Origin of the sequence: Microbacterium hydrocarbonoxydans, assembly GCF_000956475.1 — a bacterium.
Classification (GTDB): domain Bacteria; phylum Actinomycetota; class Actinomycetes; order Actinomycetales; family Microbacteriaceae; genus Microbacterium; species Microbacterium hydrocarbonoxydans_A.
The window spans coordinates 169,916-282,506 of sequence record NZ_JYJB01000007.1; the positions used below are offsets into that span (position 1 = coordinate 169,916).

The 112,591-nt window shown below is 68.9% G+C and carries 110 protein-coding genes (2 of these 110 cut by a window edge); 62 read left to right on the forward strand and 48 right to left on the reverse strand.

The genetic code is table 11. The features are described from left to right. From RS84_RS05720 to RS84_RS05740, 5 genes are all read left to right on the forward strand, one after another. Positions 1-421: the 3' portion of an ABC1 kinase family protein gene (locus RS84_RS05720; protein ID WP_082062066.1), read on the forward strand. 1,433 nt of this gene lie to the left of the window's left edge; 421 of the gene's 1,854 nt are visible here — the last part of the coding sequence; the start codon falls outside the window, past its left edge; it ends in the stop codon at positions 419-421. Positions 422-518: 97 nt separating this feature from the next. Further along, complete coding sequence (locus RS84_RS05725) at positions 519-2,237, forward strand: histidine-type phosphatase (protein WP_045256803.1); 1,719 nt, start codon at positions 519-521, stop codon at positions 2,235-2,237. 91 nt (positions 2,238-2,328) lie between these two features. Next, a complete protein-coding gene (locus RS84_RS05730; protein WP_045256804.1) occupies positions 2,329-2,811 on the forward strand; it encodes an SRPBCC family protein in 483 nt (160 codons plus the stop codon). After that, complete coding sequence (locus RS84_RS05735; RefSeq protein ID WP_045256805.1) at positions 2,808-3,125, forward strand: ArsR/SmtB family transcription factor; 318 nt, start codon at positions 2,808-2,810, stop codon at positions 3,123-3,125. The genes RS84_RS05730 and RS84_RS05735 overlap by 4 nt, the downstream gene beginning before the upstream one ends. Before the next feature lie 195 nt (positions 3,126-3,320). After that, positions 3,321-3,809 carry an SRPBCC family protein gene (locus tag RS84_RS05740; RefSeq protein ID WP_045256806.1) on the forward strand — a complete coding sequence of 163 codons (489 nt, stop codon included), beginning with the start codon at positions 3,321-3,323 and terminating at the stop codon, positions 3,807-3,809. A gap of 23 nt (positions 3,810-3,832) precedes the next feature. Here RS84_RS05740 and RS84_RS05745 read toward each other — a convergent pair whose 3' ends face one another. Further along, on the reverse strand, positions 3,833-4,711 hold the full coding sequence (locus RS84_RS05745; protein ID WP_045257002.1) for a helix-turn-helix transcriptional regulator: 879 nt from the start codon (positions 4,709-4,711) through the stop codon (positions 3,833-3,835). Between the two features lie 130 nt (positions 4,712-4,841). On the opposite strand from RS84_RS05745, the gene RS84_RS05750 reads away from it, so the two are divergent. Both RS84_RS05750 and RS84_RS05755 read left to right on the forward strand, forming a co-directional pair. Next, on the forward strand, positions 4,842-5,681 hold the full coding sequence (locus RS84_RS05750; protein WP_045256807.1) for an SDR family oxidoreductase: 840 nt from the start codon (positions 4,842-4,844) through the stop codon (positions 5,679-5,681). 26 nt (positions 5,682-5,707) lie between these two features. Further along, the gene (locus RS84_RS05755) at positions 5,708-6,688 is read left to right on the forward strand and encodes an aldo/keto reductase (RefSeq protein WP_045256808.1); all 981 of its coding nucleotides are present in this window, start codon (positions 5,708-5,710) and stop codon (positions 6,686-6,688) included. Positions 6,689-6,724: 36 nt separating this feature from the next. Here the strand turns inward: RS84_RS05755 and RS84_RS05760 are convergent, their stop codons facing one another. The 3 genes from RS84_RS05760 to RS84_RS05775 all read right to left on the reverse strand — a co-directional run bounded on the left by RS84_RS05760 (position 6,725) and on the right by RS84_RS05775 (position 10,646). Further along, on the reverse strand, positions 6,725-8,548 hold the full coding sequence (locus RS84_RS05760) for an alpha/beta fold hydrolase (RefSeq protein WP_045256809.1): 1,824 nt from the start codon (positions 8,546-8,548) through the stop codon (positions 6,725-6,727). Next, on the reverse strand, positions 8,545-9,144 hold the full coding sequence (locus RS84_RS05765; protein ID WP_045256810.1) for a TetR/AcrR family transcriptional regulator: 600 nt from the start codon (positions 9,142-9,144) through the stop codon (positions 8,545-8,547). The genes RS84_RS05760 and RS84_RS05765 overlap by 4 nt, the downstream gene beginning before the upstream one ends. Positions 9,145-9,713: 569 nt before the next feature. Next, a complete protein-coding gene (locus tag RS84_RS05775; RefSeq protein ID WP_235281394.1) occupies positions 9,714-10,646 on the reverse strand; it encodes an RNA polymerase sigma-70 factor in 933 nt (310 codons plus the stop codon). Between the two features lie 307 nt (positions 10,647-10,953). On the opposite strand from RS84_RS05775, the gene RS84_RS05780 reads away from it, so the two are divergent. The 3 genes from RS84_RS05780 to RS84_RS05790 all read left to right on the forward strand — a co-directional run bounded on the left by RS84_RS05780 (position 10,954) and on the right by RS84_RS05790 (position 13,314). Beyond that, on the forward strand, positions 10,954-11,709 hold the full coding sequence (locus tag RS84_RS05780; protein WP_045256811.1) for an SDR family oxidoreductase: 756 nt from the start codon (positions 10,954-10,956) through the stop codon (positions 11,707-11,709). 227 nt (positions 11,710-11,936) lie between these two features. Then, positions 11,937-12,320 (forward strand): ArsR/SmtB family transcription factor, encoded by a 384-nt coding sequence (locus RS84_RS05785; protein ID WP_045256812.1) that lies wholly within the window; start codon positions 11,937-11,939, stop codon positions 12,318-12,320. A 1-nt stretch (position 12,321) separates the two neighbouring features. Continuing rightward, positions 12,322-13,314, forward strand: coding sequence for an SRPBCC family protein (locus RS84_RS05790; protein ID WP_045256813.1), 993 nt, complete (start codon positions 12,322-12,324; stop codon positions 13,312-13,314). 211 nt (positions 13,315-13,525) lie between these two features. Here the strand turns inward: RS84_RS05790 and RS84_RS05795 are convergent, their stop codons facing one another. From RS84_RS05795 to RS84_RS05810, 4 genes are read right to left on the reverse strand one after another with little or no spacing between them, the layout of a single operon-like run. Further along, complete coding sequence (locus RS84_RS05795; RefSeq protein ID WP_045256814.1) at positions 13,526-14,389, reverse strand: ribonuclease H family protein; 864 nt, start codon at positions 14,387-14,389, stop codon at positions 13,526-13,528. Between the two features lie 37 nt (positions 14,390-14,426). Continuing rightward, positions 14,427-14,642 (reverse strand): hypothetical protein, encoded by a 216-nt coding sequence (locus RS84_RS05800; protein WP_045256815.1) that lies wholly within the window; start codon positions 14,640-14,642, stop codon positions 14,427-14,429. 52 nt (positions 14,643-14,694) lie between these two features. Continuing rightward, entirely contained in the window at positions 14,695-15,015 is a 321-nt protein-coding gene (locus RS84_RS05805; protein ID WP_045256816.1) for a protealysin inhibitor emfourin, read from the reverse strand. Beyond that, entirely contained in the window at positions 14,984-16,069 is a 1,086-nt protein-coding gene (locus tag RS84_RS05810) for a M4 family metallopeptidase (protein ID WP_045256817.1), read from the reverse strand. The genes RS84_RS05805 and RS84_RS05810 overlap by 32 nt, the downstream gene beginning before the upstream one ends. 102 nt (positions 16,070-16,171) lie before the next feature. Here RS84_RS05810 and RS84_RS05815 point away from each other — a divergent pair, with 102 nt between their 5' ends. Both RS84_RS05815 and RS84_RS05820 read left to right on the forward strand, forming a co-directional pair. Continuing rightward, positions 16,172-17,368 carry a hypothetical protein gene (locus tag RS84_RS05815; RefSeq protein ID WP_045256818.1) on the forward strand — a complete coding sequence of 399 codons (1,197 nt, stop codon included), beginning with the start codon at positions 16,172-16,174 and terminating at the stop codon, positions 17,366-17,368. Between the two features lie 58 nt (positions 17,369-17,426). Continuing rightward, positions 17,427-18,629, forward strand: coding sequence for a hypothetical protein (locus RS84_RS05820; RefSeq protein ID WP_045256819.1), 1,203 nt, complete (start codon positions 17,427-17,429; stop codon positions 18,627-18,629). 161 nt (positions 18,630-18,790) lie between these two features. On the opposite strand, the gene RS84_RS05825 is transcribed toward RS84_RS05820, so the two are convergent. The 3 genes from RS84_RS05825 to RS84_RS05835 all read right to left on the reverse strand — a co-directional run bounded on the left by RS84_RS05825 (position 18,791) and on the right by RS84_RS05835 (position 20,032). Next, positions 18,791-19,228 carry a hypothetical protein gene (locus tag RS84_RS05825; protein ID WP_045256820.1) on the reverse strand — a complete coding sequence of 146 codons (438 nt, stop codon included), beginning with the start codon at positions 19,226-19,228 and terminating at the stop codon, positions 18,791-18,793. Positions 19,229-19,373: 145 nt separating this feature from the next. Beyond that, the gene (locus RS84_RS05830) at positions 19,374-19,754 is read right to left on the reverse strand and encodes a VOC family protein (protein WP_045256821.1); all 381 of its coding nucleotides are present in this window, start codon (positions 19,752-19,754) and stop codon (positions 19,374-19,376) included. After that, entirely contained in the window at positions 19,751-20,032 is a 282-nt protein-coding gene (locus RS84_RS05835; protein ID WP_200891980.1) for an ArsR/SmtB family transcription factor, read from the reverse strand. The genes RS84_RS05830 and RS84_RS05835 overlap by 4 nt, the downstream gene beginning before the upstream one ends. A 257-nt stretch (positions 20,033-20,289) precedes the next feature. Between RS84_RS05835 and RS84_RS05840 the strand changes: the two genes are divergently transcribed. Next, positions 20,290-21,873 carry an SDR family oxidoreductase gene (locus tag RS84_RS05840; RefSeq protein WP_235281395.1) on the forward strand — a complete coding sequence of 528 codons (1,584 nt, stop codon included), beginning with the start codon at positions 20,290-20,292 and terminating at the stop codon, positions 21,871-21,873. A gap of 37 nt (positions 21,874-21,910) precedes the next feature. On the opposite strand, the gene RS84_RS05845 is transcribed toward RS84_RS05840, so the two are convergent. Continuing rightward, the gene (locus RS84_RS05845; RefSeq protein WP_152641765.1) at positions 21,911-22,408 is read right to left on the reverse strand and encodes a hypothetical protein; all 498 of its coding nucleotides are present in this window, start codon (positions 22,406-22,408) and stop codon (positions 21,911-21,913) included. Further along, complete coding sequence (locus RS84_RS05850; protein WP_045256823.1) at positions 22,405-22,743, reverse strand: winged helix-turn-helix transcriptional regulator; 339 nt, start codon at positions 22,741-22,743, stop codon at positions 22,405-22,407. Before RS84_RS05850 ends, RS84_RS05845 begins: the two co-directional genes overlap by 4 nt. 75 nt (positions 22,744-22,818) lie before the next feature. Between RS84_RS05850 and RS84_RS05855 the strand changes: the two genes are divergently transcribed. Further along, positions 22,819-23,475 carry an FMN-dependent NADH-azoreductase gene (locus RS84_RS05855; RefSeq protein ID WP_045256824.1) on the forward strand — a complete coding sequence of 219 codons (657 nt, stop codon included), beginning with the start codon at positions 22,819-22,821 and terminating at the stop codon, positions 23,473-23,475. A 160-nt stretch (positions 23,476-23,635) separates the two neighbouring features. On the opposite strand, the gene arr is transcribed toward RS84_RS05855, so the two are convergent. Further along, on the reverse strand, positions 23,636-24,046 hold the full coding sequence (gene arr / locus RS84_RS05860) for an NAD(+)--rifampin ADP-ribosyltransferase (RefSeq protein ID WP_045256825.1): 411 nt from the start codon (positions 24,044-24,046) through the stop codon (positions 23,636-23,638). Positions 24,047-24,181: 135 nt separating this feature from the next. Here arr and RS84_RS18620 point away from each other — a divergent pair, with 135 nt between their 5' ends. The 4 genes from RS84_RS18620 (at position 24,182) to RS84_RS05880 (ending at position 26,530) form a co-directional block, all read left to right on the forward strand. Then, positions 24,182-24,373 carry a hypothetical protein gene (locus tag RS84_RS18620; RefSeq protein WP_052676237.1) on the forward strand — a complete coding sequence of 64 codons (192 nt, stop codon included), beginning with the start codon at positions 24,182-24,184 and terminating at the stop codon, positions 24,371-24,373. A 97-nt stretch (positions 24,374-24,470) separates the two neighbouring features. Next, positions 24,471-25,766, forward strand: coding sequence for a putative T7SS-secreted protein (locus RS84_RS05870; protein ID WP_045256827.1), 1,296 nt, complete (start codon positions 24,471-24,473; stop codon positions 25,764-25,766). A gap of 62 nt (positions 25,767-25,828) precedes the next feature. After that, positions 25,829-26,242 carry a hypothetical protein gene (locus RS84_RS05875; protein WP_152641766.1) on the forward strand — a complete coding sequence of 138 codons (414 nt, stop codon included), beginning with the start codon at positions 25,829-25,831 and terminating at the stop codon, positions 26,240-26,242. A 3-nt stretch (positions 26,243-26,245) separates the two neighbouring features. Further along, positions 26,246-26,530, forward strand: a complete 285-nt coding sequence (locus RS84_RS05880; RefSeq protein WP_045256829.1) for a WXG100 family type VII secretion target — start codon at positions 26,246-26,248, stop codon at positions 26,528-26,530. Between the two features lie 43 nt (positions 26,531-26,573). Here the strand turns inward: RS84_RS05880 and RS84_RS05885 are convergent, their stop codons facing one another. Both RS84_RS05885 and RS84_RS05890 read right to left on the reverse strand, forming a co-directional pair. Continuing rightward, complete coding sequence (locus RS84_RS05885; RefSeq protein WP_045256830.1) at positions 26,574-27,653, reverse strand: sensor histidine kinase; 1,080 nt, start codon at positions 27,651-27,653, stop codon at positions 26,574-26,576. Between the two features lie 10 nt (positions 27,654-27,663). Continuing rightward, positions 27,664-28,335 carry a response regulator transcription factor gene (locus RS84_RS05890; RefSeq protein ID WP_045256831.1) on the reverse strand — a complete coding sequence of 224 codons (672 nt, stop codon included), beginning with the start codon at positions 28,333-28,335 and terminating at the stop codon, positions 27,664-27,666. An 88-nt stretch (positions 28,336-28,423) separates the two neighbouring features. Between RS84_RS05890 and RS84_RS05895 the strand changes: the two genes are divergently transcribed. Genes RS84_RS05895 through RS84_RS05910 form a run of 4 tightly spaced genes read left to right on the forward strand, consistent with a single transcriptional unit; the run spans position 28,424 to position 32,287 of the window. Continuing rightward, the gene (locus RS84_RS05895) at positions 28,424-29,038 is read left to right on the forward strand and encodes a M15 family metallopeptidase (RefSeq protein ID WP_045256832.1); all 615 of its coding nucleotides are present in this window, start codon (positions 28,424-28,426) and stop codon (positions 29,036-29,038) included. Then, the gene (gene alr / locus RS84_RS05900; protein ID WP_045256833.1) at positions 29,035-30,153 is read left to right on the forward strand and encodes an alanine racemase; all 1,119 of its coding nucleotides are present in this window, start codon (positions 29,035-29,037) and stop codon (positions 30,151-30,153) included. The genes RS84_RS05895 and alr overlap by 4 nt, the downstream gene beginning before the upstream one ends. After that, a complete protein-coding gene (locus RS84_RS05905; protein WP_235281396.1) occupies positions 30,150-31,232 on the forward strand; it encodes a D-alanine--D-alanine ligase in 1,083 nt (360 codons plus the stop codon). The genes alr and RS84_RS05905 overlap by 4 nt, the downstream gene beginning before the upstream one ends. Further along, complete coding sequence (locus RS84_RS05910) at positions 31,229-32,287, forward strand: acyltransferase family protein (RefSeq protein WP_052676238.1); 1,059 nt, start codon at positions 31,229-31,231, stop codon at positions 32,285-32,287. Before RS84_RS05905 ends, RS84_RS05910 begins: the two co-directional genes overlap by 4 nt. On the opposite strand, the gene RS84_RS05915 is transcribed toward RS84_RS05910, so the two are convergent. Together RS84_RS05915 and deoD are read right to left on the reverse strand one after the other, a co-directional pair. Continuing rightward, the gene (locus tag RS84_RS05915; RefSeq protein ID WP_045256834.1) at positions 32,259-34,817 is read right to left on the reverse strand and encodes a DEAD/DEAH box helicase; all 2,559 of its coding nucleotides are present in this window, start codon (positions 34,815-34,817) and stop codon (positions 32,259-32,261) included. The two genes, RS84_RS05910 and RS84_RS05915, sit on opposite strands and share 29 nt — an antisense overlap. Positions 34,818-34,985: 168 nt before the next feature. Continuing rightward, the gene (gene deoD / locus RS84_RS05920; protein ID WP_045256835.1) at positions 34,986-35,696 is read right to left on the reverse strand and encodes a purine-nucleoside phosphorylase; all 711 of its coding nucleotides are present in this window, start codon (positions 35,694-35,696) and stop codon (positions 34,986-34,988) included. A gap of 119 nt (positions 35,697-35,815) precedes the next feature. Between deoD and putP the strand changes: the two genes are divergently transcribed. Next, entirely contained in the window at positions 35,816-37,330 is a 1,515-nt protein-coding gene (gene putP, locus RS84_RS05925; RefSeq protein ID WP_045256836.1) for a sodium/proline symporter PutP, read from the forward strand. A gap of 7 nt (positions 37,331-37,337) precedes the next feature. On the opposite strand, the gene RS84_RS05930 is transcribed toward putP, so the two are convergent. After that, entirely contained in the window at positions 37,338-38,000 is a 663-nt protein-coding gene (locus RS84_RS05930) for a DNA alkylation repair protein (protein ID WP_045256837.1), read from the reverse strand. 19 nt (positions 38,001-38,019) lie between these two features. Continuing rightward, positions 38,020-38,586: a hypothetical protein gene (locus tag RS84_RS05935; RefSeq protein WP_045256838.1), complete on the reverse strand. Its 567-nt coding sequence runs from the start codon at positions 38,584-38,586 to the stop codon at positions 38,020-38,022. Between the two features lie 117 nt (positions 38,587-38,703). Here RS84_RS05935 and RS84_RS05940 point away from each other — a divergent pair, with 117 nt between their 5' ends. Then, the gene (locus tag RS84_RS05940) at positions 38,704-40,149 is read left to right on the forward strand and encodes a glycosyltransferase family 2 protein (protein WP_045256839.1); all 1,446 of its coding nucleotides are present in this window, start codon (positions 38,704-38,706) and stop codon (positions 40,147-40,149) included. Further along, entirely contained in the window at positions 40,146-40,355 is a 210-nt protein-coding gene (locus RS84_RS05945; RefSeq protein ID WP_235281397.1) for a CobW-like GTP-binding protein, read from the forward strand. Before RS84_RS05940 ends, RS84_RS05945 begins: the two co-directional genes overlap by 4 nt. Here the strand turns inward: RS84_RS05945 and RS84_RS05950 are convergent. After that, positions 40,317-41,066, reverse strand: a complete 750-nt coding sequence (locus RS84_RS05950) for an EAL domain-containing protein (RefSeq protein ID WP_082062067.1) — start codon at positions 41,064-41,066, stop codon at positions 40,317-40,319. The two genes, RS84_RS05945 and RS84_RS05950, sit on opposite strands and share 39 nt — an antisense overlap. 89 nt (positions 41,067-41,155) lie before the next feature. On the opposite strand from RS84_RS05950, the gene RS84_RS05955 reads away from it, so the two are divergent. Continuing rightward, on the forward strand, positions 41,156-42,160 hold the full coding sequence (locus tag RS84_RS05955) for a sensor domain-containing diguanylate cyclase (protein ID WP_045256840.1): 1,005 nt from the start codon (positions 41,156-41,158) through the stop codon (positions 42,158-42,160). Between the two features lie 12 nt (positions 42,161-42,172). Here RS84_RS05955 and RS84_RS05960 read toward each other — a convergent pair whose 3' ends face one another. After that, the gene (locus RS84_RS05960; RefSeq protein WP_045256841.1) at positions 42,173-43,207 is read right to left on the reverse strand and encodes an FUSC family protein; all 1,035 of its coding nucleotides are present in this window, start codon (positions 43,205-43,207) and stop codon (positions 42,173-42,175) included. A 104-nt stretch (positions 43,208-43,311) separates the two neighbouring features. On the opposite strand from RS84_RS05960, the gene RS84_RS05965 reads away from it, so the two are divergent. From RS84_RS05965 to RS84_RS06005, 9 genes are all read left to right on the forward strand, one after another. Next, entirely contained in the window at positions 43,312-44,484 is a 1,173-nt protein-coding gene (locus tag RS84_RS05965) for a DUF998 domain-containing protein (RefSeq protein WP_235281398.1), read from the forward strand. A 234-nt stretch (positions 44,485-44,718) separates the two neighbouring features. Continuing rightward, positions 44,719-44,934 carry a hypothetical protein gene (locus RS84_RS05970; protein ID WP_045256842.1) on the forward strand — a complete coding sequence of 72 codons (216 nt, stop codon included), beginning with the start codon at positions 44,719-44,721 and terminating at the stop codon, positions 44,932-44,934. Then, entirely contained in the window at positions 44,910-48,071 is a 3,162-nt protein-coding gene (locus tag RS84_RS05975) for a helix-turn-helix transcriptional regulator (protein ID WP_152641767.1), read from the forward strand. Before RS84_RS05970 ends, RS84_RS05975 begins: the two co-directional genes overlap by 25 nt. Positions 48,072-48,221: 150 nt before the next feature. Continuing rightward, a complete protein-coding gene (locus RS84_RS05980; protein ID WP_017831237.1) occupies positions 48,222-48,425 on the forward strand; it encodes a cold-shock protein in 204 nt (67 codons plus the stop codon). Positions 48,426-48,735: 310 nt separating this feature from the next. Next, positions 48,736-49,773: an ABC transporter substrate-binding protein gene (locus RS84_RS05985; RefSeq protein WP_045256844.1), complete on the forward strand. Its 1,038-nt coding sequence runs from the start codon at positions 48,736-48,738 to the stop codon at positions 49,771-49,773. Beyond that, entirely contained in the window at positions 49,770-50,834 is a 1,065-nt protein-coding gene (locus RS84_RS05990; protein ID WP_235281399.1) for a FecCD family ABC transporter permease, read from the forward strand. Before RS84_RS05985 ends, RS84_RS05990 begins: the two co-directional genes overlap by 4 nt. 1 nt (position 50,835) lies before the next feature. Next, complete coding sequence (locus RS84_RS05995; protein ID WP_045256846.1) at positions 50,836-51,894, forward strand: FecCD family ABC transporter permease; 1,059 nt, start codon at positions 50,836-50,838, stop codon at positions 51,892-51,894. Next, positions 51,891-52,691: an ABC transporter ATP-binding protein gene (locus RS84_RS06000; RefSeq protein WP_045256847.1), complete on the forward strand. Its 801-nt coding sequence runs from the start codon at positions 51,891-51,893 to the stop codon at positions 52,689-52,691. The genes RS84_RS05995 and RS84_RS06000 overlap by 4 nt, the downstream gene beginning before the upstream one ends. Beyond that, positions 52,681-53,628 carry a siderophore-interacting protein gene (locus tag RS84_RS06005; protein ID WP_045256848.1) on the forward strand — a complete coding sequence of 316 codons (948 nt, stop codon included), beginning with the start codon at positions 52,681-52,683 and terminating at the stop codon, positions 53,626-53,628. Before RS84_RS06000 ends, RS84_RS06005 begins: the two co-directional genes overlap by 11 nt. 202 nt (positions 53,629-53,830) lie before the next feature. On the opposite strand, the gene RS84_RS06010 is transcribed toward RS84_RS06005, so the two are convergent. After that, positions 53,831-54,838: a LacI family DNA-binding transcriptional regulator gene (locus RS84_RS06010; RefSeq protein ID WP_045256849.1), complete on the reverse strand. Its 1,008-nt coding sequence runs from the start codon at positions 54,836-54,838 to the stop codon at positions 53,831-53,833. 198 nt (positions 54,839-55,036) lie between these two features. On the opposite strand from RS84_RS06010, the gene RS84_RS06015 reads away from it, so the two are divergent. The 5 genes from RS84_RS06015 to RS84_RS06035 all read left to right on the forward strand — a co-directional run bounded on the left by RS84_RS06015 (position 55,037) and on the right by RS84_RS06035 (position 63,705). Next, the gene (locus tag RS84_RS06015) at positions 55,037-57,040 is read left to right on the forward strand and encodes a beta-galactosidase (protein ID WP_045256850.1); all 2,004 of its coding nucleotides are present in this window, start codon (positions 55,037-55,039) and stop codon (positions 57,038-57,040) included. A gap of 77 nt (positions 57,041-57,117) precedes the next feature. Next, entirely contained in the window at positions 57,118-58,344 is a 1,227-nt protein-coding gene (locus RS84_RS06020; protein WP_045256851.1) for a maltose ABC transporter substrate-binding protein, read from the forward strand. A 348-nt stretch (positions 58,345-58,692) separates the two neighbouring features. Next, a complete protein-coding gene (locus tag RS84_RS06025) occupies positions 58,693-60,294 on the forward strand; it encodes an ABC transporter permease subunit (RefSeq protein ID WP_045256852.1) in 1,602 nt (533 codons plus the stop codon). Next, positions 60,294-61,199, forward strand: a complete 906-nt coding sequence (locus RS84_RS06030) for a sugar ABC transporter permease (RefSeq protein WP_045256853.1) — start codon at positions 60,294-60,296, stop codon at positions 61,197-61,199. Before RS84_RS06025 ends, RS84_RS06030 begins: the two co-directional genes overlap by 1 nt. A 61-nt stretch (positions 61,200-61,260) precedes the next feature. Next, the gene (locus tag RS84_RS06035; protein WP_052676240.1) at positions 61,261-63,705 is read left to right on the forward strand and encodes a glycosyl hydrolase 53 family protein; all 2,445 of its coding nucleotides are present in this window, start codon (positions 61,261-61,263) and stop codon (positions 63,703-63,705) included. Between the two features lie 108 nt (positions 63,706-63,813). Here the strand turns inward: RS84_RS06035 and RS84_RS06040 are convergent, their stop codons facing one another. Further along, positions 63,814-64,656: an alpha/beta fold hydrolase gene (locus RS84_RS06040; protein WP_045256854.1), complete on the reverse strand. Its 843-nt coding sequence runs from the start codon at positions 64,654-64,656 to the stop codon at positions 63,814-63,816. A gap of 96 nt (positions 64,657-64,752) precedes the next feature. Between RS84_RS06040 and RS84_RS06045 the strand changes: the two genes are divergently transcribed. Next, positions 64,753-65,313 (forward strand): TetR/AcrR family transcriptional regulator, encoded by a 561-nt coding sequence (locus RS84_RS06045; protein ID WP_045256855.1) that lies wholly within the window; start codon positions 64,753-64,755, stop codon positions 65,311-65,313. Between the two features lie 117 nt (positions 65,314-65,430). On the opposite strand, the gene RS84_RS06050 is transcribed toward RS84_RS06045, so the two are convergent. The 9 genes from RS84_RS06050 to RS84_RS06090 all read right to left on the reverse strand — a co-directional run bounded on the left by RS84_RS06050 (position 65,431) and on the right by RS84_RS06090 (position 75,627). Next, entirely contained in the window at positions 65,431-66,102 is a 672-nt protein-coding gene (locus tag RS84_RS06050; RefSeq protein ID WP_045256856.1) for a response regulator, read from the reverse strand. Continuing rightward, the gene (locus RS84_RS06055) at positions 66,099-68,669 is read right to left on the reverse strand and encodes an ATP-binding protein (RefSeq protein WP_235281400.1); all 2,571 of its coding nucleotides are present in this window, start codon (positions 68,667-68,669) and stop codon (positions 66,099-66,101) included. The genes RS84_RS06050 and RS84_RS06055 overlap by 4 nt, the downstream gene beginning before the upstream one ends. Further along, positions 68,666-69,265 (reverse strand): potassium-transporting ATPase subunit KdpC, encoded by a 600-nt coding sequence (gene kdpC, locus RS84_RS06060; protein WP_045256857.1) that lies wholly within the window; start codon positions 69,263-69,265, stop codon positions 68,666-68,668. Before kdpC ends, RS84_RS06055 begins: the two co-directional genes overlap by 4 nt. A 48-nt stretch (positions 69,266-69,313) precedes the next feature. Continuing rightward, positions 69,314-71,509: a potassium-transporting ATPase subunit KdpB gene (gene kdpB, locus RS84_RS06065; RefSeq protein ID WP_045256858.1), complete on the reverse strand. Its 2,196-nt coding sequence runs from the start codon at positions 71,507-71,509 to the stop codon at positions 69,314-69,316. A gap of 1 nt (position 71,510) precedes the next feature. Continuing rightward, positions 71,511-73,190 carry a potassium-transporting ATPase subunit KdpA gene (gene kdpA / locus RS84_RS06070; protein WP_045256859.1) on the reverse strand — a complete coding sequence of 560 codons (1,680 nt, stop codon included), beginning with the start codon at positions 73,188-73,190 and terminating at the stop codon, positions 71,511-71,513. Continuing rightward, positions 73,190-73,279, reverse strand: coding sequence for a potassium-transporting ATPase subunit F (locus RS84_RS06075; protein ID WP_045256860.1), 90 nt, complete (start codon positions 73,277-73,279; stop codon positions 73,190-73,192). Before RS84_RS06075 ends, kdpA begins: the two co-directional genes overlap by 1 nt. Before the next feature lie 171 nt (positions 73,280-73,450). Next, the gene (locus RS84_RS06080; RefSeq protein WP_045256861.1) at positions 73,451-74,047 is read right to left on the reverse strand and encodes a GNAT family N-acetyltransferase; all 597 of its coding nucleotides are present in this window, start codon (positions 74,045-74,047) and stop codon (positions 73,451-73,453) included. A gap of 24 nt (positions 74,048-74,071) precedes the next feature. Further along, the gene (locus RS84_RS06085) at positions 74,072-74,671 is read right to left on the reverse strand and encodes an FMN-binding negative transcriptional regulator (RefSeq protein WP_045256862.1); all 600 of its coding nucleotides are present in this window, start codon (positions 74,669-74,671) and stop codon (positions 74,072-74,074) included. Beyond that, positions 74,671-75,627, reverse strand: coding sequence for a DMT family transporter (locus RS84_RS06090; RefSeq protein WP_045256863.1), 957 nt, complete (start codon positions 75,625-75,627; stop codon positions 74,671-74,673). The genes RS84_RS06085 and RS84_RS06090 overlap by 1 nt, the downstream gene beginning before the upstream one ends. On the opposite strand from RS84_RS06090, the gene RS84_RS06095 reads away from it, so the two are divergent. Beyond that, a complete protein-coding gene (locus RS84_RS06095) occupies positions 75,626-77,032 on the forward strand; it encodes a PLP-dependent aminotransferase family protein (protein WP_045256864.1) in 1,407 nt (468 codons plus the stop codon). The genes RS84_RS06090 and RS84_RS06095 overlap by 2 nt on opposite strands. A gap of 103 nt (positions 77,033-77,135) precedes the next feature. On the opposite strand, the gene RS84_RS06100 is transcribed toward RS84_RS06095, so the two are convergent. After that, positions 77,136-79,076: an APC family permease gene (locus RS84_RS06100; RefSeq protein ID WP_235281408.1), complete on the reverse strand. Its 1,941-nt coding sequence runs from the start codon at positions 79,074-79,076 to the stop codon at positions 77,136-77,138. 229 nt (positions 79,077-79,305) lie between these two features. Between RS84_RS06100 and RS84_RS06105 the strand changes: the two genes are divergently transcribed. The 3 genes from RS84_RS06105 (at position 79,306) to RS84_RS06115 (ending at position 81,568) form a co-directional block, all read left to right on the forward strand. Beyond that, positions 79,306-80,379 (forward strand): VanZ family protein, encoded by a 1,074-nt coding sequence (locus RS84_RS06105; protein ID WP_045256865.1) that lies wholly within the window; start codon positions 79,306-79,308, stop codon positions 80,377-80,379. A 60-nt stretch (positions 80,380-80,439) separates the two neighbouring features. Next, positions 80,440-81,138 carry a GTP pyrophosphokinase family protein gene (locus RS84_RS06110; protein ID WP_045256866.1) on the forward strand — a complete coding sequence of 233 codons (699 nt, stop codon included), beginning with the start codon at positions 80,440-80,442 and terminating at the stop codon, positions 81,136-81,138. A 166-nt stretch (positions 81,139-81,304) separates the two neighbouring features. After that, positions 81,305-81,568, forward strand: a complete 264-nt coding sequence (locus RS84_RS06115; protein WP_152641768.1) for a hypothetical protein — start codon at positions 81,305-81,307, stop codon at positions 81,566-81,568. Between the two features lie 109 nt (positions 81,569-81,677). On the opposite strand, the gene RS84_RS06120 is transcribed toward RS84_RS06115, so the two are convergent. Together RS84_RS06120 and RS84_RS06125 are read right to left on the reverse strand one after the other, a co-directional pair. After that, complete coding sequence (locus RS84_RS06120; RefSeq protein WP_045256868.1) at positions 81,678-82,892, reverse strand: amidohydrolase; 1,215 nt, start codon at positions 82,890-82,892, stop codon at positions 81,678-81,680. A gap of 34 nt (positions 82,893-82,926) precedes the next feature. Then, positions 82,927-83,586 carry a TetR/AcrR family transcriptional regulator gene (locus tag RS84_RS06125; protein WP_045256869.1) on the reverse strand — a complete coding sequence of 220 codons (660 nt, stop codon included), beginning with the start codon at positions 83,584-83,586 and terminating at the stop codon, positions 82,927-82,929. Between the two features lie 142 nt (positions 83,587-83,728). On the opposite strand from RS84_RS06125, the gene RS84_RS06130 reads away from it, so the two are divergent. The 6 genes from RS84_RS06130 (at position 83,729) to RS84_RS06155 (ending at position 91,634) form a co-directional block, all read left to right on the forward strand. Then, the gene (locus tag RS84_RS06130) at positions 83,729-85,387 is read left to right on the forward strand and encodes an ABC transporter substrate-binding protein (protein WP_045256870.1); all 1,659 of its coding nucleotides are present in this window, start codon (positions 83,729-83,731) and stop codon (positions 85,385-85,387) included. Between the two features lie 254 nt (positions 85,388-85,641). Further along, positions 85,642-86,466 (forward strand): ABC transporter ATP-binding protein, encoded by an 825-nt coding sequence (locus RS84_RS06135; RefSeq protein WP_045256871.1) that lies wholly within the window; start codon positions 85,642-85,644, stop codon positions 86,464-86,466. After that, a complete protein-coding gene (locus RS84_RS06140) occupies positions 86,463-87,263 on the forward strand; it encodes an ABC transporter ATP-binding protein (protein ID WP_045256872.1) in 801 nt (266 codons plus the stop codon). The genes RS84_RS06135 and RS84_RS06140 overlap by 4 nt, the downstream gene beginning before the upstream one ends. 5 nt (positions 87,264-87,268) lie before the next feature. Then, positions 87,269-88,333: an ABC transporter permease gene (locus tag RS84_RS06145; RefSeq protein WP_200891988.1), complete on the forward strand. Its 1,065-nt coding sequence runs from the start codon at positions 87,269-87,271 to the stop codon at positions 88,331-88,333. A gap of 2 nt (positions 88,334-88,335) precedes the next feature. Next, the gene (locus tag RS84_RS06150) at positions 88,336-89,409 is read left to right on the forward strand and encodes an ABC transporter permease (RefSeq protein ID WP_082062069.1); all 1,074 of its coding nucleotides are present in this window, start codon (positions 88,336-88,338) and stop codon (positions 89,407-89,409) included. Beyond that, positions 89,406-91,634: a glycoside hydrolase family 3 N-terminal domain-containing protein gene (locus tag RS84_RS06155; RefSeq protein WP_045256874.1), complete on the forward strand. Its 2,229-nt coding sequence runs from the start codon at positions 89,406-89,408 to the stop codon at positions 91,632-91,634. The genes RS84_RS06150 and RS84_RS06155 overlap by 4 nt, the downstream gene beginning before the upstream one ends. 157 nt (positions 91,635-91,791) lie before the next feature. Here RS84_RS06155 and soxR read toward each other — a convergent pair whose 3' ends face one another. Beyond that, the gene (soxR, locus tag RS84_RS06160) at positions 91,792-92,262 is read right to left on the reverse strand and encodes a redox-sensitive transcriptional activator SoxR (protein ID WP_045256875.1); all 471 of its coding nucleotides are present in this window, start codon (positions 92,260-92,262) and stop codon (positions 91,792-91,794) included. A 120-nt stretch (positions 92,263-92,382) separates the two neighbouring features. Here soxR and RS84_RS06165 point away from each other — a divergent pair, with 120 nt between their 5' ends. After that, positions 92,383-92,853 (forward strand): flavin reductase family protein, encoded by a 471-nt coding sequence (locus tag RS84_RS06165; RefSeq protein WP_045256876.1) that lies wholly within the window; start codon positions 92,383-92,385, stop codon positions 92,851-92,853. A 15-nt stretch (positions 92,854-92,868) separates the two neighbouring features. Then, a complete protein-coding gene (locus RS84_RS06170) occupies positions 92,869-93,498 on the forward strand; it encodes a superoxide dismutase (RefSeq protein ID WP_045256877.1) in 630 nt (209 codons plus the stop codon). Positions 93,499-93,515: 17 nt separating this feature from the next. Here RS84_RS06170 and RS84_RS06175 read toward each other — a convergent pair whose 3' ends face one another. Together RS84_RS06175 and RS84_RS06180 are read right to left on the reverse strand one after the other, a co-directional pair. Beyond that, positions 93,516-93,926, reverse strand: a complete 411-nt coding sequence (locus RS84_RS06175; protein ID WP_045256878.1) for an arsenate reductase ArsC — start codon at positions 93,924-93,926, stop codon at positions 93,516-93,518. Then, positions 93,923-95,260, reverse strand: coding sequence for an NAD(P)-binding domain-containing protein (locus RS84_RS06180; protein WP_045256879.1), 1,338 nt, complete (start codon positions 95,258-95,260; stop codon positions 93,923-93,925). The genes RS84_RS06175 and RS84_RS06180 overlap by 4 nt, the downstream gene beginning before the upstream one ends. Before the next feature lie 84 nt (positions 95,261-95,344). On the opposite strand from RS84_RS06180, the gene RS84_RS06185 reads away from it, so the two are divergent. Continuing rightward, entirely contained in the window at positions 95,345-95,692 is a 348-nt protein-coding gene (locus tag RS84_RS06185; RefSeq protein ID WP_235281401.1) for an ArsR/SmtB family transcription factor, read from the forward strand. Between the two features lie 57 nt (positions 95,693-95,749). On the opposite strand, the gene RS84_RS06190 is transcribed toward RS84_RS06185, so the two are convergent. The 4 genes from RS84_RS06190 to RS84_RS06205 form a co-directional block, all read right to left on the reverse strand. Then, positions 95,750-96,445 (reverse strand): potassium channel family protein, encoded by a 696-nt coding sequence (locus RS84_RS06190; RefSeq protein WP_200891982.1) that lies wholly within the window; start codon positions 96,443-96,445, stop codon positions 95,750-95,752. A gap of 22 nt (positions 96,446-96,467) precedes the next feature. Beyond that, the gene (locus tag RS84_RS06195; RefSeq protein ID WP_045256880.1) at positions 96,468-97,829 is read right to left on the reverse strand and encodes a TrkH family potassium uptake protein; all 1,362 of its coding nucleotides are present in this window, start codon (positions 97,827-97,829) and stop codon (positions 96,468-96,470) included. 74 nt (positions 97,830-97,903) lie between these two features. Next, the gene (locus tag RS84_RS06200) at positions 97,904-98,911 is read right to left on the reverse strand and encodes a LacI family DNA-binding transcriptional regulator (protein WP_045256881.1); all 1,008 of its coding nucleotides are present in this window, start codon (positions 98,909-98,911) and stop codon (positions 97,904-97,906) included. Between the two features lie 121 nt (positions 98,912-99,032). Further along, positions 99,033-100,694, reverse strand: a complete 1,662-nt coding sequence (locus RS84_RS06205; RefSeq protein ID WP_045256882.1) for a glycoside hydrolase family 13 protein — start codon at positions 100,692-100,694, stop codon at positions 99,033-99,035. Between the two features lie 322 nt (positions 100,695-101,016). Here RS84_RS06205 and RS84_RS06210 point away from each other — a divergent pair, with 322 nt between their 5' ends. After that, positions 101,017-101,445 carry a DUF1761 domain-containing protein gene (locus tag RS84_RS06210; protein WP_045256883.1) on the forward strand — a complete coding sequence of 143 codons (429 nt, stop codon included), beginning with the start codon at positions 101,017-101,019 and terminating at the stop codon, positions 101,443-101,445. Here RS84_RS06210 and RS84_RS06215 read toward each other — a convergent pair. The 4 genes from RS84_RS06215 to RS84_RS06230 all read right to left on the reverse strand — a co-directional run bounded on the left by RS84_RS06215 (position 101,442) and on the right by RS84_RS06230 (position 103,595). Further along, positions 101,442-101,888, reverse strand: a complete 447-nt coding sequence (locus RS84_RS06215; protein WP_045256884.1) for a VOC family protein — start codon at positions 101,886-101,888, stop codon at positions 101,442-101,444. The genes RS84_RS06210 and RS84_RS06215 overlap by 4 nt on opposite strands. Before the next feature lie 40 nt (positions 101,889-101,928). After that, a complete protein-coding gene (purQ, locus tag RS84_RS06220) occupies positions 101,929-102,636 on the reverse strand; it encodes a phosphoribosylformylglycinamidine synthase subunit PurQ (RefSeq protein ID WP_045256885.1) in 708 nt (235 codons plus the stop codon). After that, positions 102,633-102,881 carry a phosphoribosylformylglycinamidine synthase subunit PurS gene (gene purS, locus RS84_RS06225; protein WP_045256886.1) on the reverse strand — a complete coding sequence of 83 codons (249 nt, stop codon included), beginning with the start codon at positions 102,879-102,881 and terminating at the stop codon, positions 102,633-102,635. Before purS ends, purQ begins: the two co-directional genes overlap by 4 nt. Before the next feature lie 180 nt (positions 102,882-103,061). Next, entirely contained in the window at positions 103,062-103,595 is a 534-nt protein-coding gene (locus RS84_RS06230; RefSeq protein ID WP_045256887.1) for an adenine phosphoribosyltransferase, read from the reverse strand. 192 nt (positions 103,596-103,787) lie between these two features. On the opposite strand from RS84_RS06230, the gene RS84_RS06235 reads away from it, so the two are divergent. The 5 genes from RS84_RS06235 to RS84_RS06255 all read left to right on the forward strand — a co-directional run bounded on the left by RS84_RS06235 (position 103,788) and on the right by RS84_RS06255 (position 109,593). Beyond that, a complete protein-coding gene (locus RS84_RS06235; protein WP_045256888.1) occupies positions 103,788-105,104 on the forward strand; it encodes an ABC transporter substrate-binding protein in 1,317 nt (438 codons plus the stop codon). Positions 105,105-105,186: 82 nt separating this feature from the next. Further along, positions 105,187-106,206, forward strand: coding sequence for a carbohydrate ABC transporter permease (locus tag RS84_RS06240; protein WP_045256889.1), 1,020 nt, complete (start codon positions 105,187-105,189; stop codon positions 106,204-106,206). Beyond that, the gene (locus tag RS84_RS06245; protein ID WP_045256890.1) at positions 106,203-107,087 is read left to right on the forward strand and encodes a carbohydrate ABC transporter permease; all 885 of its coding nucleotides are present in this window, start codon (positions 106,203-106,205) and stop codon (positions 107,085-107,087) included. The genes RS84_RS06240 and RS84_RS06245 overlap by 4 nt, the downstream gene beginning before the upstream one ends. A gap of 5 nt (positions 107,088-107,092) precedes the next feature. Further along, on the forward strand, positions 107,093-108,514 hold the full coding sequence (locus RS84_RS06250) for a glycoside hydrolase family 1 protein (RefSeq protein ID WP_200891983.1): 1,422 nt from the start codon (positions 107,093-107,095) through the stop codon (positions 108,512-108,514). A gap of 86 nt (positions 108,515-108,600) precedes the next feature. Next, positions 108,601-109,593 (forward strand): LacI family DNA-binding transcriptional regulator, encoded by a 993-nt coding sequence (locus RS84_RS06255; RefSeq protein WP_045257018.1) that lies wholly within the window; start codon positions 108,601-108,603, stop codon positions 109,591-109,593. 60 nt (positions 109,594-109,653) lie between these two features. Here RS84_RS06255 and RS84_RS06260 read toward each other — a convergent pair whose 3' ends face one another. Beyond that, positions 109,654-110,472: a matrixin family metalloprotease gene (locus tag RS84_RS06260; RefSeq protein ID WP_052676242.1), complete on the reverse strand. Its 819-nt coding sequence runs from the start codon at positions 110,470-110,472 to the stop codon at positions 109,654-109,656. A 330-nt stretch (positions 110,473-110,802) separates the two neighbouring features. On the opposite strand from RS84_RS06260, the gene RS84_RS06265 reads away from it, so the two are divergent. Both RS84_RS06265 and RS84_RS06270 read left to right on the forward strand, forming a co-directional pair. Continuing rightward, on the forward strand, positions 110,803-111,567 hold the full coding sequence (locus RS84_RS06265; RefSeq protein WP_045256893.1) for a LamB/YcsF family protein: 765 nt from the start codon (positions 110,803-110,805) through the stop codon (positions 111,565-111,567). Positions 111,568-111,577: 10 nt separating this feature from the next. After that, positions 111,578-112,591 carry the 5' portion of an urea amidolyase family protein gene (locus RS84_RS06270; protein WP_045256894.1) on the forward strand. It continues 591 nt past the right edge of the window, so only the first 1,014 of its 1,605 coding nucleotides appear in the window; its start codon is at positions 111,578-111,580; its stop codon lies off the right edge, out of view.

Consider the following 112,591-nt stretch of genomic DNA (forward strand, 5'->3'; position numbering starts at 1 on the left):
CATCCGCGCCGTCTCGCTGACCTCGGGGATGTGCAGCGCGCTCGACCCCGACTTCAACGTGTGGGATGCGGTGGAGCCCTACGCGACCCAGCTGCTCGGCGAGGAGAGCGCCGGGCTCGTGCAGGACATGGCGAAGCAGGCGGCGTCGAGTGCCGGCATCCTGTGGCGGATGCCGCAGCGCCTCGACTCGCTGCTCACCCGCGTCGACGCGGGCGAGGTCAGCTTCGACACCTCGCGGCTCGAGCGGCGACTCGATCGCCTGGAGCACGTGGCGCGACGCATCGCCTCGGGCGTGCTGTTCGCGGCGCTGCTCGTCGGCGGGGCCATTCTGCTCCCCCCGGCGCCACCGCTCGGCATCGTGCTGATGGCGGCATCCGCCCTGCCTTTCCTGCATGCGGTGTTCGCGCGAGCGCCGCGCTGAAACTGAGGCGCGGAGAGAATCGCTTGCACGCCCGGTGGCGGGGATCGGACACCCGCAGGCCACCGGGCGTTCACCCGACCCCACGAGTCTGGACCGCGTGAAACCCGGTTCTCTTCTGACGTACGCGGCCGTGCTCGCCGCAGCATCCACCTTCCTCGCAGTCCCGGCGCAGGCCGATGACACCGATGCCGACTTCTACAGCAGCAAGCAGCCTTACATCGCGCCGACGGACGCCGACATCGCCGCGTACCAGCCCGCGCCGGCGGGCTACTCCCCGCTCGCAACGGAAACCGTCGCGCGGCACGGTTCGCGAGGTCTCTCGGGCTACAAGTACGACCTGCTGCTGCACCGTCTCGCCGAGACCGCGCAGGCAGAGGGCGGATTCCTCACCCCCGAGATCGGGACCGAGTTCATCGCGAACCTCGATGCGATCACCGCGGCCAACGTCGAGAACGGCTACGGCATGCTCACGGGCCAGGGCGAGACGCAGCACCAGGGCATGGGCGAGCGGGCCGCCGCACGCAACGCGGCGCTGTTCGCGGACGCAGGCAACCGCATCGTCGCGGAGACCTCGGGGGAGTCGCGCGCCACGGAATCGGGCGAGAACTTCCTCCTCGGACTCGGTGACGCCGATCTCGCGCTCGAACCGCGACCCGACCTGCTGTACTTCCACAAGGTCGAGAATCCCGACGGCACCGAGAAGGCCCCGGGGACGCCCGAGCGCGAGCGCGCCGAGGCCTACGAGGCGTACATCGAGGCGCAGACCGATGACGGCGGCACGATCGCCGCGGCCACCGAGTTCATCGAAGAGCGTCCCGAGTCGGTGCGCGTCTCGGAGGAGCTGCTCTCGGGGATCTTCACGGCGGAGTTCATCGCCGCGATGGGCGCCGACGCGGCCCACACCTGGTACGCGACCGTCGACGGCGCGAAGGGAAGCGCGCCGGCATGCGCTCCCGGTGCCGACCCGGCTGCAGACCCCGACGCGTGCAGCGACCCGAAGAAGTCGATCAAGAGCGCGGTGGATGCCGCGATGACGCTGTACAACCTCTACATCATCGCCGCCGACATGGAGGAGGAGAACGTGGCCCCGCACGAGTTCGACTTCGCCCAGTACTTCGACGGTCACGAGACGGATGCCGAGTGGTTCGCCTATCTGCTCGACGCCGAGGACTTCTACGAGAAGGGCCCGAGCCTCGCCGGGCACGATGAGACCTACGCGGTCGCCCAGCCGCTGCTCGACGACTTCTTCCGGGTGATCGACGACCGCGTCGCAGGCGGTGATGTGGCGGCGACGTTCCGCTTCGCGCATGCCGAGACGATCGTCCCGTTCGCGGCGCTTCTGAAGCTCCCGGGTTCCACGGTTCCCGCCCCCGATGTGGCGGCGCCCGCATCCGTCGACGACGTCTTCGACTACGCGTCGAACCCGTGGCGCGGTTCGCAGGTGACGCCGATGGCGGCGAACGTGCAGTGGGACGTCGTGTCGCGTGCCGGCGTCGATCCTGCGACGGGCGCGGCGTACACCCCGCTCGTGCGCATGCTCTACAACGAGCGCGAGATCGCGTTCGCCGACGGATGCCGCCCGGTCGCCGAGGGCTCGCACTGGGTCAAGGTCACCGAGCTCAAGCGCTGCCTCACCGGGGCGGCGATGGCCGAGAGCCCGCTGATCGGCGACACGGCGCCGGTCGACGACACGGTCCCCGGGCCTGAGCTGGCCGCGACGGGCGGGGGAACGGATGCCGCGACCTGGGGTCTCGGCATCCTGCTGCTCGCGGTGGGCGCGGCGGCCGTGTCGCGGCGGCGCGTGTTTCGGGACTGATCTCGATTGCAATCTCGGGGTTGCATGTTGCTGAGCGATATGCAACTCTAGAATTGCAATCAGATCGGTTGCACACGGAGAAGGAGCCATCATGGTGAACGAGATCTCGAACCCCGCAGCCGTCGTCGATGAGGAGACGTTCTCGGTGCGTCGAACCATCCGCATCGCCGCATCCGTCGACAAGGTGTGGCGCGCCGTCGCCGAACCCGAGCATGTCTCGCGCTGGTTCGGGCTCGTCGCGCTCGACGGCGCCGGCGTCGGCGCGACCGGGACGATGACCTTCCCCGACTACGGAGTCATCCCGCTGCGCGTCGAGGCCTTCGACGAGCCGAACCTGATCTCGTACCGCTGGGGCAACGACGACGCCGCCGATGCGCGCCCCGACGTGCTCGACCCCGAGAAGTCGACCGTCTTCACCTTCACCCTCGAGCCCGTCGACGGGGGCACGCAGCTCACGGTCGTCGAGTCCGGCTTCGAGCGCACCTCGGCGCCCCTCGAGAACCTCGAGAGCCACCGCACCGGATGGAACGAGGAGCTCGACAAGCTCGTCGCCCTGGTCGAGGGCGAGGCATGACCACCGGCACCCTGCTCCCCGTGTTCGCGGCGCTCGCCGATGAGACGCGATGGAGCATCCTGCAGGCGCTCGGAGAAGCGGATGCCTCAGCATCCGCTCTCGCCGTTCGCCTGCCGGTGAGCCGCCAGGCCATCGCGAAGCATCTCTCGGTGCTGCAGGAGGTCGGTCTGGTCGAGCCAATCCGCGTAGGGCGGGAGGTGCGGTTCCGGGTTCTCGGCGCCGAGCTCGCCGCGACCGCCGCGAGGCTCGACGCCATCGGCCGCGAGTGGGACCGCCGTCTCGCCGCGATCAAGGAGCTCGCAGAAGGGCTCTGAGAGTCGCCATCGTGCCGTCCGTCGGCTCAGAACCCGTCTGCAGGTCGAATCCCGCCGATTCGGCCTGCAGATGGGTTCTCGGCCTGCGGACGGCACCCGATTGCACATTCCGACGGCGGAACGCAACCCGGTGCTGCACGGGGCGAAGCCCCTCTATCGTCGGCGGAACGAGTTGTCGACGGTGAGGAGAGACCCGTGTCCCGCAATGTGAGGGTGCTGCACTGCGCGCCCGAAGACGTGTTCGATGTGCTGGGCGACGGCTGGCTGTACCCGTCATGGGTCGTCGGGGCCTCGCGCATGCGCGACGTGGACGCGTCGTGGCCGGCGCACGGGGCCGAGCTTCATCACTCGTTCGGCGTCTGGCCGCTGCTGATCGACGACAAGACCGTCGTGGAGGAGTACGACCCGCCGCGCCGCATGGTCATGCGGGCTCGCGGCTGGCCGGTCGGAGAGGCGCGTGTCTTCCTCGAGGTGAAGGCGCGCGGCAGCGACTGCGTCGTGCGCATCCGCGAAGAGGCCGTCGCCGGGCCCGGGCGCTTAGTGCCCCGCGCCCTGATGGACATGATGCTGCACTGGCGCAACGACGAGACCCTGCACCGGCTGGCGTATCTCGCCGAGGGTCGCGCGGTGCCCTCGGAGTACATCGTGTCGCGCGGGCCGCGTGTCGTCGCCGGGGGGTCCTGACCGGTATCCGTCGTCGGTGCGTTTCAGCGCTCTCCGGCCGTCGCGTCCACCGCGGTCCCGGTCAGGTTGGCGAGCAGCTGCAGGCGCTCGTGCGTGGCGGATCCCGGTGCGGCGGAGAAGACGACCATCTGCAGACCGCGATCCGAGGCGAGATCCATCGCCTGATAGGTGAGATCGAGATCGCCCACGAGGGGATGGTGAAGGGCCTTCAGCCCAGTGCGATGCTCGCGGACATCGTGCGCTCCCCACAGCCTGCGGAACAGCTCGCTGCGGGTGGAGAGCTCGCCGACGAGATCGCTGAGCGCACGGTCGAAGGGTGACCGACCGGCCTCTGCGCGAAGCACCGCCACGATCTGTCGGGCCTGTGCGTCCCACTCGCGGTAGAACTTCTGCGCGCGGGTGTCGAGGAACATAAACCGGGCGGCATTCGCGGGCGCGGGTGCGCTCTCGAGAAGCTCTGAGAACAGCGCACGACCGAGGGCGTTCGTCGCGACTGCATCCAGACGGCCGTTCTGCACGTACACGGGAACCGTCGACATCGCGTCGATGGTCTGGCGCATATCGGGCGTGAGCTGCGTCTTGCGAGCCGGATGCCTGCGCGGACGCGGGTGAGCGCCGGCGTTCGCTGCCCGGATCAGATCATGCAGGTGCGCGTGTTCGGCCTCGTCGAGCTGCAGGGCGCGGCTGACACCGTCGATGACCGCTTCCGAGACGCCAGCCGCATTGCCGCGCTCAAGGCGCTTGTAGTATTCGGCACTCATTCCCGCGACGAGCGCCACTTCCTCGCGCCGGAGCCCCGGCACTCGGCGTCGTCCGCCGAAGTCGGGAAGACCCACGTCTTCCGGAGTGAGCCTCCCACGCCTCGAAGTGAGGAACTCGCTGATCTCGGCGTCGGTGCTCATGCCAATGAACATACGCCGATCGCCCCGGACAATGGGTGCCCTGCGGGGACACCTATAACCAGGGCCACGCTGAATCCGTCGGATCGGAGTTGACTCGAATCATCACTCGACGAGATCCGACAGGAGCATCATGACCGGCAACGTATGGTTCATCACCGGCGCAGGGCGAGGACTGGGTATCGACATCGCGCGATCGGCTCTCGCGGCGGGGCATTCGGTCGTCGCGACAGGCAGGGACGCTGCCCGCGTGGAGCAGGCGGTCGGCGCCCACGAGAACCTCTTCGCCGTAGCCCTCGACATCACCGATCCTTCCGCCGCCGAGCGGGCAGCCGCCGCAGCGGTCGATCGGTTCGGGCGTATCGACGTGCTCGTCAACAACGCGGGCAACTTCTACGCCGGCTTCTTCGAGATCCTCAGCGACGAGCAGTTCCGCGCCCAGATGGAGACGAACTTCTTCGGCCCGCTCAGCGTCACCCGTGCCGTCCTTCCCGTCATGCGCGAACAGCGCTCGGGACAGGTGATCACAGTCACCTCCACGGCGGGTCTGGTCGGCGGGGAGTTCACCTCGGCGTACGCGGCATCGAAGTTCGCTCTCGAAGGGTGGATGGAGTCCCTCGCCCCTGAGGTCGCCCCCTTCGGGATCGAGGCCATGACGGTGGAACCCGGCTTCTTCCGCACCGAGCTGCTCGTCGAAGGCTTCTCCACGACCTGGCCTGCGCTCGACATCGCCGACTATGCGGAGCGCACGTCGCAGACCATCGAGACGTGGAAGGGCATGAACGGCCAGCAGGTGGGCGACCCCCGCAAGCTCGCCGATGCACTCGTCGCGATCTCGGACTCGCCGTCTCTTCCGCCGCGCTTCGCCGCCGGAGCAGACGCGATGGGCGCGATCGAAGCCAAGCTCGCCACCATCCAGCGCCAGATCGACGCATACCGCGATCTGTCGGCATCCCTCTCCCACGACGCGTAGACCTGCTCGCAGGCGAAGGACACGACATGAAGAACGCACGCCTCGGAAGCCTGAACGTCTCGCGCATCGGCCTCGGCGCGATGACCATGGCCGGCACCTATACGACGGGAGGCGGTCTCGACGAGGACGAATCGATCCGGACCATCCATCGTGCGCTCGAACTGGGCGTCACCCACATCGACACCGCCGAGATCTACGGTCCCTACCTCAGCGAGGAGATCGTCGGCCGGGCGATCCGAGGCCGTCGCGCACAAGTGAAGATCGCGACCAAGTTCGGGCTCGTCTCCCACACCGGTGGTGGTCCCGGCGTGATCGACAGCAGCCCGGCGAACGTGAAGGCGGCGGTGGAAGGATCGTTGCGCCGTCTCGGCACCGATCACATCGACCTGTACTACCAGCACCGGGTCGACCCGAACACGCCCATCGAGGAGACGGCCGGCGCTGTCGCTGACCTCATCGCCGAGGGCAAGGTGCTCCACTTCGGGCTCTCCGAAGCATCCGTCCGTACCATCCGCCGGGCACACGCCGTCCAACCGGTGTCGGCCCTGCAGACCGAGTACTCGCTGTGGACCCGCGACGTGGAGGCCGAGATCCTGCCCGTGCTCCGCAAACTCGGGATCGGCTTCGTGCCCTACTCGCCACTCGGCCACGGCCTGCTGACGGGAGAGCTCCGCTCAGCGGACGACATCCCCGATGACGACTGGCGGAAGACCAATCCTCGGTTCGTCGGCGAGAACTTCACCCGCAACCTGCGTCTCGTCGACGAGGTGCGCGCGATCGGCGCTGAGATCGGAGCGACGCCCGCGCAGACCGCACTGGCGTGGATCCTCACCCGAGGCGACGACATCGCTCCGATCCCGGGCACCCGCCGTGTGGCTCGCGTCGAAGAGAACACGGCGGCGGATGTGATTGAACTCACGGCGGATCAGGCCGCGAGGCTCACCGCGCTGGAGCCCGCCGCAGGGGAACGGCACGACGAGGCGAACATGGTCTCGATCGACAGGTGAACGGCGGCCACGCCCGCGCGTGGACGCCGTCACCACTCAGCCTCTGACCGCTTGAGCGTCGTGTTTCATGCGGTCGGCCCCTGCAAGCAGCTCGACGAGAGCATCTCCGTGGGTCAGCTGCGGATGATGCCCGGCACCGGGCACGGAGATCAACTCGACGTTCGACCGGGACCCCAACTGTTCCGTCGCGTCGCCGGCGAGGGGATCGTCGCTTCCCGTGACGATGCGGATCGGCCCCCTGAAGCGCCCCAGCGCGTCGCGGAGCTCGGCGCGCCACCGCTCCGACCCGGCACGCGCGAGCTGCTCGGCCGCTCGCCTGCCCGTGCGGTGCCTGAGGTCGCTGACGCTCGATTCGAGAGCGCCCGCGCTGGAATCCGATCCGGTCAGCCGACGTGACAACCTCGTCGGATCGGTGTGCCGCAGGTACGCGGTCACGAGCGGTTTCAGTCCTGCCGTTGCACCCGCCCGAGCCTGCAGGAAGAACGGTGCGATCAGCGTGAGCGACCTGACCTGCGTCGGCATCCGGTCGGCCGCGACCACCGCCGCGGCAGCCCCGATGGAGTGGCCGATGAGATCGACAGGCATGTCGCCCAGCACGGCGGGCAGCCACCTCTCCCAGTCCTGAATGCCGGTGCCCCCGCTGAGGCCGAGTCCGGGCAGGTCGACGGCTCGCGCGCGGATGCCCGACGCCACCTCGGCCCAGGTGTCGGCGTTGACCGGCAGACCGGGAAGGATCACCCGGTCGGATCCGGCGATGCCGAGCTCGAACGTCCTCAACCCGCCGGCGTCGACGATGCGACGGTCGCCGGTCATCGCGGCGCCGAAACGATGCGCAGCCAGATGGTCGGCCCATCGCTCGAGAGACACCCGCACGTCGGGCATCCGGATGCCGTGCCGGTCGGCCAGCTCGATCGCGGAGCCCGTCGGATAGCGGTCGGCCGACATGAAGGTGAGCGTCTCGGGATCGGCCTTCGTGATCCACTGCGGGAGTCTGGTGATGACGCCGACCGGGATCCTCACGCGAGGAACCCTCGCGCCGAGATGCCGGCCGACGTGCGCGAGCAGGTCGGCCAGCGGCGGGGTGGCGTCGTCGAGGATCCAATAGGCCTTGCCCGCGGCATCCGGATCGATCGCCGCTGCCGCCATGAAGGCGGCCAGATAGTCGACCGTGACGACAGGGAGGAAGGTGGTCTCGTCCCCGGGCAGCGCGGCCGCCGTGCCGTCCCACATCTGCTCGATGGTCGTGGCCAGCCCGATGTGCTGGTCGGACTCGCCCGTCGCGCTGTCGCCGATCACGCTCGACGGATTGACGACGGTCCAGGGGATGCCGTGCTCCAGAGCGCGGGCTTGGAAGATGGCGTCGGATTCCATCTTCGACGCTTCGTAGGCGCCGAGCTCCTCGTAGAGCGCGGTGCGGTGGGCGTCAGGCCAGGGAACAGCCGTGGGGTCCTGCCCGCCGACGCGGTAACCCGAGACGTGGACGACGCGCTGCAGGTGAGGGAGCGCCGCGGCGAAGGCCATGACCTTCTCGACGATGCCGACGTTCGCGCTGCGCGCCTCGTGCGCGGTCATCCCGAAGCGGTAGGAGCCGGCGCAGTTGTGGATCTCGGTGACGGATGAGAACGCCGCTGGTCCGCCCGAGACGATCTCGGCGGCTTCGAAGTCGACGATCGTCGTGCGGATGCTCCGGTTCAGGCCGTGCTCTGCGAGCCATCGCTCGACACGCACCCCGGACTCGGCCGAACGAACTGCCGCCGTGACTGTCGCGCCGGCCTCTGCAAGGGTCAGGATGAGATGCCGGCCGACCAGCCCAGAGGCGCCGAACACCAGGGCGTGGCGGGCCTCATCGCGAGGCGTCATCGGGTGGCTCCGACGGCCTGGATGCGCTGGTCGACGAGTTCAGCTACGACGTCGGCGGCGGAGAGCAGCGGCTGGGTGCTCTTCATGGCGCGGGACACGATCACCGCTCCCTCGATCATCGAGACGACGACAGTCGCCAGAGAGTGCGCCTCTGCGGTCTTGAGACCGCTGCCCTCGAGAAGGGCGGCGGTCGGAGCGATCCACGACTCGAACGCCGTCGCGCACGCCTGCCGCAGTCGCTCGCTCTCGGCGCCCATCTCCAGCGTGACGACGGAGACCGGGCATCCCAGACGGAAGTCGCTCTCGCCGACGATGGTCGCGAGGGTCTCGATCGCGGCGCGGGCCGCCCCGCCGGCGCTGCCCGCTGACGCCGCTGTCTCTGCGATCAGCGCCTGGAACTGCTTCGCGGCCAGGTCGACCGCGGCTACGCCGAGTCCTTCCTTGCCGTCGGGGAAGTGGAAGTAGACCGAGCCCTTGGGTGCGCCGGCGTGCTCGATCACGGCGTTCAGCCCCGTGCCGCTGTAGCCGCTGGTCTGGATGAGTTCGAGCATGGACTCTGCGAGCCGTGCCTTGGTCAGGTCTCCCTTGGATGCCATGACGTTAATAATAGACCGGTCTATATATTCTGCAAATCGGCAGGTATCTGCTGCCCGCCGCGCAAGCGGGGAAGCGCGTGCGGCGAAGCGCGTGCGGCGAAGCGCGTGCGGCGGAAGCGCGTCGTGGAGATCTGCTTCCGGGGGGCGCTACCGGCGTCCTGACGGGCGTCTCTGCTTTCATCGGTTCCAGTGGCGCAGCTTCTCGGGGTTGCACACCACCCACATGCCCGACCACCTGCATGAGCGGAGCTCGCCAGTGATGACGCCGACAACCCGGTCATCCCGCACCAGCGTGAGGCCGGCGACGCCATTCACCGAAGCGACGACCGCCGTGGTTCCCGCGGTCATCAACGCCAGAAGCTCTGAGGATGCGGCGGAGCGGCCGTGGAGCGGTATCGGCGCCGTGTTCAGGTGTCCTCCACTGTCGATCACCAATGTCACGGCTCGGTGAAGCAGGCGACGTACCGCTTGGTCATCCTTCTCGGTCAGCGCTCTCGAGAACTCCTCGATGATCGTCTCGGTGGCACCGCGATGTCGCCGGCGCAACCACGCCGGGCGAGACCTGTGGGTCATGCGCCGACCGCGGCGTGACGCAGCTTCTCCGGGCTCATCACCCAGAGAAGCTGCAGGATGCCGTCACTCGACGTCGTCACGGTCACCACAGTGGTGACCTGCCCGTCCTCGGTGAGGGCTGCGGCGGGTTGCCCGTTGATCTCGACCCACGCGATGCTCTTGTCCGTCCAGAAGTGGTGCGAGAACGCGGAGACGAATCTCGCCACCCTTCTCCGTCCGCTCACGGGGATGCGTGCGGCGAGCTTCACGCCGTTGCCGTCCGTGTAGCTGACGACATCGGCCGCGAAGAGCGACTCGAGTTCGCGGACATCGCCCTTCTGTGCCGCGGTCAGGAAGGCTTCGAGCAGACGTCGCTGCGCACCGGGATCGACTGTCGCCTGCTTCGCGGACGCGAGGTGTGCACGTGCTCGGCTGACCAGCTGCCGTGCACTCGCGGGGCTCGAAGAGATCACTTCGGCGATGCGCGGGTAGGGATAGGCGAATGCTTCCCGAAGGATGTACGCCGCCCGCTCGGTCGGCGTCAGCTTCTCCAGCGTGAGCAGGATCGCGAACTGCAAGGCTTCCGCACGCTCCGCTCCGAGCGCGGGATCGTCTTCGGTGTTGACCGGCTCTGGAAGCCAGGGGCCGATGTACGTCTCGCGGCGCACCCGGGACGACTGGAGGACGTTGATCGACAGCCTGGTGACGATCGTGGTCAGGAACGCGATGGGCTCTTGCACCTTCGAGCGATCCGTGTTCTGCCAGCGGATCCAGGCTTCCTGGACGATGTCCTCCGCGTCGGCGACCGTGCTGAGCATGCGATACGCGATGCCGAACAAGCGCCGGCGGTGCGCGCCGAACGTCGTCAGCGCGTCATCCAGCTCGGTGCACACATCACGATCTTCGTCGGCCCACGCCCGCTCGTCCAGGTTCACGTCTTCAGCGCCCACGTCCGCTCCGTTCTGAACGACGTCGGTTCATGCAGGGCCGTCCTTCAGTGAAGACCGGTGACGAAGCGGATCTGTGACGGATCGCCGAAGAGTTCTCGGACCGCCGGCTGACGTGGTGTCAGTCCGGGTAAGCCGAGCGTATACGGCGTCGTTCGCAGGTCAGCGTCGCGGTCAGCAGAACCAGCCCGAGCGAGATCAGGTCGGGCCCAGGCGGATGCAGGCTGACGAAGTGCTGTCACATCCGGCATCCCTATCCGGTCAGCAGTTGTGGGCACATCCTCTTGTGCCCACGAGAGGAAGGCATGAAATGGCAAAGATCGTCGTCATCGGAGGCACGGGCCTCATCGGCTCGAAGGTTGTCTCGAAGCTCAACGCACACGGCCACGAGGCCATCGCGGCATCGCCGAACACCGGAGTCAACACGCTCACGGGCGAAGGCCCCGCCGACGCGCTCGCAGGCGCCGACGTCGTCGTCGACGTCTCCAACTCGCCCTCGTTCGCGCCCGACGATGTGATGGAGTTCTTCACGACGTCGACCAAGACTCTCCTCCGCGCCGAGGCCGCGGCCGGTGTGAAGCACCACGTCGCGCTCACGATCGTCGGTACCAACCGGCCCCAGAGCATTCCGTACTTCGCGGCGAAGGTCGCCCAGGAGAAGCTGATTCGCGACTCTGGAATCGACTACTCCCTGGTGCACGCCACGCAGTTCTTCGAGTTCCTCGGCAGCATCGCCGACATCTCAACCGACGGCAAAACGGTCCGGCTGCCCGGCGGGTTGGTTCAGCCCATCGCCGCGGAGGACGTCGCGACGGCCGTGGCCCGCACAGCTGCCGGCGCTCCTCAGGGCGACATCGAGATCGCTGGCCCCGAGGCGTTCGGCATGGACGAGTTCGTCCGTCGCGGCCTGGCTTTCCGCAACGACCCCCGCGAGGTCGTGCGCGACGACAGCGCGCCGTACTACGGTGCGCAGATCGAGGAGCGCACCCTGGTGCCGGTCGACGGTGCGCAGATCTTCGAGACGCGACTCGAGGACTGGCTGCCGCTCAACCCGCCCCGCAAGTAGGCGCAGGTGGCTGCGGCTGCCTGACGCCGACAAGGCCCTCTGTGATCACACGCTCCCTGCGGGGAGTGGGATCGCAGGGGGCCGTGTCGTCTCCTGGCTTGTCGATTCCCAGTTCATCGCGGGTCACGTACTCGGCTCTTCTGAACCGACGAGATCTGAACGCGCGAACCGACCTGGCGACATAAAACTCTTGACACAGCATCCGCCCCGCCATAACCTACAACCAAATGGTTGTACAAAATGAACTCAGCGAGGCGGAGGTCGACCGTGTCTTTCACGCACTGGCGACGTCGACTCGGCGTGACATCCTGCGCCGGACGATCGAGCGCGAGCAGTCGGTCTCGACCCTGGCCTCCGAATACGACATGTCGTTCGCGGCAGTGCAGAAGCACGTCTCCGTGCTCGAAGCCGCGAACCTCATCATCAAGCGCGCCGAGGGACGCGAGCGGCTCGTCCGCGCGAACCCCGAGATGATCGCCCGCGCCAGGGCGCTCCTCGCCCGATACGAAGAGCTGTGGCGGTCGCGCATCGCCCGCCTCGACGACCTGCTGGCAGAGCCGGCACCGACTTCGACCACCTCAGACAACGACACGAAGGAACAAGGAGCCTGACATGCCCGTCACCGATGTCACCACAGACCCGGAGAACCTGACGATGACCATCGTCGCCGACTTCGCCGCACCCGTCGAGCGGGTGTGGAGCGCCTACAGCGACCCGCGCCAGCTCGAGCGCTTCTGGGGCCCTCCCGGGTGGCCCGCGACCTTCACCGCCTGGGACCACACGGTCGGCGGCCGCGCGTACTACTCGCTGACCGGACCGCGCGGAGAGCGGTCCTCGGGATCGTGGGAGTTCCTGTCGATCGATGCACCGCACAGCTTCGAGGTGCTCGACTCGTTCGTCGACGACGAGGGAAAGCCGCTCGAGGGCTTCGCTCCGATGCGCATGAAGCTCTCCTTCACGCCGACGGCGGAGGGCACCCGAATGATCGGTGAGAGCCACTTCGACTCGGTCGAGGCGCTGAACCAGGTCGTGGCGATGGGCGTGATCGAGGGCACGAAGATGGCCATGGCTCAGCTCGACGCCGTGCTGCAGGATCTGCGCGAGTTCGCGCAGGGCAAGGGCACGCAGGTCGAGCTCCTCGACGACACGCACGTGCGGATCACCCGCCTCGTGGAGGGTCCGCGCGAGCTCGTCTGGCGCGCCTACAACGAGGAGGAGCTCATGCGGCAGTGGATGCTGGGCCCCGAGGGGTGGGAGATGACCGAGTGCGTGATCGCCACCGAGCCGGGGCAGCAGCACCGCACCTCCTGGGCGCCGGTCGGCGATACCCCGGGCGAGCCGTTCGGCTTCGAGGGTGAGGTGCTGCTGGTCGACGCGCCGCGCAGGGCCGTCACCACCGAGCGGATGCAGGGCACCGACGGGCCGGAGACGCTCAACGACCTCAACCTCTACGAGGAAGACGGCGCGACGCTCATCACCGTGCTGATCGAGTACCCCGACAAGGAGACCCGCGACATGATCCTCGCCACCGGCATGGCCGAGGGCATGGAGGCCTCGTACACCCGTCTCGAGCACGAGGTGCTCGCCCCGGCCGAGCGGTCATAAGGCCGAGCGGCCGCAACTCCGCCACGAACGGGCCGGATCCTGCGGGATCCGGCCCGTTCTGCGTGCGACCGAGTTCGCGAGGAACGCCGGGCGTTCATAATTCAGGAAGATCGGCGCTGACCGTGCGCATTCGGGCCGAAATAGGTCGTCTGAGCCGTGCTGATCCTGAGTTGTGAACAGCGGACCGGGCGTGCGGAGTGCGACGCCGCGATCAGATCAACCGGCGCAGCGCCTCTTCGAGGGAGATGCCCTGGGCCTCGGCGAGGTCGGCGAGGCGCGCGTGTTCATCGCCGTTGAGCGTGATGCGCAGTTCGATCGGGTCGTCGGCCGGGTCGTCGTCGAGACCGTCGAAAAGGTCTGACGCCTCGGCCCACAGCGGCTCGGCGAGCGACGCAGCGGCGGTAGGCGAAGGAGCGGATGCGGCGGCTGCGCCGAGCGCCGGACCGCGCCCGCCCGCGGCGGCCCAGGCCGCGTCGTCGTCAGGGGAGTCGATCCAGGCGGAGTCGGCGACGCCGGCGGACGAGGTGCTCACCGTCGCGCCGGTCGCGTTCGCGGAGCCGGCGGCCGCGGCGACCGGCGCGGACGCGGCCACTGTGGCCCCGGCGTCCGTCGCGCGCGTGAAACCCGGACCCCGCCGCGGCTCCTGCTTGGCCTGATACGCCTTGGCGGCGGCGTTGGCGCGCTGATCGGCGGCCTCGTTGAGCGGGTGGCCCGCATGGCCCTTGACCCAGGAGAACTCGACGTCGCGTCCGCGCATCGCCTCGTCGAGGGCTTCCATGAGCTCGCGGTTGAGCACAGGGCCGCCGTCGGACTTGCGCCAGCCCTTGCGCTTCCACCCCGGCATCCACTTGGTGATCGAATCGATCACGTACTTGCTGTCGCACTCGATCAGCAGTTTCTCATCGATGCCGGCGGTCGCGCGCAGCAGCTCGAGCACCGCCTGCAGCTCACCCTGGTTGTTCGTGCCGTGCGGAGACCCGCCGGCCGCCCAATTCGCGTCGTCGATGTACCAGGCCCAGCCGTTCGGGCCGGGATTGCCCAGGGCGGAGCCGTCTGCGGCGGCGGTGATCGTCATCCCTCCACCGTAGCCGGGGCCGGCGACGGCATCCGCGTCACTCCTCGGGCTCGCCGGTCTCCGCATCCTCAGCGGCGGGCGGCGCCGGCGCGACCGGGAACACCATGGTCGTGTACTGACCCTCGATGCCGAGCGCGAGCGAGTCGACGCTGGGCACCTCGTCGAGCACGTCGGATGCGCTGTGCTCGAGCGGCTCCGACGGAAGAACCCACTGGTTCTCCTCTTCTTCAGAACGCTGCTGGAAAAGTCCCATGCCCCCATTGTGCGCCGCTCGCGCCATCAGCGGCGCGACTCATCGCAACCTGTCAGGAGCGAGACGACGCGCGCACGGCGTCGACCAGTTCGCGCCAAGGGCCGTCGAGGGCGCCCTCTGGCAGCTCCTGCTCGCGGCTCACCGAAGGAGTGCGGACGCGGATGCTCCACACGAACCGGTCTGCGCCCGCGTCGCCCGCGGGCGGCTCGTCCCACGGGCAGGAGTCGATCAGCGCTATCCACTCACCGGCCTCCTCGCGTGGCGCCTCGACCTTCCAGCGGCGACGGATGCCGGCGATGCCGCCCGTGCGCACCACCGCGATCACGACATCGACGTCGTCGTCATCGCGTTCGGGGGGACGGGCCTCGCTCATCTTCCAAGACTCCCACGGTCGTCCACGCGCGTCGAGCGGCTGCCTCGACGACGGTCGCGTCGGTCTCGCGGTCGAGGGCGGATGCCGCGGCGATCGTCGCTTCGGCGAACTCCGCGAACGTGGCTGTGCTCGACAAGCCGCCGGTGAGGGCGCGGTACCAGACGGTGCCCGCGCGCTCCCACGCGTTGCCGCCGAGATCGGTCGCGAACAGGGCGAACGCGCGGTTCGGGATGCCGGAGTTGATGTGCACCCCGCCGTTGTCCTCCGTCGTGCGGACGAACCCGTCCATGTGATCGGGCTGCGGATCCTTGCCGAGCTCGTCGTCGTCGTACGCGGTTCCCGGGTGCAGCATCGAGCGCAGCGCCTCGCCCTGAACGGCATCCGTGAAGATCTCCGCCCCGATCAGCCAGCTCGCCTCGGCGGCCGACTGCCCGAGCAGGTACTGCTCGGTCAGTGCTCCGAACACGTCGGCGATCGATTCGTTCAGTGCGCCGGGCTGCCCCTGGTAGTCGAGATTCGCGGTGTGCTGCACGACGCCGTGCGCGAGCTCGTGCCCGATCACGGTCGTCGAGGCGGTGAAGCCGGTGAAGACCTCGCCGTCGCCGTCGCCGAACACCATGCGCTCGCCGTCCCAGAAGGCGTTGTCGTAGTCGACGCCGTAGTGCACCGAGGCGTTGAGGGGGGCGCCGGCATCGTCGAGAGAGTTGCGCTGGAACGCCGAGAGCAGCAGCTCGAACGTCGCCCCCAGCCCATCGAACGCCTGGTTCACCGCCACGTCTTCGACCGGGTCGTCGTCTTCGGAGCGCACGAGCATCCCGGGGAGCTTCTGCGTGTTCGCGGCGTCGCTGATGGTGCGGTTCGGCGCGTCGGACAGCTGGGCGACCAGGTCGCCGTTCTCGTCGATGGACAGGTCGAGACGCGCGCGGAACGGCGGCCGCCCGGCGGTCAGCGTCTGGCGGGCCGCGGCGGCGGCACCCGGGAATCGGCCGGATTCGGCCAGGCGTGCAAGCAGATAGGAGGGGATGATTCCGGGGGATCCTGCGTGGCTGCTCATGCTTCGACGATACGCCGGGCCGCCGACGTTCGCCCGAGACATGACCCCGATGCGCGCGGCTCGGTTTGATATTGAGAATCGTTATCAATAAAGTGGCATGCTGTGAGCACGCCCTTCCGACGCCGCCCCGCCCTGATCCTCCCGATCGCCGTCATCGCCGTCATCGCCGTCATCGCCGTCGCGCTCGTCGGATGCGCATCTCCCGGCGCGCCGGACGGCTCTGGTGGGGCGCCAGAGCGTGATGCCGTGGACTCTCACGGAGCGGCCGAGATCGCCGAACCGGCCCGTGCCCTGGTCATCGTCGACGAGCACGGCGGCACCGCCCTCCTCGACCTCGGCACCGACGGCCGCACGACGCTCGCCGAGCCCGGCTCGGAGCGCATCGCCGACGTCGAAGGCACCGGGCGCTTCGTCTTCCTCGTACGCGACGACACGGTCGAGGTCATCGACTCCGGGCGCTGGACCCAGCCGCACGGAGACCACTCCCACTACTTCCGAGGAGACCCTCGCATGCTCGGAGCCGTCGACGGAGAGGGGCGACCCCTCATCGGGGTCGGAGCGGATGCCACCGTCATCCGCTTCCACGACGACGCGGCCGTTCTCGAGCACGAGACCCTGACCGAGGGAGACGTCGATCCCGCTCGCTCAGAACTCGACGGCCATGGACCGGCGATCGTCGTAGCCGATCACCTCTTCGGGGCGACGGATGCCTCTGTCGAGACCGCCGGCCAGCCCGCTGACCCGTGCCAGGGGGCGAGTGATGTCGACCTCACTCGCGTCGGTGCGGTGTTCGCCTGCGATGAGGGTGCCGTGCTCGTCCGTCGCGAGATCGACGGAACAGCGTCATCCGAGTCGATTCCGTACCCGGTGGGCGTGGCAGCGCCCGCTGAAGCACTCGCCGGACGCCCGGACCGGCCCGATCTCGCAGGAGTCGCCGACGGCGGCGCCTGGCTGCTCGATGTGCGCGAGCGCGCGTGGGTGCTGCTGCCCTCCGACGTCCCGCTGATCGCCGCCGCAGCGATCGGAGACGACGATGCCCGCACCGCAGTGATCGCCTCCGATGGCACCGTGCGGGTTCTCGCGCCGGACGGCGCCGTGCTCGCCCGCACCGAGCCGCTCCTCGTCGACGCCCTGGCCGACCCCTCCCTCGGCGAACGGGTGCAGCTGCTCGTCGACGGCGAGCACGCGTACGTATCCGACCCTCGCGGTGGCGCCGTGCACGAGATCGATCTCGACGACGGAGCGATCTCCCGTACCTTCGGCGGGCTGCACCCCTGGGCGATCGAGCTCGTCGGCTGAGGGCCTCCCGGGCCGCCGGAAAAGCATCCAGACACGTCAAAGAGAAAGAGAGAACATCATGTTCCGTCCTGTCCGACATCGCCTCGCCGCCGGTGGCGTCGCCGCGCTCGCTGCTGTGGCACTGGCCGGCTGCGCGGGCGCTCCGGCATCCGCACCCGCCCCCACCTCCGAATCGCACAGCGAGAGCGGCACCCGAGTGGCCGTCGCCTACGACGGCGGAGTCGTCGTGCTCGACGGCGAGACCCTCGAGCCGGTGGGCGAGGCCGAGCTCGCGGGCTACCTTCGCGTGAGCACCGCGGGCGACGAGGGCGGCCACGTGTTCGTCACGACAGACGGCGGCTTCCACCTGCTCGACACCGGCCTCGACTCGGGTGAGGTCGCCTTCACGGGTGAGGTGTTCGACGCCGCGGCACCCGGGCACGTCACACCGCACGCCGGACGGACCGCGCTGTTCGACGACGCGACCGGAGACGTGCGTGTCTTCGACACCGACGCCGTCGGCACGGGCGAGCTCCCCGAGTTCGACACCCTCAGGTCCGAGGCCGCCCACCACGGCGTCGCGATCGAGCTCTCCGACGGCACGACCCTGTCGACGATCGGCACCGCCGAGTCACGCAGCGGCGTGCGGCATCTCGACGCCGACGGCGCCGAGCTCGCGCGCGACGAGACGTGCCCCGGCGTGCACGGCGAGGGTGCGGTGAAGGACGAAGCCGTGGTGTTCGGCTGCGAGGACGGCGTGCTGCTGTTCGCCGACGGCGCGTTCACGAAGCTCGACGCGCCTGACGAGTTCGGCCGCACCGGCAACGCCTATGTGACGGACACCAGCCCGGTCGCGGTCGGCGACTACAAGACCGATCCGGATGCCGAGGGATACCTGCTCTCGGCCCTGACGCTCGTCGACACCCAGGCGCGGACCCTGTCGGTCGTCGAGTTGCCCGAGGACGTCGAGTACACGTGGCGCGGAGTGGGTCGCGACTCGCACGACGGCATCGTGCTGCTGAGTGCCGACGGCTCGCTGTACTCGCTCGATGAGGCCGGCGCGGTGCAGGACTCCTGGCCGGTCATCGATCCGTGGGAGAGCCCCGCGGAGTGGCAGCATCCGCATCCCGGCCTGAAGGTCGTCGGCGACATCGCGTACGTCAGCGAGCCTGCGGCGAACAGCATCCACGCCGTCGATCTGCACACGGGCGAGATCATCGCCACGCAGGAACTCGACGTGGTGCCCGGCGAGTTCGTGGTGGTCGGCGCGGCCTCTCACTGACGCGACCACGAGGCGGGCCCGGCGTGCCGGGCCCGCCTTTCGTGTCGTCCAGGGCCGGGGTGCGCGGCGTGGTCGGGTCATCTGCGAGGAGGCGGCGGTGTCGCGCACCTCGGCCGCGCGGCTGCGGGGTGTTGGGTCTGTGGGTGGATGCCGGAGCCGAATCAGTCGTACTCGATGCCCACCACGGTCGTCCGCATGTCGCCGGACTCGTACTGCACCGGCATCCCCGGGTGCGCGATGGAAAACCAGAAGGTGCCGTCTTCCGTGTCATAGCGAAGGCATTCCACCTCGCCGAGCGGGATCGAGAGCGACTCGGTCGACACCGACGTCGTCTCGGCGTCGAAGGCGGCATGCTGCTGCAGCTCGAGCCAGGTGACCCGGTTCGCCGACAGGTCGGATCCGTCGTCCAGCGACCATCTCTCGAGCGTGGCGCCCTCGGCATCCGTCTCGCTGAATCTGTTGACCCGCGACGACGACGTGCCGTCGGGGAGATCGATGCGGATGCGGATGGTCTTTCCTCGTCCGGTCGCGTCGCGGATCTCGGCGGCCGTGAACGGCGTGGGCAGGAGCCCAGGTCCGAGGAGGTGCGGATCATTCATGCGCCCATTGTCTCCCTGGTCGCGCGTGGCCACGTGTGTCTGCGAGCGGTTCGCGCGCCGAGCGGCGCCCGTCGAGCCGGCGCATGCGGTCGCTCGGGGGCGTCGATCGCGACGACAGTCGCCGACGGGGGAGCGGATGCCGGGGCTACTTCATCTGGATCAACTGGATCAGATTGCCGCAGGTGTCGTCGAGCACCGCGACCAGAGCGGAGCCGATGTCGGTGGGCTGCTGGGTGAACTCCACGCCGAGGCCGGTCAGACGCGCGTGCTCGGCGGCGAGGTCGTCGACGGCGAACTGGGCGAGGGGGATGCCGTCCTCGACGAGGGCGTCGCGGTAGGGCTTCACCGCGGGATGGTCGGAGGGCTCGAGCAGCAGTTCGGCACCGCCTTCTGGAGACGTCACGGTCAGCCAGGCGGCCTCGCCGAGCGGGATGTCGTGGTGCTTCTCGAAGCCGAGCACGTCGGTGTAGAAGGCGAGGGCCTTGCGCTGGTCGTCGACGAAGATGCTCGTCAGCTCGATTCTCATGGGATGCTCCGGGTGGTCGGCCATCGCTCCGCGATGCGCGCGATGGGCTCTGGGTGGAAGTAGTGGAACTTGGAGCGGCCCCGCCGCTCGGTGGAGATCAGTCCGGCCTCCTCGAGCACGGCGAGGTGCTGCGACACCGCCTGTCGGGTCAGGGTCACGTCGTGGCGCATCGCCAGCGTCGTGCAGATCTCGAACAGCGTCTGCCCGTCGCGCGCCGACAGCTCGTCGAGGATGAGGCGCCTCGTCGCGTCGTCGAGCGCGTGGAACAGATCGGACATGCCGCCATGATAGGCAAGCAGTCACTTGCATATCAAGAGGATGCCGCCGGGGCATCCACAGGCCCGGTGTGAGTGCGCGGGGTCATCTGAGTGCCGGGACCCTCCGAGTGCACGGGAACCCGGCGAGTGCACGGCATCCTGGCGTGGAGAAGCCGTGCACTCGGAGACAGGCCGTGCACTCGGCGCGAGGGATCGGCGCCCGCCCGCGGCCTCACGACGGGGGCGTTCACCCAGAACTCTCGCGTAAAATCAGCACAATGACCGACACCGCGCCCTTCGACGAGCTCAGGGACCCAGAGGGGCACGACGAGCTCAGGGACCCAGAGGGGCAGAGTGAGTCGGATGCGGCGGACCTCGGCTCGGGCATCGACCCCGACGACCTCGCCACCACGCTGCGCGTTCTCTCGATGATCCACGAGATCGACGACGAGCATCCTGACTTCATCGCCGTGCGCCGCGCCACCGCGGTCATGTTCAAGGCGGTCAAGCGCGTTCGCCGCAAGGAGATCCGCGACGCGATCGCCGAGGCCGACAAGGCGGTCGTCGCGCGCACCGCGACCGGCGCCCCCGACCGCATCGACGACGAGACCCGCGGCAACGACCTCGCCTCGAGCGTCGTGGACGCGCCGATCGCCGGTGAGCTGATCAAGCCGCGCAACTGCTACATCTGCAAGCAGCCGTACACGCTCGTCGACGCGTTCTACCACCAGCTCTGCCCCGACTGCGCGCGGTTCAGCCACGGCAAGCGCAACGCCCGTACCGACCTCACCGGCAAGCGAGCTCTGCTCACGGGCGGTCGCGCGAAGATCGGCATGCACATCGCACTGCGGCTGCTGCGCGACGGCGCGCACACCACCATCACGACGCGCTTCCCGAGGGATGCCGTCCGGCGCTTCTCCGCGCTCCCCGACTCCGCCGACTGGCTGCACCGGCTGCGCGTGGTCGGCATCGACCTGCGCGACCCGGCCCAGGTGATCGGGCTCGCCGACTCGGTCGCGGCCCAGGGGCCGCTCGACATCCTCATCAACAACGCCGCACAGACCGTGCGGCGCTCGCCGGGGGCCTACTCCCTGCTGGCGGATGCCGAGCTGCAGCCGCTTCCCGACGGTCCACTGCCGGAGATGGAGACGTTCGGGCACACGAACGATCAGCATCCGCAGGCCCTGCAGGCGTCAGTCGATGCGCATCCGCTGCTCTCGGTCGCGGCGCTCGGCGGCACCGTCGCCGAGCAGGGCGGCCAGGCGCTCACCGCCGAAGACCTCGCTCGCCTCGCGATGGCGCCGGGGTCGTCGTCGCTTGAGAAGCACGCCGACGGCACCGCGATCGACGCGGGCGGACTGGTGCCCGATGTGAACCGCGTGAACAGCTGGGTGCAGTCGGTCGATCAGGTCGACCCCCTCGAGATGCTCGAGGTGCAGCTGTGCAACACGACCGCACCGTTCCTGCTGATCAGTCGGCTGCGTCCGTCGATGGCGGCATCCGAATCGCGGCGCAAGTACGTCGTCAACGTCTCGGCGATGGAGGGCCAGTTCTCCCGTCGCTACAAGGGTCCTGGGCACCCGCACACGAACATGGCGAAGGCCGCGCTGAACATGCTCACGCGCACCAGCGCAGGTGAGATGCTCGAGACCGACGGCATCCTGATGACGGCCGTCGACACCGGCTGGATCACCGACGAGCGTCCGCACTACACGAAGGTGCGCCTGGCCGAGGAGGGCTTCCACGCCCCGCTCGACCTCGTCGACGGCGCCGCCCGCGTGTACGACCCGATCGTGCGCGGCGAAGCGGGAGAAGACGTGCACGGAGTGTTCCTGAAGGACTACGAGGCCAGCCCGTGGTGAGCCGGCTCTGAGCCGGTACCCGGCCGCCGCGCCGTGCTCAGGCGCGGCGCGAGCCGGCCACACCCACGATCAGGCCGACGATCGCGAGAAGCGCGCCGAGGCCGCCGAGGGCGAAGACGCCAGCGAGCTCGACCAGCGTCACCGGCGGACCGACCGTGAACCGTCCGTCCGCGACCGGACCATCGCACGTGATGTTCGCTTCTCCCGAGAGCGGTGACTCGAAGCTCCCTCGTGCATCCCAGCGCTCTGGCAGCGCGGGGCCCTGCTGCGTCATGTCGATTCGGAGCATGAGCACGTCTCCGGGAACGACACCGGTGCACTCGATCCTGCTCCACTCATCGGAGGGCGTGACATAGATCGCGTGATCGCCGGGTGCGACGTCGACCGTGAGCACCTCGCCGAACGCCACCGGCGGGGCGAGGCGGAAGCCCGGGCTGAACAGGATGACGGCGGCCCCTGAGATCGAGAGCGCGCCGAGCACGAGCAGAACCCACCAGGCGCGTCGTGGCCGTCGAGCTGGTGGAGCCGTGGTCATCGCGCCCGTACCTCGAGGTTCGCCGCGGCCCACTGGCCGAGCTGGTCGAGGATCGGCAGCAGTCCCTTGCCGCTCGCCGTGAGCGAGTAGGAGACCGCCACAGGAGGGCCTGCGTCGACGGTGCGTGCCACGAGCCCGGCATCGCCGAGCTCGGCCAGCCGGTCGGACAGCACCGTGTCGCTGATGCCGGCGACCCCGCGGCGCAGAGAGACGAACGTCGAAGGGCCGCCTCCGAGCGAGGAGATGATCATCCCGTTCCAGCGTTTGCCGAGCACGCTGAAGGCGAGTGTGACGGCGGCGTCGCACACATGCAGCTCTTCCTCGGTCTCGGCCATGCCTCCATTCTACCTGTGCTACGTTAACCGCTGTCGCTAAGAAAAACAAAGCGACTACGAAAACGAAAGGTTGACATGACCCTGTTCCGCCTGGATGCCAGCATCCTTCCCGCGTCGTCCGCCAGCCGCGCACTCGCCGACCTCGTCGAGGCCGAGTGGACGGCATCCCACCCCGACTCGACCGTCACCCGCCGCGACCTCGCCGCCGACCCGGTGCCGGCCACGGCATGGGCGGATGCCGTCACCGGCGGTTTCGCCGGAGAGGAGCACCGCACGCCCGCGCAGAACGACGCACGCGCCCTCGCCGCAGCCCTCGCGGATGAGGTGATCGACGCCGATGCCCTGCTGTTCGCCGTGCCGCTCTACAACTACGGCGTCTCGCAGCACTTCAAGACCTGGTTCGACCTCGCGGCCACCGACCCTCGTCTGGGCATTGGCAGCACCGCGCTGCGCGGCAAGCCGGCCACGCTGGTGACCGTGCTGGGCGGCAACTACGCGCCGGGCACGCCCAAAGAGGGCTGGGATCATTCGACCGGCTGGCTCCGTCGAGTGCTCGAGGACGTGTGGGGTCTCGACCTGCGCGTCGTGCAGCGCCCGTTCACCCTGGTCGGTGTGAACCCCGCTCTCGACGCCTTCACGGATGCCGCTCAGGAGCTCAAAGCGGATGCCGAGAACAAGGCCGTCGCGTACGGGCGCGAGATCGCGGCGCTGCGGGGATCGCGGGTCGCCTGAGCCGGCCGGACTCGTCAGCCGATGATCTCGGGCGGAGTCGAGCGGCGTACGTCGGTGCGGGGTCGGAAAAGCATCGGGATTGCTGGTTTCGGATGCCCAACTGGCCCCGCACCGGGCGGGAGATGCGTTTCCGGCGCCGGATCCGATGCCGACGCGCTGCTCAGTTGATGATCTCGCCGCGCTCGTCGTGGCGGATCTCCGCGAGCCGCTCTCGCCATGTCTGCAGCGCCTCGGGCGTGAGGCGGGTCCAGTCGGCGACCTCCTCGACGATGCGCAGCGGTTCGGCGCTCCGGTACGAGCGCGTGGGATTGCCCGGGAACTTCTTGTCGGTCACGTTCGGATCGTTCTCGAACGGCCCTGTGGGCTCCACGAGATACACCCGAGGTTCGCCGTCGCCCGCGGCGAGTTCGGCGGCCAGCCCCGCGCCGTCGCGCAGAGCCGTGAAATAGATGTGGTTCATGACGACCTCGGGCCGGTAGTTCGACCGGAAGCCTGCAGTCAGCAGGTCACCCGGTGCGAGATCGGCCTTCGTGCCGTGGAAGAAGGGTCCGTCGTCCAGTGCATCGCTCACCGCGACAGCCTAGGCCGAGGCGGCGGAGAATGCAGCGGCAGGGCCTGAAGCAGTCGTGCACACCAGTCTGCGGAGCTGGCGGTGTGCCGGTGTCTCATGCCTCGCTTATGGTGGGGTGTGGCCGGAGGGGGCGTTGTGAGCAGTGACTATGGGGTGGACACGGATCAGTTGAGGGCGATGGCGTCGAAGACTGTTCAGGTTGTGGAGGATTTCGGGAGCAGCGAGGTGTCGCGCCCGACGACGCTGGGTCATGCGGGGATTGCGGACGCGGTGAGCTTCTTCTCGGAGAAGTGGGGTGTCGGGTTGCAGAGCGGATCGATGAGCTGACGGAGTTCTCGGACAAGTTGACGATCACGGCGCGGATCTTCGATGAGGGGCAGGATGCGGGGAAGCGGGAGATGGACTCGCTGATCTGGGACTCCTGATGGAGCTCGGACAGACGCAGAACGCGGTCGACCTGATTCCCGGCTCGCCGTCCAGCGCGCGTGCCGGGGCCACCTTGTGGCGGGAGACCGCGACGCGAGCGGGTGATACCCGGGCGGCGTTCGCGAAGCTCGATGATGACGGCTCGTGGTCGGGTGCGGCCTATGACCTGTATCTGGAGCGCTTCGATCAGCCGTTGTCGTACTGGCAGACCACGAGTGACACGTTCACTGCTGCGGCGAACGCGCTCGACAACTTCGCGGGCGCTCTGGAGTGGGCGCAGGGTGAAGCCGCGCTCGCGATCGAGTTGTGGAACGCGGCGGAGGCGGAGTCGGCTGCGGCGCTGGTGGAGCACAAGGAGTATGTGAGCTCGTTGCGCCAGGGTACCGGCGTGCGTCACGTCGAGGTCGATGTTCCGTTCGTCGACCCCTCGGGTGCCGCGCATCTGGAGGCGCAGGAGGTGCTCGCGAACGCTCGGTACCAGTTGGATGTGCTGGCGACCGGGTACGCGAACATCATCGGCGCAGCGGGTGACGCGGCACCGCTGCCGCTCACCGCAGAAGAGGCGCAGCAGGTGGTCACGGATGCCGTCGTCAGCACGGTGATCGACATCACCGTCGTGCAACCGTTCCTGTCCACGCTGAACTTCCTCGGCGGGATCGCTCAGACCCTCTGGGAGCATCCTGACCTCGTGTTCGAGATGCTCGGAGGCATCCTCGGAATCGTCGGAGGCGGCGCGCTGATCATCGGCGGCGGCGGGCTGGAAGTCGTGACCGTCGGAGCAGGCACCCCGGTCGCTGGCCCCGCGATCGCCGGCGGTGTCGCAGTTGCCGCGGGCGGCGCAGCGCTCCTCGGAGACAGCATGAACAAGCTGTTCAACGAAGCGAGAACCACCGAACGGCAGCCAGGCGTGGATCGTGGCGACGGACGCGACGACGGCGGGCACTGGACCAGCCGGGACCCCGATGCGCCCCCTATCGACCACAAATTGAAGGAACAACAGGGAATCGACCAGGTGGCAGAAGACCTAAAAGTGGACGTCATCCAGGACAGGGTGCATGTCGACTATCCGGGGTCGCCCCAGGGCGGCAGATACTACGACGGTCTTTATCGCAACCCTGACGGGACGTACACCGGCGTGGAAGTGAAATCCGGAGGCGCTAACGTTGACTACCAGCGCCCTGGGAACGTGCAACGGCAATTCGACTCCCAAGTGAGCCCGGACAGTCCCGCCGTTGGTTATCTCAATGGCGAAGAGGTCAAAGTCATCGAAGTGATAGTGGTGCACATCCCATGAACGCAACAAAAACTCACGGCCAGGACAGCAACGGCACCTTCATCCGATACTTTCAGCCACCGATGAGCATGACTGCTCCGGAGTATCTGCGACACCTAATCGGGCTGATGGACGGCGAGAGTCGGACGACGTTCTCGATCTGGCGGCTTCCGGAGCCCGGCGGCGATCCGACGAAGAGGGGTGAGACGTTCATACAGGCGGCGGGGAGCGCCGACAAGTTGGCGATCGAGGCGCGGGTGATGACGTCCGATGGGACCTCGCATCTGTTCGCGGTGGGCCGTCAGGAACCTCACAACGGAGAGACGACGACGGTTCCGATCAGTGACAAGCGCATGGTTCGGGTCTTCACGAACGAGATCTTCACGGCCGATGAGGCTGCAGTGATCTTCATGACCTTCTACCTGACCGATGCCGTCGCTCAGCCGTATCAGCTGCGCGAGATCGACGTCAGCGTCCCGCAGTCCGAGGAGCGGTGAGCCGTGCAGATCCGCGTCCGGCACGATGACGTCGCCGCACTCGTTGCGGAGATGGCGGTCGTCGGCAGGAGGATCGCCATCGTGCTGGAGAACCTCGACCGCGAATCGAAGCTGCTGCAGTCCGACTGGACAGGGGAGGCGCGCGATGCGTACCGCGTCGCTCACGCGCAGTGGACCGCTGCGCAGCACGCGATGAACGACGTCCTCCGCGAACTCACCCGCCGCCTCGCCAGCACCAACCAGCACAGCATCGACGCCAGCACCTCCGCCGTCAACGTCTGGGAATGAAGCGCGACTTCACGTGGCTCCGAGGCAGGCACACCGCGACAGCCTAGGCCGAGGCGACGGGCTCATACAGACCCGGGTGCGGATGCGGCAGCCACACCGTCACGTTGAGCCCGCCCCCGACCCGGGAGGTGAGGACCAGCGTGCCCTCGTGCGCCTGCGCGATGCGCTGCACGATCGCGAGGCCGAGCCCGGCGCCGGCATGGTCGTCGTCGTGCGTGCGCGCCGTCCCGCGCTGGAACGGCTCGGCGAGGGTCGCGACGAGAGCGGGGGAGAGCACGGGGCCGGTGTTCTCGACAACGACGGCCACCGCCTCGGCGAGCGAGTGCGTGCGGACCGTCACGGCGCCATTCTCGGGCTCGTTGTGCACGATGGCGTTGTGCACGAGGTTGGTGATCAGCTGCTGCAGCAGTGCGCCGTTGCCGACGACGTGCGCGGCGTCGCCGCCGACGTCGATCGTCAGCCCCCGCTTGTCGGCGAGCGGAAGCAGCGACTCCACGGCCTCCTCTGCGAGCAGAGAGAGATCGACGCTCTCGCGGGTGAAGGCCCGGCGCTCGGCACGGCTGAGAAGGAGCAGCGCCTCGGTGAGCTCGATGGCCCTGGCGTTCACCTCCTGCAGCCTGTCGATCAGCGCGTCGACGTCGCGGTCGGGGTCGGCTCGGGCGACCTCGAGCACGGTCTGCGAGATCGCGAGCGGCGTGCGCAGTTCGTGCGAGGCGTTCGCGGCGAAGCGCTGCTGCTCGGCCATGTTCTGCTCGAGCTGGTCGAGCATCGAGTCGAACACGTCGGCGAGATCTCGGAACTCGTCGCGCGGCCCCTCGAGGGCGACCCGGTGCGAGAGCGATCCGTGCGCGGCGAGCTGGGCTGCGTAGCCGATGCGGTTGAGAGGCGCCAGCATCCGTCCCGCCAGCCACCACCCGCCGGCCCAGCCGATCACGAGCAGCACGATCATCACCAGGATCGCGACCGGCACGAAGGCGCGGAGCAGGTCGGAGCGGTTGGGGAAGAAGTCGACCGTGTCAGGTACGTATCGCAGCAGGAACAGACCGACCGCAGCCAACAGCAGCGCACCGGACACGACGACGATCCCTGCATAGCTCAGTGTGAGCTTCATGCGCGCGGTCATGCCGCGGCGCCTAGGCATCGGCATCCGTTCCGATGCGATAGCCGACGCCCGGCACCGTGAGGATCAACCAGGGCTCGCCCAGGCGCTTGCGCAGTGACGACACCGTGATGCGGACGGCGTTCGTGAACGGGTCGGCGTTCTCGTCCCAGGCGCGCTCGAGCAGCTCCTCGGCGCTGACGACGCCGCCGTCGGCACCGACGAGCACCTCGAGAACCGCGAACTGCTTGCGCGTCAGCGCGACATAGCGCCCGTCGCGGAAGACCTCGCGGCGGAACGGATCGAGCCGAAGCCCGGCGATCTCGAGCACCGGGGGCCTGGCGTGCTGACGGCGACGATCGAGGGCACGCAGCCGCAGCACGAGCTCGCGGAGCTCGAAGGGCTTGGTGAGGTAATCGTCGGCCCCGATCTCGAAGCCGGTCTCCTTGTCGTCGAGGCGGTCGGCGGCCGTGAGCATGAGGATCGGGATGCCGCTGCCCGACGCGACGATCGATCGTGCGACGTCATCGCCGGATGGACCGGGGATGTCGCGGTCGAGCACCGCGAGGTCGTAGGAGTTGATGCTCAGCAGCTCGAGCGCGGTGTCGCCGTCGCCCGCGATGTCTGCGGCGATGGCCTCGAGGCGGAGTCCGTCGCGAACAGCCTCGGCGAGGTAGGGCTCGTCCTCGACGATCAGCACTCTCATGGGTTCCGAGCATACGCACCCGCGCATATCGGGAGCATATGCAAAAGCGCATACGCCCTCGCAACAGGCGCCCTTCTTCACTGGAAGCATGAACAACAGCCGCTCCCGAAGACAGCGACGCCTCACCGCCACGATCGGTGTCGCGCTGCTGGCCGCCATCGCGATCACGTCGATCGTGCTGATCGGCCAGCAGGCCTCCTCTCCTGCCTCCGCCACCGTCGGAGCCCCGCTCAGCGATGGGCAGGTCGGCGAAGACGACGGGAAGATCGACGAAGCCGACCGCATCTCGGTGTTCTCCGACACCCCCGCGGTCTCGAACCTCGACCCTGCACTGCTCGCGGCGGTGCGGAAAGCTGCGACCGCCGCGGAGCAGGACGGTGTGCGCCTTCACGTGAACAGCGGATGGCGCTCGGCCGCCTATCAGGAGGAGCTGCTGGCGGATGCCGTCGAGAGATACGGCTCTGCGGCGGAGGCGGCCCGCTGGGTCGCGACGCCCGAGCGGTCGGAGCATGTCTCCGGTGACGCGGTGGATCTCGGGCCCGTGGCCGGCCAGGAGTGGCTCTCGCACCATGGCGCCGAGTACGGCCTCTGCCAGATCTACGGCAACGAACCGTGGCACTTCGAACTGCGTCCCGAGGCGCCCGCGAACGGGTGCCCCTTCATGTACGACGATCCCACCGCCGACCCGAGGACACAGCGATGACTCTCCTGCTCGCCCCGCCGCCTCTGTCGCGGCTGCATGCCCCGACCCTGACCACGCTTCCCGCCGCGATCGCCGCCAACGTCGATCGCGTGCGGTCGGTGACGGCCGCCCGCATCATGGCCGTCGTGAAGGCCGACGGCTACGGTCACGGCGCCGTCGCGGTCGCGAGGGCCGCCGTCGCCGCCGGTGCGGAATGGCTCGGAGTCACGGACGCCGCGGACGCCGCCGAGTTGCGCGAAGCGGGCCTCGACGTGCCGATCCTGGCGTGGCTGAACCCCGCGGGCGTCGATGCCGCGCAGGTGGCGCGTGACCGCGTCGACCTCGCGGTGGGATCCGTGGAGGAGCTTCGGCAGCTCGTCGCAGACGCCGTGGCGCCGGTGCGAGTGCACCTGCACATGGACACGGGGATGTCGCGCGGGGGGTGTCCCGTCGGCGAGTGGGACGAGCTGCTGCGAGTCGCGCGTGCCGCGGGTCCGCTCATCGAGGTCGTGGGCGTCATGGGCCACCTGCCTCGGGCAGATGAGGCGGATGCTCGTGCGAACGCGGCGTCGGTGCTGAGGATGCGCCAGGCGCGCGATGCGGTGCTCCGCGCGGGATTCGGTCCTCTGCTCGTGCACCTCGCCGCGACGGCAGGCACGCTCACCGACCCGTCGACTCATTTCGATCTGGTGCGGGTGGGCGCCGGGCTCGTGGGGATCGACCCCTCGGAGACCGTGCAGCTGCGCGGGGCGTCGCGGCTGACGGCATCTGTCGTGCACTCCTCGCTCGTACGGGCGGGCACGGCGGTCGGGTACGGGGGAACATACGCCACACGGCATGAGACCCACCTCAGCGTGATCGGCGTCGGCTACGCGGACGGGATACCGCGCGAGCTGTCGGAGGGGGCGGGTGTCGAGATCGGGGGGTCTCGGCATCCGATCGTCGGAAGGGTGTCGATGGATCAGATCGTCGTCGACACGGGGGCGCGGTCGTTCCCTCGGGGAACGATCGCGACCGTATTCGGACCGGAGGGCGCAGCCGTGCCCAGCGTGCAGGAATGGGCGCGCTGGGCCGGCACGATCCCCCACACGATCGTGACGGGCATCGGCCCGCGCGTGCAGAGGAGCAGAGCATGAGGGTGCTGGTCATCGGCGGAGGGCAGAATTCGGAGCATGAGGTGTCGCTGGCTTCGGCAGCGGCGGTCGCGGATGCGCTGCGCTCGGGTGGTCACGAGGTGCGCACCGCGACGATCTCTCCAGAGGGCGTGTGGGATGCGGCACCGGCGGGCACGCGTGCGCAGTCGCTTGCCGCCGCGATGCCGGCGTTGGCGTGGGCCGACGTCGTCTTCCCTGCGGTGCACGGCGTGCTCGGGGAAGACGGCGCGCTGGCCGCACTGTGCGCACTGGCGGGTGTGCCGGTGGTGGGCTCGGGGCTGCGAGCGGGCGCGGTCGGCATGGACAAGCATGCGACGAAGCTCGTGGCGGAGGCTGCGGGCATCGCGACGGCACCGGGCTTCGTGATCTCGTCGTCGGCGATCGGCGACGTCGAGTTCGAGGCGCCCGTGGTCGTGAAGCCGGTGTCGGCCGGGTCGAGCCACGGAGTCGCGCTCGTGAGCCGGCCGGAGGATCTGCTCGATGCGCTGCGAGCCGCGGCGCGGTTCGACGATCGGATCCTGATCGAGGAGGTCGTGCGCGGGCGCGAGATCGATGTCGCCGTGATCCGTGAGGCGGGGGGTGTGCGCTGGGCTGCTCCGCCACTGGAGATCCATGCGCGCGGTCTGTTCGACACCGCGATGAAGTACGACGGCAGCGCGCGTTTCACCGTGCCCGCCGCACTGACCACCGCCGAGACCGCGACGCTGACCCGCGCCGCTGTCGCGATGTTCGACGCACTCGGCTGCGCCGGGGTCGCGCGCATGGACTTCTTCCTCACAGAGCGGGGCCCGGTGCTGAACGAGGTCAACACCATGCCTGGGCTCACCGCGGCGTCGCAGGTGCCGCGCATGTTCGCCGCCGCCGGGATCGAGTACCCAGAGCTCTTGGACCGCCTCGTGCGCGCGGCTGTCCCGTCCATCGGTGAGGACGTTTCGTCTCGCTTCGCTCGCTCAACGACCGGGGAGTCCGGGCGGACGAGCGGGCGGGCGGATGGTGAGGACGTTTCGTCTCGCTTCGCTCACTCAACGACCGGGGAGCTGGAGTCAGGCGTGAGGCGGTGACCGCACGAGTCCGTGAGGGCTGGCCCGACGTCGCGAAAGGCATCTGCATCGTCCTCGTGGTGCTGTGGCACGTCGTCACGAAGCACATGATCGACATGCCGGGCGCCAGTGGGGTCACCGGATTCTGGGCGACTCTGAACGCGCAGCTGCTCCCACTGCGGATGCCCCTGTTCTTCCTGGTCTCCGGGATGTTCGCCGGGCGCGCGGTGACCGCGATCGACGGAACGAGCTGGCGGCGACGGGCGGCCCGTCTCGCCGCGATGTACGTCGTCTGGGTGCTGATCCAGACGCTCGCGCTCGCGCTGGCCCCGGACTTCGACACGGCCAGAGCGAAGGATGCCGGTGAACTGCTGGCGCAGCTGACCATCAGCCCGACGAACCTCTGGTACCTGCTCGCGCTCGCCGCCTACCTTCTGGTCGCGCGCCTGAGCCGTGACGTTCCCACATCGGTCGTGCTCCCGGTCGCGTTCGTCGTGTCGGCGGTCGCGGCATCCGGCCTGCTTCCCGATCTCGGCAATCTCTGGCAGGTGGTGCAGAACCTGTTCTTCTTCGTCGCGGGGCTGCGGCTTCGTGGCACGATCGAGAGTCTCGCTGCGCACGCCAGCCCCCTGCGCATGTTCATGCTCGCAGCGGCATACGCCTGTTGTGCTGCTGTCGTCGGCATTCTCGGCATGCGCCAGTGGCCAGGAGTCTGGCCTCTCCTGTCGGTGACGGCGGTGGTCTTCGGGGTCACCGCCTGCGCCGTGCTCGACCGGCGCGTGGAGTGGCTGGCGGGCCCGCTGAGGTGGGTCGGCCGGCGGACGCTGCCGGTCTACGTGATCCACGTGATCCCGCTCGCCCTGATCGATGGCGCACTGCGTGGGGCCTGCATCCGCACATCGCCTCTGATCGAGGCGGTCGAGCCGCTCCTGCTCACCACCCTTGTGATCGCGATCTGTCTGGCGGCGCATATGGTGCTGGTGCGCTGCGGCCTCGGCGTGCTGTTCGACCCGCTTCTGCTCAGTGAGCGACTGCGCCGCCGGCCCGCTAAAGCCGGTCGACTCCCGTCACGGTGACCACTGCGGCACCGGCTTCGTCGGAGGCAGCGAGGTCGACGGTCGCCGAGATGCGCCAATCGTGATCACCAGCGGGGTCGTCGATGATCTGATGGACGGTCCATTCGGTCGCACCCTGCGTGATCAGCAGCAGCTGGGCGCTGCGGGCATCAGGGCCGGTGAGGATCTCGTCGTGCTCGGCGAAGTACGCGTCGAGCGCGGCATCCCACCCCGCGGTCCCGAGCGACGGGTCGAGCTCGGCCAGCGCCTCGACGGCCTCGCGCGCGGCGAGCTGCACCCGGCGGAACAGCTCGTTGCGCACCAGGATGCGGAAGGCACGCACGTTCGAGGTGAGTCGCTTGGGCGCGGGCGGGACGATCGGCTCGTCGTCGCCCTTCGACAGGCTCAGGGACCCAGGGGAGACGCCGTGCACGAGCTCCTCCCACTCGTCGAGCAGGCTCGAGTCGACCTGACGCACGAGCTCGCCGAGCCACTCGATGAGATCTCTCAGATCGTCGTTCTTGAGTTCTTCGGGGATCGTCTGCGAGGCTGCGCGGTAGGCGTCGGAGAGATAGCGCAGCACCACGCCCTCGGAGCGGGCGATCTTGTAGAAGGCGACGTATTCCCCGAACGACATGGCTCGCTCGTACATGTCACGCACGACGGACTTCGGATGCAGCTCGAAGTCGCGGATCCACGGCTGCGCGGCGCTGAAGGTCTCGAAGGCGGCGCCGAGCAGCTCATCGAGGGGCTTCGGGTAGGTGATCTGCTCGAGCAGCTCCATACGCTCGTCGTACTCGATCCCCTCGCGCTTCATCTCGGCCACGGCCTCACCGCGAGCCTGGAACTCCTGCTGGCTCAGGACCGCTCGCGGATCGTCGAGGGTCGCCTCCACGATCGAGATCATGTCGAGCGCGAACCCGGCCGAGTCGGGATCGAGCAGCTCGAAGGCCGCGAGCGCGAACGGCGACAGCGGCTGGTTGAGGGCGAAGTTCGGCTGCAGGTCGACGGTGAGGCGTATGGTCGGGCCCTTCGACGAGCTCAGGGACCCACCATCCTGGGTCGCTGAGCCTGTCGAAGCGTCGACCTGCTCGACCACGCCTGATTCGAGGAGGGTGCGGTAGATGCCGATGGCGCGCAGGGCGAGCTCCCGCTGTCGAGCGCGGGGCTCGTGGTTGTCGTAGATCAGAGCGCGCATGTTGCCGAAGACGTCACCGCCGCGGGCGATCACGTTGAGCATCATGGCGCTGGTGATCTGCATGTGCGAGGTGAGCGTCTCGGGAACCGCGTCGATGAGCTTGCGGAAAGAGGGCTCGCCCCACGATACGAAGCCGTCAGGAGCCTTCTTGCGGATCAGCTTGCGCTTCTTCTTGGGGTCGTCGCCCGCCTTCTTGATGGCCGCCGCGTTCTCGGTCTCGTGCTCGGGAGCCTGCGCCACCACGGTGCCGGCGGTGTCGAAGCCCGCACGGCCGGCCCGCCCCGCGATCTGATGGAACTCTCGCGCGTTGAGCTGCCGCATCCGCTGTCCGTCGAACTTCGTCAGCGCCGTGAGCAGCACCGTACGGATGGGCACGTTGATGCCGACGCCGAGGGTGTCGGTGCCGCAGATGACGCGCAGCAGTCCGCGCTGGGCGAGCTGTTCCACGAGTCGCCGGTACTTCGGCAGCATGCCCGCGTGGTGCACGCCGATGCCCGCGCGCAGGAATCTCGAGAGCGTCTTGCCGAAGGCGGTCGTGAAGCGGAACTCCGCGATCAGGGCCGCGATCTCATCCCGCTGCTCTCGTGTCGCGATCTTCGTGCTCGACAGCGCCTGCGCACGCTCCATGGCGGCGGCCTGCGAGAAGTGCACGACGTAGATCGGCGCCTGCCCCGTGCTCAGAAGGTCCTCGATGGTCTCGTGGATCGGCGTGAGCTCGTAGAAGTAGTGCAGCGGCACGGGCCGCTCGACGCCTGTGACGGATGCCGTGTGGCGCCCGGTGCGCCGGGTGAGGTCGGCCGCGAGCTCGGTGACGTCGCCGAGCGTCGCCGACATGAGGATGAACTGCGCCTGCGTCAACTCGAGCAGCGGCACCTGCCACGCCCAGCCGCGGTCGGGGTCGGCGTAGAAGTGGAACTCGTCCATCACGACCTGGCCGACGTCGGCATCCGCTCCCTTGCGCAGAGCGAGGTTCGCGAGGATCTCCGCCGTGCAGCAGATTATGGGAGCGTCGGCGTTCACCGAGGAGTCGCCCGTGATCATCCCGACATTCGAAGCGCCGAAGATGTCGACCAGGGAGAAGAACTTCTCGCTCACGAGCGCCTTGATCGGGGCGGTGTAGTAACTGCGTCGGCCGGCGACCATCGCTGCGAAATGCGCGGCGATCGCCACCAGTGACTTTCCGGTGCCGGTGGGCGTGGAGAGGATGAGGTTGTTGCCTGAGACGATCTCGATGACGGCCTCGTCCTGCGCCGGGTACAGGCTGATGCCGGTGGATTCGGCCCACTCGACGAACGCCAGGTAGACGGCGTCCGCGTCGGATCCGTCAGGCAGGGAGGTGTGGTCGAGGAGCATCCTTCGATCATCCCCTACCTAGCGCGTTCACAACTCCTCAAACATCGGGGGCGGATATGTCTGCCGAACGCGGATCCGGTGCCCGCCGGCCGTTCCTTGAGGAGTTGTGAACGCCGGCGGCTCGGCAGGTGGCGAGGTCGCGGCGGCCACGGCGGCCTGAACCACGGATCAGGCGGTCGCCGCGCGCAGCGCGATGCGGATCATGTCGCCGAAGGTCTGCTCGCGCTCCTGCGCCGTCGTCTCCTCCCCGGTGACGATGTGGTCGGACACGGTGCAGATGCTCAGCGCCCGCCGACCGTAGAAGGCGGCGAGGGTGTACAGACCGCTGGTCTCCATCTCGACCCCGAGCGCACCGTGCTGCACGAACGGCTCGGTGAGCTCGGGACGCGTGCTGTAGAACTGGTCGCTCGAGAACAGCAGGCCGACGTGCACGGCCGACTCGAGCTCTTCGGTCTCGCTCGCCTCGACCGCCGCGCGCAGGAGCGAGAAGTCGGCGACGGGTGCATAGTCGAGCCCGTGGAACCGCACCCGGTTGATGCCCGAATCGGTGCACGCCCCGTTCGCGATGATGATGTCGCGCACCTTCAGCTTCTCGGTCAGCGCGCCGCACGAGCCGACTCTGACGATGGTCTGCACGTCGTACGAGTCGAACAGCTCGTTCGCGTAGATCGCCATCGACGGCTGCCCCATGCCGGAGCCCTGCACCGAGACGCGGTGCCCGTTCCAGGTGCCGGTGAAGCCCAGCATGCCTCGGGTCTCTGTGTAGAGCTCGGCATCCTCGAGGAACGTCTCCGCGATCCACCTGGCCCGAAGGGGATCGCCGGGGAAGAGGACGACGGGGGCGATCTGACCGGGTTCGGCGGCGATGTGGGTGCTCATGGCTTCAGCGTAGCCAGCGCCTCTGCGCGCCGCGCCGCGCAGAGGGTGGCCGCGGGCATCCGTCTCTGGCACCATCGGAGCACGGATGCGGTGACCTGCGCCGCACAGAAGGGACGACGATGTCCGATCAGATCTTCATGTACGCGGCGCTGGGCGTGTACTTCGCCGGCATGCTCCTCATCGGCTACATCGCCTTCAAACGCACCGATGATCACGAGGACTACATGCTCGGCGGGCGCAATCTGCCGCCGTGGGTCGCGGCGATCAGCGCGGGCGCCGCCGACATGTCGGGCTGGCTGGTGATGGGTCTTCCCGGAGCCATCTACGCCGCGGGCCTCATCGAGGCGTGGATCGCGATCGGCCTCACGATCGGCGCCTACCTGAACTGGCGGCTGGTCGCCCCTCGGCTGCGAGCGTACACCGAGGTCTCGCGCAACTCGATCACGATCCCCAGCTACTTCGAGAACCGGCTGCGCGACACGACCCGCTCGCTCCGAGTGGTCTCCGGCCTCATCATCCTGGTCTTCTTCACGCTCTACATCTCCTCGGGCATGGTCGCCGCCGGCGTCTTCTTCGAGAGCTCGTTCAACGGCGACTACATGTTCGGGATGCTCCTGGTCGGCGCGATCACGCTGCTGTACACGCTGTTCGGCGGATTCCTCGGTGCGTCGCTCACGGATGTCGTACAGGGGCTGATGATGGTGATCGCTCTGATCGTGGTGCCGGTCGCTGCCGTCGTCGCGATCGGAGGCCTGGAGGAGACCGGCACGCTCATCGCCGACACCGCGGGCGCCGGCCACCTCTCGCTGTTCGGCGGCACCGCCGTCACGGGCGGGACGATCCTCGCGATCGTGTCGGCGCTGGCGTGGGGTCTCGGCTACTTCGGGCAACCGCACATCGTCGTGCGATTCATGGCGCTGCGCACGCCGCAGGAGGCGAAGAGCGCTCGCCGCATCGGCATCTCGTGGATGGTGCTGTCGATGCTCGGCGCGGTCGTGTCTGGTCTCGTCGGCATCGCGTACATGGCCCAGCGCGGGATCGAGCTCGACAACCCGGAGACCGTCGTGCTGCTGATGTCGCAGACGCTGCTGCATCCGTTCGTGGCCGGCCTCGTGCTCGCCGCCGTCCTCGCGGCGATCATGAGCACGGTCTCGAGCCAGCTCGTGGTGTGCTCCTCGGCACTCGTCGAGGACCTGTACAAGGTCGCGCGCAAGACGCCTCCCTCGCAGAAGCGGCTCGTGCTGATGGGGCGGATGGCCGTGCTCGTCGTCGCGATCGTCGCGATCCTGCTCGCGATCAGCCCGAACGACTCGATCCTCGGTCTCGTGTCGTTCGCTTGGGCGGGCTTCGGCGCCGCATTCGGCCCGATCATCCTGCTGAGCCTGTTCTGGCGCAAGCTCACCAACTGGGGCGCGCTCGCCGGCATGTTCGTGGGCGCGGCGACCGTGTTCGTCTGGAAGGCGCTGAACACCGGACTGTACGAGCTGCTGCCCGCGTTCGTGCTCGCGTTCGTCGCGGCGATCGTGGTGAGCCTCGCCACCTACAAGCACAACGAGGAGATCCAGCAGGAGTTCACCGACACCGGAACGATGCTCGCGGTGCCCCGCCCGCACGCGGTCGGCGACACCCCGTGAGTACGACTCAGCCCTGACGCCTGACCATCTCGCCGATCCACGCCGGGGCGAACGGCGAGGTGCAGCCGGGCGCCGTCGGGTAGTCGGCGAGCACCTGCAGGCGCTCACCGATGTCGAGCGCTCTGGCCCGCAGGCCCGGGTGATGGATGCCGATGGTCGCGAGTGCCTCGTTCATGGCCCACTGCTTGCGCGGCGGAGCGTCTTTCATGTCGCTCTCGATCTCGTCGAGCAGCGCGTCGAGGTCGAGCCCGTCCGGCGACTTCGCCACCCGCACCCAGGTCAGCGACCAGCCGGCGGCTGCGACGGTGTCGGCCGGATCGCGCATCCAGCCCTCGCGGAGCTCCTCGGCGAGGGGCGTCTTCTTCAGCACGTAGTTGACGAACCAGTCGTTGACCTTCGGCGGCTGCTGCTCGCGCAGCATCGCGTCGAGGTCGGCAGCGTCGAACTGCCGAGGAGTGCAGATCAGCAGGGCGAGCAGTCGCGCGGGGGTCTCACCCGTCGCCCAGAGCTCGACCGCCAGTTCGGGCGAGGACTTGATGCGCTTCGCGAGCGCCCGAAGCCGGGCGAGATTCATGCCGTGGTCGTCGCCGCGCTTCTCGTTCGCCGCTCGCACCTTGGGGTCGTCGAGGGCTGCGAGCTCGTCGAGAGCCTCGGTCAGGGTCGTGGACATGGCGTCAGCGTACGCGACCTCAGCTCCAGTCGAGCTGTCTGCGCACGAAGGGCGCCGACGCAGGGCAGCCGTCGTCGGTCACCCGGTCGAGAGGCTCATGATGCAGCAGAACCCCGGACGATCCGAAGCGCCGCTGCAGCGCCGTGTAGGCCTTGGCCATGAGCGGCCCGCTGTCGTTCGTGCGGTCGCCCGCACGCAGCATCGAAGGGTGGGCGTAGATCACGAGCTCGGTTCCCGCATCCGTATTCCTGGCGCAGGCGATCGCGAGCGTGAGGGCGACGCGGGGCCAGAACAGGGGGATCATGTTCATCGGGAAGTCGCCGTACTCGAACATCGGCGTGGAAGCCCAGAGGCCGCGCGTGGGGCGTCCGATCGTCAGCGCCTGTGCCACCCACGGCGCGGCCGCGGCCATCAGCCGCGGCTGCCGTGGCGTGGTGTCGAGGGCGAACCGCGCGCCGCGTAGAGCGGTGATCGCGTACTGCAGGGCTTCGGCGGGATCCGCTCGCACCACGAGCCTCGCTCCACGGATGCCCCGGCGATCAGTGCCGGGGCCGATGCGGGCGCTGCGTCCGTTGCCTGAGTACACGCTGCCCTTTCCCCTTCCCTCTCGATTCCAGCGTACGGCGGTGGCGTGCCTCCCCGCCGACGTGGGAGGGTTGCGGGTGAGGGAGGACGCGACCGCGTCATGTGGAGGGGTTCACAAATGAACAGATTCTTTCAGCGATCCGTCGGGCTGGCGGTGATCATCATCGTGCTGCTGGGCGCCGGGCTGCTGGTCTGGGGCATCGTCGTCACGGATCCGCCGACCCTCTGGGACCCGGTGCATCTGACGCTGGCCGGCATCTGGCAGATCATGTACAGCGCCGAGCTGCCGAACCTCGACATCATGGCGGTCGCTCTCGGGCTCGCACTGCTGATGGTGCTGTTCGTGGTGATCAGCGAGCGCGTGGTCGCCAGTCGCTACCGCACGGCGGGCAGCGAAGTCGCCAAGCTCACCCTGGCGCCCCGAACCGTGATGGAGCGCACCCGCGGAGTCTTCGCGGGTGACGTGACGGTGACGGTGCTGATCCCCGCGCACAACGAGGAGAAGTCGATCCCGGCGACTCTGGTGTCGCTCATGCAGCAGAGCACCCCTCCGAACCGCATCCTCGTCGTCGCCGACAACTGCACCGACCGCACCGTCGAGGTCGCGAGGGCTCATGGCGTCGACGTGTTCGAGACCGTCGGCAACACTCACAAGAAGGGCGGCGCTCTCAATCAGGCGCTGCAGAACCTGCTGCCGACCCTCGGCGACAACGACACCGTGATGGTGATGGATGCCGACAGCCAGATCGGCGACGACTTCCTCACCGAGGCGGTGCGGCGTTTCACCGACGACCGCGCTCTGATGGCCGTGGGCGGCCTGTTCGAGGGCGAGGACGGCCACGGCCTGCTCGGCCAGTTCCAGCGCAACGAGTACATCCGCTACCAGCGCGAGATCCGTCGCAGGAAGGGGCGCGTGTTCGTGCTCACCGGCACGGCATCCGTGTTCCGCGCCTCGGCTCTCCGCGCGGTCGCCGATGCGAGAGGAAGCCAGATTCCGGGCACGAAGGGCGAGGTGTACGACACCTTCGCCCTCACCGAGGACAACGAGCTCACGATCGCCCTGAAGTCACTCGGCGCGCTGACGATCTCTCCCGTGGCGTGCACGGTCGTGACAGAGCTGATGCCCGGGTGGCGGATGCTGTGGGCGCAGCGCCTGCGCTGGCAGCGCGGCGCCCTGGAGAATCTCGGCGAGTACGGGCTGACCCCGCAGACCCTGCGGTACTGGTCTCAGCAGATCGCGATCGGCTACGGCGTGCTCGCCCTGTTCAGCTACTTCGCGCTGATCCTGCTGATGATCTTCGCGATGGACACCTGGGTGTGGTTCCCGTTCTGGCTGGGCGTCGGCGTGCTGTTCGCGATCGAGCGCACCGTCACGGCGTGGAAGGGCGGATGGCGCGCGCGGCTCGTCGCGGTGCTCATCTTCCCCGAGCTGGTCTACGACTGCTTCCTCAACCTGGCGTTCCTCAGGGGCGTGTTCGAGATCGCCTTCGGCCGCAGCGCCACCTGGAAGCACGTCGACCACGGCGGTGCGAAGTCCGAGACCGCGAAAGGGGTCGCGTCATGATCGTCGGCACCGGCATCCTGCTCCCCGCCGAATGGCTGCAGACCGAGTGGTTCAGCGTGCTGGCCACCTTCGTGGCCATCAACACCCTGATCTATGTCGTGCTCGGCGTGATCAAGATCATCCCGAAGTTCCGTCTGCGCCGGTCGTACACCGGCGCGAGCAGGAGGTCAGAGACCCGGAGCATCCACCCCGATGCTCCGGTGTAGATCGGCGAGCACCTCACCGATCTGAGAGGCGGCGGCGGGGAAGCCGAGGTGGTATCCCTGGGCGTAGTCCGAGCCGAGTTCGCGTGCCCGTTCGACCTGCTCGGCGTCTGAGACGCCCTCGACCAGGACGCTCGCGCCGGCTGCGCGTGCGGCTGCGAGCAGCGCCGTGAGTCGCGCCTTCGCGTCGAGGTCGTCGGCGACCTGCCAGAACAGGGCGCGGTCGATCTTGACGACGTCCGGTCGCAGCACGGTGATCCGGTTCTCATCGGCGCACACCGCGCCGGCGTCGTCGACCAGCAGGGTGCCGCCGAGTTCCGTCACCCGCTCGCGGACCGTGGCGAGGTCGGCGGTCGTCGCACCCTCGTAGATCTCCAGCCCCCACTGGCGGGGGAGATCACGCAGCATCTCGGCGAGCTCGGGGCGCAGGATCGTCGCGCCGGAGGCGTTGAAGGTGACCGACAGCTCGGCGGGAAGCGCGTGCATCGCCTCGATCGCCTGCTCGATCAGGAGAAGCTCGAGCTCGGCCCTGATGCCCATCGATCCCGCGCGATCGAGGTGGAGGGGCGGCGGCGCTCCGTCTTCGAAGCGCGCCAGCGCCTCGAATCCGACGACCCGCCACTCATGAAGGTCGACGATCGGCTGGAACACGATCGTCGCGCGGGGGAACTCGGAAAGGATCCCTGCAGCGTCTGCGCGCCCGCGATTTGTCACGGTTCACCTTATACCCGGGACTATTGCGGGTCCGTCTCCCAGGGGATCCGGGTACTCTGTGACGGGAGACGCGCACCTGGGGAGGATGCATGGTCGTTCAGGACATTCAGGCATCCGATGCGGAAGACCTCCGCTGGCTGCGCTTCGGCTGGCTGCGGTCGATCAGGGAGCGCACGTCGACGTTCTCGGTGGTGACCGCGACGCTGCTGCTCTATTTCGGCGTCCTCGGCGTCTTCGAACTGTTCGAAGACGATCTGCCGCTGTTCGAGCAGATCCTCTCCGGCGGGACGATCCTGCTGTGCCTCGGGACCTTCGCGATGGTCGCGTTCTTCGGGCTCGAGCTGCCGATGTGGTCCGGTCTCGCCCTGATCGCCGCGCACGCCCTGGTCTCGGTGTACTACCTCGGGTTCTCGGACGAGCGGCAGAACGCGATCGCCGCGTTCCAGGAGCTGCCCATCATGGCCATGTACTTCTCCTGGTTCTACGGCGCCAGGATCGCACGCACCGGCGTTCTCGCGATCGTCGTCGTGGTCGGCGCCGCGACCGCGTTCGGCCAGTTCTCGGGTCCCGGCGGGCTTCTCGGCCCGGTGAACATCGTCGCGGCGGCGCTGTTCACGTGGATGTGCCTCGAGGCCGGCATCTTCATGCGGCACCGCAACCGGCTCGAATCCCACTCCGATGAGCTCACCGGCACGCTCAACCGCCGGGGATTCGAGGCGAAGACGACGCTCGAGATCCGCCGCGCCCTCCGGCACAACCGTCCCCTCAGCGTCGCGGTGCTCGACCTCGACAAGTTCAAGCACGTCAACGACGAGGCCGGTCACGCCGCCGGCGACTACGTGCTGCGGGCGGTGTCCGCGCACTGGATGTCGCTGTCGCGGTCGACCGACATCGTCGGCCGTCTCGGAGGCGACGAGTTCGCGATGCTGATGCCCGAGACCGACGTCGACGAGGCGCGCTCGCTGATGCTGAGGCTTCGCGAGTACACGCCGCACCCGTGGTCGTGGGGGGTTGCCCAGGTGCGCCCGGACGACACGGCCGCGTCGGTGCTCGCCCGCGCCGACGCGGCGATGTACGACGACAAGCGCCGCTGACAGACGCTCGCGTCACTCCTCGTCGACGAGTTCGCCGCGGATGCGCCGCAGGTCTTCCATGAGCGAGCCGATCAGGATCCAGTGACCGGATGCCGCGGGCGGGATCACGAGCGGAGCGGTCAGCGCCGGGATCGCCGAGGTGAGCGTGTCGGGCTCCGGGGCGACGTCGGCGATCTGCACGGCGAGGCGCACATCGTGACCGGCGCGCCGCAGCTGCTCGGCGATGGCCGTGACGGCCGGCTCCAGTCCGATGGAGTCGTCGTAGTGATCGAAGTAGGCGCGGGTCATGCCGATCGTCTGCGTGACGATCGGCGACAGCCGCTCGAGCAGTGCGCGCATCTCGCGCAGCTCTTCTCGGTGAGCTGAACGTCGCGGATTGAGCGTCAGCGACTCCTCGCCCGCCGCGATGGATGCTTCTGCGGCATCCTTCATCGGCCGAAGCAGGCGGACCTCGAGCATCAGCTCCTGCAGACGCTGCGGGCGCTGCGGCTCTGGGAGGGCGGCGGCGAGACGATCGAGGCTGGCGGCCAGCTCTGCGCCGAGCAGTCCCAGGTCGCGACGGGCGGGGCCGGTGAGAACAGGCGGCACGATCAGCGCGTTCACGACGATGCCGATCACGACGCCGATCAGGGTCTCGGCGATGCGCGCGAGCGCGTAGTCGGGAGTCGAGCCCAGCGCCAGCACCAGCATCGCCGAGATAGCGACCTGGTTGCCGGTGCCAGGCGTCGCGCGGAATGCCCAGGCGATGAGCATGGCCACGACGATCGCGAGCAGCACGATCCAGCTAGGGGAGCCGAGCAGAAGGCCGAGCGAGACGGCGATGATGACGCCGACGATCACCCCGATGCTGCGCTCGAGCGCCTTCGACAGCGACTGATTCACACTCGGCTGCACCACGAGCAGGGCGGCGATCGCCGCGAACACCGGCAGCTGACCCGGCACCACCCACCCGGCGAGGAGCCAGGCCGCGATCGTCGCCGCGGCCGACTTCACGACCTGCAGCAGCGGGGAGCGCCGAGAGGCGCGGATCGCGGCGGGGATGCGCATGGGTCCCACGCTACTCGCGGTGCTGCCGCGCGTCGGTGCGCGGGCGCCGGTCCGCGGCGCCGCGCCGGGGCGCCTGCCGTTGCCGTCGTTCAGCAGGGGTTCGGATGCTCGGCACGGCGTCGACGAAGAAGAGCGGATGCCGGGCGCGCCGGGCCGACCGCACGTCGGGAACGCCGCACGAGTGTTTCGATGGACTCATGGAGCGGGGCGTGCGCAGCGGCGGCCAGGAGCAGCAGTGGCGGCTGCAGAACGAGACCGAGGCGGTCTGGGCGACGGCCGTCGCGTTCGTGCTGGGCGCCGGCGCCGGCATCCTGCTGCTCGGGGGCGACCCCCGACCGCTCGCCGGGCCGCAGTCCCTCGCCATGCCGATGGCGGCAGTGGGCGGGGTCGTGGCGGCATCCGCCTTCGTCGTCAGCACGGTTCGCCACCACCGCGGCGAGACAGCCCCGATGCCGCGCTGGCAGATGCTGATCTCGAACCTCTCGGCCGTGGCCCTCACCGTGGTCTTCGCCGCCGTCACCGCGATGGGCGTCCTGCTCGCGACGCAGGTTCTCGCGACCGGCCTGCAGGGGCTGCGGCTCGGCGCGCTCGGCGGTGGAATGCTCGCGGGCGTCGCCTCGGCCGTCGGCGGCCGGTTCGCCTACGGCGCCGGCATCGGACTGCGAACAGTCGATCTCGCCGGCATCCTGTTCGGGTTCCTGGTGATCGGGACGCTGTTCGCGATGTCGACGGCCGCCGACCCGCGCTGGTGGGAGCACAACTTCTCGACGCTCGGCGGCGGGGCAGGCTCGTGGGCTTTCAACGGCACGCTCATCGTCGCGGGTCTGATCGTCGCCACGGTCGGCTCCTACATCGGGCGCGATCTGCACCGGCTTCTGGGTGATGGCGCACTCGCCCGTGTGACGAGGGTCGTCGTGCTCTGGGCGCTCACCGGCGCGGCGCTCGCCGCGATCGGGCTGGTCCCTCTGGAGAGGATGAAGGTCGCGCACAACGTGATCGCCCTCGGAACGCTCGCGCTCTTCGTGATCGCCGCCGTGACCACGGCACGTGTGTTCCCCGGCTCACCGCGAGCTCTCGTGGTCACGACGATCGGACTGACCGCGCTGGTCGGCGTCTCTGTGGTGCTCTGCTTCGGGTTCGGGATCTTCGGCGTCACCGCGCTCGAGGCGATCGTGATCGGTCTCGGGATGCTGTGGATGCTGACGCTCGTGCGCGTGCTCGGCATCCTCTCTCCGTCGCAGTCGCGACCGTCTGCGCGCGCGAAGCTGCTGCGCTGACTGACGCGGCTCGGAGCCTGTGCGACGAGTTCACGGCTTGCGCTCGAGTGCACGAGCAGTCGACGTCAGGTTCCCGTGCAGTCGGCGAGTTCCCGTGCAGTCGGCGAGTTCCCGTGCACTCGAGGCGGCGGGCACAGGTGAAATAGGGAAGCGGAGTGCAGGAGATAGGGAAGGTGTCGGATGCCGGCGCCATACCTCAGAGCGGAATGTAGGGGTACCGGAGAAGGAGACCTCATGTACGAGCACCCGCACTACCAGTACACCCGCTTCGAGGAGAGGGAGCTGGCGCGCCGAGCCGAGCTGTGCCGCTTCATCGCCGAGCATTCGGATCAGATCGTGGCCCGCCAGCCGGGGCCGATCGGACGGATGCTGCGTCGCGTCGGCGCCGCGTTCGGTCGACGTCGCGCCGTGCAGCGTCAGGCACCGTGCGAGCCCGCCGTGGCGCGGTGACCGACGCCGCGCCGCTGACCGGCTCGCGTCCTGTGGCCGGGGGTGCCGCGCCTTTGACCGTGCCCGCGGTCGCCGGGCCGCCGGCCTCCGCGGGTCGCCCGGGTGCACTCTCGCCCGCGACGGCGGGCTCGCCCTGCGTCTTCGAGGCCGCCCTCCCCAGCGGCGCCGCATCCGCTTCCCCCGCACCGATCTTCCCCTCCACCCCGGATGTCGGCGGAGGGTGGCACGATGAGTCCATGCCCCCGTTTGCGCCCAGCGCCCCGATGGTCGGCCGTGACGCCGACCTCGCTCGCGTGCACGCGCTGTTCGCCCGTGCGAGCGATGGCACCCCCACAGCGCTGCTGATCGAGGGGGAGGCCGGTATCGGCAAGTCCCGGTTGCTGCGCGAGTTCGCGGGCGACATCGCGAATCGCGCCGACATCCACGTGGGCTGGTGCCTCGACCTGGGCGCTGCACGATCGCCGTACGGGCCGCTGACCGCCATCCTCCGCTCGATCATGCAGACCCTTGGCGACGAGCGCGTTCGCGAGGCGGTCGGCACGGGCGTCGACGCGCTGGCCATGCTGCTCCCCGAACTGGCGCCTCAGGCTGACCGATCGACCACGAGCCCTGAGCGTCTGCGCGACGCGATCGCGAGCCTCATCGAGTGTGCGGCGGAACGCGCCCCGCAGATCCTCGTCATCGAAGACCTGCACTGGGCCGACGAGTCCACGCTCGCGATCCTGTCGTTCCTGCTGCGGGCTCTGAGCCGCGGGCGCATCATGCTGCTGCTCACCTGCCGCTCTGACGACGTGCGCCGCGGCGATGCGGTGAGCCGCTTCATCGGCGAGGCCACGCGGGCACGGCTGCTCGAGCGCGAGATGCTCGAACGCCTCGGCATCGACGCGGTGCGCGAGCTCGCCGAGCAGATCACGGGGCATGCGCTCAGCGACAGTGCGCTCGAGCGGATCCACGACCGCGCAGAAGGGGTGCCGTTCTTCGTCGAGGAGATCGCGGGGTGCTCCTCGGCGCCGATCCCCGACGGCCTGCGCGACCTGCTGCTCGCACGCTTCGACAGGCTCGGCGACGACGCGCGTCGCGTGGTGCAGGTGGCCTCCGGCGCCGAGCGTCCGCTCACGCATCCGCTGCTCCTGCAGCTGGTCGGATTCGCAGAGCAGCGCCTCGACGAGGCGGTGCGCGAGGCGACGCGCAGCGGCATCCTCGTCGTGGTCGAAGACGACTACCGTTTCCGTCACGCTCTGCTGCGCGAGGCCGTGCACGATGACCTGCTCCCCGGCGAGCGGTCCCGGCTCCACCGCACGTACGCCGAGACCCTCGAGGCCCAGTGCGATGGCAGCGACACGGCGGACGCCGCGGCTCTCGCCTATCACTGGCAGCTCGCGCAGGACGACCGCAAGGCGCTCATGGCCGCCGTCGAGGCGATGCGCCAGGCGAAGGCGCAGTTCGCCTTCGCCAGCGCCGCTCGTTTCGGCGAGCTGGCTCTCGGGCTGTGGTCGCAGGTGGCCGACCCCGAGCGCGCGGCGGGCATCGCACGCCTCGATCTGCTGCTTCTGCTGGGGTCGATTCTGCGCAACGCCGGCGACGGCGAACGCGCGCTCGCCGTGACCGATCTCGCCCTGGGCGAGCTCGATCCCGCCACTGTGGATCCGAGGCTGCACGCAAGGCTGCTGCGCAACAAGTCCCTGTATCTCGTGAACCTCGGCCGCCCCGGCTCGATCCCGCTGCTCGAACAGTCCCTGTCTCTGTTCGACGGACGCATCGACGATGAGCGCCTGCACGCGTCGATCCTCAACCACCTCGCGAGCCGGCACATGATCGCGGGAGCCCGTGAGGCTGCGATCGGGCTCGCGACCGAGGCCGCCGACCGAGCTGAGCGCGCCGGGTCCGACGACGAGGTCTCCGTCGCTGCCAATGTCCGCGGAGCGTGCCTCATGCACCTCGGAGACATCGAAGGCGGGATACGCGAGTATGAAATCGCGCGACAGCGTGCGCTCGGATCGACTGCCGAGCTGCGCTATCGCGTCAACTTCTCCGACGGCCTCACACTGCTCGGCCGCTACCGCGAAGCCGTCCGCGTCGCGGAGAACGGGCTGGCGCGTGCGCGGGCGCTCGGCGTCGAGCGCACGTCGGGCTCGATAATGCGGCAGAACATCGCCGTTGCGCTGCTGGAACTCGGTGAGATCGAGCAGGTGGAGCGGATGCTGGAGGGCCAGCTCGCTCAGAGCACGCTGCGCGTGTTCCGGATGTACACGACCATGACGCGCGTGCGTGTGCTGTCGTGGCGGGGCAGGCACCAGGAGGCGGCGGAGCTGATGGAGGAGTGGTTGCCCGCCTTCCGTGAGACCGGCGAGATCGAGAGGCAGATCTGGTACGACGCGCACACCATGCGTGCGGCGGTCGCCCAGAGCACCGGGGATCCGCGCGGCGCCATGGATGTCATCCTCGGTATGCTGCACGATGACGGGCCGGCGCTGCTGCACCAGAGGCGCCTGCTGCTGGAATCCGGGTGGTTCATCGCCGACCTGCGGGCACGCGGGAGCGACGTCGCCGCCGACATCGAAGCGGTGTGTGCAGCATGGCTCGCGCAGCCCGAGACCCTACGGCCCGGGCCGTGGTGGGAGATCCTCGACGCATTGCTCGACCCGAGCGCCGACCGGCTGCGGCAGGCCATGGCACTCGCTGACGGCGACGACGTTCCGGCGCTCTTCCGCGGCGTGACGCGGCTCGAGCTTGCGCGCGTCCTCGTGCAGTCCGGCGACCGCGCCGAAGCGGAGCAGACCGCGTGTGAGGCCGCCGAGATCGCCGCCGCGCTGGGCCACGCACAGCTCGAGCGTGCGGTTGCCGACTTCCGTAGCGCGGCGGGACTGCGCGGGCATTCCTCCCGGGTCGACGAACAATCCGATGCCGACGCCCTCACCGCTCGTGAGCGGCAGGTGCTCGATCTGATCGCCGAGGGCCTCAGCAACCGGCAGATCGGCGAGCGGCTGTTCATCAGCGTCAAGACGGTGAGCGTGCACGTCTCGGCAGTGCTGCGCAAACTCGGGGTGAGTACTCGCACCGAAGCCGCCGTCGCGGCGCAGCGGGCGACCCCGGAGGCGCGTACGACGGCCGAAGAACACCTGACGGCGGCACGGTGACGTCGGTCACGAAGAGAGGCCGGCAGAGCGGATCCGAATTCGCGGGGCACAGCGTCAGGTGAGCATGGTACGGTGACCAAGTACGCGTGTCGAAAGTTCCGGCGCGGTGCAGATCGCGAAAGCGGTCATTTCAACAGAAAGTAGAAACACATGGCCACTGGCACTGTGAAATGGTTCAACGCGGAGAAGGGCTTCGGCTTCATCGCTCCTGATGACGGCTCGGACGACCTCTTCGCCCACTACTCGGCAATCGCCGGCTCCGGTTTCAAGGAGCTCCGCGAGAACCAGAAGGTCGAATTCGACGCTGAGCGTGGCCCCAAGGGCATGCAGGCGGCGAACATCCGCGCTCTCTGAGCGCGCGCTGACTTCCTGACCGGCCGGTCCCTTCGGGGGCCGGCCGGTTCTGCGTTTCCGGGACGCCCTCTGGCGTCCCTCCCGTTTCCTCGCCGGCGTCCCTCGGCACCCGTTCCCGGCGCCAGGCTGGCTCGTGATCCCCGGCTCTCTCCGCCGGGTTCGTGACGGGAAGGCGACGGCGGAAGGTGGGGAGTGTGACGCGCGGGGTTAGGGTCACCTAAGAGGCGTGTGTTAGGTTAGGCCAGGCTTACCAAAGCCTCGGTGCACTGTCGCTCCACGTCCCCCTGACCCGAATCCGAAGGGAACGCCCGTGCGTATCTCCCGTGTCCTCGCTGCCGGCGCCGCCGCAGCGCTCGCCCTGAGCCTCACCGCCTGCGCGACCTCCTCCGACGGCTCGTCCACCGCGGGCGACACCGCCGGCGACTCCGCCGAAGGCGGCTTCCCCGTCACGGTCGAGCATGCGTTCGGCGAGACCACCATCGCCGAGAAGCCCACCCGCGTCACCACGATCGGGTGGGGCAACCAGGACGTCGCCCTGGCTCTCGGCTACGCGCCCGTCGGTGTCGACGACCAGACGTGGTCGATGGACGGCTCAGACGGTCTGGGCGTCTACGACTGGACGCTCGACGGCTATGCCGCGCTCGACGCCGAGAAGCCCGTCGTCTTCGCCACCGCCGACGGCACCGACTTCGAGGCGATCGCCGACACGCAGCCGGACATCATCCTTGCCGGCTACTCGGGCCTGACCGAAGAGGACTACGCCACGCTCAGCGAGATCGCCCCGACGATCGCGTTCCCTGCCGACTCCGCCGCCTGGCTCACGCCGTGGCGGGATGTCATCCGCATCGACTCCGCCGGGCTCGGCAAGGCCGATGAGGGTGAGGAGCTGGTCGCCTCCCTCGACGAGCAGATCGCCGCCGCGACCGCGGACTCGGCATTCGCGGGCAAGACCGCCGCCTTCTTCTACATGAGCGCGGCCGACCTCTCCACCATCTCGATCTACGGCGAGGGCGACTCGCGCACCGCGTTCCTGGGTGACCTCGGCTTCGACATCCCGGAGGTCGCGAAGGGCGCCGACACGTTCTACGCCGACATCACGGCCGAGAACGCCGACCAGCTCGCCGACGTCGATGTGATCGTCGCGTACGGCGAGGGCGACGAGCTGCTGGCGGCCCTCCGGGCGGACCCGCTGTGGAGCACGCTCGACGCCGTCAAGAACGGTGCTGTCGTCACGGTCGGCTCGGGTGACGCGCTCAGCGGAGCCGTCACCCCGACCGCCCTGTCGATTCCGTGGATGCTCGACGAGTACGTCGGCCTCCTGAACGTCGCAGCCGCAGCCGCGAAGTGACCTCCACGCCGACCGCCGTCGGACGAGTTCGACGGGCCCCTGCCGCCACGGTGGGGGTCCGTCGCCGTACCCTCGCGGTCATCGGCGCCATCCTCGCGATCGCACTCGCGGTCGTGCTCTCGCTCGCGTTCGGGTCGCGACCGGTCTCGATCGACGAGATCGCCGACGGCCTGTTCTCCTGGACGCAGGGACGCACACCGAGCGCCATCGGCGCGATCGCCGTGCAGGAGCGCATCCCGCGCACCGTTCTCGGCCTCGTCGCAGGTGCCGCGCTCGCGCTCTCCGGCGCTCTGATGCAGGCGATCACGCGGAACCCGATCGCCGACCCCGGCATCCTCGGTGTCAACACCGGCGCGGCGCTCGCCGTGGTCTGCGGAATCGCGTTCTTCGGCATCTCCTCGCCGTTCGAGTACCTCTGGCTCGCGCTGGGCGGCGCGATACTCACGGCGATCTTCGTCTACAACGTCGGCTCGGTCGGTCCCGGCGGGTCGACGCCGATCAAGCTCGCCCTCGCGGGCGCCGCCACCACCGCTGCGCTGGGTTCGCTCGTCAACGCGGTTCTCCTCCCGCGCACGGCCGCCATGGATGTGTTCCGCTTCTGGCAGGTCGGCGGAGTGGCCGGTGCTGGCTGGGGCACGATGGCCACCATCTTCCCGCTGCTGGCCGTGGGGGCGGTCATCGGCCTTCTGTGCGCTCCGGGCCTGAACGCGCTCGCCCTGGGCGACGACGTCGCCGTCGGCCTCGGCGTGCACATCGGCCGCACGCGCGTGTTCGCCGCGGCCGCAGGCGTGGTGCTCTGCGCCGCCGTCACGGCGGTAGCCGGGCCCATCGCCTTCGTCGGCCTGATGATCCCTCATGTGGTGCGGATGCTGGTCGGGCCCGATCAGCGCTGGGTGCTGCCGCTGTCCGCCGCGGGCGGCGCGGTGCTGCTCGTGCTCGCGGACACGATCGGCCGCCTCATCGGATACCCGGGTGAGACCGAGGCCGGCATCGTGACGGCTTTCGTCGGAGCGCCCGTTCTCATCCTGATCGCCCGCCGCACCCGGATGAGAGCGCTCTGACATGACTCTCGTCTCGAATGATCTGAATCTGTCCGCCCGCATCGAGCAGGTGCGCGCGGGGCGCGCGCGCCGTTCACGGCGGTGGTCCGTCTCCGCCGCGCTGCTGGGATCGGCTGCGCTGGTGCTCGTGGGCGCGGCGATCATGCTCGGCAACACCATCTATCCGCTGCCGGATGTGATCGGCGTGATCCTCGGGGAGCGAGTGCCGGGTGCATCGTTCACCGTCGGCACGCTGCGCATCCCCCGCGCGCTCACGGGCCTCCTCGCCGGGCTCGCGTTCGGTGCGGCAGGCACCGCGTTCCAGACCATGCTGCGAAACCCGCTCGCAAGCCCCGACGTCATCGGGATCAGCGGGGGCGCCAGCGCCGCCGCTGTCGTCTCGCTCGTCGTGCTGCACTGGAGCGGGACGGCGACAATGGTCGTCGCGCTCATCGCAGGTGTCGCCACCGCCGCGGTCATCTACCTCGCCGCCCGCGGCGGCAGCTCCACCGGCGGTCGCCTGATCCTGATCGGGATCGGCGTCGGCGCGATGCTCGATGCCGTGGTCTCGTTCGTGATCCAACGGGCTGCCGACTGGGACGTCCCCGTGGCGATGCGCTGGCTGACGGGCTCGCTCAACGGTTCACGATGGGAGGGCGTGCTGCCGCTCGGCCTCGCCGTCGTCGTGCTGCTCCCGGTTCTCGCTCTGCTCTCGCGAGAACTGCAGGCGCTCGAGCTCGGCGACGCCGCGGCGACCTCGCTCGGTGTGCGCGTCGACCGCGTGCGCATCGTGCTGATCCTCGCCGCCGTAGCCCTCACCTGCTTCGCCACGGCGACGACCGGCCCGATCGCGTTCGTGGCATTCCTCGCGGGGCCGATCGTGTCGCGCATCGTCGGACCAGGGGCGTCATTGACCATCCCCGCAGCTCTCATGGGGGCCTGCCTGGTGCTCGCCGCCGACCTCATCGGCCAGTTCGCGTTCGACACGCGGTTCCCGGTCGGGGTCATCACCGGCATCCTCGGCGCTCCCTATCTGCTCTATCTGCTCATTCGCACATCCCGTCGCGGAGGATCCTCATGACCGCTCACCACCTGCTGGCCGCTGAGTCCCTCGTCGCCGGATACGGCGGCAGGACGATCGTCGACGACGTCGACCTCGAGCTGCCGGCCGGACGCATCACGGTGATCGTGGGCGCGAACGCCTGCGGGAAGTCGACGCTGCTGAAGACCATGTCGCGCCTGATCACTCCGGAGTCCGGTGCGGTCGTGCTCGACGGCAAGAAGATCAGCGAGGTGCACACCAAGGAACTCGCGCGCACGCTGGGGCTCCTCCCGCAGCAGCCGATCGCGCCGGAGGGCATCGCCGTGGCGGACCTCGTCGGGCGCGGCCGGCATCCGCACCAGAAGCTCTTCCGGTCGTGGACCGCGGAGGACGACAGGGCGGTGGTCGAGGCTCTGGAGGCCACCGGCACTGCCGACCTCGCGGATCGCAGCGTCGACGAGCTCTCCGGCGGGCAGCGTCAACGCGTGTGGATCGCGATGGCGCTCGCGCAGGAGACCGACATCCTGCTGCTCGACGAGCCGACGACCTTCCTCGATGTCGCGCATCAGATCGACGTGCTCGACGTGCTCGCCGATCTCAATCAGCGCCGGGGCACCACGATCGTCATGGTTCTGCACGACCTGAACCTCGCCATCCGCTACGCCGACACGCTCGTCGCGGTCAAGGACGGCAGGATCCATGCCATGGGCGCTCCGGACGACATCGTCACGAGCGAGCTCATCGAAGAGGTCTTCGACCTGTCCAACCAGATCACCATCGACCCGGTCTCCGGCAAGCCGCTGGTCACCCCCATCGGGAGGCATCATGTCCGCTGACACCGCCACGCGCTCGCCGTTCGTCCTCGCGCTCGGACACGTGCGACGCGTCGACCGGATCTCGCCGAGCTTCGTGCGCATCACCTTCGGCGGCGAGGACTTCGCCGAGTTCGGAGACCTCGGCGACGTCTTCGACGTGCGGATCAAGATCGTGTTCCCGCCCGCGTCCGGAGTTCTTCCGCCGCTCGACCGGCAGAGCGAGGACTGGTGGGGCGCATACCTCGCCGTGGCCGAGGATGAGCGCGGCTCCATGCGCACGTATTCGGTGCGCGAGCTCCGCGTCGTCGGGGAGGAGACCGAGGTCGTCGTCGACTTCGTGCTGCACCTCGAGCCGGGCCTGACCGGCCCCGCGTCGCTGTGGGCGAGCGCCGCGGCTGTGGGCGATCAGGTGTTCGTGGTCGGGCCGCGGCGCGGACGGGCGGTCCGCAGCGGTATCGAGTACGCACCGGGTGCGGCGCGATCCGTGCTGCTGGCCGGCGACGAGACCGCGGCCCCGGCGATCGCCCGCATCCTCGAGGATGCACCTCGCGAACTGCGCGGCACGGCGTTCATCGAGGTGCCGACCACGTCCGACATCCTCTCCATCGACGCGCCCGCCGGGGTCGAGGTGACCTGGCTGCCCCGCGCGGGCGGCCAGGCGCATGGCTCACTGTTGATCCCTGCGGTGCTCGCCCACCTCGGCGACGCCGATGCCGACGCCGAAGTGGACGTGCGCGATCTCGAGGGCGACGAGCTTCTGTGGGAGACCCCTGACTACTCGGGCCTCGGCGAGGAGATCACCGTCGCCGACGCCCCGACCGATCGGTACTTCTGGATCGCGGGCGAGAGCGGCGTCGTGACCACGCTCCGCCGGCATCTGGTGAAGGACCTCGGTGTCGACCGCGCGCAGGTCGCCTTCATGGGCTACTGGCGTCGCGGCGTCGCGATGCGCGGCTGAGCACGCCGCGAGTGGGTGGGGGAGGTGCCCCGCCCCAGGGCGGCATGACCGGCCACGGCGTCCGATCATGCTTCGGATGGGCGGGGGTGGCTGTTCCGTCCGAAGCGTGACCGATGGTGCCCTGCCCTTCGGGTCCATCTCAACACTCAGCCGAGCATCCGTGGCGGGAGAGCAGTTGATCCGCAGCGGAGCTGACCCGATCTCACGCGCTCTCGCGGACGACCAGTTCGGTGTCGAGGATCACGGAGCGGGGGGCGGCGCCCGTGACCTGCTCGAGCAGCACGTCGACCATCTGGCTGCTGATCTGATCCCACGGCTGGCGCATGGTCGTGATCGGCGGCACGTGCGTCGCCGCGAGTCCTGAGTCGTCGAAGCCCGCCACGGCGACGTCTTCGGGAACCCGGAGCCCTGCCCGGCGGGCGGCGGCGATCGCGCCGGCCGCCATCCGATCGGATGCCGCGAACACGGCGTCGACGCCGCGCTCGAGCAGCGCGGCCATGGCCGTCTGCCCGGACTCGAACGAGTAGTCGCCGGTCTCGACCAGCGACGCGTCGAACCGGTCGCCGAGCTCCTCTCGGAATCCGACCAGGCGGAACCGGCCGCCGGGGGTGTCGTCGGGGCCGGCGATCATGCCGATGCGCTCGTGCCCCTGGTCGCGCAGGTAGGCGGCCATGGTGCGCGCCGAGCCCACCTCGTCGACGGAGATGGTCGACATCTCGCTCTCGTGGCCCAGCGGGATCCCGCAGCAGACGACGGGGATCCCGCTGTCGATGAGCTGCTCCATGAGCGGTTCGGACTCGTGCGAGGAGATCAGCATGACCCCGTCGACGTGCCCCGCGCCGAGGAAGTGCGCGACGCTCTGACGCTCGGCCGGGGTGCTGGCGACGAGCAGCACGAGGGTCATCGAGCGCTGGGCGAGCGCGGCGGCGGAGCCGCGCAGCAGGAGCGCGAAGGTCGGGTCGTCGAACAGCAGCTGGTGCGGCTCGGTGAGGAGGAATGCGAGGGAGTTGGCGCGGCCGGTCGCGAGGCTGCGTGCGTGATGGTTCGCGGTGTACCCACTCGCGGCGATCGCATCTTCCACGGCTTTGCGGGCATCGGGGGAGACCCAGTGACCCCCGTTGATGACGCGGGACACGGTGCTGCGGGACACGCCGGAGAGCGCGGCGATCTGGCGGATCGTCGGCTTTCGCTTCGCACTGGCATCAGTCATCGGTGTGACTCTACTCGACAGCATCCGCTCTCCGCGCGCGAACTGAGACCGGTCTCAGTTCGGTAACGGCGATTGCGGCGGATGTGGCGGATGAGGTAGAACTGAGACCGGTCCCAGGGTGCAGCGGAACTAAACCTGAGACCGGTCCCAGCATGAATGCCGCGAGGACCGCACGATCCGACCCGATGGAGTGACGAGATGACGAACGCCTGGCCCGACCTCAGGGGCATCGCCTACGGCGGCGACTACAACCCCGAGCAGTGGTCGCGCGAGACCTGGCGCGAAGACGTCGTGCTGATGCGCGAGGCCGGAGTCAATCTCGTGAGCGTCGGCATCTTCTCCTGGGCGCTCATCGAGACCGCAGAAGGGGTCTTCGATTTCGAATGGCTCGACGAGCTGCTCGACCTGCTGCACGAGAACGGCATCCGCGTCGACCTCGGCACTCCCACCGCCTCGCCGCCCGCGTGGTTCTTCGCCGCGCACCCGGAGTCGCGCGTCATCGACCGTGAGGGCCGAGTGATGGGCTTCGGCTCGCGCGGCATGGTCTCGCACTCCTCCCCCGCATACCGCGAGGCGATCGTGCGGATCGCGGATGCACTCGCCACGCGCTACGCGCAGCATCCCGCCGTCGTCCTCTGGCACGTCCACAACGAGTACGGCGCCCCGGTCGGCGAGGACTACTCCCCGGCATCCGTCGCCGCCTTCCGCGGCTGGCTGCAGAAGAAGTACGCGACCCTCGATGCGCTCAACGCCGCCTGGGGCACGGCGTTCTGGGGGCAGCACTACACCGCGTGGGAGCACATCGGCGCCCCTGCGATCTCGGCGAGCGTCGTGAACCCGGCGCAGCGCCTCGATTTCGCGCGATTCACCGACCACCAGCTGCGCGAGTGCTTCATCGCCGAGCGCGACGCGATCCGCGCTCACAGCGACAAGCCGATCACGACGAACTTCATGGCGAACCAGACGTGGACCTGCGATCTGTGGGCATGGGGTCGCGAGGTCGATGTCGTCTCGGACGACCACTACCTGTGGGCGGCCGACGAAGACGCGCACATCGGTCTTGCGATCGCGGCCGACCTCAGCCGCTCGGTCGGCGGGGGCAAGCCGTGGATCCTCATGGAGCATTCGACCTCGGCCGTGAACTGGCAGCCGCGCAACATCGCCAAGCGCCGCGGCGAGATGAAGCGCAACTCGCTCACGCATCTGGGCCGCGGCGCCGACGGCATCCTGTTCTTCCAGTGGCGGGCCGGCCGCTCCGGTGCCGAGAAGTTCCACTCCGCGATGCTGCCGCACGCGGGACGCGAATCCCGGGTGTTCCGCGAGGTCACCGAGCTCGGCGCCGACCTGGCGAACCTCGCCGAGGTGCAGGGCTCGACGGTCGAGGCCGAGGTCGCCGTGCTCTGGGACTTCGAGTCGTTCTGGGCCCAGGATCTCGAGTGGCGCCCGTCGGAGGACGTGTCGCACGCCGCGCAGATCCGCCGCTTCTACGAGCAGCTCTGGCGCGACGGCATCACGTGCGACTTCGCGCTGCCCGGCCATGACCTGTCGAAGTACAAGCTCGTCGTCGCCCCCGCGCAGTACCTGCTCAGCCAGGCGGATGCCGCGAACCTCACCGCGTACGTCGAGAACGGCGGCACGCTGCTCGTGTCGTTCTTCTCGGCCATCGTCGACGAGAACGACGCGGTGCACGCCGGCGGCTTCGTGGCGCCGCTGCGCGATGCGCTCGGCCTCACGGTCGAGGAGTTCCTGCCGCTGCGCGAGGGCGAGAGCCACCGCCTCGACTGGGACGGCGAGGATGCCGTGGTGGGCGACGTCTGGCAGGAGGACATCGCGCTCTCGGGCGCAGAGGTCATCGCGAACTTCGGCGGGGGCCCGGGGGAGGGCGAACCCGCCATCACACGTCATCGTCACGGCTCGGGCGCCGGCTGGTACGTCGGCACGCGACTGGACGCCGCCGGCATGAAGGCGCTCTTCCGTGAGGTGTACGCCGACGCGGGCCTGACCGCATCCGCCCTCCCCGCGGGGGTCGAGATCGTCACCCGCCGCGGCGGCGACGACGCGGTCTACCGCATCGCTGTCAACCACACGGCGGACGCCGCCGAGATCCCCGCCGTCGGCACCGATCTGCTCTCCGGGGCAGAGGCCGGCGGAACCTTCACGATCGCGGCCGGGGGCGTCGCCGTCATCCGCTCCACCGACTGACCACCACCACCCACGTCTCGTCGTGCGCTCCGTGCGACCAGGCGGGCGAAACACCACCACACAGAAAAGGGAAACGCATGCGCAAGCACATCGGAGTCGGCGCACTCGCGCTGACGGCAGCCATCGTCCTGTCGGGCTGCTCGGCCGGCACTGCCGAGAACGACAAGTCCGACGAGGCCGGCGGCGGTGCCGAGCTCGTCATCTGGACCGACGCGGAACGAGAAGCCGCGATCACGGAAGCCGCGAAGGCCTTCGAAGACGAGACCGGCGCGAAGGTCACCCTCGTGCAGAAGAACTTCGAAGACCTCCGCAACGACTTCATCGCCCAGGTTCCGACCGGCGAGGGCCCGGACATCACGGTCGGCGCGCACGACTGGCTCGGTGCGCTCGTGGCCGCCGGTGTCGTCGACACGATCGACCTCGGCGACAAGGCGAGCGAGTTCGAGCAGGTGGCTCTCGACGCCATGACCTACGACGGCCAGCTCTACGCGCTGCCGTACTCGCTCGAGACCATCGCCCTCGTGCAGAACGTCGATCTGGTCGGCGCCGAGGCCCCCGCGACCTGGGACGACATGATCGCCAAGGGCCTGGCCGCGGGCACCGAGCGCCCGTTCGTGATCAACACGGGCGGCGAGACCGGCGACGGCTACACGATGTACGGCCTTCAGACCTCGTTCGGCGCCCCGGTGTTCGTGCAGGACGACACGGGGTCGTACACGACCGAGGTCGGCATGGGCGGCGCGAACGGCGAGGCGTTCGCCCAGTGGCTCGGCGCCAACGGCAAGAACGGCACCGGCTACATCTCCACGACCGTCGACTACGACATCAACAACGAGCTGTTCGCCTCCGGCAAGGCTCCGTACACGATCCAGGGACCGTGGGCGATCAGCGCGTTCGACGGCGTGAACGTGGCCGTGAACCCGATCCCCTCGGCCGGCGGTCAGCCCGCGGCTCCGTTCGTGGGCGTGCAGGGCTTCTACCTGTCGAGCAAGAGCAAGAACGCGCTGCTCGCACAGGAGTTCCTGACGAACTACCTCGGCACGGAAGACGCGCAGCGCGCGCTCTACGAGGCCGACCCGCGCATCCCCGCCTGGACCTCGCTCGCTGAAGAGGTCTCCTCCGACCCGATCACCGCAGGCTTCGTCGCGTCGGCCAAGAACGGCGTGCCGATGCCCTCGATCCCCGAGATGGGCTCGGTCTGGGACCTGTGGAACGCCGCTCAGGCTCAGATCATCAACGGCGCCGACCCCGTGTCGACGTGGAACACGATGGTGGCCGACCTCGAGAAGACCCTCAAGGGCTGACCGACTCGGCGAGCTCCCCGCCTCGGCCGTTGAGGCGAGGGACGCCCCCACCCCGGTCGTTGAGCGGCGGACGCCCCCACCTCGGTCGTTGAGCGAGCGGACGCCCCCACCTCGGTCGTTGAGCGGCGGACGCCCCCACCTCGGTCGTTGAGCGAGCGGAGCGAGACGAAACGTCGTGACCGAACTCGATGCAGGAGACACGCGTTTCGTCTCGTCGCTCCGCTCCTCGCTCGATGACCGGGGGCTCAAGGACCGGGGCTCAACGACCGGGGGCTCAAGGACCGGGGGCTCAAGGACCGGGGCTCAACGACCGCCGCTCGTCCAACGACCGGAACAGACAGGACTGACATGTCGACGACAGCACCACCGGTGAAGCCGGTCCGCGAGTCCCACGCCCGCGGCATCCGCGGGCTCGGCTGGGGATTCCTCATCAAGCTCGCCCTGGTGGCGCTCGTGAACGCCTTCGGCCTGATGACCGTGATCTCGGCGTGGAGCGCCCAGTCGTGGGTCGTACTCGGCGTCGTGGTGCTGCTCGTCGTCATCGCCGACTGGGTGTACTTCACCCGCAGGGCGCTGCCGCTGAAGTACCTGATGCCCGGGCTGATCTTCCTGCTCGTGTTCCAGGTGTTCATCTTCGGGTACACCGCCTACATCGCATTCACGAACTACGGCACGGGGCACGTCGGCACGCAGGAGCAGGCGGTGGAAGCCGCGCTGATCCAGGGCGAGCGGCGCATCGACGACTCGCCCGACTACCCGCTGGCGGTGGTGGAGCGCGGCGACGAGCTGGGCTTCGCGATCGTCGACGACGACGGCGACGTGCAGGTCGGCTCCGCGACGCAGCCTCTGGCTCCCGCACCCGACGCCGAGATCGGATCCAGCGGGGCGCCGACCGAGGTGCCGGGGTGGACCGTCGTGCCGCGTGCGACCGTGCTCACCGATGCGACGCTCGGCGAGCAGATCAAGCAGCTGCGCGTGCCGGTCTCGGACGACCCGAACGACGGCTCGATCCGCACCAGGGAGGGCTCAACGGGGGCGGTGTACGAGCCGACCCTGGTGTGGGATGCCGCCGCGCAGACCATCACCGACACGCAGACCGGCACGGTGTACACCGCCACCGACCTGGGTGCATTCGTCGCCGAGGACGGCACGGCGCTGCCCACCGGATGGGCGGTGAACGTCGGCTTCGCGAACTTCCTGAAGCTGTTCACCGACTCCTCTCTCGCCGGCACCCTGCTGAGCGTCACGGCGTGGACCTTCGCGTTCGCGATTCTCTCGGTCGTCCTGAGCTTCGCGGCGGGACTCGGCCTCGCCATCGTGTACAACGATCCCCGGGTCAAGGGCCGCCGCATCCTCCGAGCGCTGTTCATCCTGCCCTACGCCTTCCCGGCGTTCATGGCCGCGCTGCTGTTCCGCGGCATGTTCAACGCCGAGTTCGGGGTGATCAACGACCTGCTCTTCTTCGGCGCGCACGTGAACTGGCTCGGCGACCCGTGGCTCACCAGGGCCGCAGTGATCCTCGTGAACGTGTGGCTGAGCTATCCGTACTGGTTCCTCGTGTGCACAGGGGCGCTGCAGTCCCTTCCGGGGGAGACGCTCGAGGCCGCCGAGATCGACGGCGCGAACAAGTGGCAGCGCTTCCGCTCGATCTCGCTGCCGCTGCTGCTGGTGTCGACCGCGCCCCTGCTGATCTCGTCGTTCGCCGTGGCGTTCAACAACTTCACCGTGATCTACACCTTCAACAACGGCGGACCCGCGATCCAGGGCGCCCCTTATGCGCTGGGGTCGACCGACATCCTCGTGTCGGCCATCTACGACGTGTCCGGTGTCTCCGGAGGCGCGGCCGACTACGGCCTCGCCAGCGCACTGTCGATCATCGCCTTCATCGTCGTCGGGGTCATCTCAGCGCTGAGCTTCCGACAGACCCGCAAGCTCGAGGAGTACCAGTGATGAGTGAGACCAGAGCAGTCGTGACGGCATCCGAATCCGACCGATCCCGCGCAGGCGCACGTCGCCGTCGCTGGTGGGCGGACGTCGGGTGGAAGTACGTCTTGGCGGTCGGCGTGCTGCTCTTCGCGGCCTTCCCGCTCGTGTACGTGCTGTCGGCGTCGCTGAACCCGAACGGCAGCCTCGCGGCGTCGAACACCCTGTTCGGCGCGGTGGACCCGGCGAACTACATCGCCCTCGGCGAATCGCGCTACTGGGTGTGGTTCGGCAACACGCTCCTGATCGGCGGCATCACCGCGATCGGCTCGGTGCTCATGGGCGCCTGCGGCGCGTACGCGTTCTCGCGCTTCCGCTTCACGGGGCGGCGGGCGAGCCTGACGACGCTGCTCGTGCTGCAGATGTTCCCGCAGGCGCTCGCCTTCATCGCGATCTTCCTCATGCTGCAGACGATCGGCGAGGTCGTGCCAGTGCTCGGCATCAACTCGAAGATCGCGCTGATCTGCGTCTACCTGGGCGGTGCGCTCGGTGCGAACACCTTCCTCATGTACGGCTTCTTCAACACGATCCCTGTCGAGATCGACGAGTCGGCCAAGATCGACGGCGCGACCCACGCGCAGATCTTCTGGCGGCTCATCATGCCGCTCGTCGTGCCCATCCTCGCGGTCGTCGCGCTGCTCGCGTTCCTCGCCGCGTTCGGCGACTTCATCCTGTCGAAGATCATCCTCACCAGCGAGGACAACTGGACACTCGCGGTCGGGATGTACCAGTGGGTGTCGAACCAGCTGACCTCGCGCTGGGGGCTGTTCGCTGCCGGAGTCGTGGTCGCCGCAGTCCCCGTGCTGGCGCTGTTCTTCTCGCTGCAGAAGTACATCGTCGGCGGGCTCACCCAGGGCTCCGTCAAGGGCTGAGCCTGCAACCTCTGGGTCCCTGAGCCTGTCGAAGGGCCCGACCGCAACTCGAAAGGCCGTCATGCACCGTCGCACACGTCCCCTCCTCGCTGCCGCTCTCGCCGCAGCCCTCACCCTGATCGGCGCCGCTCCGGCATCCGCTCTCGCCGCGCCCTCCGACCCCGTCCCGGCCACGATCACCGTGCCCCGTGTCGAGAATCTGCCCGACGACTTCATCGGCGGTGTCGACGTCTCGTCCGTGCTGTCGCTCGAAGCATCCGGCGTCGTGTTCCGGCACGCCGACGGCACGCCAGGCGACCTGTTCGCGATCCTCGCCGAGTCCGGGGTGACCGACGTGCGGGTGCGGGTCTGGAACGACCCGTTCGACGCGGCAGGCAACGGCTACGGCGGCGGCGATGTGGACGTCGACCGTGCGATCGAGATCGCGAAGAGGGCGACGGATGCCGGACTCGGCGTGCTCATCGACTTCCAGTACTCCGACTTCTGGGCCGACCCGGCGAAGCAGCAGGCACCCAAGGCCTGGGCGGGGCTGACCGCCGACGAGACCGCGACGAAGGTGAGCGAGTTCACGCGCGACGCCGTGCGCCGGCTCGTCGCGGCCGGTGTCGAGCTGAAGATGGTGCAGATCGGCAACGAGACCAGCAACGGGGTCGCCGGGGTGACCGGCTGGGACGACATGGCGAAGGTGTTCTCGGCCGGTTCCGCCGCCGTGCGCGCCGAGTCACCGGGCACGCTGGTCGCCCTGCACTTCACGAACCCCGAGCGGGCCGGCTTCTACGCGAATGTCGCTGCTCAGCTGGCCAGCCGGGGTGTCGACTACGACGTGTTCGCCTCGTCGTACTACCCGTTCTGGCACGGCACCACGGCCAACCTCACGAGCGTGCTCGCTCAGATCGCCGACACCTACGGCAAGAAGGTCATGGTCGCCGAGACCTCATGGGCGTACACGCTCGAAGACGGCGACGGTCACGGCAACGTGATCGACCTGCCGAGCGAAGCGACGCAGTACCCGGTCAGCGTGCAGGGGCAGGCGAGCGCGGTGCGCGACGTCGTGCAGGCCGTCGCCGATGTGGGAGATGCCGGGATCGGCGTCTTCTACTGGGAGCCCGCGTGGCTGCCGGTCGGACCCCCGTCGCAGCTCGAGCAGAACAAGATGCTGTGGGAGCGCGACGGCTCGGGCTGGGCGTCGAGCTTCGCGGGGGAGTACGAGCCCGACGACGCCGGGCAGTGGTTCGGCGGATCGGCGTGGGACAACCAGGCGCTGTTCGCCTTCGACGGCACCGCGTCCGACGCGCTGAACATCTTCCGCTACGTGCGCACCGGGGCGATCGCCCCGCGCGAGGTCGAGGCCGTGCAGACCGCCGTGCTGCAGTTCACCGACGGCGACGCCGTGACCTTGCCCGACGAGGTCACGGTGACCTACACCGACGGCACGAGCGAACAGCAGCAGGTGACCTGGTCGGAGGCCGCGCAGTACATCGAGGGCACCGGGTCGTACACGGTCACAGGTGTCACGAGCGCCGGGCTGACCGCATCCGCCGCTGTGACCGTCTCGCCGCGCAACTTCCTGCACAACCCCGGCTTCGAAGGCGCCGACACGAGCATGTGGATGAAGACGGGCGCGGCGCTGACCCTGCGCGCCTGGGACGACCCGCACGGCGGCGTGAACTCGGCGCACTTCTACGCGGCATCCGACTACTCCTTCGAGCTGTCGCAGACGGTGAGCGGTCTGCCGGAGGGGGCTTACGTGGCACGCGCCGCCCTGCAGGGCGACGGCGAGGGCGCGAGCGGGCGCGTCGACCTCGCGCTGTCGACGCCCGCGTCGGCATCCGATCCTGTCGCCTTCGCTCTCGACGGGTGGCGCATCTGGTCGACTCCGACCACCGGCGCCGTGCAGGTCGGCGCCGACGGCGTCGCGACCGTACGCGTGACGGGCAGCCTGCCGGCCGGCGCCTGGGGAACGCTCGACGACCTCGAACTGGTGCGGATGCCGGAGCCCGGCGCCGACACCATGGAGCTCCGCGCGCGGCGCGATGCGGCCGCCGGGATCGACGCGTCGCAGTACGTCGAGAGCTCGACGGTCGGCCTCTCCCCGGCGATCGAACGCGCGGACATCGTGCTCGGCGCGGCGAGCCCGGATGCCGACGCGGTCGACGGGGCCTTGCGGTCGCTGAACGCCGCGCTCGACGCTCTGGTGCCGCTCGATGACGCGACCGCGGCACCTGGCCGGGCGATGCTCTCGCAGCGCGGCGGCACGCGCGACGGCGACTACGTCATCACGATGAACCTGCGGCACGGAGAGAACGCCACCCGGCTGCGCCTGTTCGAGAACGGCGTGCTCATCGCGACGGTGCCGCTGACCTACGGCGGAACCGCGGCGCAGTCGGCGCAGTTCGCCGTCACCGGCCGCCCCGGCGGGCGCTATGTCTACACCGGTGAGCTGGTGAACTCGCAGGGCGTCACCGCCGTGAAGCCGCTGACGGTGAAGGTGAAGACCGTGCACTGACGGCATCCGCTGGTCAGCGACCCACATGCAACGGCAGAGTTCCCCGGACACGCAGAAGCGCGGCATCCCCCTCGCGAGAGTTCGGGAGGGGGATGCCGCGCGTCGCCGTCACTTGGAGAGGAAGCCCTTCAGAGCGGCGTTGACCTCATCGGCGTGGGTCCAGAGCAGGCCGTGCGGAGCGCCCTCGACCTCGACGTACTCGGCCTCGGGCACGGCCTGGTGGAAGCGGCGTGCCGTCGCGTCGATCGGCAGGATGTTGTCCTTCGTGCCGTGCAGGATCAGGGTCGGCTTGCCGGCCGCGCGGACCGCCTCGACGTCGCCGCGGAAGTCCTCGATCCAGGCGGGGACCACGGCGTACGCCGCGACCGGAGCGCTGGTGACGGAGAGGTTCCAGTTGGCGTCGACGACCTGCTGGCTGATGCGCGAGCCGAGGTTCTCGTCGAGGTTGTAGAAGTCGTTGTAGAACGCGGTGAACCAGGAGTAGCGGTCGCCCTTCGCGGCTGCCTCGATGCCGTCGAAGACCTCCTGCGGCACGCCCTCGGGGTTGTCGTCGCGCTGCACGAGGAACGGCTCGAGCGAGGCGAGGAAGGCGAGCTTGGCGACGCGCTCGTGTCCATAGCGGGCCACGTAGCGGGCGAGCTCTCCGGTGCCCATCGAGAACCCGACGAGTACGACGTCGCGCAGGTCGAGCGTCTCGAGCACCGTGTTGAGGTCGGCGGCGAAGGTGTCGTAGTCGTAGCCGGTGCCGACCTTCGAGGACTGGCCGAATCCGCGACGGTCATACGTGATGACGCGGTAGCCCTGCGCGAGCAGCTCGCGGGTCTGACGCTCCCAGCTGTGACCGTTGAGCGGGTAACCGTGGATCAGCACGACCGGCTGGCCGGCGCCCTGGTCCTCGTAGTACAGCTCGATGGAGGTGCTGTTCTCGTTTCCGACGGTGATGTAGCCCATGGTCGTGGTCCTTTCGATCCGGTGAGAACGATCGTTCTCGGTGGTGATGAATTCAATCTAGAGAACGATCGTTCTCATGTCAAGTACACTGGAGACATGGCGGAGGAAACAGTTCGTGAACGGATCCTTGCGGCGGCTGAAGAGCTCTACTACCGCAAGGGATACGCGGCGGTCGGCATGGACGAGCTGCGAGCGGCGGCCGGCGTGTCGCTGCGCCGGCTGTATGCCGAGTTCCCCGCGAAGACCGACATCGTCGCAGCGGTCCTCGAGCGCAAGCACGGGGAGTGGGAATCCGGGCTGACCACGGCGGTGGCCGAGGCGGGGGCCGACCCCCGCGACCGGCTCCTCGCGGTGTACGGCTACCTGGAGGACTGGTTCTGCACAGACGGCTTCCGCGGCTGCGCCTTCATCAACGCCTTCGGCGAGCTCGGCGGCACGAACCCGGAGGTCGCCGCGATCGTCCGCGAGCACAAGTCGTCGTTTCAGAAGTACATGTCGGGGCTGGTCACCGAGTCCGGGGCACCGGCATCCCTCGCCGCACAGCTGTCGATCCTCGCCGAGGGTGCGCAGAGCACCGCGGCGATCTCCGCCGACCCGCAGGTGGCGGTGCAGGCGCGCGGCGCCGCCGAGGTGCTCATCGACGCGGCCATGGGGTAGCGGGTTCGGCGTCCGCTCGCGTTCACAACTCCTCAAAACTCGGGCCGTTTGAGGCGGATTCCGCCTCAAACGGCCCTGGAACGATCGTTCTTTGAGGAGTTGTGAACGGTGAACGGCTCAGAGCACGAGCCGGTAACCCATCCCCGACTCGGTGAGCAGGTGCGCGGGCTCGCTCGGCGACTGCTCGAGCTTCTTGCGCAGCTGCGACATGTACAGGCGCAGATAGCCGGAGTCGGACACCTGCTCGCTGCCCCAGATCTCCTTCAGCAGGTCCTGCCGGGTGACCAGCGCGCCCGGATGCCGGGACAGGTGCTCGAGCATCCGCCACTCCGTCGGGGTGAGGTGCACGCGGGCGCCGGCACGGGTCACCGTCTTGGTCGCGAGGTCCACGATCACATCGCCGAAGCCTACGGTCGACTCGCCGCCGGCAGGAGCCGAGCGGCGGGAGAGCGCCCGCAGCCGCGCGAGGAGCTCGTCGACCTGGAACGGCTTGGTGACGAAATCGTCGGCGCCTGCGTCGAGCGCCTCGACCTTGTCCGCCGAGCCGGTGCGCCCCGACACGACGATGATCGGGACGTTCGTCCAGCCCCGCAGCGCCTGGATCACCTCGATGCCGTCGAGCCGCGGCATCCCCAGATCCAGCATGATGAGGTCTGGGTGCGTCTGCGCCGCTGCCGCGATCGCGGCAGCCCCGTCGGAGGCGACGACGACGTCATAGCCGTGCGCCGAGAGCGTGATTCGCAGGGCGCGCACCATCTGCGGATCGTCGTCGGCGATCAGGAGCTTCATTCCGCCTCCGGCTCGGGGGACTCTGTGGCGAGGGGCAGGGAGATGACCATCGTGAGGCCGCCACCCGGGGTGTCCTCGGGTGTCAGGCTACCGCCCATGCCCACGGTGAACCCGCGTGACAGGGCGAGCCCCAGGCCGAGACCTGTCGTGTTGTCGGTGTCCCCGTACCGCTGGAACGGCTGGAACATCTCGTCCCGCCGTTCGAGCGGCACGCCTTCTCCGCGATCGATGATCCTGATCTCCGCGCGGTCGCCCAGGGCGCTGGTCGAGATGATCACGTGCGACCCGGCAGGCGCGTGGCGGTGGGCATTGGCCAGAACGTTCACGATCACCCGCTGGAGCAGCACAGGATCGGCCAGCACCGCGGGGAGCGCGGGATCGAGCGCGAACTCGACATCGTCGGGGCCGAGCCCGAGCTCGTCGACCGCCGCGAGGATCGTTCCGGCGGCGTCCATCCTGGTCGGGGAGACGGCGAGAACACCGGCCTGGACCCGGCTGACATCGAGCAGGTCGGTCACGAGGGCGGAGAGGGTGGCCAGGCTCTCGTCGGCGGTCGCGAGAAGCTCCTCGCGATCCGACTCCGACAGCTGGTGCGCACCGCGCAACCCGCCGATCGCGGCGACGGCGGAGGCCAGTGGACGGCGGAGGTCATGGCTCACTGCCGACAGCAGAGCGCTGCGCACCTGATCGGTCTCGGCGAGTGCCTCGGCTTCGAGGGCGGTGGCTCGCAGATCGGTGTGCTCCATGGCGGCGGCGAGCTGGGCGATGATCGCGTCGAGCAGCCGGCGCTCCGGTCCGTCGAGGGGGTCGCCGTTGAGTTCGAGCTGGGCGCGAGGAGCGCCCGTGATCGAGGTTCCGACCGGTACGGTCACGGCGCGGCCATCGGCCACAGGCTCGCCGTCGGTCGCGAGCACCTCGCCCTCCGGTGACAGCAGGCGCACGCCGCTGAGTCCGAACGCCTCGCGGGTTCGGCTGACCAGCGCGAGCACGGCGTTATCGCCTCTCAGCACGTTGCCGGCGACGGCCGCGAGCAGCTCCGCCTCCGCCGCGGCACGCTGTGCTGTGCGGGCGCGACGGGCCGCCTGGTCCACGATGAGGCTGACGAGGATCGCGATCACGACGTACAGGGCGAGTGCGAGCACATGCAGCGGATGCGCGATCGTGATCGTGAACAGCGGAGCCACGAACAGGAAATCGAGAGTGATGCCGGACAGCACGGCCGCGAACACCGCCGGTCGCAGTCCGCCGACGAGCGAGACCACCACCACGAGCAGCTGGTACGCCAGCACCTCCGCCGTGATCGACTCGGGGCTTCGGAAGGTGAACATGACCCACGACAGGATGGGGCCGAACACGAGCGCGGTGGCGAAGCCGAGGATCTCCCGGCGCCAGCCGAGCGCGCCGCCTTTGAGGCGAGGCAGGACCACACGTCCGCCGGCCGCCGCGTGCGTGACGATGTGCACGTCGATGTCGCCGGAGCGGCGGATGATCTCTGAGCCGATGCCGGGGCCGGTGAGGGCGGCGGCGATCCGGCTGCGTCTGCTCACGCCGATCACGAGCTGAGTCGCGTCGGCCCCTTGCGCGAACTCGACGAGGGTGGTGGGGATGTCGTCGCCGATGATCTGGTGGAAGCTGCCGCCGAGCGATTCGACGAGCGAGCGCTGAGCCGAGAGCGCACCAGGAGTCTCGTCCCGCAGTCCGTCCTGGGCGCTGACGTGCACGGCGAGCAGCTCGCCGCCGGCCGAGCGTGCGGCGATCCGCGCGCCGCGGCGCAGCAGGGTCTCACCCTCGGGTCCGCCGGTCAGTGCGACGACGACCCTCTCCCGCGCCTGCCAGGTGCCTTCGATGCCCTGCTCGGCGCGGTACGTGCGCAGGGCGCTGTCGACCTCGTCGGCGAGCCACAGCAACGCGAGCTCGCGCAGCGCGGTGAGATTGCCGAGGCGGAAGTAGTTCGACAGTGCCGCATCGATGCGCTCAGCCGGGTACACGAGACCTGCGGCGAGCCGGTCGCGCAGCGACTGCGGCGCGAGATCGACGACCTCGATCTCGTCGGCGCCTCGCACCACGGCATCCGGCAGCGTCTCCTGCTGGGCGACGCCCGTGATCTTCTCGACGACCGCGTTCAGCGACTCGATGTGCTGCACGTTCACGGTCGTGATGACGTCGATGCCGGCGTCGAGCAGCGCATCCACGTCCTGCCAGCGCTTCGCGTGAGCGGATCCGGGGACGTTCGTGTGAGCGAGCTCGTCGACGAGAGCGATCTCCGGTGCCCGCTCCAGCACCGCGTCGACATCGAGCTCGGTGAGCGCGACGCCCCGGTGCATCGCCGTCCGCCGAGGGACCTCGGGGATGCCGATCGTCTGGGCCAGGGTCGCCGCCCGCCCATGGGTCTCGACCACGGCCACGACGACGTCCCGCCCCTCCTGCAGGAGACGGCGCCCTTCGGACAGCATCTCGAAGGTCTTGCCCACGCCGGGTGCCGCGCCGAGCAGAACGCGCAGCCGTCCGCGCCGGGTTCCCTGAGCCTGTCGAAGGGATCGCTCTGAGCCCATCAGCTCTGGGGTCATCGGCCCTCCCGGTCGTCGAGTGCGAGGTTGAGCTCGGCGGCATTGATGCGTTCTTCGCCGAGGAATCCCAGATCCCGCCCTTGAATCCTAGACTCCACGAGATCGCGCACGTCCTGCTCCGGCAGGCCGCGGGCTTCCGCGACGCGAGGCACCTGCAGCAGCGCGTACGCGACGCTGATGTGGGGGTCGAGGCCGGAGGCGGACGCCGTCACGGCGTCGGCTGGGACCTGCGACGGGTCGACCCCCTCGCGCTCGGCGACGGCCGCCCTGCGCTCCTCGATCACCGCGACGAGGTCGGGGTTCTCCGGGCCGAGGTTGCTGCCCCCGGAACTCGCCCCGTCGTAGCCGTCACCGGCCGCCGAGGGGCGGGACTGGAAGTACTGCGGCAGAGCGTCGCCCTCGGCATCCGTGAACGACTGCCCGATCAGGGTGCTGCCCCGCTCCCCCGCGAGCATCGAGCCGTTCGTCTGCCAGGGGAGCAGAACCTGGCCGATGCCGGTGACGAGCAGCGTGTAGCCGACGCCGAGCAGAAGCGTGAGGACGAGCATCGCGCGGACCGCGACGCCGGTCGTCCGAAGAGTGGTGCGGGTGGACATGAGGACCTTTCCGTGGTCGTTGATCGTGAGAGCGAGTCGGGCGAGGCGTCAGAAGCCGGGGATGAGGCTCACGACGAGGTCGATGAGCTTGATGCCGACGAACGGCGCGATCACGCCGCCCAGGCCGTAGATCAGCAGGTTGCGCTGCAGGATCTGCGAGGCGCTCGCCGGCCGGTACTTCACGCCGCGCAGCGCGAGCGGGATGAGGAACACGATCACGATCGCGTTGAACACGATCGCACTGGTGACGGCGGACGCGGGGGAGTGCAGCTGCATCACGTTGAGTGCGGCGAGCCCGGGGAACACTCCCATGAACATCGCCGGGATGATCGCGAAGTACTTCGCGATGTCGTTCGCGAGCGAGAACGTGGTGAGCGCACCGCGGGTGATGAGCAGCTGCTTGCCGATGCGCACGATGTCGATGAGCTTGGTGGGGTCGGAGTCGAGGTCGACCATGTTGCCGGCCTCCTTCGCAGCCGAGGTGCCCGTGTTCATCGCGACGCCGACGTCGGCCTGGGCGAGCGCAGGTGCGTCGTTCGTCCCGTCTCCGGTCATCGCGACCAGGCGGCCGCCCTCCTGCTCCTTGCGGATGAGCTCGAGCTTGTCCTCGGGGGTCGCCTCGGCGAGGAAGTCGTCGACGCCGGCCTCCTTCGCGATCGCCGCGGCCGTGAGCGGGTTGTCGCCCGTGATCATCACGGTGCGGATGCCCATGCTGCGCAGCTCGTCGAAGCGATCGCGCAGGCCGTCCTTGACGATGTCCTTGAGGTGGACGACGCCGAGGATGCGTCCGGCTCCCGAGGGGGCCTTCACGGCGACGACGAGCGGGGTGCCGCCGCTCTGGGCCACTCCGTCGGCGCGACTGCTCAGCTCGGGATCCGCGGCCCCGAGTTCGAGCCACGCGCTCACCGCCGAGCCTGCGCCCTTGCGGATCTGCGTGCCGTCGGCGAGGTCGAGTCCCGACATGCGGGTCTGCGCCGTGAAAGGCACCACGACCGCATCCGCCGGCTCGGCGACGCGGATACCGCCGGCGGTCGCCAGTTCGACGATCGATGCGCCCTCTGGCGTGGGGTCGGCGAGCGAGGACAGCGCGGCGATGCGCAGCAGCTCATCGGCGTCGACGCCAGGAAGGGGCAGCACCTCGTGCGCACGGCGGTTGCCGTAGGTGATGGTTCCGGTCTTGTCGAGCAGCAGGGTGGTGACATCGCCGGCGGCCTCGACCGCTCGCCCCGACATCGCCAGCACGTTGCGCTGCACGAGACGGTCCATGCCGGCGATGCCGATCGCCGAGAGCAGGGCGCCGATCGTGGTCGGGATGAGGCAGACGAGCAGGGCGATCAGCACCGGGATGCTGACGGGCGACGCCGCATACGAGGCGATCGGGTTGAGTGCCAGCACGACCACGACGAACACGATCGACAGGCTCGCGAGCAGGATGTTCAGCGCGATCTCGTTCGGGGTGCGCTGACGGCTGGCACCCTCGACGAGCGCGATCATGCGATCGACGAACGTCTCGCCCGGCTTCGAGGTGATGCGCACGACGATCCGGTCGGACAGCACGCGGGTGCCGCCGGTGACCGCGCTGCGGTCTCCGCCCGACTCGCGGATGACCGGGGCGCTCTCTCCCGTGATCGCCGACTCGTCGACGGTCGCGATGCCGGCCACGATGTCGCCGTCGCCGGGGATCAGCTCCCCGGCCGTGACGATCACGAGGTCGTCGCGCTGCAGCTCGGCCGACGACACCTCCACGATCTCGGCGCGTTCGGCGGCGGCATCCGTCGTCTGGTCGTAGTGCGCGACACGACGGGCCATGGTGCTCGTGCGGGTCTTGCGCAGGCTGGCCGCCTGGGCCTTGCCGCGCCCCTCGGCGACCGATTCGGCGACGTTCGCGAACAGCACTGTGAACCACAGCCAGATCGCGATGCCCCACGTGAAGATCGGGGGCACCGCCGTGCCGCCCGAGGGAGTGGGTCCGCCCAGGAACGGCTCGGCGATCGCGAGCACGGTCGTGAACGCGGCTCCGGCCCAGACCAGCAGCATCACCGGGTTGCGTGCGAGCGACGCGGGGTTCAGCTTGCGCAGGGCCCCGGGCAGCGCCTCGACGAGCTGGCCCCAGCCGAACGACCGCGGCTTCGGGGCGGGAGCGGATGCCGTGGCATCCGCGTGTTCTGAGGGTGTGGTGTTCTTCGCCTCGTCGCTGCGCTCCTCGCTCAGCAACCGGGCGGCGGGTCGGGTGTCACGGGTCATGTCAGACGAGTCCTTCTGCGAGCGGGCCCAGCGTGAGCACCGGGAAGTAGGTGAGCGCTGTGACGACGACCGTCACCGCGATGAGCAGGCCGACGAACTGCGGTCGGTGGGTGGGCAGGGTGCCTGAGGTCTCCGGCACGTGCTGCTGAGCGGCGAGCGAGCCGGCCAGGGCCAGCACCAGCACGATCGGCAGGAATCGCCCCAGCAGCATCGCGATTCCGAGCGCCGTGTTGAACCACGGGGTGTTCGCGGTGAGACCCGCGAACGCCGAACCGTTGTTGTTCGAGGCTGACGTGAACGCGTACAGCACCTCGCTCATGCCGTGCACCCCGGGGTTCAGGATGCTGGTCGACTCGACGTCCGTGCGGATGCCCGGGATCGCGAAGCTCAGCGCGGTGCCGGCGAGCACCAGGGTCGGGGTGACCAGGATGTAGAGGCTGGCGAGCTTGATCTCGCGCGGGCCTATGCGCTTGCCGAGGTACTCAGGGGTGCGTCCGACGAGCAGCCCGCCGACGAACACGGCGATGATCGCGAGCACGAGCATTCCGTACAGCCCCGACCCGACGCCGCCCGGCGCGACCTCGCCGAGCATCATATTGAGCATCGGCATCATGCCGCCGAGCGCGGTGTACGAGTCGTGCATCGAGTTGACGGCACCTGTCGAGGTCAGGGTCGATGCGGTGCCGAAGAGAGTGGATCCGAGGATTCCGAACCGCTGCTCTTTGCCCTCCATGGCGCCGCCGGCGAGCTGCGGCGCTGTGCCCTGCCCCGCCAGCTCGAGCGCCGAGAGTGCGAAGAGCGAGACGAGGAAGATCGTGCCCATGACCGCGGCGATCGCGTAACCCTGACGGTCGTCGCCGATCAGTCGTCCGAAGGTGCGCGGCAGCGAGAAGGGGATCGCGAGGATGAGCAGGATCTCGAGCAGACTCGTCCAGCCCGTCGGATTCTCGAACGGGTGCGCCGAGTTCGCGTTGAAGAAGCCGCCGCCGTTCGTGCCGAGAAGCTTGATCGCCTCCTGCGAGGCGACGGGGCCACCGGGGATCGCCTGGGTTCCGCCCGCGACGGTGGTGACATCGGTGAATCCGGCGAAGTTCTGGATCACGCCGCCGGCGATCAGTGCGATCGCGCTGAGCAGGGCGATCGGCAGCAGGATGCGGCCGAGCCCGCGGGTCAGGTCGACCCAGAAGTTGCCGAGCGTCGTCGAGCCGCGGCGGGCGAAGCCGCGGACGAGCGCAACGGCCACGGCGAGACCGACGGCGGCGGAGACGAAGTTCTGCACGGTCAGGCCGGCGAGCTGCACGGTGTAGCCCAGGGTCTGCTCGGGCGAGTACGACTGCCAGTTCGTGTTCGCCACGAACGATGCGGCGGTGTTGAAGGCCAGGCCCTCGGGTACCGCCGGCAGGCCGAGCGACTCCGGCAGGAACGCCTGCAGTCGTTGCAGGCCGTAGACGAGCAGCAGGCCGACCACCGAGAACGCGAGGATGCTGCGCGCATAGGCGCGCCAGGTCTGCTCCGAGGCGGGATCGACTCCGATGATGCGGTAGAGGCCGCGCTCCAAGCGCAGGTCCTTCGGGGCGCTGAACACGTGCGCCATGTAGTCGCCCAACGGGCGGTACACGAGCACCAGCACGACGATCACTGCGACCGCCTGCAGGACTCCGAACCAGATCTCGGCGCCCATCAGAACTTCTCCGGGGCGACGAGGGCGACCACGAGGTAGACGACGGCAGCGACGGCGAGAGCCGTGGCGGCGATCTCGAAGACGATCAAAGCCGCTCCACCCCCTTCGCCACGAGGGAGACCAGGGCGAAGAGCGCGAGAGTCAGCGCGATGTAGATGATGTCGAGCACGGAGTCGATCAAACTCCGGCGATCACGGTCCGACCGTGATCCTCACGGTTCCCCTACGGCGCCGGGGACGACCCATGCGAGATGCTCACGCTCAGGAGGCCGGCGGCCATTCCTCGGCGAGGATGCCGTAGTTCATGCCGTCGAGCCACTCGCCCGAGCGATGCAGGGCGGTCTTGCGGCTGAACTCCTCGCGACGCATGCCGAGCCGCTCCATCAGCCGCCAGGACGGCTCGTTGTCGGCGAAGCATCCGGCGTGCACGCGACGAAGGCCCAGCGTTCCGAAACAGACGTCGATCACCGCGCGCACCGCCTCTGTGGCATAGCCGCGCCCCGCGTACGCGGGATCCAGCGTCCAGCCGAGCTCGGCCTCGACGCCGCGTGCGGCGTCGGCGATCTCCGCCTGCGCCCAGGCGTCTTCGCGCTTCAGCATGATGTCGCCGATCGGCCTGGCCGGCTCGCCTGGCCGTTCGGGCGGCAGCTCGATGATCAGGGTCGTGGCGAGACGCTCGGGATCGGCGTACCTCTCACGGAGCTCCTCGAACGTGCTCGGCGCGCTGCTGAGCCAGGTGCTCACCTCGGGAAGGCGGCGCCACTGCCAGATCGTCTCGAGGTCCGCTTCGGCGCCCTGGCGGACCTCCAGCCGCGCAGTGCGCACCGGCCAGACGGCGGGTTCCCCTGTGGCGCTCATGGAGCCAGCCTAGGCGGGCGCGGCTCACCCGCCCAGACGGCGCATCTCCTCGGCAAGCAGGGCGTTGGTCTCGTCGAAGCGCCGTGCGATGGTCTCACGCACCTCCGGCGATTTGTTCTGGCTGAGCTTGGCCCTGGCGTCGAACCGCGTGACGCGCATTCGCAGGCCGACGGTGCCCTTCGCCGCCCGCCGGGTGCCTGCTTCATCCTCGGAGAGGCTGCGCCCCTCCGGGCGGTGCGCCTCGAAATGGTCGGTCAGGCGGGAGAGCATGGCGTAGTTCTCCTCCTCGCCGAGGACCTCGGGGATGCCGTAGAGATGGGCGGTGAGGTGGTTCCAGGTCGGCACGAGATCGCCGGGCTCGTACAGCGAGGGGGAGACGTAGTCGTGGGGACCCTGGATGATCACGAGGATCTCGTGCGCGCCGAGCTCATGCAGCTGCTCGTCAGGTCTGCCGAAATGGCTCGCGATGACGATGCCCTCCTCACCCTCCTCGAGCAGCGCCGGGTAGTGCGAGGCGACGAGACCGGTGCTCGCGGGGGACACGAACGTCGCCCACGGGTTGTGCCGGATCAGGCGCTTGACCTCGTCGACATCGGTCATCAGGTAGCGGGGCGTGTGGCGCATCAGTGCTCCTCGGAGGGGAAGGTGGCGGTCGGGCGGAGGGAGGTGGCGTTCAGACGGGTGCGGACCGCGAGGGCGGCGCAGGCGATGACGGCGAGTCCGCCCAGCGCGGTCAGCCAGCCGATCGGCTCGTGCAGGAGGAGGGCCGCCCACAGGATGCTCAGCACCGGCTGCGCGAGCTGCACCTGGCTGACCTGGGCCATCGGCCCGAGGGCGAGCCCGCGGTACCACGCGAAGAAGCCGAGGAACATGCTCACGGCGGCGAGATAGGCGAAGGCGAGCCATTGCGCGGTCGTCGCCGAGGGCGGCCGGTCGACCGCCGCGAACGCGGTCAGCGCGGCCACGAGGGGCGACGACAGCACGAGGGCCCATGACACGGTCTGCCACGATCCGAGCTCACGCGCGAGAAGCCCGCCTTCCGCGTACCCGATCGCCGCTGCGAGCACGGCGGCGAAGAGCATCAGGTCCGACCAGTGCAGATCGCCGAGTCCTCCGCTCTGCAGTGCGGCGAACACGATCGCCGCGACCGCGCCGAGCACCGCGAACACCCAGAACGATGCTGCCGGGCGCTCCCGGGTTCGCAGCACCACCATCGCGGCGGTGGCCGCGGGGAGCACGCCGACCACCACGGCGCCATGGCTCGCCGGCGCCGTGGTCATGGCGAAGGAGGTCAGCAGCGGAAAGCCCGCGACGACTCCCCCCGCGACGACCGCGAGGCGCATCCACTGCGCGCGGGTCGGCGGACGCTGACGCGTGACGGCGAGGGCGATGGCGGCGAGGATCGCGGCGATGACGGCACGCCCGGCGCCGATGAACAGCGGTGACAGACCGCCGACCGCGACCCTCGTGAAAGGAAGCGTGAAAGAGAAGGCGATCACGCCGAGAAGGCCCCACCAGAGGCCGGCGTGCGCAGATAGCACTGCCCCTCGCTGGGGGATAACGCTACTGTGTAGTTTCATGAGTCAGGATAGCACCGAGCGAATCGTGGCAGGACTGCGCCGGTGGATCGCATCCGCTCCTCCCGGCGCGAGGGTGCCCTCGAACCGGGTGCTGACCGCCGAGTACGGGGCGAGCCCTGTGACCGTGCAGAAGGCGATGAGCCACCTTGCGCGGCTGGGCCTCGTCGAGTCGCGACCGGGAGTCGGGACGTTCGTCCGCGCCGTGCGCACAGCGGGGCCCGTCGACTTCGGATGGCAGACCTCGGCGCTCGGTGCCCCGCCGAACCGCACCTCGGCTCTGTCCTCGACCCAGCGCACCGTGGCGCCGGACGCGATCGGACTGCACTCCGGATACCCGGCCGTCGAGCTGCTCCCCGAACGGCTGGTGCGCCAGGCGCTCGCGCGGGCGTCGCGCACGGCGGCCGCGCTGACCAGGACTCCTGCCACAGGGATGCCGGATCTGCAGGCGTGGTTCGCCGCCGAGCTCGCGGCGTCCGCACCCGCGGGGGTGGCGCCCGCCACCGCGAGGGATGCGCTGATCATCTCGGGAAGCCAGAGCGGGCTGAGCTCGATCTTCCGCGCCGTCGTCGGACACGGCCGGCCGCTGCTCATCGAGTCGCCCACGTACTGGGGCGCGATGCTCGCGGCCGAGCAGGCAGGAGTCGTCCTGGTGCCGATCCCGTCCGGGCCGCAGGGGCCCGACCCGGATGACGTGGAGAGAGCGTTCGCGCAGACCGGGGCCAGGGCTTTCTACGCGCAGCCCACGTTCGCCAACCCGACGGGGGCGCAGTGGCAGGCCGAGACGTCTCGCGTCGTGCTCGACATCGTGCGACGCCACGGCGCCTTCCTCATCGAGGACGACTGGGCGCACGATCTGGCCATCGACGCCGAGCCGCGGCCGATCGCGGCGCTCGATGACGACGGGCACGTGGTGTATCTGCGCTCCCTCACCAAGAGCGTGTCGCCCGCACTGCGGGTGGCGGCGGTGATCGCCAGGGGGCCGGCGCGCGAGCGCATCCTCGCCGATCGCGCGGCGGAGTCGATGTACGTGAGCGGCCTGCTGCAGGCGGCGGCGCTCGATGTGGTCACCCAGCCCGGCTGGCGCACGCACCTGCGGGGCTTCCGCGAGCAGCTCAGGTCTCGGCGCGACCTCATGATCTCGTGCCTGAGTGCAGATGCGCCGACGACCGCGCTGGAGACGATGCCGGTCGGCGGGCTGAACCTCTGGGTGCGGCTGCCCGAGGCGGCAGAGGTCGCCGCCGTCGTGCGCGAGTGCGAGCTGAGGGGGCTGATCATCGCCCCGGGGCGGGAGTGGTTCCCGGCGGAGCCCTCAGGGCCCTATGTGCGACTCAACTACGCGAGCGCGGACCCGACGCGGTTCGCTGAGGCCGCCGGCATCCTGGGCGAGGTCCTGGAAGGCGGCTGATGTCTGTGCTCCGGTATGAATTTCTGTCGCGGAATCGGCGTTTTGGCGACCGAAACTCATACGGGAGCGTCGGCGGATCGGCGCCGGCCGGGTCCCGAGCACGTCAGCCCTCGGACGGCGGACCCTCCGGCCGGTGCGCTCGTCGCCCGTTCACGACGACAGGGCGGCCGGCGCGCTCCTGACCAGGCAGCGGGCGCGAGCGGCGGCCGTAGATGAGCTCGGACGAATCGAGCAGCCACGGCACGAGCGTGATCGACACGCCATGCACGAGCATGAGCTGGTTGGCCATCCGGCGGGCACGACGGTTGTGCAGGAACGACTCCCACCAGTGCCCCACGATGTACTGCGGCAGGTAGACCGTCACCACGGATGAGCCGTGCTTCTCGCGGTACTTCTTGATGAACCCTGCCACCGGCTGCGCGAACGATCGGTAGGGCGATTCGACGATCACCAGCGGGATAGGCATGAGGTGGTCGTGCCACTCCTTCTGCAGCGCGGATGCATCCTCCGCCGACACCGCCACGTGGATCGCCAGCGTCTTGCGGTGCTTGGCGGCGACTGCGTACTCCACCGCCTTGACGACCGGCTTCTGCAGCTTGTTCACGAGTACCAGTGCGACGTCGCCCTGCGCGCCGAAGTGCGTGACGTCGTCGACCGCGATCTCGTGCTCGACATCGCGGTAGTAGCGCTTGACGCCCATCATGAGGAACGCGAGCACGGGAATCGCGATGAACACCAGGTACGCGCCGTGCGTGAACTTGGTGATCGTGACGATCACCAGCACGAACACGGTGAGCGTCGCCCCGATCGTGTTGATCACCAGGCCGACCTTCGCCGATTGGCGATCGGATGCCGACACGCCGCTGTCCGGCTTCAGCATCCGCTTCCAATGCCGCACCATGCCGATCTGCCCGAGCGAGAACGACACGAACACGCCGATGATGTACAGCTGGATCAGCGTCGTGAGGTTCGCCTGGAACACGACGAGCACGATGATGGCGGCGACGCCCAGCACGATCATGCCGTTCGAGAACACCAGGCGGTCGCCGCGGGTGTTGAGCGACTTCGGCGCGTAGCCGTCGCGCGCGAGCACCGCGCCCAGCAGAGGGAATCCGTTGAATGCCGTGTTGGCGGCGAGCAGCAGCACGCAGGCCGTGACCGCCTGGATGACGAAGAAGGGGAAGCTGCCTGCGCCGAACGTCGCCGCGGCGATCTGCGCCATCACGCTCGGCTGCGGCTGCGAGCAGTCGAATCCGACGAGGTCGCACGCGTTCTCGGCGTAGTGGACGTTGGTGATGAGCCCCATCGCGGTGAGGCCCGCGAAGAGCAGCGCCGCGATCGAGCCCATCATCACGAGGGTGAGCTGGGCGTTGCGGATCTTCGGAGCGCGGAACGCCTGCACGCCGTTGGAGACGGCCTCGACGCCCGTGAGGGCCGAGCATCCGCTCGAGAAGGCGCGCAGCACGAGCAGGATGATCGCAGCATCCGCGAGGTGCTCGCCCTGAATCTGGTACGCGGCGCTCTCGGCGATCGGGGCGTCGCCCAGCAGGGTCCGGACGAGTCCGGTGACGATCATCAGGCCGACCGAACCGATGAACAGGTAGGTGGGGATCGCGAAGACCGTCGACGCCTCGCGCACGCCGCGGAGGTTGACGATCACGATGAGGATCACGAATCCCACCGCGAGCTCGACGCGCAGCGGATCCAGCTGCGGCACTGCGGAGATGATGTTGTCGACCCCCGAGGCGATCGACACCGACACCGTGAGGATGTAGTCGACGAGGAGTGCAGCAGCGACCACGACGCCCGGGATCTCGCCGAGGTTCTTCGATGCGACCTCGTAATCGCCTCCGCCGGAGGGGTACGCCTTGATCAGCTGACGGTAGCTGAGCACCACCACGACGAGAAGCACCACGACGCAGGCGGCGACCCACGGCGCGAAGGTGAGGAACGCCAGCCCGCCGAGGGCCAGGGTCATCAGCATCTCCTGCGGGCCGTACGCGACGGAGCTCAGCGCGTCGGAGGCGAAGATGGGCAGTGCCATCTTCTTCGGGAGAAGCTGGTGGTCCGCCTGCTCACTTGTCAGCGGATCCCCGATCAGGATGCGCTTGGCGATCTGCGGTGCGTCGGGATTCTCCCCGTATTCGTCTGACACGAGCCGCGAGCCTACGCCCCTGTGGCCTCTCCTTACAACATCCTCACGGAATTCCTACACGGGCCCGCGAGCGCCCTAACGGAATCCTTACGGAGGCGAGGAAATAAACTGGCATCCCGTGGGGGAACAGATCATCCTGGCGTTCATCGCGATCGCGATCGGCATCGACGCGAGCATCCTGCTGTTCGTGCCGTTCGTGGCGGTCAGTTACCGTCGTCGCGGCGGGCTGAGCCTCGGCCGGTCGCTGCTGTGGTTCGCCGCCCTCGTCTACTTCTGGGCGATCTGGACATACACGCTCCTGCCGCTGCCCGACCCTGACAGCATCCGCTGCGTCGGGATGATCACCGATCCCCTGGAGGTCGTCCGCGACCTGCAGAAGGCATTCTCGGAGCCGGGAAACCCGCTGCGCCATCCCGCCCTGCTGCAGCTCGTTCTCAATGTGCTGCTGTTCGTGCCGCTCGGCGTCTTCCTGCGGGTGCTCGGCGCTCGCGGCATCGTCACCGCGCTGGCGGTGGGCCTCGGCCTCTCGCTTCTCATCGAGACGACGCAGCTCACCGGCGTGTGGGGTCTGTACCCCTGCGCCTACCGGTTCTTCGACGTCGGCGACCTCATGACCAACACGACAGGCTCCGTGCTGGGGTCGATCTTCGCCCTCGTCGTTCCGCGCGCGAAGCGCGGCATGGCGCCGCGGGCGGATGCCGACCAGCCGAGGCCCGTCACCAGGGGACGGCGCGCCATCGCGATGGTCTGCGACGCCTTGGCGTACGGCTTCGTGATGTACGGCTCGAGCATCGTCACGCAGCTGTGGTTCGAGTACGTCGTGCGCGATCGGGCGGTCGTGCTCGACGGGCGGATCGCAGAGACGGTCGGCATCGCGGCGGCATCCGGCCTGTGGCTCGCCGTCGTGCTCATCACAGGCCGATCAGTGGGGGATCTCGCGGTGCAGCTGCGATTCGCGGGGGCGCGGATGCCGGTGCCCATCGCACGCCTGCTGCGTTGGGCGGCGGGCATCGGGGGCATCGGCGCGCTGCCGCTGCTCGGCGACGCCTTCGACGGGGTCTCCTCGCTACTGATCCTGGTGTCGGTCGTGCTGCTGTTCACGACCAGGCTCGGCCGAGGCCTGCCTGGTCTCGCTTCGGGCCAGGAGCTGGTCGATGCCAGAGCGGATGCCGCGACGCGGCGCCGGGTGTGACCGGATGCGTCATCGGAGATGCACAGGCGTTTCAGATCGCGGATCGATAGCGTCGAAGCCATGAGCACGGTGTCCGTCGATGAGAGCGCGATCAGCGAGGCGAAGGAGCTCCGCGATCGGTTCCAGCGATTCCTGCACGAGTACGAGTTCGGCATGCGCGAGGTCGAGACGAAGATCTCGATCCTCAAGGACGAGTTCACGCATCACCATGCGTACAACCCGATCGAGCATGTGAAGAGTCGCGTGAAGTCTCCCGACAGCATCGTCGAGAAGATCGCCCGCAAGGGCATCGAAGACCCCGACTTCGAGCGTATCCGCGAGGAGATCACCGATATCGCCGGCGTCCGCGTCACGTGCAGCTTCACTGCCGACGTCTACCGCCTGTTCGATCTGCTGACCGCGCAGGACGACATCACCGTGCGCGTGGTGAAGGACTACATCAAGAACCCCAAGCCGAACGGCTACAAGAGCCTGCACGCGATCCTCGAGGTGCCCGTCTTCCTGTCGACCGGTGCGCTCTCGGTGCCGGTCGAGGTGCAGTTCCGGACGATCGCGATGGACTTCTGGGCGAGCCTCGAGCACAAGATCTACTACAAATTCGCCAACCAGGTGCCCGCGCACCTCGTCGACAGCCTGACGGACGCTGCCGAGGCGGCCGCCGAACTGGACCTGCGCATGGAACGGCTGCACCGCGAGGCTCACGGCGTTCCGCGGCGCGAGCTCGCACCGCCTCCGCCGCCTCGCATCGTCGGGGTCTGAGGCGACCTGCGTTCACAATTCAGGAACGTCGGCCCGATTCGCTGCGAAATCGACCGAATAGCGGTCGACCGCACTCGATTCTCCTGAGTTGTGAACGCGCCTCCGGGGCGAGGACTTGCGGTGGACGGCGAGTGCTGGAAGCATCGCCCGGGTGAAGGAGGCGAGCGTGAGCGTTGCGGATGTCGACACCGGCCTCGGCGCAGACCTCGACGAACTCGCCGGTCTCGATCGTGGACGTCAGCGGTGCGAGTGCGACCACGGCGACGACGACGGCTACTCACCCTGCGGTCGGAAAGCGAAATGGCGCGTCACGATCGACTGCACGTGCGGCGAGAACCATCCGCGCACGGTGGAGCTGTTGTGCGGACGGTGCCTGCGCACCGCCCGCGATGCGTTCGGACGTGAGGCCATCACCGCGCGCAGGCTCTGAACCGCGGTCTCGGTTCCCAACTCCTCAGAGAACGTGCCTTCCGTTCCCTGAGGTCGCCATGGAGCCGCCGACTCCGACGTTTCTTGAGGAGTTGTGAACGGCGACGGGCTCAGCCGAGGAACTCCCGCGCTGCGGACGACAGCGCCGTGACCCCGATCTCGATGGTCGGATGGATCACGGGCGCGTAGAACGGCGAGTGGTTCGTCGGGATGTCCTCGGCCTGCCGGCCCGCCGCGGCGGCCTCGGCGAACTTCACGGGATCGGCCCCGCCCCAGAACCAGAACACCAGGGGCGCCCCGGCATCGCGGGCGAACCACGACACGTCCTCGCTGCCGGTGAACATGCCGGGGTCGATGACCGAGGTCTCGCCGAGCTCGCGCTGCAGCGCGGCGGTCACTCGCGCCGTGGCCTCCGCGTCGTTGATCGTGGCGGGCAGGGTGTGCAGCGTCTCGATGTCCGGTTCGCGCTCGGCGCCGGATGCCGCAGCCTCCGCTCGCACGATCCGCTCGACGCTCGAGAGCACCTTCTCGCGGGTCACCTCGTCCGGGTACCGCAGGCTGAGCTCGAGCTTCGCCTCTGCGGGGATGATGTTGTTCTTCAGGCCTGCGTGGATCGAGCCCACGGTGACGACCGCGACGCCCTGCGGATCGACCTCGCGCGAGGCGATCGTCTGCAGGCGCATGACCGTGGCCGCGGCCATGACGACGGGGTCGATCGTGGCGTGCGGGCGGGAGCCGTGGCCACCGCGCCCGTGCAGCGTGACGGTGAGGCCATCGGAGGCCGCCATCTGCGTGCCGCTGCGGACTCCGATGATTCCGGCGGGGAGCGGGGTGACGTGCTGGCCGAGCACGACATCGGGCTTCGGGTAGCGCGAGAGGATGCCGTCGTCGAGCATGGCTCTGGCACCGGCGCCGTACTCCTCGGCGGGCTGGATGATGACGACCAGGGTTCCGCTCCAGTCGGCCCGTTCGGCGACGAGCTTCTCGACGGCGCCGATCATCGCGGTGACGTGCATGTCGTGACCGCACGCGTGCATCACCGGGACCGTGGTGCCGGCCGGGTCGACGCCCTTGGCGGTGCTCGCGTAGGCGAGTCCCGTCTGCTCCTCGACGGGCAGGGCGTCCATGTCGGCACGCACCCAGACGACCGGACCCTCGCCGTTGCGGAGCGCGCCGACGACGCCGGTCACGCCGACGCCCTCCTCGACCTCGAGCCCGAGATCGCGCAGGTGCTGCGCTGCGATGCCGGCCGTGCGGGTCTCCTGGAACGACAGCTCGGGATGCTGGTGCAGGTCCGTGTAGAGCGCTTCGAGATCGATCGTCATGGCCCCGAGCCTAGTGTCGCGGAGCCGGCGGCGGTCAGGAATCGTGCACGTACGACGCGAGCTCGGGACCGGGGTTCAGCACCGCGTTCACGATCGCGCGGATGGCGAACTCGGTGGCGTCCGCCAGCTCGACGACGTCGGGGTGCAGCAGCCATTGCAGCTGCAGGCCGTCCATCACGGCGAGGATGGCTGCGGATGCTGCGGCCACGGTTGCCGGCTCCCTCACGCCCTCCTGTGCGCACAGGTCGGCGAAGGCATCCGCCACGTCCTTGCGCAGCACCGTGTAACGGTGCTCGAAGTACGGGCGCCCAGGGTGGTCGTCGGTGACCGACTCGGCGGAGAGCACCGTATACGCCTGCACGATGCCGGGTCGCCGCTCGTTCACGAAGGCGGTCTTCACCAGGTGGATGAACAGCTCGGGGCCGTACGGGATGCGCTTGCTCTCGAGATCCTGGACATCGGCCTGGTCGCGGTAGTCGAGCACCTCGAGGAGGAGCTTCTGCTTCGAGCCGAAGTGGTGCAGGACACCGGCGTGCGTGATGCCCACCTGCTCGGCGACGTCGGCCAGGGTGCCGCCTGCGAACCCCTTGTTGCCGAAGATCTCGACGGCCGCCTTGAGGATCTGCTCGCGCTTCGCACGGGTGGCGGGGCGCACGCGGGAGGGCTCGGGTGCGGAGTCTTCGCCCTTGCTCATCGTGCTTCCTCCGTTTACTCGATCGTGACTTGATCGTACTTGCGATCACGCTTACCAGTCGGTAACCTCACCAACAACTTACTTTCTCGACAGTAAGTAAAGCAATCGCCCTCGCACAACGTCCTGTGTCCAAGGAGAAGCAATGAAGCTCAACAGATCCCTGATCGCCTTCACCGCGATCGCCGCCCTCGGAGTCACCGCGCTCGCCGGATGCTCCGCAGGCGGCGGCGATGACAAGCCCGCTGCCGGAGCGGCCCTCACGATCGCGAAGCCGGACGGCGCGATCACGACCGAGTCGCACAACCCGTACCTCGGTGACTCCTCCGCCTCCAAGTACGGCTACGGCAAGGTCATCTTCGAGCCGCTGGCCCTCGTGAACCCGACCGGCGACCTGAAGACCACGCCCTGGCTCGCCGAGTCTGTGGAATGGAACGCCGACTACACGCAGCTGACCGTCGTGCCGCGCGCCGGCGTCAAGTGGAGCGACGGCGAGGACTTCACCGCCGACGACATCGTCTTCACCTTCAGCATGTACATCGACGGCACGCTCAACGACACGTCTGCTCTCAACCTCGAGAGCGTGACGGCCGAGGGCGACTCCGTGGTCCTGACGTTCGCCGAGTCGAAGTTCACCGCGCAGGCCCGCGTGCTGCACACGCCGATCGTCCCCGAGCACATCTGGAAGGACATCGCCGACCCGAACAGCGATCCCCTCACCGACGAGGGACTCGCGGTCGGCACCGGCCCTTACGTGCTCGACAACTGGACCACCGAATCGGTCACACTCACGGCGAACGACGACTACTGGGGCGGCGAGCTCGCCGTTCCCGAACTGCACTACGTCTCCTACGGTGACAACGCAGCGCTGACGACCGCCCTCGTCTCCGGTGAGGCCGACTGGGCCCAGGCCTTCATCCCGCAGATCGAGGACAGCTACCTGGCGGCCGATGAGGACAACCACTTCCTCGCCTCGCCCACCGCCGGTGCGGGCACCCTGTTCATGAACCTGCAGACCAAGCCCTTCGACGACCCGGCGCTGCGGCAGGCGATCGCATGGACCGTCGACCGCCAGGCATACGTCGACGTCGCCCGTGAGGGCGCCAGCACTCCGATCTGGAACGTCACCGGTCTCGGCGATCTGCTCGCCGACGAGATCGCACCCGAGTTCGAGGATGCCGTCTACAGCGTCGATGTCGACAAGGCGAAGCAGATCCTCACGGATGCCGGGTACACCTGGAAGGACGACAAGCTCATCGACCCCGACGGCACGGCCGTCTCGTTCTCGATCTCCGTCCCTGCCGGATGGAGCGACTGGAACACCGAGCAGGCGCTGCTCGCGGAAGAGCTCGGCGAGGGCCTGGGCATCGACGTCAAGGTCGACCAGCCCGACTGGGGCGGCTGGGACGCGGCACGCCAGGAGGGCAGCTTCCAGATGATCATCCACTGGCTCGAGGACACGGGCAACGCCTACGGTCTGTACACCTCGACCATGGATCCGAAGTGGGTCGTCGACGGCAAGGCGCAGTTCAACTTCGGCCGCTACGACAACCCCGCCGTGACCGAGGCGCTCGACACCTACGCGAACACCTCGTCCGATGAGGAGCGTGCGGCCGCCGTCGCCGTGCTGGAGAAGGCGTTCGCCACCGACGTCCCGGCGATCCCGCTCGGCTCGCACCCGCTGCTGGGCGAGTTCAACACGCGCAGCTACGAGGGCTGGCCGTCCGAGGACGACCAGTACGCGTCGGCCGACCCGACGCAGCCCGCCGTGGTGCAGATCCTGACGAAGCTGACGGCCAAGTAGCGCCCGACCGGTCGTTGAGCGAGCCGAGCCGTCGTCGGCCGATGCCGAATGCGGAGAACGCGTTTCGTCTCGGTCGCTGCGCTCCCTCGCTCAACGACCGGATCCGCCCTCGCCACCCTCGGTCGCTGCGCTCCCTCGCCCAACGACCGGATGGTCCCCGCCCGCGGTCGCTGAGCGAGCGAAGCGAGACGAAACGCGGTGAGCCGACGTCGAAACGCGGATCGCCACCGGTCCGGAAGCAACGAAGGAACCCCATGACAGACCCCCTGCTCAGCGTGCGCGACTTCTCGGTCGTGTACGACGTCGATCCTCCCGTCGAGGCGGTGAAGCACGTCACCCTCGAACTCGCTCGCGGCGAGATCCTCGGACTCGCCGGCGAATCGGGCTGCGGCAAGACGACTCTCGCCTACGGCATCCAGCGCCTGCTCAAGGCACCGGCCGTGATCACCAGCGGCGCCGTGACGTTCCATGACGCGGGCGGCATCGAGATCGACATAAACGGGCTCGATCCCGAGCAGATGCGCCGCTTCCGCTGGGACAAGGTCTCGATGGTGTTCCAGGGGGCGATGAACGCGCTCAACCCGGTCGCGACCATCGGCTCGCAGCTCGAGGACGTGTTCGAGATCCACCGGCCCGACTTCAGTCGTCGTCGGCGGCGCGCCGAGGTCGCCGACCTGCTCGAGATCGTGAAGGTCGGCGCGGACCGAGCGCGGTCGTTCCCGCACGAGCTCTCCGGCGGCATGCGGCAGCGGGTGATGATCGCGATGGCGCTCGCGCTGCGGCCGCAGCTCATGGTCATGGATGAGCCGACCACGGCGCTCGATGTGCTGGTGCAGCGCGAGATCCTCAAGCAGATCTCTCAGCTGCGGCACGAGTTCGGCTTCTCGGTGATCTTCATCACGCACGACCTTCCGCTGCTGCTGGAGATCAGCGATCGCATCGCGATCATGCGCGAGGGTGAGATCGTGGAGCTCGACACCGCGGAGGCCATCTGGAACCGCCCGCAGGACGAGTACACCCGCACCCTGCTGTCGTCGTTCCCGCGCCTCACAGGAGACAAGGGGGTGGTGACGCGATGACCGTTCTCGACTTCTCGCACGTCACGAAGATCTACAACGTGCGCGGCGCGGGTCAGATCAAGGCGCTCGACGACGTCGACTTCCGCCTCGAGTCCGGGCAGACCATCGGCCTCGTGGGCCAGTCGGGCAGCGGCAAGTCGACGATCGCGAAGATCCTCACGCAGCTCGAGAGCCCCACCACCGGCGAGGTGCTGCTCGACGGCAAGCCCGTCCCGCGTCGTGGCAGGGGCCTGCGCGACTACCGGCAGCGCCTGCGCATGGTGTTCCAGGACCCGTTCGCCTCGCTCAACCCGTACCACTCGATCGGCTACCACGTGGAGCGTCCGCTGCGCCTGGACGGAGTGGTACCCAAGGCCGAGATCGGCGCCGAGGTGCGCCGGCTGCTCGAAAGGGTGCAGCTGAAGGCGGATGCCGTGATCGACCGCCGTCCGCACGAGCTCTCCGGCGGTCAGCGCCAGCGCGTCGCGATCGCGCGGGCACTCGCGTCGCGGCCCAGCCTGCTGGTCGCCGACGAGCCGGTGTCGATGCTCGACGTGTCGATTCGTCTCGGCGTCCTCAACCTGCTCGCCGACCTGCAGCGCGAAGAGGGGCTGGGCGTGCTCTACATCACCCACGACCTCGCCACAGCCCGGCACTTCAGCGACGAGATCATCGTGCTGAACCAGGGGCGCATCGTCGAACGCGGAACCGCGGACGACGTCATCCTGCGCCCGCAGGACCCGTACACGCAGCAGCTGCGCGCTGCATCGCCCGACCCGGAGAAGCATTTCTCGTCCATCCTCGGAGGTGCGGAGTGACCGTCATGACACCGGAGATCGCGCAGCCCGACGCCCTCGCGGCGGGCACGACGGCGACCCGCGCGGTCAAAGGCCGGGGGCGCGTGCCCTGGCGCTTCCTCGGCAGCCGCGCACTGTTCTACCTCTTCACCCTGTGGGCCGCGCTCACGATCAACTTCTTCCTGCCCCGCATGATGAAGGGCGACGCGGTCGACCAGTACCTCGCCCGCAACCGCAACGTGTCGCCCGAGGCGGCGGAGGCTCTGCGCGCTCTGCTCGGCCTCGACACCGACAAGTCGCTCCTGCAGCAGTACCTCGACTACTGGGGGCTCCTGCTCCGCGGAGACCTCGGCATCTCGCTGCTGCACGGTCTGCGGCCGGTAACCGAGGTGATCGCGCAGGCGCTGCCGTGGACGATCGGCCTGGTCGGCTTCGCGACCGTCGTCTCTTTCGCGATCGGCACGATCGGCGGTGCCGTCGTCGGCTGGCGCCGCGGAAGCAGACTCGACGCGCTGGTGCCGATCACGACCTTCCTCGGCACGATCCCCTACTTCTGGCTCGGCCTGCTCGCGATCGCCGTCTTCTCGGTGAACCTCGGCTGGTTCCCGATCGGCAAGGCCTACGGCGTCGGAGTGACGCCGGAATGGTCCCTCGAGTTCGTCGGCGAGGTCATCGTGCACGGCACGCTGCCCGCGCTGACGATCATCATCGCCTCGCTCGGAGGATGGATGCTGGGCATGCGCAACATGATGCTCACGGTCCTCGACGAGGACTACATCACCGTCGCGCAGGCGAAGGGCATGCCGAACCGCCGCGTGCTCTGGGGCTACGCCGCCCGAAACGCCGTGCTGCCGCAGATCCAGAGCTTCGCGCTCTCGATCGGCTTCATCGTGGGCGGCACGATCGTCATGGAGATGGTGTTCAGCTACCCGGGCGTCGGCAAGCTGCTCCTCGACGCGACGAACGCCAAGGACTACGCGCTCATGCAGGGCGTGTTCCTGATCCTCACGATCTCGGTGCTCGTCGCGAACATCATCGCCGACATCGCCTACGCATTCCTCGACCCGCGCACGCGCCAGACGGAGGCCTGAGCATGAACACCCCCGCCCCCGACACCGAGGCCGTCTCCGGCGTCGGCTCGCCCGAGACCCTCGTCGTGCGCACACGCGCCGCGTCCGCGGCATCCGCGCCGCAGCCGACCTTCTGGAGCCGGCTCGGAAGCGCCTTCGCGATGTTCCGCAACGGCAAGTCCATCACGGGTCTCGTCATCATCGGCGTCTTCGTGCTGATCGCGATCTTCGCCGACGTCCTGGCGCCCTACCCACCCACGAAGGTCGACAACACGCGCCGTTTCGAGGCGCCCTCGGCCGACCACTGGCTCGGAACCACGCACATCGGCGAAGACGTTCTGAGCCAGGTGATCCACGGCACCCGCGGCGTGATCGTCGTCGGCTTCCTCGCCGCCGCGATCGCCACGGTCATCGCCATCGCGGTCGGAGTCATCGCCGGGTACCTCCGAGGCTGGCAGAGCGAGTCGCTCTCTGCGCTGACGAACGTGTTCCTCGTGATCCCCGGACTGCCGCTGATCATCATCGTGGCGTCGATGTTCGACGAGCCGCCGCTGTGGGTGATCGCCGCCGTTCTCGGCATCACCGGCTGGGCGTGGGGCGCCCGAGTGCTGCGGGCCCAGACGATGTCGCTGCGCAATCGCGACTTCATCCAGGCCGCGCGCGCCAACGGCGAGCCGCTGCGGCGCATCATCGCGATCGAGATGCTGCCGAACCTGATGGCGCTGATCGCCGCGAGCTTCGTCGGCACCGTGACCGCCGCCATCCTCGGGCTCACCACGCTGTCGTACATCGGCGTGATCCCGGTGACGACATACAACTGGGGCACGATCCTGAACTGGGCCTCGGCCCAGGGCGCGTTCCGGCAGAATCAGTGGTGGTGGTATCTGCCTCCCGGGCTCTGCATCGCGCTGATCGGCGTCGCCCTGGCGCTCGTGAACTTCGGTATCGACGAGTACGTCAACCCGCGCCTGCGCTCGGCGGGCGAGCGCGCCAGGGCCATGCGCAAGAAGGGCCTCGACGTGAACGACGCGGTCACGGCCGTCCGCAGCATCCGCACCACCACCGCCGACGACACCGCAGCGAACCAGGAACGATGACACTCGCGACCACGCTTCCCTACCAGGACTCCGCCCTCTCGATCTCCGAGCGGGTCGCCGATCTGCTCTCGCGGATGACCGTCGAGGAGAAGATCGGACAGATGCTGCAGCTCGACGCGCGCGACGATCTCGACGACCACGTTCTGCGCCGGATGGCCGGATCGATCCTGCACACCTCGCCCGAGCGGCTGATCAGGGCGAACGAGCTCACCGCGCAGACCCGCCTGCGGATCCCGCTGATCGTCGGCGAGGACTGCATCCACGGGCACTCGTTCTGGCCGGGCGCCACGATCTACCCGACGCAGCTCGGGATGGCCGCGTCGTGGGATGCCGAGCTGGTGGAGAAGGTGGCGCGCGCCACGGCCGAGGAGGTCGCGGTCACCGGCATCCACTGGACCTTCTCTCCGGTGCTGTGCATCGCCCGCGACCTGCGCTGGGGACGCATCAGCGAGACCTTCGGCGAAGACCCGTTCCTGATCGGAGAGCTCGCCTCCGCGATGGTGCGCGGTTACCAGGGCGACGGACTCGCCGACCCCACCGCGATCCTCGCGACGGCCAAGCACTTCGCCGGCTACTCCGAGACGCAGGGCGGACGCGATGCCAGCGAGGCCGACATCTCGCGGCGCAAACTGCGCTCGTGGTTCCTGCCGCCGTTCGAGCGGGTGGCCCGTGAGGGATGCCGCACCTTCATGCTCGGCTACCAGACCACCGACGGCGTGCCGATCACGGTGAACGACTGGCTGCTCAGCGACGTGCTGCGCGGCGAGTGGGGCTACACCGGCACCCTCATCACCGACTGGGACAACATCGGCCGCATGGTCTGGGAGCAGCACGTGCAGCCCGACTACACCCACGCGGCCGCGGCCGCCGTGAAGGCCGGCAACGACATGGTCATGAACACGCCGCTGTTCTTCGAGGGGGCGCTGGATGCCGTTGCTCGCGGACTGCTCTCGTCCGCCGACTTCGATGCCGCGGTCGCCCGCATCCTCACCCTGAAGTTCGAGCTCGGCCTGTTCGAGAACCCGCGGCTGCCGAGAGACGAGGTGGATGCCGTCGTCGGCAGCGCCGCGCATGCGGACCTCAACCTCCAGATCACCCGGCGATCGATCGTGCTGCTCGAGAACGACGGCACGCTGCCGCTGTCTTCGGACGCGCCGCTCCGGGTGGCGGTCGTCGGGCCGCTGGCCGATGACGCGCAGACGCAGCTCGGCGACTGGGCCGGCGGCTCCGGTCAAGCCGGATGGCTCGACGCGCAGCCGCGCGAGATGATCACGACCGTGCTCGACGGGCTGCGCGAGGTCGGCGGCTGGTCTGTGCGCTCAGCGGTCGGCGCCGACATCCTCACCTTCGAGAACGGTCCTGACGACCTCGACCCGGTGCCGTGGGACCGCAAGTTCGTGCCTGCTGAACCGGACACCGAGCAGATCGCGGAGGCGGTCGCGCTCGCCGCGGCATCCGATGTCGTCGTGGCCGTCGTCGGCGACCGCATCGAACTCAACGGCGAGGGCCGGTCGACCGCGACGCTCGAGCTGCTCGGCGGGCAGAACGCGCTGCTCGACGCGCTCATCGCCGCAGGGACGCCCGTCGTCGTGGTGCTGATGGCCTCGAAGCCGCTCGTGCTGCCGGCATCCGTCTCGAAGGCGTCCGCCGTGATCTGGGCAGCCAACCCCGGCATGCAGGGCGGACGTGCGCTCGCCGAGATCATCTCCGGAGCCGTCGAGCCGTCCGGCCGGCTGCCCATCTCGTTCGCGCGCCACGTCGGGCAGCAGCCGACGTACTACAACCAGATCCGCGGGCAGCACGGCGATCGCTACGCCGACCTCACGCAGTCGCCCGCGTGGGCGTTCGGCGAGGGGCTGTCGTACTCGACGGTCGCGTACTCGGATCTGGCGGTGGAATCGGCGGCGCTCGGCCGCGACGACTCCGTGGTCGCGCACGTGACCGTGATGAACACCGGTGCGCGACCGGTGCGCGAGACCGTGCAGGTCTATGTGCGGGATGCCGTGACGAGCGTCAGCTGGGCCGACAAGGAGCTCAAGGCGTACTGCCAGGTCGATCTCGCCCCCGGCGAGTCGGCGCGGGTGCGGATCGAACTGCCGGTGGCGGACTGCACGATCGTGGATGCTGCAGGCAGGCGTCTCGTCGAGGCGGGGGAGTTCGCTCTTCTCGTGGGGCCGAGCTCGCGCGACGAGGTGCTGCTGAGCGCCGCGTTCACGGTGTCCTGAGCCGCTCCGTCACCTCCCGCCCCCGCATCGCTCCCGGCCGTGTCGCCTCCGACCGTGTCGCCGAGACCCCCACCTGTCGCCGAGACCCCCTGTTACAGCTGGGGGTCTCGGCGATAACCGGGGGTCTCGGCGCGGATCGCGGCAGGGACGAAGAGACTCACTCCTCGCGGAGCCGCTGCGGGCCGGCGCCCTGGCTGCCGAGAGCGTCGTCGGGGTTCAGCAGTCCGCACGCCTTCATCGACAGGCAGCCGCAGCCGATGCATCCGGTCAGCTCGCGTTCGAGCCGTTCGATCCCCTCGCGGCGCTTCTCGAGTTCGCGTTTCCAGCGGCGCGACGCGCGCTGCCAGTCGGCATGGCTCGGGGTCTGGGTGAGCGGCACGTCGGAGAACGCGTCCTGCACGTCGGCGAGGGGGATGCCGAGGCGTTTCGCGACCGTGATGAGCGAGACTCGACGGAGCATGTGCCGTGCGTACCGGCGCTGATTGCCGGGCGTGCGGGTCGAGGCGATCAGACCCAGGCTCTCGTAGAAGTGCAGCGCCGACGGAGCGACGCCGGTGCGCCGGCTCATCTCGCCGATCGTGAGCGGTTCGTCCGGGCCGTGATGGGCCGGATCGGTGTCGCCATTCATGCGCGCTCCCCTCGATTTGACCTCAAGTCTACTTGAGGTCTTAGCGTTGCATACGTGACCCGAACTCCCGCGACGACCGTTTCCGCAGCAGCACCCGTCCCCTCCGAGGTCGGGGAGGCGATGAAGTCGGCTTTCCGCGGGCATCCTGCCGGCGTCGCGATCATCACGGCGATGAGCGCCTCAGGACCCGTCGGCCTCACCGCGTCGAGCGTCGCATCCGTGGCGGTCGACCCCGCGGCGATCGTGTTCTCAGTGACCCGCGCGACCGGCAGCGCGGGCGCGATCCTCGCGGCGGACAGCTTCGTCGTGCATCTCATCGACGACGAGCATTCCGCTCTCGCGCAGAGCTTCGCCGTGAGCGGCGCCGAGCGCTTCACGCCGGAGCAGGGCTGGAGCGTGCTGCCGACCGGCGAGCCTTACCTGCCCGCCGCTCGGGTCGCCCTGCGCTGCCGCCCGATTCAGGCCGTGCCCGTCGGATCGTCGACCGTCGTCATAGCCGAGGTCGTCGAGGTCGCCGAGGGGCGAGCCGGTCGCCCGCTCGTCTATGTCGACCGCCGTTTCCACGCCCTTCCGCACGACCGATTCGCCTGACCTGAGAGGAAGACCATGTCCACGCTGTACACCCTCCCCGAGCTGCCCTACGACTACTCGGCGCTCGCCCCGCACATCTCCGGCACGATCATGGAGCTGCATCACTCCAAGCACCACCAGGCCTATGTCACCGGCGCGAACACGGCGCTCGAGCAGCTCGCCGCCGCACGCGACGCGGGCGATCTCTCGGCGGTGAACAAGCTCGAGAAGGACCTGGCGTTCAACCTGGGCGGGCACATCAACCACTCCGTGTTCTGGGAGAACCTCTCGCCCGACGGCGGCGGCGCCCCCGAGGGGGAGCTCGCCGCGGCGATCGAGGACTCGTTCGGGTCGTTCGACGCGTTCCGCGCGCACTTCACCGCGACCGCCCTCGGCGTGCAGGGATCAGGCTGGGCAGTGCTCGCCTGGGACTCGGTGGGCGCGCGCCCCGTCGTGTTCCAGCTGTTCGACCAGCAGGGCAACGCGCCGCTCGGGGTGACGCCGCTGCTGCAGCTCGACGTCTGGGAGCACGCGTACTACCTCGACTACCGCAACGTACGAGCCGACTATGTGAAGGCGTTCTGGGAGATCGTCAACTGGCCCGATGTGCAGCGTCGCTTCCAGCTCGCGCAAGAGGCGACGAAGGGGCTCATCGTCGCCCGCTGAGCTGCTCGGCGGGTGCCTCAGCCGAGCAGCTCGGCGGTCAGGACCTCGATGCGTCGCTTGATCTCGTCGCGGATCGGGCGGACGGCGTCGATGCCCTGGCCGGCCGGGTCGTCGAGCTTCCAGTCCTCGTAGCGCTTGCCGGAGAAGAACGGGCACGCGTCGCCGCATCCCATCGTGATCACGACATCGGACGCCTGCACGGCCTCGGTCGTGAGCACCTTGGGGGCTTCGGCGGTGATGTCGATCCCGAGCTCGCCCATCGCCTCGACGGCGATCGGATTGATCTGCTCGGCGGGCATCGACCCCGCCGAGCGCACCTCGATGCGGTCGCCGGCGATGTCGCGCAGGAACCCGGCGGCCATCTGCGAACGGCCGGCGTTGTGCACGCAGACGAAGAGGACGGAGGGTCTGGCGGATGTGTCGGTCATCGTGACTCCAGGGTAAGGGCGGGGGTGGATGCTGCGGAAGAGCTGCCCGGCCGCGAGCCGATCTGCAGCACGGCGGGGGCGGCGCAGCATCCGCTCGCCGACTCGTCGAAGTCGCCCGCGCCGCCGCACACGCCGGTGTCGGGGAGGGCGAGCTCGATGCGCGCAGCGGCCTCGTGGTCGCCCGCCAGGTGCGCGACGACGCTGCGCACCTGCTCGTAGCCGGTCAGCGCGAGGAAGGTCGGAGCGCGCCCGTACGACTTGGCGCCGACGATGAACAGTCCCTGCTCGGGCTGGGCGAGCTGCCGGGCGCCGGTCGCCGAGACCGACCCGCAGGAGTGGACGTTCGGGTCGATCTCCGCGGCGATTCCCGCGACCGCGTCGAGCGTCGCGTCGAGGTCGATGCGCAGCTCGCGGAGGATCCCGATGTCGGGACGGAAGCCGGTGAGCGCGAAGACCCGCGCGACGTCGGTCACCTCGCGACCGTCCTCGGCGTGGATGGTCAGCAGCTCGGATGCTCTGCCGACAGCGGCCACTCGGAATCCGGTGATCGCCTCGACGACGCCCGACTCGATCACCTTGCGAGCGCGGGATCCGAGCGCGGCTCGCTCGGGGAGCTCGTCTCCCGACCCTCCGCCGTACACGTTCGAGACGCTGCCGCGGCGCAGCAGCCAGGTCACCCGCGTGCCCGGCGCCCTGCGGGCCAGCTCACTCAGGTGCAGAACGGTGTGGGTCGCGGAATGCCCCGCTCCGACGACCACGACGTGCGTGCCGGCGAGGTCGGCGACGTCATCGGGGATCCGATAGGAGATGAGATCGGATGCCGCGGCTTCGCCGACAGCGGGGAAGCCGTCGGCCCCGGCCGGGTTGGGAAGGCCCCACGTGCCGCTCGCGTCGATCACGGCACGAGCGAGCAGGCGTGCTTCTGCGCCGTCGCCGCCCCGGGTGTGCACGACGAAGGGCTGGCTCCTGCGTCCGGCATCCACCACTTTGTCCCGTCCCTGGCGGGAGACACCGGTGACGGTGGTGTCGTAGCGGATGCGGTCGCCCAGTGCCTCGGCGAGGGGAGCCAGGTAGTCGCTCACCCATTCGGCACCGGTCGGGTATCCGGCGGCGGGCGCAGTCCATCCGCTCTTCTCGAGAAGGCGGCGGGCTGCGGAGTCGATCAGCTCGGGCCATGCCGAGAAGAGGCGCACATGGCCCCACTCGGCCACCGCGGCGCCAGGGCCCGCTCCGCGTTCGGCGACGATGACGTCGACGCCTCGTTCGGTCAGATGCGCGGCGGCGGCGAGCCCCTGGGGGCCGGCTCCGACGACGACGACAGGAAGCTCGGGCATCGCGTTCTCCTCAGATCGAAAGACTTCAATATGATGAGCGTCATGCATCTATCGAAGTTTGTCAATACGTGTCAGACTGGATGCGTGAGCCTCCCTCTGACGATCGACACGACGTCGTCCTGCTGCATGCCGCCGCTGACGTCGACCGTCACGGTCGACGAGGCCGAGCGCATCGCACACGTCTTCAAAGCGCTGAGCGACCCGACCCGCGTCCGGCTGCTCTCGCTGATCGCGGCCACGCAGGGAGGCGAGGCGTGCATCTGCGACCTCATCGACCCCGTCGGCCTCTCGCAGGGCACCGTGTCGCACCACATGAAGCTGCTGGCCGAGGCGGGGCTCGTCACGCGCGAACAGCGCGGCAAATGGGCCTACTTCGCCCTCGCCGACGGCGCTCTCGAGGGTGTGGCCGCATCGCTGCGTGCGCTGAGCTGAGACGCGCTGAGCTGACGCGCCCCGAGCTGACGGCTGCACCGCAACCACGATGCCCCGTCAGCGCAGCTGCGCGAACTTCTCGACCTTCGCCGTCGGGCCCACGACGAGCAACGTGTCGCCGTCGTGCAGAACCGTGTCGGCCTCGGCATTGCGCCATTCGCCGTTGGCCGGCCGGTAGGCCGCGACGGTGACGCCGTGGATCGCGCGCACCTCGCCTTCGGTCAGCGTGATTCCGTGCAGATGCTCGGGTGCGACGGTCTTCACGATCGCGTAGCCGCGGTCGATCTCGAGGTAGTCGGCTGCAGCGCCTCGCACCAGGTGGGCGACGCGGCGACCCATGTCCTTCTCGGGATACACGACCTTGTGCACTCCCAGCTGCTCGAGCACAGCGCCATGACGCTCGTCGATCGCCTTGGCCCAGATCACGGGCACCGCGAGCTGGAGGAGCAGCGACGACGTGAGGATGGACGCCGTGATGTCGGATCCGATCGCCACCACGACGCGATCGAACTCGCCGATCGCCAGCTGCTGCAGGACATCGAGCCGCGTCGAATCAGCGCGCACGACCTGGGTCAGCTCTCCGTTCAGCGACTGGACGATCGCCTCGTCCGAGTCGATGCCGAGCACCTCGGTCCCCGAGGCCATGAGCTCGAGCGCGAGCGACGTGCCGAACCGGCCGAGTCCGATCACCGCGACCGAGTCGGCTTCGGCGATGCGCCTGGCGTCCTGTCCGAATGAGAGAAACTTGGGCACGGTGAGTCCTTTCCTGATGCGATCAGCCGATCGCGGGGCGTTCCTTCGGCAGTTCGTAGGCGACCGGTCGCTCGCGGAATGCCAGGGCGGTGCCCAGGGTGAGCGGGCCGAGCCGGCCGAGGAACATGAGGAGTATGAGGATGATCTGCGCGGCGTCGGGGAGAGCGGCGGTGATGCCGGCCGACATGCCGACGGTGCCGAACGCCGACACGACTTCGAACAGCACGCGATCGAGGTCGAGGTCGGTCATGGCGAGGATGGCGATCACCGCGGCCATGACGGCGCCGATCGCGACGAGCACGACGGTGATGGCCTCGCGATGCACCGCACGCGAGAGGCGCTTGCCGAACACGTTCACGGTGCTGCTGCCGCGCAGCTCCGCCCACATGATGAAGAAGAGCACCGCGAACGTGGTGACCTTGATCCCGCCGGCAGTACCGGCAGGACCTCCGCCGATGAGCATCAGCACGTCGGTGCCCAGCCAGGTCTCGTCATGCATCTGCGCGATGTCGACCGAATTGAAGCCCGCGGTGCGCGCCTGCACCGAGTGGAAGAAGGCTGCGAGCACGCGCGAGGCGGGGTCGAGAGGCCCGAGGGTGCCCGCGTTGTCCCACTCCATCAGCGCTGTGTAGATGGTGCCGCCGACCAGGAGCACGGCGGTCCCCGCAAGCATGATGCGCGTGTTCATCGTCCAGTGCAGCGGCACGCGCAGCTCGCGACGCAGCTGGCGGAGAACCGGGAAGCCGAGGCCTCCGAGGATGATCGCGGCCGAGATCGGCAGGCATACCCATGGGTCGGACACGAACCCCATCAGGCTGTCGGTGTACAGCGCGAAGCCGGCGTTGTTGAACGACGAGACGGCATGGAAGACCGCATGCCAGGCGGCACGGCCGACGTCGTAGCCGTACCCCGTCAAGAACCGCACGAAGAGCACCGCGGCGACCGCGGCTTCGATCGTGAGCGTCGTGGCGAGGATGCCCAGAGCGAGGCCTCGCAGATCGCCCACGCCCTCGGCCTTGGTCTCGGCGCCGGTGATGATGCGCGACCGCACCGAGAGCCGCCGTGCGAGCGCCAGCCCGATCAGGGCGGCGAAGAGCATGATCCCGAGTCCGCCGACCTGGATGAGGAGGAGGATGACGACCTTGCCGAACGGACTCCAATAGACCGCCGTGTCGACGACGATGAGCCCGGTGACGCAGACGGCGGACGTCGACGTGAACAGCGCGTCGAGGAATCCCGTCCAGACTCCCTCTGCGGAGGATGCCGGAAGAATCAGCAGGAGCGCGCCGATCAGGATCGTGAGCCCGAAGCCGCCGGCGATCACCTGCGCCGGAGCGAGACGTCGGCGCCGAGGACGGCTGCGGCGAGATGCTGCGAGGGTCACTCACACGACAGTACGCCGAATGGGGGCGCTGCTCACGCCATCCTCACGGAATCCTCACGACGTCCGTGCGCCGATCATGACAGCCGCGCCGTGGTGGCGCGCACGTTCAGCTCATACGGCAGCGCTACGGGCGCGCGCGTGGTGCCGTCGTCCGCGAGCTTCGCGAGCACGGCATCCGCTGCTCTCTCGCCCTGCCCGAGCGGGAACTGGTCGACTGTCGTGAGCTTGAAGAACTCGCCGAGCTCGTGGCCGTCGATGCCGACGATCGAGAGGTCCTCCGGCACGCCGAATCCCAGATCGCGCGCGGCCAGGATCGCCCCTATGGCCATCTCGTCGGATGCTGCGAACACGGCTGTGGGGCGAGGGCCGGGCCGACCGAGCAGCTGCTTGGCGGCGCGGTACCCGCCCTCGACGGTGAAGTCGGCGGGTTCGAGAAAGGCCGGATTCAGCGGGATGCCGGCCTTGGCGAGCGCCTTCTCGAAGCCCAGCCGACGGTTGGTGGGGATGTGGAAGTCGAGGTCGAACTCGGGGTTCGCCCCGATGTGCGCGATGTCGCGGTGGCCGAGGCCGATCAGGTGCTCGGTCGCGAGCTGGGCGACCGCCACGTCGTCGACCGTCAGGGTGTCGAGCTTCGGGTTCGGCCCGCCGATCGCGATCACGGGCAGGCCCAGATCGAGCAGGTACTGGGTCTCGTCGTCGTCGAGCTCGATCGACACCGCGATCACGGCATCCACCCGCTGGCGGCGCAGGAACGTGTCGAACACGTGCCGGCGCACATCCTTGTCGGCCGTGATGTTGTAGAGGGTGATGTCGTAGCCCTCGCGCATCAGCGCCGCCGAGACGCCGGAGAGCACGGTGCTGAAGAACCAGCGGTCCAGGAACGGCACGATCACGCCGATGTTGCGGGTGCGACCAGAGGCCAGGCTCGATGCCCGCGACGAGACGACGTAGCCCAGCGACTGGGCGGCCGCCTGCACGCGCTCGCGCGCGGACTCGGATACGTGCCCTCGCCCGCTCAGTGCCCGCGAGACTGTGGCGGTGGAGACTCCGGCGAGTCGGGCGACTTCATCGATGCTCGCCATGAGTTCTCTCCTTCAGACCGGGTGAGATCCCCGGATTCGTGTGAGATCCGGCTTCCTGCGCGAGACCGGCGTTCAGAACGTGGGTCTCGCGCAGGAAGGAGGATCTCGTGGTCGTGACCGCTCAGGCCGTGGTGTACCAGACGGTCGTGTCGACGGGGAGGTCGGCGCCTCCGAACGGCTGGCTCTTCAGCACGACGGTGGCGCCGGCCGGCAGCGCCAGCGGCTTGGTGCCGAGGTTCGCGATCACGTGGACGTCGCCGCGGCGGAACGCCACGGCATCCTTCCCCGCGTCCTCCCACACCAGCGACCCCGCGCCGAATCCGTGCTCGCGGCGGGCGGCCAGCAGCTCCTTGTACAGCGACAGGGTCGAGAGCGGGTCGCCCTCTTCGGTGTCGCGGGAGTACGCCGCCCAGTCGGACGGCTGCGGCAGCCACGACAGCCCGGTCTCGTTGAAGCCGAAGGCCGGAGCATCCGCCTCCCATGGCAGCGGCACGCGGCATCCGTCGCGTCCGTAGCGCTCGCCGTTCGTGCGGAACCACGTGGGGTCCTGACGGAACTCGTCGGGGATCTCCATCGCCTCGGGCAGCCCGAGCTCCTCGCCCTGGTACAGATAGGCGGAGCCGGGGAGCGCGAGCATGAGCGTCGTCGCCGCGCGGGCGCGGGCCAGGCCGATCTTCGTGTCGGGCTTGTTCGGGGTGTTCGGGCCGATGCCCTCGCCCTGCGGGTTCTCGTCGGTGAGGGCGAGACGGGTCGCGTGGCGGACGACGTCGTGGTTCGACAGCACCCAGGTGCTGGGGGCGCCGACCGCGCCGAACTCGTCGAGGGACTCGCGGATGACGTCGCCGAGGGCCTTCGCGTCCCACGGGGTCATCAGGTACGGGAAGTTGAAGGTCTGGTGCATCTCGTCGGGGCGCACCCAGAGGGCCGTCTTCTTGAGCGTGGGCAGCCAGGCCTCGCCGCACAGGGCGCGGTCGCCGTCGTACTCGGCGAGCACCTTGTGCCAGTCGCGGTAGATGTCGTGCACGGCATCCTGACCCCAGTACGGCACGTTCTCCTCGCCGCCGCCCATGGAGTCGGCATCGGCGACGGGGGCGTAGTCGGGAAGACCGGCCTCCTTGACCATGCCGTGCGCCACGTCGACGCGGAAGCCGTCGACGCCGCGGTCGAGCCAGAAGCGCAGGATGCTGCGGAACTCCTCCTTGACCTCTTCGTTGGTCCAGTCGAAGTCGGGCTGGGTGGCGTCGAAGATGTGCAGGTACCACTGGCCGGGGGTGCCGTCCGCCTCGGTGACGCGCTCCCACATGCCGCCGCCGAACACGGACTCCCAGTTGTTCGGGGGGAGCTCGCCGTTCTTGCCGCGGCCGTCGCGGAACACGTAACGGGCGCGCTCGGGGCTGCCGGGGCCGGCCTTCAGCGCCTCCTGGAACCACACGTGCTGATCGGAGGAGTGATTCGGGACGAGGTCGACGATGACGCGGATGCCGCGCGCGTGCGACTCCTCGAGCATGCGGTCGAAGTCCGCGAGCGTGCCGAACAGCGGGTCGACGTCGCGGTAGTCGGCCACGTCGTAGCCGGCATCGCGCTGCGGCGAGGTCATGAACGGGCTCAGCCAGATCGCGTCGACGCCGAGCTCCTTGAGGGAGTCGAGGCGGCTCGTGATGCCGGGCAGGTCGCCGATGCCGTCGCCGGACGCGTCGGCGAAGGAGCGGGGGTAGATCTGGTAGATGACCGCGCTGCGCCACCACTCGGAACCGGGGGCTGCGATCTGCTCAAGCTGTGCCATGCGATCAGATTAGTGCAAACGCTTACACTCACGCCAGGGCAGGAATCGAATCGGTTCGGAATCCGGATGCGCGATGCGTTTGCGGGCGCTCTTGCACGGGGTTGCTTCACTCCCGTTTCGGGGGCCGACACGCCACATCGGGGGACGTTCTTCGCGTTTCGTCCCCCGTTCTGGCGTGTCGGCCCCGGATTCGGTCGCGCAGGAGGCGGGGTTCGGGGCGGACGGTGGATGCCGGGGTGCGGCTTCACCGGGGCGCGGCCTTACCGGGGGAGCGGCGCTGTCGGGGAGTAGTGTGGCGGCATCCGATCCGATGGAGGCTGCCATGGTTCCCGAGATCAACTACTGGGCTGTTCTGATCGCGACCGCATCGAGCATGGTCGTCGGCTCGATCTGGTACGCCCCGAAGGTGTTCGGCACGCGCTGGTCGCGGCTCGCGAACGTCGACATGGGTCGCCCAGCCGCGAGCGCGACCATGGCGATCATCACGACCGTGATCGTGAGCTTCATCACGGCGTGGGTGCTCGCCGGAGCATCCGCCATCGCCTGGCACTTCTACGGGGGAGCGTTCTTCTGGAGCGCGGTCGTCACCGCGGTGACACTGTGGGCCGGGTTCACGGCCGCGCGCTTCATCACGCACGACGCCTTCGAAGGGCGCTCGACCAGGCTCACCACGCTGAACATCGCGCACGAGCTGGTGACGGTCGTCGTGATGGCAGTGATCATCGGGGTCTGGCCCCCGGCGCTCGGCTAGGCGCTCGCGCCCTTGCGCAGATCCTGGGCGAACATCACCAGGATGCCGCTGGGACCGCGCAGGTAGGTGAGCTTGTAGACGTCCTCATAGGTGGCGACTCCGCGAAGCGGGTGGCATCCGTGTCGGGCGGCGATCGCGAGCGCATCGTCGATGTCATCGACGGAGAACGCCACGCGATGCATGCCGATCTCGTTGGGCAGCGTGGGCTCGGTCTCGATCGCGTCCGGATGGATGTACTCGAAGAACTCGAGCTGGCCGCGTCCGTCTGGTGTCTGCAGCACTGCGATCTTCGCATGGTTGCCGTCGAGACCGACCGCGGTATCGGCCCACTCGCCGCTCACCTCGTCGCGACCGAGAACCGTGAGGCCGAGGTCTGTGAAGAAGGAGACGGCCTCGTCGAGATCGCGCACGGCGATGCCGACGTTCTCCAGTGCGATGGGCATGCTCGGATGCTAGTACGCCGCCGCAGCGGCGGAAAGGGGCTTACGCCGCGACGCGCGCGACAGCGGCGATCGCGCTGGCGAAGAAGCCGAGCCCGTCGACGCCCGAGCGCATGGCGGCTGCGGTGTCGGGGCCGAAGCCGGGCTCGGTGGCGTGCTCCGGGTGCGGCATCAGGCCCACCACGTTGCCCGCCTCGTTCGTGAGACCGGCGATGTCGCGCAGCGATCCGTTCGGGTTGACGCCCGCGTAGCGGAATGCGACCAGGCCCTCGCCCTCGAGCCGGTCGAGCGTCTCCTCGTCGGCGATGTAGCCGCCGTCGGCGTTCTTCAGCGGGATGACGATCTCCTGGCCGCGGCGGAACGTGTTCGTCCACGCCGTGTCGGAGTTCTCGACCGTGAGCTTCTGGTCGCGACGCACGAAGTGCTGGTGGTCGTTGCGGATCAGACCGCCGGGAAGCAGGTGCGCCTCGACGAGCATCTGGAATCCGTTGCAGATGCCGAGGATCGGCATGCCCTTGGCTGCGGCTTCCTTCACCTCGGCCATGATCGGCGACAGCGCGGCGATCGCTCCGGCGCGCAGGTAGTCGCCGTAGCTGAAGCCGCCGGGGAGCACGAGCGCGTCGACGCCCTCGAGGTCGTGGGAGCCGTGCCACAGGGCGACGGGCTCGGCGCCGGCGATGCGCACGGCGCGCTGCGCGTCGCGGTCGTCGAGCGAACCGGGGAAGGTGATGACCCCGATGCGAACGCTCACTCGGCGACCTCGATGCCGACGACGTCTTCGATCACGGAGTTGGAGAGCACCTCGTCTGCGATGCGCTTGGCCTCGGCGAGGACCTCGTCGGTGACCTCGCCCTCGACGGTGAGCTCGAAGCGCTTGCCGATGCGGACATCGGAGAAGCCCTCGACGCCCAGACGCGCGAATGCGCCGGACACGGCCTTCCCCTGCGGGTCGAGCAGTTCGGGCTTGGGCATGACGTCGACGACGATGGTGGGCATGAACGCTCCAGGACTCACAGGCAGACGGGCGGCACCAGTCTACCGGCTTGCGCACGTCGACTTACGCGAGCTCGACGGTCACCGACCGCACGGTTTGCCGCCGAGTGCACGGCGCGCTACCGGGCGGATGCCGTGCACTCGTCGAGTGCACGTGAACTCGACGAGCCCCGGCTGGCGGCGTCAGGAGGCGTGGAAGACGGTGTGCAGGTCGCCGATCGCGTCGCGGCCTCCGAGGCCGTCGATCTCGAACAGCACCGAGATGCCGATCACGTGGCTGCCCAGTCGCTCGACGAGCTCGCGTCCGGCGGCGAGGGTGCCGCCGGTGGCGAGCACGTCATCGATGAGCAGCACGCGGGATCCGGCGGGCAGATCGTCGTGCATCTCGATGGTCGCGGTGCCGTACTCGAGGGCGTAGTCGACGGATGCCGCGGGCCGCGGCAGCTTGCCCGCCTTGCGGATCGGGATGAGCCCGACGCCGGCCGCGATCGCCGCGGCTCCGGCGAGGATGAACCCGCGCGCCTCGATGCCTGCGACCACGTCGAACTGGCCGGCGAACGGGGCGATGATCGCCTCGGTGGTCGCCTGCAGCGCCTCTGCATCCGCCAGCAGCGGCGTGATGTCGCGGAAGACGATGCCGGGTTCGGGGTAGTCCGGGATCGAGCGGATCAGCGATTCGGCGCGGACGAGGGCGGGGGAGAGTTCGGCTTCGGGCACCGGTCAAGGGTACGCCGCCTTCGGGATCGACAGGTTCAGAGTGCCGGCCGGAGTACCTCCGCGGTCTGTGGCGGGGTAGGTCGCTTGACACGCGTGGGAGCGCTCCCATAGGGTGCTCAACAGTTCATGGGAGCGCTCCCATGACACCCCGAACGCACCATCCACCGCACGACCTGCACAAAGGAGTGACCTGTGAACACACGTGCCCGCCGACGCCTCTTGGCGACTGCTGCCGCGGCATCCGTCTCCGCCATCGCCCTCGCCGGCTGCGCCTCACCCGGCGCCGGAGACAGCGCGGACGGGGCCGACGAGAAGGTCACGCTGACCGTGACCACCTTCGGCACCTTCGGCTATGACGACCTCTACAAGGAGTATGAGAAGCTCCACCCGAACGTGACCATCGAGGCCACGAACATCGACACCGGCGGCAACGCCCGCACCGACGCCTTCACGAAGATCGCCGCCGGCTCCGGCCTCAGCGACGTCGTCGCGATCGAGGAAGGCTGGCTCGGCGCCATCATGGACGTGTCCGACACGTTCGTCGACCTGCGCGACTACGGGATCGAAGACCGCAAGGGCGACTGGCTCGACTGGAAGTACGACCAGGCGACCGACCCCGACGGCCGCGTGATCGGCTACGGCACCGACGTCGGCCCCTCGGGCATCTGCTACAACACCAAGGCGTTCGAGGCCGCAGGTCTCCCCAGCGACCGCGAGTCGGTCGCGAAGCTGCTCGACGGCGACTGGGACAACTACTTCGCCGTCGGCGCCGAGTACACCGCCAAGACCGGCAAGGCCTGGTTCGACCAGTCCGGCTTCGTCTGGAACTCGATGGTCAACCAGCTCGACGAGGGCTACTACACCTCCGACGGCAAGCTCAACGTCGAGGGCAACGCCGAGCTCAAGAAGCGCTTCGAGCAGCTGGGCGCCGCAGCCGAAGGCGGGCTCTCCGCTGCCGAGACGCAGTGGGACTGGAACGGCGGCAAGTCGTTCGTCGACGGCACGTTCGCCACGATGGTCTGCCCCGGATGGATGCTGGGCGTCGTGCAGGGCAAGCTCGAGTCGGGCGGCGGTGACGCCTCGACCGGCTGGGACTTCGCCGACGCGTTCCCCGGCGGTGCAGTGAACTGGGGCGGCGCGTGGCTGTCGATTCCCGAGAGCTCCGAGCACAAGAAGGCGGCCGCCGAGCTCGCCGACTGGCTGACCCAGCCCGAGCAGCAGGTGAAGCAGTCGGCCGCGGCCGGCAACTTCCCCTCCACGATCAAGGCTCAGCAGACGCTGGCCGAAGAGGCCACGCCCAACGAGATCTTCAACGGGGCGCCCACCGGCGCGATCCTCGCCGAGCGGGCCAAGGGCGTCGTCGCGCAGTACAAGGGCGCTGACGACTCCGTGATCCAGGAGAACGTGTTCGGCCCGGCCATCACCGCGCTCGACCGCGGCGAGACCGACACCAAGGGCGCCTGGGACCAGGCGATCGGCCTCCTGCACGAGCTCGTCCCGACCAACTGAGCCGACCCTTCGACAGGCTCAGGGACCCATTCCTGGGTTGCTGAGCCTGTCGAAGCACGCCACCCCGAGTGAAGGAACACGCATGACTCTCACCGAAGAGCAGCGGGCGACGGCATCCGCTCCGCTGAAGAGCAGGAGCGCGGGTGCCGCCTCGAAGTCGTCGTGGCGGCATCGCCTCTCGCGCATCGATCAGAAGGGCTCGCCGTACCTCTACGTCTCGCCGTTCTTCCTGCTGTTCGGGCTGATCGGCCTGTTCCCGCTGCTGTACACGGTGTGGGTCGCCCTGCACGACTGGGATCTGCTGAAAGGCGAGGGCGGCTTCGTCGGCCTGTCGAACTTCACCGAGATCCTGGGCGACGGCATGTTCTGGAACTCGATCGGCAACACCCTGAGCATCTTCCTGCTCTCGGCGATCCCGCAGCTGGCCGTCGCTCTCGTGATCGCGTACCTGCTCGACCAGGGCCTGCGCGCCCCGTCGTTCTGGCGGATGAGCGTGCTGATCCCGTTCGTGGTGACCCCGGTGGCCACCGCCATCATCTTCTCGAGTATCTTCAACGAGGCCGACGGTCTCGCGAACAATCTGCTGAACCTGATCGGCATCGTCGACCAGGAGTGGAAGCACAACACCTTCCTGTCGCACATCGCGATCGCGACCATGGTGAACTTCCGCTGGACCGGCTACAACGCCCTGATCCTGCTCGCCGCCATGCAGGCGGTGCCGCGCGACCTGTACGAGTCCGCCGCGATCGACGGCGCGGGCGCCGCGCGCCGGTTCTTCTCGATCACGATCCCCAGCATCCGCCCCACCCTGATCTTCGTGATCATCACGGCGACGATCGGCGGCCTGCAGATCTTCGCCGAGCCGCGCCTGTTCGACGTGTCGACGGCCGGCGGCATCGGCGGCAGCGAGCGGCAGTTCCAGACCACCGTGCTGTTCCTGTGGGAGCTGGCGTTCTTCCGCCGCAACCTCGGCGAGGCATCCGCCGTCGCCATCCTCCTGTTCGTGCTGATCGTCGGCATCGGGCTCATCAACTTCCTCATCTCCCGCAGCATCTCCACCGGAGATGCGCCGAAGCGCCGCCGGAAGGAGCGCGTCCGATGACCGCCACCCAGGCCCTCAGCGTCCCCGAGCGCATCCGCCGCAGCCGCCAGAGCGGCACCGCCGGCATAGGCAGCCGCCCCGGATTCCTCACCTACGGCCTGCTCACTGCTTTCCTGCTCGGCAGCGCGTACCCGCTGTGGTGGTCGTTCGTGGTCGCGAGCGGCACGAACTCAACCCGCGGCGAGACTCTGCCCCTGATCCCTGGCGGCAACTTCCTCGCGAACGCCGCCAAGGTGCTCGACGCCATCCCGTTCTGGAAGGCGCTCGGCAACTCGATCCTGATCTCGGCCATCATCACGATCTCGGTCGTGACGTTCTCGACCCTCGCCGGCTACGCGTTCGCGAAGCTGCGCTTCAAGGGACGCGACGGGCTCATGGTGTTCGTGATCGTGACGATGGCGATCCCGACCCAGCTGGGCATCATCCCGCTGTTCATGCTCATGCGCCAGCTCGGCTGGACGGGCTCGATCGGGGCGGTGATCGTGCCGACCCTGGTCACAGCGTTCGGCGTCTTCTTTATGCGCCAGTACCTCGTCGACGTGATCCCCGACGAGCTGATCGAGGCGGCGCGCATGGACGGCGCGAACCAGTTCCGCACCTTCCTGACCGTCGGCGTCCCCGCCGCGCGCCCGGCGATGGCGATTCTGGGCCTGTTCACCTTCATGACGGCGTGGACCGACTACCTGTGGCCGCTCATCGTGCTCTCCCCGCAGAACCCCACGCTGCAGACCGCGCTCAGCCAGCTGCAGTCGGGCTTCTACGTGGACTACTCGATCGTGCTCGCAGGAGCCGTGCTCGCCACGCTTCCGCTGCTCGTGCTGTTCGTCGTCGCCGGCAAGCAGCTCGTCAGTGGAATCATGGCCGGCGCGGTGAAAGGATGACCCCTATGACCCGCCCCTTCCCCAAGGACTTCCTGTTCGGCGCCGCGACCGCGGCCTACCAGATCGAGGGTGCGGCCTTCGAAGACGGGCGCACGGCATCCATCTGGGACGAGTTCTCGCGTGTCCCGGGGGCCGTGATCGGCGGCGACAACGGTGACGTGGCGTGCGATCACTACCACCGGTACCCGCAGGACGTCGCGCTCATGAAGGAGCTCGGCCTGCAGACCTACCGCTTCTCGACCTCGTGGTCGCGGGTGCGCCCAGACGGCGGCGCGGTCAACGAGAAGGGCGTCGACTTCTACAAGCGGCTGGTCGACGAGCTGCTCGGCGCCGGCATCCTGCCCTGGCTGACCCTGTACCACTGGGACATGCCGCAGGCGCTGCAGGAGGTCGGCGGCTGGACCAGTCGCGACACGGTAGACCGCTTCGTCGAGTACGCGGGCACCATGCACGACGCGCTCGGGGACCGTGTGAACGTGTGGACCACGCTGAACGAACCGTGGTGCGCGTCGTTCCTCTCTTATACAGGCGGCGAGCACGCGCCCGGTCACACGAGCATCGCCGAAGGGCTGCTCGCCTCGCACCATCTGCTGCTCGCGCACGGCGCGACAGTGCGAGAGCTGCGCTCGCGCGATGCATCGCTGAACCTCGGCATCACGCTGAACCACACGGTGGCCGACCCGGCCGACCCCCGCAACCCCGCCGACGTCGACGCCGCTCGCCGCGTCGACGGGCAGTTCAACCGCTGGTTCCTCGACCCGATCTATCGGGCGGAGTACCCGGCGGACATCGTCGAAGACGTCAGAGCGGTGGACGCCGAGGCAGTGCGCCGCTTCGAAGAGGCCGTGCACGACGGAGACCTCGCGACGATCGCGCAGCCCATCGACACGCAGGGAGTCAACTACTACCACGGCGACCTCGTGGCGGGCCAGGTGCCGGAGACGGCGCCGCCGTCGGGCGGACCGGCGACGACACGCCCTGGCCGCAGTCCCTATCCCTCGGATGCGGGCATCCACTCGGTCGAGCGGGGTCTGCCCCGCACCGCGCAGAACTGGGAGGTGCAGCCCGAGGGCCTCACACGGCTGCTCCACCGGGTCTGGGACGAGTACGCGCAGCCCGCGGGCACCGTGTTGTACATGACCGAGAACGGCGCCGCGTACGACGATGTGGTCGCATCCGACGGGCAGGTGCACGACGCCGATCGAGCCGAGTTCCTGCGGCTGCACCTGGGTGCCGTGCTCGACGCTGCAGAGGCCGGGGTCGACGTGCGCGGCTACTTCTACTGGTCGCTGTTCGACAACTACGAGTGGGCGTGGGGCTACGACAAGCGCTTCGGCATCGTGCGCGTCGACTACGACACCCAGCAGCGCACGGTGAAGGACTCCGGCCGGGAGTACGCTCGCATCATCGCGGCTCGCGCTCTCTGAGCAGGTCCGGTGGTTCTTCTCGGACCACGGACCTTTCGGAGGAGCGGATGCCGCGTGCACGCGATTCGTACGACGACGGGAGACCGATGAGCAGGCCGACCATCGAAGAGGTGGCCGCGGCAGCCGGCGTCTCCCGCTCGACCGTGTCGAGGGTCGTGAACGGCTCGACGGCCGTGAGCCCCGAGGCGCTCGCCGCCGTGCAGCGCGCGATCGCCGACATGAACTACGTGCCCAACCGGGCCGCGCGGTCGCTCGCGTCGCGGCAGACGCACGCGATCGCCCTGGTCGTTCCCGAGGACACCACCCGGTTCTTCGGAGACCCCTTCTTCGCGGCGATCGTGGCCGGGATCACGGGTGCGCTCGGAGCATCCGACTACCTGCTCAACCTGCTGATCGCGAGCGACGACCCCGGCGACAAGGTCTCGGCCTTCATGCGCAACGGCGGCGTCGACGGCGCGCTGATCGTCTCGCACCACACGAGTGACGCCTTCATCGAGAGGATCGCGGATGCCGTGCCGGTCGTGTACGGCGGGCGGCCGGTGCGGCCCCGCGACGGCGACTACGTCGTCGACGTCGACAACGTCGCCGCCGCCCGCGTCGCGACTCGTCGGCTGATCGCCATCGGCCGCACGCGCGTCGCGACCATCTCGGGCCCGCTGACGATGGTGGCCTCGAACGATCGCGTGCAGGGATATCGGGACGCACTGGCGGATGCCGGGCTCACGCCGTTCGCCGAGGAGGCGGGCGACTACTCCGAGGCATCGGGCGCCGAGGCCGTGCGCCGCATCCTCGCCGTCGGCCGTCCCGACGCGATCTTCGTGGCGAGCGACCTGATGGCTCGGGGGGCGATGACGGCGCTCCGCGCCGCCGGCATCCGCGTTCCCGACGACGTCGCGATCGTGGGCTTCGACGACTCCGCTGTCGCGCTCACGACCGATCCGCCGCTCACCACCATCCGCCAGCCGATGTACGCACAGGGCGAGGCGATGGCCGGTGTCCTGCTGTCGCGGCTCGCGGGAGAGAGCCCCGAGCGCATCACGATCCTGCCGACCGAGCTCGTGGTGCGGGCCTCGGCCTGACGCCCCGCACAGACGGCGGGCCCGGTCGTGATCGACCGGGCCCGCCGCATTCTGCGAGTGTCAGTTGCCGTAGAGCGAGACGACGCCTGAGACGTCGGTGCTGGTCATCGACAGGTCGTCGGACGAGCCGTTGCACTGCGGGTAGTGCATGATCGACGAGGAGTCGTACGGGGTCAGCGGCCGCCAGTTGTTGTCTTCGAAGCACGTGCCCGACTCGGGACGCGTGTGCTCGTGCCGGAACCCGAGGACGTGCCCGAGCTCGTGGCCCAGAATGTTCGTCGGCGTCCAGGAGCCAGAGGTCCAGATCGAGTCGTCGACGAGCACGTTCTGCTGGCGGTCGGGCGTGCTCGGGAAGAATGCGCGGGCGATGTACTGCGAGGTCTGCACCGGCTCGACCGAGAACGCGACCGACTTGTTGCGGGTCGTGCAGTTGCCGTCGGCGCTGCCGACGTAGACGAAGTCGATCTTCGACGAGGCGTTCTCCCACAGAGCGGTGCCGCTCTCCATCGCGCTCACGATGTCGGCGTGACGGCTGCCGAACTTCGTGCTGACGCAGTAGGTGAGGTTGCCCACCTGCGCGTCGGACCACCGGTCGTCGGCGCCGCTGACGGTGTTCACGATGAGTCCGTCGGTCAGCGTATCGGGGCCGACGAGCCGGTCGTAGAAGGTCCGCAGGTCGCTGCGGTTCGAGATCACCTCGTCTCCGTTGACGATGTAGCTGCCGTCGACATCACGGAAGGTCGACGCGGCGAACTCCTGGAAGGAGGGCACGTCGGATCCGTCGTCGACAGACGTCGCAGCCGTGGCGGGCATGGCCGCGCCGATGCTGAGCGCCGCGACCGCGGTGGCGGCGAGCGCAAGGGTTCTGATGAGTCGCATGCAGTGATCCTCTTCGATCTGAGCGATTCCGCCCTCCTGGTCGGTGGACGGGCTCCGGCCCGGGGAGGCGGACTTCTTCGTCCCGCCGATCGTGTCGAAGCTCGCTCACGGTAACGGCGCTGTTTTCTCGGAGTCAATACAGTCCGCGGCGTGCCGGGTGTTTTCTGCACTCAGGGCAGAAACACGCGACGCGGATGCTGGTCGAAGGTGCCGATACCGGCCGACGCAGGTCGAACGCGAGGGCGAGCAGGCGACCACGAACGTCATGGTCGAGCAGCCTCCTCTCTGCACGGGCACACTGGTGGTGTGCTGGCGGAAGGGGAGAGCGAGATGGCGAGCATCGACCTGAACTCCGATCTGGGCGAGAACGAGCCGGGTCGTGTGGTCGCCGACGACGCGGCGATGCTCGAGATCGTCACGAGCGCGAACGTCTCGTGCGGCTTCCACGCGGGCACTCCGGAGGGGATCAGAGAGACTGTGGCGGCCGCGGTGCGGGGCGGGATCGTGATCGGCGCACATCCCGGCTACCGCGACCACGCGAACTTCGGCCGTGTCGACGTCGACGTCGATCCGGCGACGCTGCAGGCCCAGGTCGAATATCAGATCGGAGCCCTCATCGCGCTCGCGTCGTCGGCGGGCGGCCGGGTCTCGTACGTGAAGCCGCATGGCGCGCTGTACAACCGCATCGCGCACGACGAGGACCAGGCTGGCGCCGTGGTCGCCGCGGTCAAGGCGATCGATCCCGGCATGGTGGTGCTCGGCCTCGCCGGAGGCGCAGTGCTCGAGGTCGCCGAGCGGGCCGGACTGGAGGTCGCCGTGGAGGCCTTCGCCGATCGCGCGTACCGCGCAGACGGACGGCTCGTCCCTCGCGGCGAAGCCGGCGCGGTGCTGCACGGCCCCGCTGTCGTCGCCGAGCGCGTGGTGCGGCTGGCGAGCGAGGGTGTGATCCATGCCGCTGACGGCAGCGCGCTGCGCATCAGTGCGCAGTCGGTCTGCGTGCACGGAGACAGTCCAGGCGCGGTCGCGATGGCGTCGGAGATCAGGCGGATGCTGCGGGCCTCCGGCATCGCGATCGCCCCCTTCGCCGGGGCCTGACGGAGGACGAATGCGCATCCTCACGGCATCCGATCGCGCGCTGCTGGTCGAGACCGCTGACCTGGCCGAGACGATGCGGCTGGGGCCTGCGTGGGCGCACCTTCCCGGGGTGGTCGAGCTCATCCCCGGTGCGCGCTCGGTGCTGGTGCGCTTCGACCCCTTGCAGGTGTCGGCGCGGGAGCTCGCCGCGACGCTCGCCGGCACGTCAGCGGATGCCGGAGAGGATCGGCGTGCGGGCGAGGTGAGCATTCCCGTGCACTACGAAGGTGACGACCTGCATGAGGTCGCGCACCTCCTCGGCGTCTCCGCCGAGGAGGTGGTGAACAGACACCTCGGGGCCGGCTGGCAGGTCGCCTTCTCGGGCTTCGCGCCGGGATTCGGCTACCTGGTGAGCGACGATCCGCTCTTCGACGTGCCCCGCCGCTCGTCGCCGAGAACGCGGGTACCGGCGGGTGCTGTCGGTCTCGCCGGTGCGTTCACGGGCGTGTACCCGCGCGAGAGCCCCGGCGGCTGGCAGTTGATCGGTCGCACGGATGCCGTGATGTGGGACATCGATCGCGAGCCGCCCGCGCTGCTCTCGCCGGGGACGCGCGTGCGCTTCGTCCGCGCCGACACTGCGGCGCTCTCGCTCTCGAGGCTACCGGCTGCGCCGCTCGTGACACCGCTCGTTGAGCGAGGGAGCGCCAGCGACCGAGGCGAAGCGCCCCGCTCATCCGCGCGAGATCAGGCCCGCACGATCGAGGTCGCCCGTCCGGCTCTTCAGATCCTGGTGCAGGACCGCGGTCGCCCCGGACACGCGGCGCTCGGGGTCTCGGAATCCGGTGCCGCCGACCGTACGGCGCTGAGCGACGCGAACCGCGCCGTCGGAAACCACAGAGGCGCGGCCGTGCTGGAGATCGTGGGCGGCGCCGCTCTCCGCTTCCGCGGCTCCGGCGTCGCGGCGGTCACAGGCGCGATAGGCGAGCTGACGCTGACGAACGCCGACGGATTCGAGAGCACGGTCGACCACGGGGCGCCCTTCGCA

Bases quoted from the DNA above. Each gene is read 5' to 3' on its own strand.
- RS84_RS06155 (WP_045256874.1), top strand. From the start codon at position 89,406: ATGACACTCGCGACCACGCTTCCCTACCAGGACTCCGCCCTCTCGATC.
- putP (WP_045256836.1), top strand. From the start codon at position 35,816: ATGTCCGATCAGATCTTCATGTACGCGGCGCTGGGCGTGTACTTCGCC.
- RS84_RS05785 (WP_045256812.1), top strand. From the start codon at position 11,937: ATGGTTGTACAAAATGAACTCAGCGAGGCGGAGGTCGACCGTGTCTTT.
- alr (WP_045256833.1), top strand. From the start codon at position 29,035: ATGACTCTCCTGCTCGCCCCGCCGCCTCTGTCGCGGCTGCATGCCCCG.
- RS84_RS06145 (WP_200891988.1), top strand. From the start codon at position 87,269: ATGACACCGGAGATCGCGCAGCCCGACGCCCTCGCGGCGGGCACGACG.
- RS84_RS05965 (WP_235281398.1), top strand. From the start codon at position 43,312: ATGCTCGGCACGGCGTCGACGAAGAAGAGCGGATGCCGGGCGCGCCGG.
- RS84_RS05845 (WP_152641765.1), bottom strand. From the start codon at position 22,408: ATGACCACGGCTCCACCAGCTCGACGGCCACGACGCGCCTGGTGGGTT.
- RS84_RS06055 (WP_235281400.1), bottom strand. From the start codon at position 68,669: ATGACCCCAGAGCTGATGGGCTCAGAGCGATCCCTTCGACAGGCTCAG.
- RS84_RS05960 (WP_045256841.1), bottom strand. From the start codon at position 43,207: ATGCGCATCCCCGCCGCGATCCGCGCCTCTCGGCGCTCCCCGCTGCTG.
- RS84_RS05895 (WP_045256832.1), top strand. From the start codon at position 28,424: ATGAACAACAGCCGCTCCCGAAGACAGCGACGCCTCACCGCCACGATC.
- RS84_RS05820 (WP_045256819.1), top strand. From the start codon at position 17,427: ATGTTCCGTCCTGTCCGACATCGCCTCGCCGCCGGTGGCGTCGCCGCG.
- RS84_RS05805 (WP_045256816.1), bottom strand. From the start codon at position 15,015: ATGAGCGAGGCCCGTCCCCCCGAACGCGATGACGACGACGTCGATGTC.
- purS (WP_045256886.1), bottom strand. From the start codon at position 102,881: ATGCCCACCATCGTCGTCGACGTCATGCCCAAGCCCGAACTGCTCGAC.
- RS84_RS06255 (WP_045257018.1), top strand. From the start codon at position 108,601: ATGAGCAGGCCGACCATCGAAGAGGTGGCCGCGGCAGCCGGCGTCTCC.
- RS84_RS06015 (WP_045256850.1), top strand. From the start codon at position 55,037: ATGACGAACGCCTGGCCCGACCTCAGGGGCATCGCCTACGGCGGCGAC.
- RS84_RS06050 (WP_045256856.1), bottom strand. From the start codon at position 66,102: ATGAAGCTCCTGATCGCCGACGACGATCCGCAGATGGTGCGCGCCCTG.
- RS84_RS06215 (WP_045256884.1), bottom strand. From the start codon at position 101,888: ATGCCCATCGCACTGGAGAACGTCGGCATCGCCGTGCGCGATCTCGAC.
- RS84_RS06135 (WP_045256871.1), top strand. From the start codon at position 85,642: ATGACAGACCCCCTGCTCAGCGTGCGCGACTTCTCGGTCGTGTACGAC.
- RS84_RS06200 (WP_045256881.1), bottom strand. From the start codon at position 98,911: ATGGCGAGCATCGATGAAGTCGCCCGACTCGCCGGAGTCTCCACCGCC.
- RS84_RS06100 (WP_235281408.1), bottom strand. From the start codon at position 79,076: ATGGCACTGCCCATCTTCGCCTCCGACGCGCTGAGCTCCGTCGCGTAC.
- RS84_RS05940 (WP_045256839.1), top strand. From the start codon at position 38,704: ATGAACAGATTCTTTCAGCGATCCGTCGGGCTGGCGGTGATCATCATC.
- RS84_RS06165 (WP_045256876.1), top strand. From the start codon at position 92,383: ATGAAGTCGGCTTTCCGCGGGCATCCTGCCGGCGTCGCGATCATCACG.
- RS84_RS05955 (WP_045256840.1), top strand. From the start codon at position 41,156: ATGGTCGTTCAGGACATTCAGGCATCCGATGCGGAAGACCTCCGCTGG.
- RS84_RS05810 (WP_045256817.1), bottom strand. From the start codon at position 16,069: ATGAGCAGCCACGCAGGATCCCCCGGAATCATCCCCTCCTATCTGCTT.
- RS84_RS06130 (WP_045256870.1), top strand. From the start codon at position 83,729: ATGAAGCTCAACAGATCCCTGATCGCCTTCACCGCGATCGCCGCCCTC.
- RS84_RS05890 (WP_045256831.1), bottom strand. From the start codon at position 28,335: ATGAGAGTGCTGATCGTCGAGGACGAGCCCTACCTCGCCGAGGCTGTT.
- RS84_RS06265 (WP_045256893.1), top strand. From the start codon at position 110,803: ATGGCGAGCATCGACCTGAACTCCGATCTGGGCGAGAACGAGCCGGGT.
- RS84_RS06180 (WP_045256879.1), bottom strand. From the start codon at position 95,260: ATGCCCGAGCTTCCTGTCGTCGTCGTCGGAGCCGGCCCCCAGGGGCTC.
- RS84_RS05745 (WP_045257002.1), bottom strand. From the start codon at position 4,711: ATGAGCACCGACGCCGAGATCAGCGAGTTCCTCACTTCGAGGCGTGGG.
- RS84_RS05875 (WP_152641766.1), top strand. From the start codon at position 25,829: ATGAGCATGACTGCTCCGGAGTATCTGCGACACCTAATCGGGCTGATG.
- RS84_RS06035 (WP_052676240.1), top strand. From the start codon at position 61,261: ATGCACCGTCGCACACGTCCCCTCCTCGCTGCCGCTCTCGCCGCAGCC.
- RS84_RS05930 (WP_045256837.1), bottom strand. From the start codon at position 38,000: ATGTCCACGACCCTGACCGAGGCTCTCGACGAGCTCGCAGCCCTCGAC.
- RS84_RS05870 (WP_045256827.1), top strand. From the start codon at position 24,471: ATGGAGCTCGGACAGACGCAGAACGCGGTCGACCTGATTCCCGGCTCG.
- soxR (WP_045256875.1), bottom strand. From the start codon at position 92,262: ATGAATGGCGACACCGATCCGGCCCATCACGGCCCGGACGAACCGCTC.
- kdpA (WP_045256859.1), bottom strand. From the start codon at position 73,190: ATGGGCGCCGAGATCTGGTTCGGAGTCCTGCAGGCGGTCGCAGTGATC.
- RS84_RS05905 (WP_235281396.1), top strand. From the start codon at position 30,150: ATGAGGGTGCTGGTCATCGGCGGAGGGCAGAATTCGGAGCATGAGGTG.
- RS84_RS05750 (WP_045256807.1), top strand. From the start codon at position 4,842: ATGACCGGCAACGTATGGTTCATCACCGGCGCAGGGCGAGGACTGGGT.
- RS84_RS06045 (WP_045256855.1), top strand. From the start codon at position 64,753: ATGGCGGAGGAAACAGTTCGTGAACGGATCCTTGCGGCGGCTGAAGAG.
- RS84_RS06205 (WP_045256882.1), bottom strand. From the start codon at position 100,694: ATGGCACAGCTTGAGCAGATCGCAGCCCCCGGTTCCGAGTGGTGGCGC.
- RS84_RS05765 (WP_045256810.1), bottom strand. From the start codon at position 9,144: ATGGCATCCAAGGGAGACCTGACCAAGGCACGGCTCGCAGAGTCCATG.
- RS84_RS05755 (WP_045256808.1), top strand. From the start codon at position 5,708: ATGAAGAACGCACGCCTCGGAAGCCTGAACGTCTCGCGCATCGGCCTC.
- RS84_RS06175 (WP_045256878.1), bottom strand. From the start codon at position 93,926: ATGACCGACACATCCGCCAGACCCTCCGTCCTCTTCGTCTGCGTGCAC.
- RS84_RS05945 (WP_235281397.1), top strand. From the start codon at position 40,146: ATGATCGTCGGCACCGGCATCCTGCTCCCCGCCGAATGGCTGCAGACC.
- RS84_RS06025 (WP_045256852.1), top strand. From the start codon at position 58,693: ATGTCGACGACAGCACCACCGGTGAAGCCGGTCCGCGAGTCCCACGCC.
- RS84_RS06040 (WP_045256854.1), bottom strand. From the start codon at position 64,656: ATGGGCTACATCACCGTCGGAAACGAGAACAGCACCTCCATCGAGCTG.
- RS84_RS06250 (WP_200891983.1), top strand. From the start codon at position 107,093: ATGACCCGCCCCTTCCCCAAGGACTTCCTGTTCGGCGCCGCGACCGCG.
- RS84_RS06140 (WP_045256872.1), top strand. From the start codon at position 86,463: ATGACCGTTCTCGACTTCTCGCACGTCACGAAGATCTACAACGTGCGC.
- RS84_RS05995 (WP_045256846.1), top strand. From the start codon at position 50,836: ATGACTCTCGTCTCGAATGATCTGAATCTGTCCGCCCGCATCGAGCAG.
- RS84_RS06110 (WP_045256866.1), top strand. From the start codon at position 80,440: ATGAGCACGGTGTCCGTCGATGAGAGCGCGATCAGCGAGGCGAAGGAG.
- RS84_RS05855 (WP_045256824.1), top strand. From the start codon at position 22,819: ATGACCCTGTTCCGCCTGGATGCCAGCATCCTTCCCGCGTCGTCCGCC.
- RS84_RS05885 (WP_045256830.1), bottom strand. From the start codon at position 27,653: ATGACCGCGCGCATGAAGCTCACACTGAGCTATGCAGGGATCGTCGTC.
- RS84_RS06170 (WP_045256877.1), top strand. From the start codon at position 92,869: ATGTCCACGCTGTACACCCTCCCCGAGCTGCCCTACGACTACTCGGCG.
- RS84_RS06260 (WP_052676242.1), bottom strand. From the start codon at position 110,472: ATGCGACTCATCAGAACCCTTGCGCTCGCCGCCACCGCGGTCGCGGCG.
- RS84_RS05790 (WP_045256813.1), top strand. From the start codon at position 12,322: ATGCCCGTCACCGATGTCACCACAGACCCGGAGAACCTGACGATGACC.
- RS84_RS06090 (WP_045256863.1), bottom strand. From the start codon at position 75,627: ATGAAACTACACAGTAGCGTTATCCCCCAGCGAGGGGCAGTGCTATCT.
- RS84_RS05830 (WP_045256821.1), bottom strand. From the start codon at position 19,754: ATGAGAATCGAGCTGACGAGCATCTTCGTCGACGACCAGCGCAAGGCC.
- RS84_RS06095 (WP_045256864.1), top strand. From the start codon at position 75,626: ATGAGTCAGGATAGCACCGAGCGAATCGTGGCAGGACTGCGCCGGTGG.
- RS84_RS06150 (WP_082062069.1), top strand. From the start codon at position 88,336: ATGAACACCCCCGCCCCCGACACCGAGGCCGTCTCCGGCGTCGGCTCG.
- RS84_RS06125 (WP_045256869.1), bottom strand. From the start codon at position 83,586: ATGAGCAAGGGCGAAGACTCCGCACCCGAGCCCTCCCGCGTGCGCCCC.
- RS84_RS05980 (WP_017831237.1), top strand. From the start codon at position 48,222: ATGGCCACTGGCACTGTGAAATGGTTCAACGCGGAGAAGGGCTTCGGC.
- RS84_RS05795 (WP_045256814.1), bottom strand. From the start codon at position 14,389: ATGACGATCACCGCCGCCGCAGACGGCTCCGCCCTGGGCAATCCCGGC.
- RS84_RS06085 (WP_045256862.1), bottom strand. From the start codon at position 74,671: ATGCGCCACACGCCCCGCTACCTGATGACCGATGTCGACGAGGTCAAG.
- RS84_RS06120 (WP_045256868.1), bottom strand. From the start codon at position 82,892: ATGACGATCGATCTCGAAGCGCTCTACACGGACCTGCACCAGCATCCC.
- RS84_RS06000 (WP_045256847.1), top strand. From the start codon at position 51,891: ATGACCGCTCACCACCTGCTGGCCGCTGAGTCCCTCGTCGCCGGATAC.
- RS84_RS05760 (WP_045256809.1), bottom strand. From the start codon at position 8,548: ATGACGCCTCGCGATGAGGCCCGCCACGCCCTGGTGTTCGGCGCCTCT.
- RS84_RS05825 (WP_045256820.1), bottom strand. From the start codon at position 19,228: ATGAATGATCCGCACCTCCTCGGACCTGGGCTCCTGCCCACGCCGTTC.
- RS84_RS05915 (WP_045256834.1), bottom strand. From the start codon at position 34,817: ATGCTCCTCGACCACACCTCCCTGCCTGACGGATCCGACGCGGACGCC.
- RS84_RS06005 (WP_045256848.1), top strand. From the start codon at position 52,681: ATGTCCGCTGACACCGCCACGCGCTCGCCGTTCGTCCTCGCGCTCGGA.
- RS84_RS05850 (WP_045256823.1), bottom strand. From the start codon at position 22,743: ATGGCCGAGACCGAGGAAGAGCTGCATGTGTGCGACGCCGCCGTCACA.
- RS84_RS06020 (WP_045256851.1), top strand. From the start codon at position 57,118: ATGCGCAAGCACATCGGAGTCGGCGCACTCGCGCTGACGGCAGCCATC.
- RS84_RS05780 (WP_045256811.1), top strand. From the start codon at position 10,954: ATGGCAAAGATCGTCGTCATCGGAGGCACGGGCCTCATCGGCTCGAAG.
- RS84_RS05970 (WP_045256842.1), top strand. From the start codon at position 44,719: ATGTACGAGCACCCGCACTACCAGTACACCCGCTTCGAGGAGAGGGAG.
- RS84_RS06010 (WP_045256849.1), bottom strand. From the start codon at position 54,838: ATGACTGATGCCAGTGCGAAGCGAAAGCCGACGATCCGCCAGATCGCC.
- RS84_RS06245 (WP_045256890.1), top strand. From the start codon at position 106,203: ATGACCGCCACCCAGGCCCTCAGCGTCCCCGAGCGCATCCGCCGCAGC.
- RS84_RS06080 (WP_045256861.1), bottom strand. From the start codon at position 74,047: ATGAGCGCCACAGGGGAACCCGCCGTCTGGCCGGTGCGCACTGCGCGG.
- RS84_RS06240 (WP_045256889.1), top strand. From the start codon at position 105,187: ATGACTCTCACCGAAGAGCAGCGGGCGACGGCATCCGCTCCGCTGAAG.
- RS84_RS05730 (WP_045256804.1), top strand. From the start codon at position 2,329: ATGGTGAACGAGATCTCGAACCCCGCAGCCGTCGTCGATGAGGAGACG.
- RS84_RS06030 (WP_045256853.1), top strand. From the start codon at position 60,294: ATGAGTGAGACCAGAGCAGTCGTGACGGCATCCGAATCCGACCGATCC.
- RS84_RS05840 (WP_235281395.1), top strand. From the start codon at position 20,290: ATGACCGACACCGCGCCCTTCGACGAGCTCAGGGACCCAGAGGGGCAC.
- RS84_RS06210 (WP_045256883.1), top strand. From the start codon at position 101,017: ATGGTTCCCGAGATCAACTACTGGGCTGTTCTGATCGCGACCGCATCG.
- RS84_RS05835 (WP_200891980.1), bottom strand. From the start codon at position 20,032: ATGTCCGATCTGTTCCACGCGCTCGACGACGCGACGAGGCGCCTCATC.
- deoD (WP_045256835.1), bottom strand. From the start codon at position 35,696: ATGAGCACCCACATCGCCGCCGAACCCGGTCAGATCGCCCCCGTCGTC.
- RS84_RS05800 (WP_045256815.1), bottom strand. From the start codon at position 14,642: ATGGGACTTTTCCAGCAGCGTTCTGAAGAAGAGGAGAACCAGTGGGTT.
- kdpB (WP_045256858.1), bottom strand. From the start codon at position 71,509: ATGACCCGTGACACCCGACCCGCCGCCCGGTTGCTGAGCGAGGAGCGC.
- RS84_RS05735 (WP_045256805.1), top strand. From the start codon at position 2,808: ATGACCACCGGCACCCTGCTCCCCGTGTTCGCGGCGCTCGCCGATGAG.
- kdpC (WP_045256857.1), bottom strand. From the start codon at position 69,265: ATGTCCACCCGCACCACTCTTCGGACGACCGGCGTCGCGGTCCGCGCG.